Origin of the sequence: Kitasatospora sp. NPDC087314, assembly GCF_044744365.1 — a bacterium.
In the GTDB taxonomy this organism is placed as follows: Bacteria; Actinomycetota; Actinomycetes; order Streptomycetales; family Streptomycetaceae; genus Kitasatospora.
This window is the reverse complement of record NZ_JBIUYE010000007.1, coordinates 232,390-345,550: the sequence shown is the minus strand read 5'-3', so window position 1 is coordinate 345,550 and position 113,161 is coordinate 232,390. Positions and strand designations below refer to the sequence as shown.

Below are 113,161 nucleotides of genomic sequence, written 5' to 3'. Positions count from 1 at the left end.
GCGGCAGGCCGCTGATGCTGCCGCCGTTCACACCGTGCAGCAGGCCGCCGACCGGGCCGAGCGCGCCGGTGAGGCCGGACAGCGGGTTGTTCGGGCCGAGGTCGGCGCCGCCGAGGCGGTTGGCCGAGCCGTGCTCGGCCAGGCCCAGGACGTCGGTGCCGGGCAGGGCCGGCAGCGCGCGCTGGACGGCGCCGAGCGGCAGCGCGTCGGTGACGGCGTTGGTGCCGGGGACGGCGCCGGCGAGCTTGTCGGCGCCGGGCAGGCCCTGGGCGACGGAGCCGGCCTGGGAGAGCCCGCCGACCGGGCTGGCGGCGGCGCTGCGGGTGCCGACGCCCTGGCCGGTGACGGCCTCGCCGAGCTTGCCGGCCAGCGCGGAGGCGACCTTCGGGGTGACGGCGGAGAGCTGGCCGGTGGTGGCGGCGGTCTGGTCGACCGGGGCGGTCAGCGAGCTGGCCTTCTCGTTCGCCTCGGGGAGCTGGTGGGCGACGATGTCGCCGGCGGCGTCGGCGGAGGCCGGTACGCCCGCGGCGACGGTGGCGGCGCCGGTGCTGCCGGCGGCCTGGCCCAGCTGGTGGGTGGTGTGCTGGAGGGTGGAACCGGTGTCGGTGTTGGTCAGCTGGCCCAGCGGTGCGGCCAGGTCGCTCTTGGGCAGCAGGGCGTCGCCGCCCAGGGCGGACGCGGAGCCGGCCGCGACCAGCGGGGTCGCTCCGGCCGCCACGAGCAGCGCGGCGCTGGCGATCCGGCGCGTGAGGGGGTGAGACATGGGGCTCCTCGAAGGGTCTGGGTCCGTCCCGTCCGCCGGGCGGACGACGTTGTTACCGCTTGAGAAGCCAGAAGGTTTCGGCCCGAGCAAGGAAAGTTTCTGACCGACCATCGGATCGTATGACCATGGTGACGTCGTCCGGCGGGGCCGGTCCGGCCTGGTGGACCCGGCGCCGGGCAAGGGGAGTGACGGTTCTCCACCGGGGGGCGCCGGAGCGGGTGCCGCGTCCACCGAGGTTGACCGGGTTCACCCGTCCGGCGGCAACCCGTACGTCAGTGCGTCAGCCCTTGCCGGACGCGGCGAGGGTGACCTGGACGAGTTTGGTCGACGTCCCGGAGGTCTGCGGCTGCCAGCCGTCCTCCGACTTGGTCTTGCGCCAGATCTTCCCGTCGTAGGCGACCGTCGCGATGCCCAGCTGCTGGGCCTGGGCGACCGCCCAGTGGGCGACCTCCCAGCCGCTCGCCAGCTCGGCGCTCACCCCGGCGTCGGCCCCGGCGTCGGACGAGGAGGTCAGCGCGGCGGCGGACGGGTCCGGGGTCAGCGCGATCGCGTTCTCGGCGCCCTTGATGGTCGAGGTGTACCCGGTCTCCGGGGTCACCGTGCGGCCGAACTCCCGGCGCACCCGGTCGGACAGCGCCTGGGCCCGGCCCGGCGCGGCGGTCGGGGAGGCCGAGGCGCCCGCGGCGGGCGCGGCCGTGTCCGCCGGGTCCGGCTTGGCGTAGTCGTGCACCACGCAGCTGAACGAGCCCGGTTCCCGGCCGGCCAGCGCCGAGGAGAGCAGCGTCGCCTTGGTCTCGTGCTTGGCGTACGCCTGCGGGTAGCCGCTCTTCTGCACCGCCTGGGCCGCGTCGGTCAGCGGCAGCCGGGTGTAGCCGGGGACCTTGACCAGGCCGTCCAGGAACTTGTTGGTCGCGTAGACCGGGTCCTGGATCTGCTGCGGGGTGCCCCAGCCCATCGAGGGCCGCTGCTGGAACAGGCCGAGCGAGTCCCGGTCGCCGCCCGCGAGGTTGCGCAGCTTGGACTCCTGCATCGCGGTGGCCAGCGAGATGGTGGTCGCCCGGTCCGGCAGCCCGCGCGAGCGCGCCACCGCGGCGATCGTCGCGGCGTTGGCCGCCTGCGGGATCTCCAGGGTGCCCTCGCCGGCCGGGGTCTTCACCGAGCAGCCCTCGGGCTCGGTCTTCCCCTCGCGCAGCCACCACAGGCCGACCGCGATCACCGCCAGGACCAGCAGCACGATCAGTACCGCGCGCAGCGGCCTGCGACGGCGGGGCGCCGACTCCTCGCCCAGCTCATCGCTCTTTCTCCTGGCCACCGTCGCCCCTCTCGCACCTGCTTCTTGATCCGACACCGTACCCACTCGGACGGGTGAGCGGCGCCCCCCGGTTGCCGTTGGCCGTCACGTTCCGTGTCACAGAACAGCCACACGGGCCACACATGCCGGCGACTAGGCTGGCGCCATGAGCAGCCCGAACACGACGCCCCTGGACCTCACTCTCGACGGCGGCGCGCTGACCGCCCGGCTCGTCGACTTCCCGTCGGTGAGCGGCGACGAGCAGGCGCTCGCCGACGTCGTGGAGGCCGCTCTGCGCGGCTACCCGCACCTGACCGTCGACCGGTACGGCAACAACGTGGTCGCCCGCACCACCCTCGGCCGCCCCGAGCGGGTCCTGCTCGCCGGCCACCTGGACACCGTGCCGATCGCCGACAACCTGCCCTCCCGCGTCGAGGGGGACCTGCTCTACGGTTGCGGCACCTCGGACATGAAGTCCGGCGTCGCCGTCCAGCTGCGGCTCGCCGCCACCCTGCCCGAACCCAACCGCGACCTCACCTTCGTGTTCTACGACTGCGAGGAGGTGGAGGCCCACCGCAACGGCCTCGGCCACCTCGCCACGGAGCACCCGGAGTGGCTGGCCGCCGACTTCGCGGTCCTGATGGAGCCGAGCGGCGCGGTCGTCGAGGGCGGCTGCCAGGGCACCCTGCGGGCGCAGATCCGGCTCACCGGCGTGCGCGCGCACGCGGCCCGCAGCTGGCTCGGCGACAACGCCATCCACCACGCCGCCGAGGTGCTCGCCCGGCTCGCGGACTACCGGCCGCGCCGGGTGGAGATCGACGGCCTGGAGTACCGCGAGGGCCTGAACGCGGTCCGGATCGACGGCGGCGTGGCCGGCAACGTCATCCCGGACGAGTGCGTCGTCACGGTCAACTTCCGCTACGCGCCGGACCGCAGCGAGGAGGACGCGGAGAAGCACGTGCGCGAGGTCTTCGACGGCTTCGAGCTGACCGTCACCGACTTCGCCCCGGGCGCGCTGCCCGGGCTCTCCCAGCCGGCCGCGCAGGCCTTCCTGGCGGCCACCGGCGGCCAGGCCCGGGCCAAGTTCGGCTGGACCGACGTCGCCCGGTTCAGCGCGCTGGGCGTCCCGGCGGTCAACTACGGCCCCGGCGACCCGAACCTCGCGCACAAGCGGGACGAGCACTGCTCGCTGAGCGCCATCGCCGAGACCGAGGACCGGCTGCGGACCTGGCTGACCGGCTGAGGCGCCGGGCCGACGGGCGGCCGGCCCGACCGGCCGCCCATCGGCTGAACGCCATCTTCCGGTCGTCCAACCGACCTTCTCCTGTTGCCTGAAATCGGGGATCGCCAGGCGTAGGGTTTCGTCATGACAGGCACAGGAGACGAAAAGCACTACGGACACGGCCCCGAGCAGGTCGGCGTGCCGCGGAAGACGAAGGCCTGGCCCGAGAAGCAGAAGGGCCCGGTGCTGGTGCGCCGGGACCAGGTCGGCACGAGCACCACGGACCAGCGACTGCTGGACACCACCGGCCCGACCGACTGGCTGCACACCGATCCGTGGCGGGTGCTGCGGATCACCTCCGAGTTCGTCGAGGGCTTCGGCGCCCTCGCCGAACTCCCCGCCGCGATCAGCGTCTTCGGCTCCGCCCGGACCCCGGTCGACTCGCCCGAGTACGAGGCCGGCGTGGCCATCGGCCGGGCCCTCGCCGAGGCCGGCTACGCGGTGATCACCGGCGGCGGACCGGGCGCCATGGAGGCCGCCAACCGCGGCGCCTCCGAGGCCGGCGGCCTCAGTGTCGGGCTCGGCATCGAGCTGCCCTTCGAGCAGGGCCTCAACGAGTTCGTCGACCTCGGGCTGAACTTCCGTTACTTCTTCGTCCGCAAGACGATGTTCGTGAAGTACGCCCAGGGCTTCGTGGTCCTGCCCGGCGGGCTCGGCACGCTGGACGAGCTGTTCGAGGCGCTCACCCTGGTGCAGACGAAGAAGGTCACCCGCTTCCCGGTGATCCTCTTCGGCAGCGCGTACTGGGGCGGCCTCTACGAGTGGCTGAAGCACACCCTGGTCGCGCAGGGCAAGGCGGCCCAGCACGACCTGGAGCTGTTCCACATCACCGACGAGATCGACGAGGTCATGAAGATCCTCGCCGACGCCCGCCGGCCGGTGAACGAGATCTAGGACCGAGGTCCAGGACCGTAGGGCCGGCCGGCCCTACGCCAGCCCCCGGCGGGCGACCGCCGGGGGGCGGGTGCCCCGGATCGAGGCGACCATGTCCAGCACCTGGCGGGTCTCCGCGACCTGGTGCACCCGGTAGACCTGCGCGCCCAGCCAGGCCGAGACCGCCGTGGTGGCCAGGGTGCCGAGCAGCCGCTCGTTCACCGGCCGGTCCAGCGTCTCGCCGACGAAGTCCTTGTTGGACAGCGAGACCAGCACCGGGAAGCCGGTCGCGGTCATCTCCGGCAGCCGCCGGGTGGCCTCCAGCGAGTGCCGGGTGTTCTTGCCGAAGTCGTGCCCGGGGTCGATGATCACCGCGTCCCGCCGCACGCCCAGCCCCACCGCCCGCTCGGCCAGCCCGACGGTCACCCGCAGGATGTCCGCCATCACGTCCTGGTAGCCGACCCGGTGCGGCCGGGTGCGCGGCTCGGCGCCGCCCGCGTGCGTGCAGACCAGTCCGACGTCGTGGCGCGCGGCCACCTCGGCGAGCTTCGGGTCCACTCCGCCCCAGGCGTCGTTCAGCAGGTCGGCGCCCACCTCGCAGACCGCCTCGCCGACCTCGTGCCGCCAGGTGTCCACGCTGATCACGGCCTCCGGGTGGCGCTTGCGCAGCTCGGCCACGAACGGCACGGTGCGCCGCAGCTCCTCCTCCACCGTGACCTCGTCGCCGGGCCCGGCCTTCACCCCGCCGATGTCCAGGATCGCCGCACCCTCGGCCATCGCGCGGTCGGCGGCGGCGAACGCGGCCTCGTCCGCGAAGGTGGCACCCTTGTCGAAGAACGAGTCCGGTGTCCGGTTGACGATCGCCATGATCACCAGCTCGTCGTCGCCGAATTCCCGTGGTCCCAGGCGCAGTGCCACCGATGTCTCCTCCACAGCCGCTGCGGGTGCGATGATGGCCCCCGGCCTCACAGGGACCATGCTGTCATGATCAGTTTGGTCGTGGGCACTTCGCAGCAGGCCGGCCGGGAGTTCGGGAGGACAGCTCGTGTTCTGGGTGATCGTGGTCGCCATGGCCGTCGTGGTGGGCGGCGCCGCGCTGGTGGCGCTCGGCGGGGGCGGCTCGATGCCGGAGGCGGTGCAGGACCGCATCGCCGCCCGGCTGCCGCAGGACCGTCCGTTGAGCAAGGCGGACGTGGACGACCTGCGGCTGCCGATGGCCGTCCGCGGCTACCGGATGGACGAGGTCGACGACGTCCTGGACCGCCTCGGCGCCGAACTCGCCTACCGCGACTCGCGGATCGCCGAACTGGAGGCCGCCGCCCACCTGCGCGGCGCGGTCGAGGCGACCAACGGCCCGGACGCCGGCGCCGAACCGCTGCCCGGCCTGGAGGAGTTCGCGAAGGTGGTCGAGCCGGCCGTCGCGCTCACCAAGCAGCCCGAGGACGCGAAGCCGGTGGGGGACCAGTGAGCGGACGGAGTGAGCTCGTCATCGTGAGGTGCGTGTGGGCGAGTGCCCCTGCCGAGCGTAGCGAGGTGGGCGCATGAGTGAACGCAGTGAGCTCGTCATCGTGAGGTGCGTGTGGGCGAGTGCCCCTGCCGAGCGCAGCGAGGTGGGCGCATGAGTGAACGCAGTGAGCTCGTCATCGTGAGGTGCGTGTGGGCGAATGCCCCTGCCGAGCGCAGCGAGGTGGGCGCATGAGTGTCCCGGTCGAGGGCGCGGTGCTCGGCGCGGACGGCCTGCGCCGCTGCGCCTGGGGCGAGTCGACGGACGACTACCGGCTCTACCACGACACCGAGTGGGGCCGCCCGGTGCACGGCGACGACGCCCTGTTCGAGCGGGTCTGCCTGGAGGCCTTCCAGTCCGGACTGTCCTGGCTGACCATCCTGCGCCGCCGGGAGGGCTTCCGGTCCGCGTTCGCCGGCTTCGAGATCGCCAAGGTCGCCGAGTTCGGCGAGGCGGACGTGGAGCGGCTGCTCGCCGACACCGGCATCATCCGCAACCGGGCCAAGATCGAGGCGTCGATCGCCAACGCCAAGGTCGCCCGCGACCTGGACGGCGGCCTGGACACGCTGATCTGGCGGTTCGCCGCCGCCCCGGACCGGCCGGCCCCCCGCACGCTGGGGGAGGTGCCGGCCGTCACGCCCGAGTCGACCGCGCTCGCGAAGGCCCTGAAGAAGGAGGGCTTCCGCTTCGTCGGCCCGACCACCGCCTACGCCCTGATGCAGGCCTGCGGCCTGGTCGACGACCACCTGGCGGACTGCCACGTCCGCACCGCGCGTACGGGCTAGGACCCGCGGAGACAGGCCCTAGCGGCCCAGGTACGTGGGCTTCTCCTTGGCGACGAAGGCGCGGACCGCGATCCGGTGGTCCTCGCTCTCGCCGGCCAGGGTCTGCAGCTCGTCCTCCTTGTCGAGCAGTTCGTCCAGCGAGTGCGAAGCGCCGTACGCCAGCGACTCCTTGATGGCGCCGTAGGCCAGCGTCGGGCCCTCGGCCAGCTCCCGGGCGAAGGTCCGCGCGGTGGCGGCGAACTCCTCGGCCGGCACCACCCTGGTGGCCAGGCCCAGCTCCATCGCCTCGGCGGCCTTCACCGTCCGGGGCAGCATCAGCAGTTCGGTGGCCTTGGCGTGCCCGACCAGCCGGGGCAGCGTCCAGGAGGCGCCCGAATCGGAGGTCAGGGCGATCCCGGCGAAGGCGGTGTTGAAGCCCGCCCGGTCGGAGAGGATCCGGAAGTCGCAGGCGAAGGCCAGCGAGGCGCCCGCGCCGGCCGCCACCCCGCCGACCGCGGCGACGGTCGGCTTGCGCATCCCGGCCAGTGCCCGCACCAACGGGTTGTAGTGCTCGGCGACGGTGCCCAGCGCGGTCTCGCCGGTCTCCTCGGCCCGCTTCAGCATCGTCAGGTGCTCGTTCAGGTCCTGCCCGACGCAGAACGCGCGCTCGCCGGCCCCGGTCAGCAGCACCGCGCGCACCGCCGGGTCCGCGGCCGCGGCGACCACGGCGTCCCGCAGCGCGACCTTGGTCGCGACGTCCAGGGCGTTCATCGCCTCCGGGCGGTTGATGGTGATGACGGCCAGGCCGCCGTCCAGCTCGTACAGCACGGAATCGGACATGGGCGAGGGGCTCCCTTGTTCTCGGCTCGGTTGTTCTCGGCTCGGTGTCGGTCGTGTGCCAGGATGCCGGAGCACCCGGCCGGCTGGGGAGTGTGAGGTATCGCACCTTTCGGCGACGCGCGCACCGCCGCCACGCCGGGGCTTATGACAGCAATTGCGGCGCTTGGGGGCGGTCCGGCCGATGTTGCACCGAGAGTGATGTTGGTCATCAGGCCGTGGCATGCGGGATAATGGCTTCCGATCAATGCGTTCGATACCGGCGGTGGACGGACTGCCGGTGCGTAGCTGAGCGGTTGCAGGAAGGGGAACGAGCATGGCGGCCATGAAGCCGCGGACGGGTGACGGCCCGCTCGAAGTCACCAAAGAGGGACGGGGCATCATCATGCGCGTTCCGCTCGAAGGCGGCGGACGCCTTGTGGTGGAGCTCACGCCTGACGAGGCCGACGCGCTCGGCGAGGCCCTGAAGAAGGCCTGCGGCTGACCGCAACGGGTGCTCGTCATCTCCTGGAGATGTGCTGCCGGGCCCGGGTACGACGTCACGTCGGCCCGGGCCCCGCGACGTTCCGGGGTCCGGGCCCGCGGGCCGCGGTCGGTCTGAGGGCCGCCGCCCGCGGGCGGGCCGCTACCGCTTGACGGCGCAGAGCAGCCCGTCCGAGACCGGCAGCAGTGCCGGCAGCAGCGCCTCGCTCTCCCGGACGGCCTGGACGAGGTCGCGTACCGCGCCCGTCTGCGGGTCCTGCAGCTCCGGCTCGGCCAGTCGGCCCTCCTGGAAGACCCCCTCGAAGCAGACCATCCCGCCCGGCCGCAGCAGCCGCAGCGCCTCGGCCAGGTACTCCCGCGACTCGGCCGGGTCGCCGTCGCAGAACACCAGGTCGTACTGGCCGTCGGCGAGCCGCGGCAGCACGTCCAGCGCCCGGCCCGGTATGAACCGCGAGCGGTTGGCCGCGAACCCGGCCGCGTGGTACGCCTCGCGGGCCAGCTGCTGGCGCACCGGCTCCGAGTCGACCGTGGTGAGCACGCCGTCCGGCCGCATCCCGCGCAGCAGGTACACCCCGGACACGCCTGTCCCGGTGCCGATCTCGGCCACCGCCTTGGCGTCCAGTGCGGCGGCGAGCAGCCGCAGGCACGCCCCGCCGCTGGGCCCGATCGCCCGTATCCCGGTACGCGCGGACTGGGCCCGGGCGTAGGTCAACACCGCGTCCTCGCCGACGTAGGTGTCGGCGAGGGCCACGCGCGCGGGCCCGAACTCGCTGATGGCTGCCTCTTTCGGAGCCCCGGGTGACGGCCCGGTGCCGGGGGAAGTCGATATTTCCTGGCACAGATTACTGGCCGACCGGGAACCGCGTACGGCGGCGGGCCGTTGTCACCAAGGACCGGGTACGGGAGACCTCCCGGGCACTTTTATCCGGGCTTGACGGGTGAGGTGGATATGGTGGTGGCCCTGCTGGGCAGAAGAGCCGACCGAGGAGGTGTGGCCGAGGGCGACGTCCCCGTGCGGCGGCACACCCGCGGCACCGCGTCGGCCCGTACGCCGAAGCCCGTGATGAACCAGCCTGCGCACTCCGACCTGGACCAGCCCGCCGCCGAAACGCCGGCCGCCGGTACCACCGAGGCTCCCGCCCTCGCGACCTTCACCGAGGGCCCCGACGCGCAGACCTGGACTCCGCCCTCCTGGGAGGAGATCGTCGAGGCGCACAGCGCCCGCGTCTACCGCCTCGCCTACCGTCTGACGGGCAACCAGCACGACGCCGAGGACCTCACCCAGGAGGTCTTCGTCCGGGTGTTCCGTTCGCTGTCGACCTACACCCCCGGCACGTTCGAGGGCTGGCTGCACCGGATCACCACCAACCTGTTCCTGGACATGGTCCGCCGCCGCCAGCGCATCCGCTTCGACGCGCTCGGCGAGGACGCGGCCGAGCGGCTCGCCTCCCGCGAGCCCAGCCCGGCCCAGCACTTCAGCGACACCCACTTCGACGCCGACGTGCAGCACGCCCTGGACACCCTCGCCCCGGAGTTCCGGGCCGCCGTGGTGCTCTGCGACATCGAGGGCCTGTCCTACGAGGAGATCGCCGCCACGCTGGGCGTCAAGCTCGGCACCGTCCGCAGCCGCATCCACCGCGGCCGCTCGCACCTGCGCGCCGCGCTCAAGCACCGCGCCCCCGGCTCGGCCCCCGGGCGCGAGCGCCGTGGCGGCTCGGAGGAGCCGGTGCCGGTGGGCGCCGCCGCCGTCGAGGGCGCGCTCGCGCCGGGTGCGCGCGGACGGAGGCGATCGTGAGCGGAACCGGCCGGTCCGGGCCGGGCCAGTCGGACGCGTCCGGCCGGTCCGCGGCCCGGCGGGGCTGGGCGCTGCCCGGCCGCCGCGGCAGCGACGAACCCGGTGAGCCCCTGCTGCCCGCACTCCCGCTGCCGGGCGAAACGGCGCTGCGCGCGGTGCCGGTGCGCGCCGCAGAGCCCGCCGCCGAGGAACACCACCTGGGCGAGCGCCTCTCCGCGTTCCTGGACGGCGAACTCGGCCACGACTCGCGCGAGCGCGTCCAGGCCCACCTGGCGACCTGCCCGCAGTGCCTCGCCGAGGCCGACGAGGGCCGGGCCGTCAAGCACCTGCTGACCCGCACCGGCACACCCGGCCCGTCCGCCGGGCTGATGGCCCGCCTGATGGCCGTCGGCGGCCTGCCCGACGACGACCCGGCGGACACCGACTGGCCCACCGGCCGCGGCACCCGCGGTGACGACGACGACCTGCCCGGCGGCGGGGTCACGGCCTCCGGCACGCTCGGCGGCAGCCGGCTCACCGGCGGCTCCTTCGGCCGTGGCGCAGGCGCCTCATTCGGCGCGGGCGCGCTCGGCGCCGACACCCCGGTGCCCGGGATCGACCCGCGGGCCTTCGGACGCGGCGGCGCGGTGCTGCGGCCGCTGATGGGCCGGCGCACCGGCCGCCCCGAGGCCGTGGCCCGCCCCGAGAGCCCCGTCCGGCCCCGTCCGGCCGCAGCCGCCGCCGTCCGCTCCGCCGCGCCGCGCGGGCGCCGCTTCGTCTTCGCCGCCGCGGGCGCCTTCTCGGTCGCCGCGGTCACGCTCGGCGGCGTCGGAGGCCTCAGCACCCAGGGCGAGGACCAGCACAGCACCTCGGTCAGCCCGGGCTCCAGCACCGGCCGCACCGGCGGCCTGGTCCCGATGACCGCACAGATCCCGGTGGACTTCCCGGCCCACCCCGTCGCCGCGACCCGCGCCGCGACCCCGCCGCCCGCCCCGGACCGGAACCCGGTCGGCCTCCCGGCACTGCGCCAACAAACCCGCTAGAGCGGATCTCGCACCCCGGTCGAGACGGCCCTGGCCATCGGCAGGTCTTTACCACGGCTTCATCACAGCGTGGACCAGGGACCCGCCGATGGCCATTACCCTGTAGGGACCGTCGTCCGACGAGCTAGGGAGCTTAGGTGTTCAGCGATGTAGGCGGGCTGGAGCTCCTGACCCTGGTCGTGATGGCGATCATCATCTTCGGACCGGACAAGCTGCCGAAGCTGATCCAGGACACCATGGGCTTCATCCGGAAGATCCGTTCCTTCGCCGACAACGCGAAGGAGGACATCCGCAGCGAGCTGGGGTCCGAGTTCAAGGACTTCGAGTTCGAGGACCTGAACCCCAAGACCTTCGTCCGCAAGCAGCTCATGGGCGGCCAGGAGGACCCGCTGGGCCTCAAGGAGATGAAGGACTCGCTCGACATCCGCTCCGTCCTGGACGACAAGCCGGCGGCGCCGGTGAACGGCCGCAGCGGCAGCGTCAGCTTCGAGAAGCCCGCCGCCGCGGCCGCCGCCCCGGCGGCCACCTCCACCGGGGCGCTGCTGCAGCCCGGCGAGCGGCCCCCGTTCGACCCCGACGCGACCTGACCGGACCCCGGTCCCGTCGCCGCCGCGCCCCGGCGCGGGCCCCGTAGCACGACACCGCCGCCCCGCCCGGCCGCCCGGCTGAGCGGGGCGGCGGCGTGTGCGCCGCTATTGTGCTGATTGTTCCCGCTGAGCCGTCCGTCACATTCCGCGCTGTCGCGGACCAGGATCGGCCCCCGGGGACGGCGCGGTACGCCACGATGGGAGCGCGCCACGGCAGGCACACGTGCGGTTGAGGAGGCCCGGGGATGGACGCGACGAGTCAGGCGGTGGGGACGACGGCCACGGCCGGCGGTCCGGTGGTCGGCGGGCAGGCCGGCCCGGCGGACCCGCTGATGCCCTACCTGTCCGCAGACTTCCCCTGGTACGGCCTGGACGAGGGCTGGACCGGCCGCCGCTACCTGATGCAGGCCGGCGCCGGCGGCCCCCGCGGCGGGGCGGCCGGCAGCGTAGACTACGGCACCCTCGGCCACGGCGAGGAGCCGGCCCGGCAGTACGAGCCGCGCGACATGCGCAGGTTCGCGGTCGTGGTCACGGTGGCCCGCCGCGACAGCCGTCGCAGCGCCGACAACACCGGCATCCTGGAGGCGACCTCCGCCTCCTCCGCCGCCTGGCTGGCCGGCTCCGGCCTGCTCGCGTCGACCTGGCCCGGCCAACTCGACCGCGCGCTGCGCCAGGACTGGCTGGACCAGCAGAGCGCCCTGGCCTGGGACCTCGCCGACGACCTGGCCGGCCCCGGCTGGTCCACCCTCAGCCTGCCGGTCAACGGCCTGCCGCAGCCCTTCCGCTACCGCGAGTCCGAGTACGGCTGGGTGCTCGCCGGCGAGGCCCCCGGCGTCCTGCTCGGCGCCTACGGGCGCGGCGTCAGCGCCTACGGCACCGGCTTCTCCACCGTCCCCGACCTGACCGCCTACGCCCGGCCTTAGGGCGTGTGAGGACGCCGAAGGGGCCGGGTGGTTCGAAACCACCCGGCCCCTTCGGGTCGGTCAGGCCGATCCGCCGTCAGAACTTGTTCTTCGGCGTCAGCCCGAGGGAGAGCCCGGAGAGGCCGCGCTGACGGCCGCCGAGCTTGCCGGCGACGGCGCGCAGGGCGGCGCCGGCCGGGGAGTCGGGGGCGGCGAGCACGACCGGGCGGCCGTCGTCGCCGCCCTCGCGCAGCCGCACGTCGATCGGGATCGAGCCGAGCACCGGGACGGTCGCGCCGACGGTGCGGGTGAGCGCGTCCGCGACGATCTGGCCGCCGCCGGTGCCGAAGACATCGATCATCTCGTCGCAGTGCGGGCACGGCATGCCGGACATGTTCTCGATCACGCCGACGATCTTCTGGTGGGTCTGCACCGCGATGGTGCCGGCCCGCTCGGCCACCTCGGCGGCGGCCATCTGCGGGGTGGTGACGATCAGGATCTCGGCGTTCGGCACGAGCTGCGCGACCGAGATCGCGATGTCGCCGGTGCCGGGCGGCAGGTCCAGCAGCAGGACGTCCAGGTCGCCCCAGTACACGTCGGCCAGGAACTGCTGGAGCGCGCGGTGCAGCATCGGGCCGCGCCAGACCACCGGGGCGTTGCCCGGGGTGAACATGCCGATCGAGATGACCTTCACGCCGTTCGCCTGCGGCGGCATGATCATGTCCTGGACCTGGGTGGGCCGGCCCTCGACGCCCAGCATGCGCGGCACGCTGTGGCCGTAGATGTCGGCGTCCACGACGGCGACCTTCAGGCCGTCGGCGGCCATCGCGGCGGCCAGGTTGACGGTCACCGAGGACTTGCCGACGCCGCCCTTGCCGGAGGCGACGGCGTAGACCCGGGTCAGCGTGCCCGGCTTGGCGAACGGGATCTCCCGCTCGGGGGCGCCGCCGCGCAGCAGCTGGGAGAGCTCCTTGCGCTGCTCGTCGCTCATCACGTCGAGCTCGACCTCGACGCCGGTCACGCCGGCGACCCTGCCGACCGCCTCGCGGACCCGGGTAGTGATGGTGTCGCGCATCGGACAGCCGGAGACGGTCAGGTAGACCGCGACGCGCACCGCGCCGCCCTCGGCGATCTCGACCGATTTCACCATGCCGATCTCGGTGATCGGGCGGTTGATCTCCGGGTCGTTGACGGTCGCCAGCGCCTGGCGCACGGAGTCCTCCGTGACGCCGGCCGCGACCTCTGTCTCGTTGGCCATGTCTTGATGGTACGGCGCTCGGCGGATCCCCTAACCCGCCGGTAGCGTGCCGCCGGTCACAGCGTCTCGGAGGGCTCCCGGCGCTCGTCGATCTCCTTGAGCAGGGACTGCAGTTCGGAGCGGATGCTCCCCAGCTCGGAGGCGATGAAGGCACGGGTGGCGACCTCGCCGAGCCCGTGCCGCAGCGCCGCGACCTCGCGGGTGAGGTACTCGGTGTCCGCGATGTTGCGGTCGCTGCGGGCCCGGTCCTGCTCCATGTTGACCCGGTCCCGGTTGTCCTGGCGGTTCTGCGCGAGCAGGATCAGCGGGGCCGCGTACGAGGCCTGGAGCGACAGCACCAGGGTGAGGAAGATGAAGGGGTAGCTGTCGAACCGCACGTTCTCCGGCAGCAGGGTGTTCCAGGCCACCCAGACGATGATCACCACCGTCATCCAGACGATGAACCGGCCGGTGCCCAGGAAGCGCGCGATCCGCTCGGAGAGCTTGCCGAACGCCTCCGGGTCGTAGGAGGGCAGGGTGATCAGGCCGGGCCGGGCGGTGCGGGGCTGGTCGAGCCGGGTGCGGGCCGGGCCCGCCACGGAGATCTCGGTGCGCCGGTCCCGGCCGCCCTCGCGGCCGCGCAGTTCGCGCAGCTGGCGCAGCTCCCGCAGCTCGCTCTGGAGGCGCTGGCGGGGGGACTCGTCCCGCCGTCCCTTGCGGTCAGCGTCCACCGTGCACCTCTTCCCTCGGGTCGTCTTCCCCCGCGTCGTCGTGGCCGTGCAGCACGGACTCGCGCCAGTCCTCCGGCAGCAGGTGGTCGAGCACGTCGTCGACGGTCACCGCGCCGATCAGGTGGTCGGCCTCGTCGACGACCGGCGCGGACACCAGGTTGTAGGTCGCCAGGTAGCTGGTGATCAGCGACAGCGGGGTGTCCGGCGGCAGCGGGTCCAGGTCGTCGTCGACCAGCGAGCCGACCAGCACGTACGGCGGCTCGCGCAGCAGCCGCTGGAAGTGCACGGTGCCCAGGTACTTGCCGGTCGGGGTCTCGTTCGGCGGCCGGCAGACGTACACCTGCGCGGCGAGCGCGGGCTTGTGGTCGGAGACCCGGATGCGGGCGAGCGCCTCGGCCACGGTCGCGTCCGGCTCCAGTACGACCGGCTCGGTGGTCATCAGACCGCCGGCGGTGTTCTCCTCGTACGACAGCAGGCGGCGGACGGGCTCGGCCTCCTCCGGCTCCATCAGCTGGAGCAGCCGCTCGGCCTCGTCGTCGGGCAGTTCGGAGAGCAGGTCCGCGGCGTCGTCCGGGTCCATCGCCTCCAGGACGTCGGCGGCGCGTTCGTCCTTGAGCTTGCCGATGATCTCGACCTGGTCGTCCTCGGGCAGCTCCTCCAGGACGTCGGCGAGCCGCTCGTCGTCGAGCGCGGCGGCCACCTCGGCGCGGCGCTTGGCGGACAGGTGGTGCATGACGCTGGCGAGGTCGGCGGCGCGCAACTGGTCGAAGGTGGCGAGCAGGTTGGCGGCGCCCTGGTCCTGTTCGGGCAGCGCGAAGCCGGTGACGTCCTGCCAGTCCAGGGTGAGCCGCTCGCCCTTGCCCTTGCGCAGCCGGCCGGCCCGGCCGACCTGGACGAAGACCCGGCTGATCTCCCACTCGCGCAGCCGGGTCTGCACCATCCCGACGTCCAGCACGGTGACGTCCTCACCGGTCTTGGACCAGGTGACGGTGCGGTCCAGCAGCTCGGCGAGCACCAGGGTCTCGGACGGGCGCTGCTCGAAGCGCCGCAGGTTGATCACGCCGGTGGTGAGCACCTGGCCGGACTCCAGGCTGGTCACCCGGGTCATCGGCAGGAAGATCCGGCGCCGGCCGACCACCTCGACCACCAGGCCGAGCACCCGCGGCGGGCGTCCGCCGAGGCGCAGCGAGACGACCACGTCCCGGACCCGGCCGACCTGGTCGCCGTTCGGGTCGAAGACGGCGAGGGCGGAGAGATGGGAGATGAAGACCCGGGTGCCTGGCCCTGCCATGAACTCCCTCGACTCGTTCGACGCGGTGCCTGGTACGCCGGGGCGCACCCGCGGCCAAGGCTACCCGCGCTTCGGGGGCCCGGCCCGACGAGGCACGGTACACATCCGAGGAGTCCCGGGCGTGAATCTTTAGCGGCGCTTGAACAGCAGTTTGGGCAGGCCGGCCGGGATCGGGCGCCGCGTGGTGGCCGGGGTGGGCATCGGCTGGGCGGCGTGCGAGCCGTCCGGCATGGTGCCCGGACGCTCGGTGAGCGCGCCGGCCGGCTCCAGCCGCAGCACCCGGCACTCGCGGGCCCAGCGGTCGGCGATGGTGTCGGTGTCGGGCGCGTTCAGCCGCTTGCCCTTGAGCTCCTCGACGGCGCCCAGCCAGGCCTCGCCGCCCGGGGTCAGCTCCGAGACCCGGGCGTTCCAGCCGGTCAGCCGGCCGCCCTTGTCCTTGCTGCGGACGGTCACCACCGCGCCGGATCCGGCGGTCAGGCCGTGCAGCGGCTGCTCGCCGCCGTCGCCGACCACCACCACCGCGCCGTCGTACCAGGCGTGCCAGAGCGGGCGGGACTGTTCCTGGCCGTCCGCTCGGACCCAGAGCAGGCCGGACTTCTTCGCGGCCTCCTCCAGCAGGGCCCGGTCGAGGAGGTCGTCGGCGGTCGCGGCGGCGGTCGTACGGTCCATGGCGCACAGCGTACGGCTTCTCCCGTCCGCGAGGTGTCTCAGCCGTCGGGCGACAGTTCCATCGCCTTTCCACGGGCCTTACCGTAGGAGCGCCCGACCCCAGCCCACGTGACCAGCAGAGGAGCGCCGTGCCCGCCGCCCGGCCCGCGACCGCCCCCGCACCCGCCGCCGCCACCACCGCCGCGCCGCCGGCGCACCCGCTGCCCACCCTCGACCTGCTGCTGCTCGCGGTCTCGATCGCCGGCATCTCGCTGTCCGGCCCGCTGATCAGCGCCACCGCCGCACCCGCGCTGGCGATCGCCTTCTGGCGCAACGTCATGTCGGTCGGCGTCCTCGGCCCGTACGCGCTGCTGCGCCACCGCGCCGAGCTGCGCGGGATCGGCCGGCGGGCGCTGCTGCTCGCGACGGCGGCCGGCGCGCTGCTCGCGGTGCACTTCGCGCTCTGGATGCCCAGCCTGCGGATGACCTCGGTGGCCTCGGCGACCGCCCTGGTCACCACCACCCCGCTGTGGACCATCCTGCTGATGCGGCTGTTCGGCGTCCGCGCACCCCGGATGGTCTGGCTCGGCACGGGCGTGGCCTTCGCCGGCGTGCTGGTGCTGACCGGCGTCGACCTCTCGCTCTCCCCGCGCGCGCTGCTCGGCGACGCCCTCGCCCTCGGCGCGGGCCTGGCGGCGGCCGGGTACGTGCTGCTGGGCGCGGAGGTCCGCAAGACCGTCAGCACCACCGCGTACACCCTGGTCTGCTACGCCACCACGGCGGTGGGCCTGCTGGCGATCTGTCTGGTCGCCGGGGCGCCGCTGTCCGGCTGGCCGGCCGGGGTGTGGTGGCAGATCGTGCTGCTGATGGTGGCCGCCCAGCTGCTCGGCCACTCGCTGAGCAACCGCGTGGTGCGCGCCCTCGGCCCGTCGATCACCTCCACCGCGATCCTGCTGGAGACCCCGGGCGCGGCCCTGATCGCCGCCCTCTGGCTCGGTCAGTGGCCCCCGGCGGCCGCCTACCCGGCGGTGGTGCTGATCCTGATCGGCCTGGTCCTGGTCGCCCGCGGCGGCCGCCGCTGAGGACGCCTCAGAGCCAGCCGTTGCGGCGGAAGCCCCGGTACATCCCGACGCAGATCAGGACGATCCCGCCGAGCACCATCGGATAGCCGTACTTGTGGTGCAGTTCGGGCATGTACTCGAAGTTCATGCCGTACACACCGGTGATCATGGTGGGTACGGCGAAGATCGCCGCCCAGGCGGTGATCTTGCGCATGTCCTCGTTCTGCGCCACCGAGACCTGCGCCAGGTTGGCCTGGAGCAGCGAGTTGAGCAGCTCGTCGAAGCTGTGGACCTGCTCGGTGACCCGGGCCAGGTGGTCGGCGACGTCCCGGAAGTACTTCTGGATGTCCGGGTCGACGAGGCGCTGCAGCGGCTCGGACAGCTGCTGCATCGGGCGCAGCAGCGGCACCACGGCGCGCTTGAACTCCAGGACCTCGCGCTTGAGTTGGTAAACTCGACCGACGTCGGCGCTGCGCCCGCCCTTGGCCGAGAAGACGCCGTACTCGATCTCGTCCACGTCGTTCTGCAGCCGCTCGGTGACCAGCAGGTAGTTGTCCACGACGTGGTCGGCGATCGCGTGCAGCACCGCCGAGGGGCCCTTGGCGAGCAGCCCGGACTCGTCCGCGTCGGCCTCCAGCCGGTGCCGCAGCTCCTGCAGCGAGCCGTGGCCGCCGTGTCGGACGGTGATCACGAAGTCCCGCCCGGCGAAGACCATCAGCTCGCCGGTCTCCACGACCTCGCTGGTCGGGGTGAGCTGGTCGTGCTCGACGTAGCGGATGGTCTTGAAGACGGCGAACAGCACGTCGTCGTAGCGCTCGACCTTGGGCCGCTGGTGCGCGTGCACCGCGTCCTCGACCGCGAGCGGGTGCAGGCCGAAGCGCTGGGCGATGCCCTCGAACTCGGCCTCGGTCGGCTCGTGCAGCCCGATCCAGCTGAACGAGCCCTTGCCCTCCGGGAGTTGGTGCGCGGCCTTGACGCGGCGGGCGGCCTCGCGGGGGCTGCAGGTCTCGCCGTTGCGCTTGCCGTGCTGGTAGACCGCGCAGTCCACGACCGCCGAGCCGGCGCCCATCGGGACGGCGTCGTACCCGCCGACCGCGGAACGGCGGCGGTTGGTGCGGACGGCGGCGCGCAGGCTGTTGATCATCGACATGGCAGGCTCCCTGGGACAGGAGCCGCCGCACAGCGGCGTCGGAGTCCCCCGGTCGGAGGCGGGGGAGGAACGGGCGGCCGTGGTGCGACGGCGAAGAACACCGGTGAAGGGGGATCGGGGTGCTCTCCCGGCCGGTCCGTCCGCGTTCGGCCTGCCCGGGCTACCTCGGCTGGTTCAGCCGGTTCAGCCTGCGTGGCGAGGGGTACGGGGAAGACGGGGCCGGGTAGAGCTGCCGGTACTGCATGGTCGGCCGGTATCCACCGCAACCACCTCCTTCGCGCCGCTGCCCCGGGGACGAAGCGTTCCCGGTGGCCAGTCGCTCACCCTAACATCTGACCGGCCATCGGTGCCCGGGCTTTCCCAAGGCTTTGCCCGGGGTCGCCCGTCCGCGGCCGGTTCGCCCCCGCGGGTTACGCTCACCGGCATGGCGCACGACTTCCCGCTCTTCGGCGAACCCCACGGCGGCAGCTCCCCGGCGCTCTCCCGGGAGGCGGTGCTGGCCGCCGTCGAGGCCCGGCTGATCACCACCTTCGGCGAGCCGAGCGGCCGCGCCGCGGTCACCTTCCTCGGCACCGACCGGATCGAGGTGCTGCGCTTCGGACCGGACGCCGACGGCCTGGTCCGGTACGCGACGCTCGGCATGTCCGCCGCGCCGATGGCCGACCCGACCGCACCGGTCGCCGACCAACTGCGCGGTCCGCGCGCCGAACTGGTGCTGACGGTGCGCGGCGGGCGCGACAGCGTGCTCCGCGGCCTCGCCACCCTCGCCGCGACGCCGCAGGTCGAGGGCCTGGTGGTGGCCCCGGGCGGCTCGCTCGACCTGGGCGCCCCGCTCTGGGACGGCGCGCCGTTCACCTCGGTGCTGGCCGCCGAGCCGGGCGGCCTGGTGCCGGACCTGGAGCTGGCCGATCCGGCCGACCCGGTCCGCTTCCTGCCGCTGCTGCCGATGACGCCCAACGAGGCCGGCTGGAAGCGGGTGCACGGCGCGGCCGCGCTCCAGGAGCGCTGGCTGAACCAGGGCACCGACCTGCGCGATCCGGACCGGCGCGGCGTCCGGCTGGACTGACGACGGCTCAGCGGCGGGACCGGGGCCGGGCGCACGCGTCGGTCGCACGGGTCGGGCGTGCGGGGCGGGGCGTGCGGGGCGGGCCGGCACCCCGCCGCCGCGCCCCCGCACGCGGGGCGCGCGGCCCTCAGGCCCCGATCGGCTTCGCGCCGGTGGCCTGCGCCAGCAGCGCCTCGTACACCGCCGGATCGGTGGTGTACTCGCCGAGTCGGACGGTCTTGCGGGTGCCGTGGTAGTCGCTGGAGCCGGTGACCAGCAGCCCCAGCTCGCCGGCCAGGCCGCGCAGCCGCACCCGGGTCTGCTCGTCGTGGTCGGTGTGGTCCACCTCCAGCGCCGCCAGCCCGGCCGCCGCGAGGTCGGCGATCACCTGGTCCGGGACGGTCCGCCCGCGTTTGACCGCGCCGGGGTGGGCGAACACCGGCACCCCGCCGGCCGCCCGGACCAGCCGGACCGCCTCGACGGGGTCGGTCTCGTGCTTGCGCACGTCCGCCCGGCCGCCGTTGGCCAGCCACTCGGGGGTGAAGGCGTCCGAGACGGTGGCCACCACGCCCGCCTCGATCAGCGCGCTGGCGATGTGCGGCCGTCCGACCGAGCCCGCCCCGGCGATCCGCGCCACCTGCTCCCAGCTGATGTCCGCCCCGAGTTCGCGGCAGCGCTCGACGATCGCCCGCCCGCGCCGGAACCGGTCGGTGCGCACCAGCTCCCGCTCGCGCGCGAACTCCGGCTCGTCCGGGTCGAACAGGTACGCCAGCAGGTGCATGCTGACGCCGCCCACCGCGCAGGACAGCTCGGCCCCCGGGACGACGGTCAGCCGGGTGCCGACCGGCAGCGCGCGCACCGCCTCGGCGGCCTCGGCGTGGCCCGCGACGGTGTCGTGGTCGGTGAGCGCCACGACGTCCAGGCCCGCGGCCACGGCCGCCGCGACCAGCTCGGCCGGGGTGTCGGTGCCGTCGGAGGCATTGCTGTGGGCGTGCAGGTCGATGCGCACGGGGCGGACTCCTGGAGGCTCGTGGGTGCCGCCCAGGATAGGACAGGCCCTAGCCGAGCAGGCGGGGGGAGAGGGCCCCGCAGGGGAGCAGGTCCAGTTCGGCGCCGGCCTCGCGCAGGTCGGTGAGGACCAGCTCGTCGTACATCACCAGGGCGGACTGCTCGGGCCAGGCGACCGCCCAGAGCCAGAGCCCGCGGGCCTCGCCGGCGAACACCGCGCGGTCGACCGGGGCGTCCGGGACGTGGAACATCGGAGTGGGCCGCCCGGCGGCCATCAGCTTGGCGTCGGCGGGTTTGTAGAGGCCGACGGAGTCGCCCGGGTCGGGTCCGGCCAGCCCGGCGTAGCGGGCGCCGAGGCCGACCCCCAGTTCCTCGGCGACCAGCACCAGCTCGCCGAAGCCGCCGAGCGGCGCCGGGCCGGAGCAGGCGACGGCGGTGGCCCGGGCTCCGGAGACGTCGTCACCGACGTGCGCGATGCCGGTGTAGAGCCAGCCGACCGGGAGCGGCCAGGGCAGCCAGACGGGGACCTGCGAACGGGCGACGGCGACGCCCAGGGCCTCCACGCTCGGTGGCAGGACGGGCTGCATCGGGTGCACGGCTCCGTGCCGGTCGCACTGCCACGTGTCTGAGAACAGACCGGGGGCGCGGACCCGACCGGCGCACCTCGGGCAGCTTGGCTCGCCCCTCATAGCCGACAACGCTCCTCCCTCCGGACCGCCGCGTCAAGGACGATCACCCGTACGGAGGGCGCGGCGGCACCTGTCGGTGGCGGGGCCCGTCCGACGCGGGGTGGGGCGCGGTACGGGCGGTTCCCGTTGGGGGATGTCCCGTGGCGGGCGGCGGCAAACGTCGGGGGCGCCGGGCCCGGACGCACTGACGCCCCGTCATCGGCGATCGCGGTGACGGGGCGTCAGGCGGGTATCGGAACGTCCGGATCGGATGCTCCTGGCTCGTCGGCGGCGGGTGAGGTCTCCCGGTCGGAGGCGCCGCGCGTGGTCAGACGGTCGGGCACGGACGGATGAGCAGGCGCTCGCCGGTGCGGGCGGCGGCCTGGACGACCTCGCGGACGGTCTCGACGTCGGCTATCAGGCGGTCGGCGGCGGAGCCGTTGGCGTCGTCCAGTCGGACGATCTCGAAGCGCATGGTCTTCGTCATGGGCGTCTCCTTTCCTGGCCCCGTCGGTCGGGGCGATTGCGGCTGAGTGGGTACCAGCCCTTTCGGGGTCCTGCGGGTCCGGCGGTGCGGCCGGATCGTTCGGTTCGTGCGCGTGGCGGTCTGCTGCGGCAAGGGCTCCCCCTGCTTGCCTGGTGCGTCTGGTGCCTCGTGAACCACGGTGACGTGGTGGTGCTTCCGGGCCGTTGCTCGACCGTAAAGTCCAGGTTTCGGCTGATTCGCGCCGACGCGGAGGCCGGCGATGATTCCCGGACAGAATCAAAGATTACCGTAACTAACGAATTTTGTCCTGTGTCGAGGACGGTCGAACTTCGAGAAGTGGTTCAGACCACTCTCCGGATCGGTCCGGTCAGGCCCAGAACGCGGCCAGCGCCTCGGCCGTGGCGGCCGGCCGTTCGGCGTTGGGGGAGTGGCCGGCGTCCTCGACGACCACCCGGCGGGCTCCCAGGCGCTCCGCCATCCGGGTCTGCTCCGGCACCGGCCAGGCGTAGTCCCGCACCCCGGACAGCACCAGCACGGGCAACTCGGCGGTGGCGGCGGCCAGCTCCGTCACCCGGTCCGGCGCGGTGACCAGATGGCCGCCGGTGACGGTCAGCGCCAGCGGCACGTTGGCCAGCCAGCGGCGGTGCAAGAACTCCTCGACCGCCGGTTCCGGGCGCTGCCGCCGGTCCCCGCTGCCCTCCTCCAGCTGTCGCATGACCTGCCAGATCTCCTCCAGGCTCATGACCGGCAGCACGTCCAGCAGCAGCTTGGTGCGGGCCGCCTCGGCCGGGTCGATCGCGCCCGGGCCGGTGGACATCAGGGTCAGCGAGCGCCACGACGGCGGGCCGTCCGCGGCGGCGGCCAGCACCGCCTCCCGGGCCACCTGGCCGCCGAAGGAGTGCCCCAGCAGGTGCGGCGGCGGCCCGCCGTCCGCGGCCAGGGCCTCGGTGAGCGCCCGGACGTCCGCGCCCAGCGCCTCGACCGCGTACGCGGCCGGGTCGTCCGGGCCGCCGGTCTCGTACTGGCCGCGCTGGTCGACGGCGGTCACCCGGTAGCCGGCCGCCGCCAGCGGCTCCAGCAGGGCGATGAAGTCCTCCTTGCTGCCGGTGAAGCCCGGGACCAGCAGCGCCGAGCCGCGCACCGGCCCGTCCGGCTCCGCCCGCAGCGCGGCGAAGGCGCCGCGGGCGGTCGACAGCCGCAGCGCCCGGGCACAGCGGGGGAGGGTGAGGAACGGCGGGGTGCTCATGGGCTGCTCTCCTGCGGGCGAGATAGGGCCCGCCCGGCTGATCCGACAAGATCACCGGGCGGGACCCGGCCGGTGATCCCGAGCCTATCCAGGAACGCCGGAGGGGGCGGGCCAGGCCGTCAGGGGCCCGGCCCGCCCCCTCCGGGGCGGGGTGCGTCAGCTCTCCGGGGTGGCCTCCGGCGCGGCGGCGGCCTTGCGGGCGCGGGTGCGCTTGCGCGGGGCCGGGACCTCGGCGGCGGCGTCGGCGGCCGCAGCCTCCGGGGCCGCCGGGGCGGTCGCGGCCTCGGCCTTGGGCTTGCGGGTACGGGTCCGGGTGGCCGGCTTCTTCTCGGCGACGACCTCGGCGGCCGGGGCCTCGGCGGGGGCCTCGACGGCCTCCGCCTTCGGCTTGCGGGTGCGGGTCCGGGTGGCCGGCTTCTCCGCGACCGCGACCGCGGTCTCGGCGACCGCCTCGGCGGTGGGGGCCTCGACGGCCTCCGCCTTCGGCTTGCGGGTGCGGGTCCGGGTGGCCGGCTTCTTCTCGGCGACGACCTCGGCGGCCGGGGCCTCGGCGACCGGAGCAGCCACGGCGGCCTCGGTCACCACGACGGCCTCGGCGACCACGGCAGCGGCCTCGGCGACCACGGCGGCCTCGCCGGCGCCGCGCGAGCGACGGCGACGGCGGCGCGGTGCGGCCTCGCCCTCGACACCCTCGACGGCCGGGGCCGCCGGGGTCTCGGCGGCGGTACCGGCCTCGCCCTCGGCGACCGCCGAGCCCCGCCGGGTGCGGCGGCGCTCACGGGTACGGCGCGGCTTCTCCTCGGTGGCCACGGCGGCCTCGGCGGCATCGGTGCGGCCGGGACCGCTCCGCGTGCCCCGGCCCCGCGCGGTGCGCGCACCGCGTCCGCCGGTCTCGCCGAGGTCCTCGACCTCCTCCGCGCCCAGCCCGGCCCGGGTCCGCTCCGAACGCGGCAGCACACCCTTGGTGCCCGGCGCGATCTTCAGCAGCTCGTACAGGTGCGGCGAGGTGGAGTAGGTCTCCTCCGGGTCGTTGAACGACAGCTCGAGCGCCTTGTTGATCAGCTGCCAGCGCGGGATGTCGTCCCAGTCGACCAGGGTGACGGCGGTGCCCGAGGCGCCGGCCCGGCCGGTGCGGCCGATCCGGTGCAGGTAGGTCTTCTCGTCCTCGGGGCACTGGTAGTTGATCACGTGCGTGACGCCCTCGACGTCGATGCCGCGGGCGGCGACGTCGGTGCAGACCAGCACGTCGACCTTGCCGTTGCGGAACGCCCGCAGCGCCTGCTCGCGGGCGCCCTGGCCGAGGTCGCCGTGGACGGCACCGGCCGCGAAGCCGCGCTGGGTCAGCTGGTCGGACACGTCGGCGGCGGTGCGCTTGGTCCGGCAGAAGATCATCGCCAGCCCGCGGCCGTCGGCCTGCAGGATGCGCGAGACGAGCTCGACCTTGTCCAGCGAGTGCGCACGGAAGATGTGCTGCTCGGTGTTGGCGACGGTGGTGCCGGTGTCGTCCGGGGCGGCGGCCCGGATGTGGGTCGGCTGGCTCATGTACCGGCGGGCGAGGCTGATCACCTGGCCCGGCATGGTGGCCGAGAACAGCAGGGTCTGCCGCTTGGCCGGCAGCATGGTGATGATCTTCTCGACGTCCGGCAGGAAGCCGAGGTCGAGCATCTCGTCGGCCTCGTCGAGGACCAGCGAGCGGACCTTGGACAGGTTCAGCTTCTTCTGCCCGGCCAGGTCCAGCAGCCGGCCCGGGGTGCCGACCACGATGTCGACGCCCTTGGCGAGCGCCTCGACCTGCGGCTCGTAGGCGCGGCCGCCGTAGACGGCCAGGACGCGCACGTCGCGGACCTTGCCGGCGGTCTGCAGGTCGTTGGTGACCTGGGTGCAGAGCTCACGCGTCGGGACGACGATCAGTGCCTGCGGGGACCCGCAGAGCTGCTCCTCGGTGGCCCGGCCGGCGTCCACGTCGGCGCGCACGACGACCCGCTCGATCAGCGGGAGGCCGAAGCCGAGGGTCTTGCCGGTGCCGGTCTTGGCCTGGCCGATGACGTCGTGGCCGGTCAGCGCGACCGGGAGGGTCATCTCCTGGATCGGGAAGGGATGGACGATGCCGACGGACTCGAGCGCCTCGGCGGTCTCCGGGAGGATTCCCAGGTCCCGGAACGTCGTCTTGATGGGTTCAGCGGTGGTGGACAGGGTGCTGCCTCTTCCGTGTGGAGGGGCCGAGAGCGAGCGGCGGGCGGGCAGCCGCACGGCTGCGTACGGGCCTGGGCGGCCCTGATGCAGCTGAGCGGACGCACAACCGCGCCGGTCCCTGCGGCCGGCCGGTGCGCGCTGCCCTGGTACGGGGCGCGTCGCCGGCGGCGTCGGGGAGGATTCCCGTGAGGGACCTGCGCGGGACCTTTCGCCAGGGGGCGCGGTCTCGGCGGCCCTCGCTCGGCCACTGATGCGGTGCCAAGGCTTGAAGTCCAAGCCATGGTCGGAGCCGATCGGCTCTCCGACCGGGCATCCGCGTACGTGAGTACCCGTGGCTCCGGTGCGGACACGTCCGGATGGACGGTGCCGCTACGGAGCGGGCTTGCGCGGGACACCAAGACGGTGGTGACACCGTGCGAGCACGACGGGGCTCCGTACCACCATACAGTCAGGCGACGACTCGAACACGTGACGCGTCTGACATTGCCCCCGCCGACCCGGCCCGGAAGGGGGATTCCGGCCGGTCACCCGGGTGCCGCCCGGCGGCCGCTCCATGTGGGGGAGCCGGGCGGACGGCACTAAGGTGACGGGTCATGGAGACCCATGGTGAGACGCAGGACGCCGCGGCCGGCTCGATCGGGGACTGGGCCGCGTGCTCGGCCGACCCGGGCTACCGGGCGGCGGTGCTGGATCTGCTCGGCGCGCTCGCGTACGGCGAGCTGAGCGCCTTCGAGCGGCTCGCCGAGGATGCCAAGCTGGCCCCGGACCTCGCCGACAAGGCGGCCCTGGCCCGGATGGCCTCCGCCGAGTTCCAGCACTACCAGCGCCTGCACGACCGGCTCGCCGAGGTCGGCGCCGACCCGCAGGAGGCGATGCGCCCGTTCGTCGAGCCGCTGGAGCTGTTCCACCGGATGACCGCGCCCTCGGACTGGCTGGAGGGCCTGGTCAAGGCCTACGTCGGCGACGCCATCGCGACCGACTTCTACCGCGAGGTCGCCGTCCGGCTCGACGACGACACCCGCGAGCTGGTGCTCGGCGTCATGTCCGACACCGGGCATGCCCAGTTCGCGGTGGACAAGGTGCGCCAGGCCATCGAGGCCGACCCGCGCTCCGGCGGTCGGCTCGCGCTGTGGGGCCGGCGGCTGATGGGCGAGGCGCTCAGCCAGGCCCAGCGGGTGGTCGCCGAGCGGGACGCGCTGTCCAACCTGCTGGTCGGCGGCGTCCAGGTGCAGGGCTTCGACCTGGTCGAGGTCGGCAAGATGTTCAACCGGATCACCGAGGCGCACACCCGGCGGATGGCCGCCCTGGGCCTGGCCAGCTGACCGGTCAGGCCGGCCGGTGGTGCCGCGGCGCGCGGTGGGCGCCGCCCCGGTGCGGGTGGTGCCGGTGCGCCGGGGCGAGCCCGGTGGCCAGGTCCGGCCGGGCCAGCGTCGCGGTCAGCACCGCCGAGGCCACCGCGGCGGCCACGATCGACCCCGCCGGGTAACGCCCCTCCAGGCAGAAGTGCGTGACCACCCCGCCGAGCAGCGCCGCCGCCAGCGCGGTGCCCACGGTCAGGGTGCGGGCCGTCCGGAAGTACGAGGGCCGGGCCAGCAGCGCGACCAGGCCCGTGACCAGGCCGACCAGGGCGAAGGTGATCGATTCGACCAGCAAGACTGCCTCCCGGAGGACGGGCGCGCGGCGCCGACGGCCGCACTGTCGCCGTACCCCGCCCCACCCGGCCGTACACGCAGCGGTGCCCCGCTCCCTGGGGGGAGCGGGGCACCGGATGAGCAGTTCGGGCAGCGCCTCAGAGGGTGCCGAAACCGACCTTGCGGGCGGCCTGCTCGCCGATCTCCACGTACGCCAGGCGCTCGGCCGGGACGATGACGCGGCGGCCGTGCTCGTCGGTCAGCGCGAAGAGCTTCTCCGAACCCTCCAGGGCCTTGGCGATCGCGCTCTGGATCTCATCGGCAGTCTGCGAGCTCTCGATCACGATCTCGCGCGGCGTGTTCTGCACGCCGATCTTGACCTCCACGGCTTCCGTCCCTCCGGGGTTGCAGCCTCCACGCGCGGACACCCGACCGCCTGGGACAAGCGTTCGCGACGACCGCGCCGTACGGCTTCACCATAGAGCACGAGATCACCACGGCGGCGAAGGTCGCCGGATCACCCCTGCTGGGAGGGAGCCTCCCCGTCCTCCGCGACCGGGTGCATCGGGAAGCCCTTCAGACCGCGCCAGGCCAGGCTGGCGACCAGCCGCACCGCCTCGTCGCGGGGGATCTCCAGACCCTGCGAGAGCCAGTACCGGGCGGTGATCTGGGCCAGGCCGCAGACCCCGGCGGCGAGCAGCTTGGACTCCGACTCGGGCAGGTCGGTGTCCTCCTGGATCACCTTGCTGACCAGCGTCGCGCTCTCCTCGGAGGCCCGCTCGACCCGCTCGCGCACGGCCGGCTCGTTGGTCAGGTCCGACTCGAAGACCAGCCGGAACGCGCCGGACTCGCTGGAGACGTAGTTGAAGTACGCCTCCATCGTCGCGGCCACCCGCAGCTTGTTGTCGGTCGTCGTCGACAGCGCCTCGCGGGTCGACTCGACCAGGGCGTCGCAGTGCTTGTCCAGCAGCGCCAGGTACAGCTCCAGCTTCCCGGGGAAGTGCTGGTACAGCACCGGCTTGCTGACCCCGGCGCGGTCGGCGATGTCGTCCATGGCGGCCGCGTGGTAACCCTGCGCGACGAACACCTCCTGGGCGGCACCGAGCAGTTGTTCACGACGGGCGCTTCGCGGCAGGCGGGCACCGCGCGGGCGCTCCTGCGCCTCCTGGATGGCCGTCACGGCGCTCCTCACTTCGGGTTGTTCGGGGCTGGCAAGAGGGCCGATTCTACTTTTCGGTAACCGCTTCCGCGTTCGGCGGGAGTGAGAAAAGGACCTCGGCCTCCTTGTCAGGAGCCCACAATACGGCGCTGACCTCGGCGTCGGCAGTGGTGTGACAAGGGGTGAAACGGCCGGACCGCCCCCGACGGTCCCCGGCCCGGGGCTCACTACCATCGTCCACCATGAGCAGCGCTGAGCAGCAGATACGTACGGTCGAGATCCCCGGCGCGGTGCTCGCGGTGCATCGGCCGGCCACCGGCGGGGAGGGCGACGGACGCGAGCCCGGACTGTTCGTGCACGGCCTCAGCGGCTCGGCCGGCAACTGGACGGCCCTGATGGACCGGCTCGGCGACCTGATCGACGGTGAGGCCGTGGACCTGCCCGGCTTCGGCCGCTCCGGCCCGCCCGCCGACGGCAACCTGAGCGTCTCCGGCCACGTCCGCGCGGTGATCGGCTACCTGGAGGCCGCCGGACGCGGGCCGGTGCACCTGTTCGGCAACTCGCTCGGCGGCGCCGTCGCCGTCCGGCTGGCCGCGCTGCGTCCGGACCTCGTCCGCAGCCTCACCCTGGTCTCGCCCGCCCTGCCCGAACTGCCGCCGCAGCGCTCCGCCTGGCCGACCGGCCTGCTCGCGCTGCCCGGGGCGCCAGCGCTGCTGCGCCGCCTCCCGGCGAACGGACGCGGCCCCGAGGAGGCCACCGAGGACCTGCTGCGGCTGGTCTACGGCGACCCGGGCGGCCTCTCCCCGGCGGCCAGGGCCGAGGCGGTGGCCGAGTACCGGCGCCGGCTGCAGGTGCCGCACGCGCTGCAGGCACTGACCGGCTCGGCCCGCGGCATCGTCTCGGCGTACACCGAGCGCGGCGAGCAGGCGCTGTGGCGACAGGCCGAGCACGTGCGGGCACCGGTGCTGCTGGTGTACGGGCTGCGCGACAAGCTCGTCTCCTACCGCTCCGCCCGGCGGGCCGGCGCGGCCTTCGCCGACGTCCGGCTGCTGGTGCTGCCGGAGTCCGGCCACGTCGCGATGATGGAGCACCCCGAGCAGGTCGCCCGCGCCGTGCGGGAGCTGCTGGCCGCGAGCTGACCGGTGGGAACGGGCCGCCGGAACGGGCGGTCGGAACGGATGGCCGGAACGGGCCGCTGGAACCGGCCGCCGCGGAGGCCGGATAACGGCCCGGTTCGGGGTGAGGTCACGACGGTTCACTCGTTCAGGTGGCAACCAGGCAGGTGACCGATGGATTGCCCGGGGCCGGTCCTACCTTTCTGCTGTCGGACCGAACAGGTGTGGGGGAGGTCGCGGCCGCCGGAGGAACCGAGGGCGGCCGCACCCAGGGGTCCCGGCGGGTCGGGCCCGACCGCCGGAACGGGCGTGCGCCCGGGGGAACGGATCGCGGGAGGGCGCGGCCGGACCGTCGGGCCGGACGGCCGCGCCGCCACGTGGTGGTGCCCCGCCCCGGGGGCGTCACGGTGTCGTACCCGGCCGACCGGGCTCCTCGGCCCCGGACCGTCCCCGCCGCCGCGCGGGACCACGCCGGGTGACCACGCCGGCCGCTCAAGCCATCCGTCGATCCGCCCGCGTTCCGCTCTGCCCTGGAGGTCTCCCGTGCGCGTTGCCCTGCTCACCGAGGGTGCCCGGCCACATTCCCGGCGTGGCGCCGGAGGCTGGTGCGACCGGCTGGCCGAGGGCCTGCCGGAGCACGGGTTCGAGCTGTACCTGGTGACCGGCCCGGGCGGCCGGGGCGGCGCCGAGCGGCTGTCGCCCGCCTGGCGCGGGGTGCGCGAGCTGGCGCTGTGGGGGCGCCGGCCGGGCGGGCGGTCGCCGGGCGCGCTGCGCAAGCGCCAGTACGCCCGGGCGTACGAGGAGCTGGTCGGGGCGCTGGTCATGCCGGGCCAGCGGGCCGGCTTCGGGGCCGGGCTGTACCGGCTGGCCGCCCTCGCCCGGGAGGACGGCACGCTGCCCGCCTTCCTCGGCTCCGCGCACGCCCGGCGCACCCTGGAACGGGTCTGGCGGCTGCCGGGCGCGGACACCTCGGCCGGGCAGCCGCTGGTCTGCGACGTGCTGGTCGCGGCGGACCTGCTGGAGCAGTGCCTGCGGCCGCTGTCCGCACCCTGGTACGGCACCGGGCCCGGCGGCCTCGGCGCCGTCGACCTGTGCCACGTGGTCGGCGGCGGCCTCGCGGCGCTGCCCGCGCTGGCGGCCCGTCACCTGCACGGGGTGCCGTTCGTGGTCACCGAGCACGGCCTGCACCTGCGCGAGCAGTACCTCGGCCACCGCGAGGCGCCGTACCGGTGGCCGGTGCGGGCACTGCTGCTGGCGTTCTTCCGGGCGCTCACCGAGGAGACCTACCGGCAGGCGGCCGTGCTGACCCCCGGCAGCGTCCACGACCAGCAGTGGCAGCGCCGCTGCGGGGCCGACCCGGCGCGCACCCGGGTGGTGTACGAGGGGACGCCCGCGGTGACCCGCCCGGCGGCCGGGCCCGAGCCCGCGGTGCCGACCCTGGTGTGGGCGGGCGCGCTGGAGCCGGGGCGGGACACCGAGCTGATGCTGCACGCCTTCGCGCAGGTGCGCGCCGACCTGCCGCAGGCCCGGCTGGTGATCCACGGCGAGGAGGCCGTGCCCGGCTACCGGGCGCACTGCGCGGCGGTCGCCGAGCGGCTGGGACTGGCGGCGGCGGCGGTGGACTTCGCCGGTCGGCCCGGCTCGCTCGCCGAGGCCTGGGCGGGCGGCACCCTGGCCGTCTTCTCCGCGCTGTCCCAGCGCAGTCCCCGGCTGCTCGCGGACGCGATGCTCAGCGGCCGGGCGGTGGTGTCCACCGATGTCGGGGTGGCCCGCGAGGTGGTCGGGCCGACCGGGCTGCTGGTGCCCGCCCGGGACCCGCGCGCGCTGGCCGGCGCCTGCCTGGCGCTGCTGCGCGACGAGGAGCGGCGGGGCCGGCTCGGGCTGGCCGGACGGCTGCGGGCGCAGGAACGCTTCGCCGTGGAGCCGGTGATCGGCGCCTTCCGGGAGATCTACCTGGAGCTGGTCTCGCAGTACCCGGCCTTCCCCGACGGCGGGGGCGGCGGCGTGGCGGGGGAGCCGCCGCGCCCGTTCGCCCGGCCCGCCGAGTACTGGCTCGCCGACGGCCGGCGTGCCGCGGAGGCCCAGGACGGCCCGGGCGGCCCCGGCGGTCCGGGCGGTCCGGACGGCCACGCGGGCCGCGACGGGCGGGCCGGGTCCGACGGGGCGGGCGGCTCGGCGGACGAGGGCGGCGACGCCGGCGCGCAAGAGCGCCCCGGCGCCCTCGCGGAGGCCGTCTGATGGCCGGCGGCGCGGCGGTGGGCGGCGCCGGGCGCCCGGTGGGCGACCCGGTCCGCGAGGTGATGGCCGAGCACCGGGCGCTGTGCGAGCGGGCCGTCGACCCCCTGGAGATCGCCGCCGGGCTGGAGGAGGCCGGGCTCGGCCCGGAGGCCGCCGCACGCTGTCGGCACGCCGACCTGTTCTCGCTCGCCGAGGAGCTGTACGCGCGGGTGCCCCGCCGCCCGCCCGCGCCGGAGCCGCCGCGCGGCCGGGAGTGCGCCGCCGCCGCCCGGGCGACGCTGACCGCCGCCGCGCTGGCCGCGCTGCCCTGCGCGGCGGTGGTCGCGCTCGGCGCCCGCTGGACGGTGCTGCTGCCCGCCGCCGTCCCGCTGGTGCTCGCGCCCGCCCTGGCCGCGGACCCCGCGGCCGAGCCCGGCCCGCCGCACACCGGCCCCTGCCGCGCGGCGGACGGGCTGGGCCCGGCGCGGGCGCCGCGGCGGGCCGGCTCCCGGTGGCGCCCGGCGGCGCTGGGGTACGGCCTGGGCCTGGCCGCGCTGCTGCTGCTCCCGCTGGCCGCGCCGGGCGGGGACCGGCCGCTGACCGCCGCGCTGGTGCTGGCCGGGGCGGTGTCGGCCGGGGCGGCCGAGCGGGCGGCCCACTGGTACCGGCAGGTCGGCCGCGGCCATCTCGGGGCGGCGGCCACGCTGGCCGGGTTCCGGGCCCGGATGCGGCCGGTGCTGCCGGTGGCGGTCGCCCTGCACCTGGCGGTGCTCGCGGTGCTGACCTTCGCCGCGCTGGCGGTGCTGACCGTCGTCGCGCCGCGCCCCGGGCCGGGCCACGGCGGCGGGCTGCTGCACCTGGCGGCCGAGCGGGCCGGCGCCGCGCAGTGGGCGGCGCAGGGCGTGCTGGGCCTGCTGCTGGTGCTGCCCGCGCTGCTGGCCCGCTGCGGCCGGACCGCGGCCGCGGCGGCGGGGGCGCTGGCCGGTCCCGCCGCGACCCTCGGGCTGCTCGCCCTGGGCCGTACCGGTCCGACGGCCGGGCTGCTCGGCGGCGGCGCGGTCGCCGCCGGGCTGCTGGCGTACGCCTGGGCCGTGCTCGGCCGGGCCGGCTCGCACCGCTGAGCGCCGTCCCGTTCCTGTCCTGGTTCGTCCCGTTGTTGATTTCAGTCCGCCAGGTCGTCCCCGACCTCGCTTCGTGGAAGGACGCCCCCGATGAGGGTGCTGCTGCTGGGCGCCGACGGCTTCATCGGCCGCCGGGTCACCGATCGTCTGCTGATGGACCAGGAGTTGCAGGTGACGGTGCTCGGCCGGCGCGACTCGGCCGACATCCGCTTCGACCTGACCACCGGGAGTCCGGGTGCGCTGGCCCGGTTCCTGGACGCGGTCGCGCCGCAGGTGGTGATCAACTGCGCGGGCGCCACCTACGGCAGCTCGCGGACCCTGATCCGGTCGAACACGCTGGCCGTCGCCACCGTCTGCGAGGCGATCCGGCGTAGCCGGGAGCCGGCCCGGCTGGTGCACGTCGGTTCGGCCGCCGAGTACGGCCCGGTGCCGGGCGGGGTGCCGGTGTCGGAGCAGGCCGAGCCGCGGCCGGTCGGCCCGTACGGGGTGTCCAAGCTGGCCGGGACGGAGCTGGTGCTGGCCTCCGGCCTGGACGCGGCGGTGCTGCGGGTGTTCGACGTGGTGGGCCCGGGGGCGCCGACCGCCTCGCTGTTCGGGCGGCTCGCGGAGGGGCTGCGGCGGGCGCTGGAGCGGGACGAGGCCCAGGTGCGCATGCCGGACCTGTCCGGATACCGGGATTTCGTGGACGTGCGGGACGTCGCGCGGGCGATCCAGGCGGCGGCGGTGTCGGCCGCCACCGGGGTGATCAACATCGGCAGCGGGCACGCCGTCCGGGCCCGGGACGCCGCCCAGCTGCTGGTCCGGGCGTCCGGCTTCGAGGGGGCGATCGTCGAGGAGAACCGGCAGGTCCTGCTGCCCGCGCAGGCCGGCGGGCCGGGCGGCGACCACCTGCCCGGCCACCACCTGCCGGGCCACCGGGTGGAGGGCCACCGCCCGGAGGGCCGGGTCGCGGCGGGGGAGCCGGTGCCGTGGCGGCAGGCGGACGTGCGCACCGCCCGGGACCGTCTCGGCTGGCGGACACAGGTGCCGCTGGAGGAGTCGCTCGGGGACGTCTGGCTGGAGACGGCCTGCCGGGTCTGAGCGGACGCCGGGAGCGCCCCTGGCCCGTCGGCACAGGCCCGGGGCGCTTTCCGGGGTCCGGCGGGCGGTCCCACGATCCGACGCCGCGCGTCTCGCCCATCGGACGAGCTGTCTCGGAATAACGGAGGGGCATGACACTGTTGGCGTAAGGAGCCACCCGCGCGGCGGAGCAGCGACCCCGCCACGAGGGTGGTCCTGGCCACCTGAACAAGACACCCATCGGAGTCCCCGTGTCGTTGCCACCCCTGGTCGAGCCGGCCGACGAGCTCACCGTTGACGAGGTCCGCAGGTACTCCCGCCACCTGATCATCCCCGACGTGGGCATGGCCGGGCAGAAGCGGCTGAAGAACGCCAAGGTGCTGTGCGTCGGCGCCGGCGGCCTGGGCTCGCCCGCGCTGATGTACCTGGCCGCCGCCGGTGTCGGCACGCTGGGCATCGTCGAGTTCGACGTGGTCGACGAGTCCAACCTGCAGCGCCAGATCATCCACGGCCAGTCGGACATCGGCCGCTCCAAGGGCGAGTCGGCGCGGGACTCGGTGAAGGAGATCAACCCCTACGTCGACGTGATCCTCCACGAGGAGCGCCTCGACAACTCCAACGTCCTGGAGATCTTCTCCGGCTACGACCTGATCGTCGACGGCACCGACAACTTCGCCACCCGGTACCTGGTGAACGACGCCGCGGTGCTGCTCGGCAAGCCGTACGTGTGGGGCTCGATCTACCGCTTCGACGGCCAGGCCAGCGTGTTCTGGGCCGAGCACGGCCCCTGCTACCGCTGCCTCTACCCGGAGGCCCCGCCGCCGGGCATGGTCCCCTCCTGCGCCGAGGGCGGCGTGCTGGGCGTGCTCTGCGCGTCCATCGGCTCGATCCAGGTCACCGAGGCGATCAAGCTGCTGGCCGGCGTGGGCGACCCGCTGGTCGGCCGGCTGATGATCTACGACGCCCTGGAGATGAACTACCGCCAGGTGAAGATCCGCAAGGACCCGAACTGCGCGGTCTGCGGCGAGAACCCGACGGTCACCGAGCTGATCGACTACGAGGCCTTCTGCGGCGTCGTGTCGGAGGAGGCGCAGGCCGCCGCCGCCGGTTCGACCATCACCTCGGCGCAGCTCAAGCAGTGGCAGGACGACAAGGAGGACATCTTCCTGGTCGACGTCCGCGAGCCCGGCGAGTACGAGATCGTCAACATCCCCGGCGCGGTGCTGATCCCGAAGAACGAGTTCCTCATGGGCGACGCCCTGGAGAAGCTGCCGCAGGACCGGAAGATCGTGCTGCACTGCAAGTCGGGCGTGCGCTCGGCCGAGGTGCTGGCCGTGGTGAAGGCGGCCGGCTTCGCCAGCGCCGTCCACCTGGGCGGCGGTGTGCTCGGCTGGGTCAACCAGATCGAGCCGCACAAGCCGGTCTACTGAGTCGCACCACTGCGAAGGGCCCGCCTCGGCGGGCCCTTCCGCGTATCCGGGCTCAGAGCGCGCCGCGGCGCTGCAGCATGTTGTAGGAGATCCAGCCCGGCAGCACCGGCAGCCAGAAGGTGAGCGCCCGGTAGAGGAAGACCGCCGGGGTGGCGACCGCCGGCGACACGTCCGCGACCGTCAGGGCGCCGATCAGGGCGACCTCGACCGGGCCGATGCCGCCCGGGGTGGGGATCGCCGAACCGGCCGCGTTGGCGGTCAGGAAGACCACCGCGACCGCCGAGAAGCTGACGTTGCCGCCGAAGGCCTGCACCGAGGCGTCCAGGCAGGCGGTGAAGGACAGGGTCAGCAGCAGGATGCCGCCGAAGCCGGTGACCAGCTTGCTGGGCGTCTGCATCAGGTCGAGCATCCGCGGGACGACGCCGAAGAACAGCGAGCGCAGCCGGCCCAGGACGAACCGGCGCAGTGGCGCGACCGCCGCCACCACCAGGGCGAGCACGGCGGCGGTCAGCACGCCGATGATCACCGCGCGGGAGGCGGAGAGGTCGCCGTTGGTCTGGCTGCCGGTGATCAGGCCGAAGCTGAACAGCAGCAGCAGGTGCCCGGCCAGGCCGGCCAGCTGGGAGGCGCCGACCGAGGCCACCGCCTGGCCCGAGCGGATGCCGGCCTTCTGCAGGTAGCGGGTGTTGAGCGCGATGCCGCCGATCGCGGCGGGCGCGACCAGCTTGACGAACGAGCCGGCCAGCTGGGCCGCGACGGTGCGCCGGAACGGCAGCTTCTCCGGGACGAAGCCGGTCAGGCTCATCGCGGCGGCGACGTAGCTGAAGGCGGCCGCCGCCAGGGCCACCGCGGCCCAGACCCAGTCCATCTGGGAGAGCTTGAGCTGGGCCGGCTTGATGGTGGTCAGGGCCAGGTAGGCGGCGAAGGTGAGCGCGATCACCATGATCAGGCTCTTCGGCTTCAGCCGCTCCAGCTTGGCCGGCTCCATCGGAGCCTCGGGGGCGATCTGCAGGATCTGGCCGCGGATGCGGCTCAGCAGGTCCTCGCCGGCCGCCGCGATGTCCTCCTCGGCCTGCTGCTGGGTGCGCTCGCCGGCCGCGACCTGCTCCAGCGCCCGGGCCTTGGCGGCGGCCTTGCGCTCCTTGCCGAGCCGGGTGAGGTCGATCCTGGTGGAGCGGCTCATCCCGACCGGCTGGAGCAGTGGCAGCGCCTGCGCCACGCGGTCGGCGCCGAGCACCGCGTTGGCGGTGGCGACGGCGCGCTCCGGGCCGATCCGCAGCGCGAAGGTGGTGAGCAGCTGGGCGACGTCGATGCGCAGGGTCAGGTCGGTGGCGGCGATGTCGCCGCCGGAGAGGTTGACCAGACAGGCCGTCTTCTCGTCCACCACCAGCAGCGACTCGCCGGTCAGCCGCCGGTGGGCGATCCGGCGCTCGTGCAGCGCGGCCACCGACTCCCACAGCGAGGCCATCACCAGGTCGGTGACCTCGTCGTCGGAGAGCTCGTCCAGGATGCGGCCCTCGACCTTGCCGTAGACCAGGATCGCGGCGTCCGGGCCCAGTTCGGAGGTGGCGACCAGCTGCGGCGCGCGGGCGCCCGAGGCGGCCGCCGCGTACGCGATCAGGGCCTCCTGCTCCAGCGCCTGGCGCAGCGACTGCGGGCTGCGGCGCACCGCGACCGAGCGCAGCCGCAGCCGCCTCCAGGCCCGGTAGAAGAACCCGGAGGCCTGCTGCTCGCGGTCGATGATGTGGACGTCCAGCGGCGGGCCGCTCTGCTGGGTCACGTAGTAGCGGCGGGTGCCGCCGGGCGCGTCCGGGGCGCGGTGGGCGCTCTGCGGGGTGAAGCCGACCTTGCGCAGGCCGATCATCAGGTGCTGGCCGGTGGGCCGGATGTTCGGGGAGCCGATCGCGTACAGCGTGCCGTAGGCGACGGACCAGCCGATCAGGACGGTGAGCAGCAGCGACAGCGGGGTGGTGTAGCCGCCGAGCAGTTCGGTGATCCCGCTGAAGACCACCACCACCCACAGGGCGACCCGCCAGCGCGGTCTGCTCGACATGCCGACCGCGGTCATGTAGGCGATCACCGGGGCGAGGTAGCCGTGCACCGGGTCGGTGAGGGTGCCGTTGCTGTCCATCGGCAGCCGGGTCAGCGCGTCCCGGATGTGGTCGGAGGCGCCCTCGGCCACCCACCAGTCGATGCCCAGCGAGACGCCGTAGGCGAGCACCGAGGCGAGTACGCCGTCGGCGACCCGCAGGCCGTCGCGTTTGATCAGCCGCTCGACCGCGAAGGCCAGCGGTACGGCGAGCACCGCGACGCTGGAGAGCAGGCCGGTGATCGTGGAGAGCACCGCGGAGAAGTGCGGCGCGTTGGTGGCGATGTCCTGTTCGATGCCGGTGGTGGTCGAGGTGGCGATGCCCGCCAGCACGAAGACGGCGACTATGCCGCAGACGCCGGCCAGGAAGCGGATCAGGTCGGACGGGCGGTGCGCCCGGGCGGCGAGCAGCGGCTCGTCGACGTCCAGGTGCGGGGTGTCGTCCAGCGGGTCGTGGTAGTCCGGCAGCGGGCGCCGGGCCGGCGGCTCGGCGGCGGGTGCGGGGACGGTCGGTTCCCCGGGGGCCGCGGCGGCTCCGGTGGGTGCGGCGGGTTCCTCGGGGGCCTCGGTGGGCGCGGGGGTCTTGATCGTCAGGTCCTTGATCAGGGAGACTTCCGGGGTCGGCCCGGCTGCGGGCCCTCCACCGGGAGCCGAGGGTACGGCGGCGGCGGACTCGTCGGAGTCCTTGTCCACGCCCACGTCAGCCGTCCCGGTCATCTGGTCTTGTCCTCGTATCACCACTCACCGCCCCGAAGATGGTGGCATGCCCTGGCGCCCCGTGCTGGACAGGGGGCGGATCGGGCGCGGCGGATCGTTCGTACGGGGCCTCGGGTGTGGGCCCGTGAGGAAGAATGCCGCAGGTGACGGACGTAACAGACGACGGCCTCCCGGACGCCCTGCCACCCTTCGCCGAACTGGTGCTCGACCTGACCGAGCGGATTCCACCCGGCAGGGTGATGACCTACGGGGACGTTGCCGAGTACCTCGGCCAGGGCGGCCCCCGGCAGGTCGGCCGGGTGATGGCCCTGTACGGCGGCTCGGTCCCCTGGTGGCGGGTGATCCGCGCCGACGGCCGCTTCCTGCCCGGGCACGAGCACCGCGCCCTCGCCCACTACGGCGAGGAGGGCACCCCGCTGCGCGAGCTCGCCGACCCGCCCCGGGTCGACCTGCGGCGGGCCCGCTGGGACGGCCGGGAACTCCCGGGGAATCCGCCGCACGGGCGGGATTGACGGGGCGGGATCGTAGGCTCGATGCGGGCGGGCCCCGGCGGGCCCGCTCGACCACGCCTCCAGCACAACCCCAGGATCCGTTCAGTGAGTTCTCCGTACCGGCTCGTGCGCAGCCCGCTCGTCCAGCCCGCCCCGCCGGTGCTGGACGAGTACCAGCGCGCCGTGGTCGAGCACGACGGCGGCCCGCTGCTGGTGCTCGCCGGCCCCGGGACGGGCAAGACCACCACGCTGGTCGAGGCGGTCGCCCGGCGGATCGAGGACGGCACCGACCCCGAGCGCATCCTCGTCCTCACCTTCAGCCGCAAGGCCGCGATGGAGCTGCGCGACCGGATGTCCGGCCGGCTCGGCGCCTCGGCCGCGGCCCCGCAGGCCACCACCTTCCACTCCTTCTGCTACGCCCTGCTGCGCGCCCACCAGGACCCGCAGGACTACGCCGAGCCGCTGCGGCTGCTCTCCGGCCCCGAGCAGGACGTCATGGTCCGCGAACTGCTGGCCGGCGGCGCCGAGGACGCCCGGCTCGGCAGTTCCCGGATCCACTGGCCGCTCGACCTGCGGGCCTGCCTGACCACCCGCGGCTTCGCCGACGAGGTCCGCGCCGTCCTCGCCCGCAGCCGCGAGCTGGGCCTCGGCGAGGCCGAACTGGAGCGCTTCGCCCAGGGCGTCCAGCGCCCCGACTGGGCCGCCGCCGCGCACTTCCTGGCCGACTACCTCGACGTGCTCGACCTGCGCGGCGTCCTCGACTACGCCGAACTCGTCCACCGGGCCGTGCTGCTCGCCGAACGCCCCGAGGTCGGCGAGGAACTGCGGCGGCGCTACGAGGTGGTGTTCGTCGACGAGTACCAGGACACCGACCCCTCCCAGGTCCGGCTGCTGCGCCAGCTGGCCGGGGGCGGACGGGCACTCGTCGCGGTCGGCGACCCCGACCAGTCGATCTACGCCTTCCGCGGCGCCGACATCAACGGCATCCTCGACTTCCCGCAGACCTTCCGCCGGGCCGACGGCGGCCCCGCCGACGTCAAGGTGCTGCGCGTCTCCCGCCGCTCCGGCGCCGTCCTGCTCGCCGCCTCCCGGGAGATCGCCCGGCGGATGCCGATGGGCCGGCTGCCCGCCGACAAGCTCGCCCAGCACCGCGCGCTGCTGCCCTCCCGCGAGGGCGGCCGGGTCGAGGTCTACACCTACCCCACCCCCGGCGCCGAACTCGACTCGATCGCCGACCTGCTGCGCCGCGCCCACCTGGAGGACGGCGTGCCCTGGGGCGAGATGGCCGTCCTCGTCCGGGCCGGCGCCCGTTCCATCCCCGGCGTCCGGCGGGCGCTCAGCGCGGCGGGCGTCCCGCTGGAGATCGACGGCGACGACCTGCCGCTGCGCGAGGAGCCGGCCGTCGCCCAGCTGCTGCTCGCCCTGCGGGTCTGCGCCGAGCAGGCCGCCCGCGACCGGCACGGCGACCCGGACACGCCCGACCCGCTCACCACCGAGCTGGCCCACGCCCTGCTCACCGGCCCGCTCGGCGGCCTCGACGGCTCCGACCTGCGCCGCCTCGGCCGCGCCCTGCGCGAGGAGGAGCGCGCCGCCCTGCGCGCCGACGGCAACCCCGCCGCCCCGCGCCCGGCCGGCGACCTCCTGCGCGAGGCCCTCGCCGAGCCCGAGCGGCTGGTCGCCCTCGACCCCGCCCACGCCCGCCGGGCCCGCGACCTCGGCACCCTGCTGCGCAAGGTCCGCGAGCGGCTGTCCGGCGGCTGCACCGCCGAGGAGGCGCTCTGGGAGCTGTGGGACGGCAGCCGCCGCTGGCGCGAGCGCCTGGAGCGGGCCGCCCTGCGCGGCGGCGCCGCCGGCCGCAACGCCGACCGCGACCTCGACGCGCTGTGCGCGCTGTTCGAGACCGCCGCCCGCGCCGAGGAGCAGGTCACCGGCCACCGCGGCGCCCTCGACCTGCTCGCCGAGCTCGACGCCCAGGACATCGCCGCCGACACCCTCACCGTGCGGGCCGTGCGCCCCGAGGCCGTCCGGCTGATGACCGCCCACCGCGCCAAGGGCCTGGAGTGGCGCCTGGTCGTCGTCGCCGGCGTCCAGGACGGCCTCTGGCCCGACCTGCGCCGTCGCGGCTCCCTGCTGGAGGCCGACCGGATCGGCCGCGACGGCCTCGCCGAACCGCTCTCCCCGGGCGCCCTGCTCGGCGAGGAGCGCCGGCTCTTCTACGTCGCCGCGACCCGCGCCAGGGAGCGGCTGATCGTCACCGCCGTCAAGGCCCCCGCCGACGACGGCGACGAACCCTCCCGCTTCCTGCGCGAGCTCTACCGCGAGGACGTCGACCCGCGCACCGGCCGGGTCGTGCGCCGCACCCCGCCGGTCACCGTCGAGGACGTCACCCACCGCCCGCGCCGCCCGCTGTCCGTCCCCGCGCTGATCGCCGAGCTGCGGGCCGTCACCGTCGACCCGGCCCGCTCGCCCGAACTGCGCCGGGCCGCCGCCGAACGGCTCGCCGTCCTCGCCGCCGCCACCGACGACGAGGGCCTGCCGCTGGTGCCCGCCGCCCGCCCCGAGCGCTGGTGGGGCCTGGACGACCCCACCGCCGCCCCCGAGCCGCTGCGCAGCGCCGACCTGCCGGTACGGCTGTCCGGCAGCGGCCTGGAGCAGCTGGAGAGCTGCTCGCTGCAGTGGTTCCTGGACAAGGAGGTCAAGGCCCGCGTCGCCGGCTCCGCCGCCCAGGGCTTCGGCAACGTCGTGCACGCGCTCGCCGACGAGGTCGGCTCCGGGCGCACCCCCGCCGACCTCGCCGTCCTGATGGAACGCCTGGACACCGTCTGGGACGCGCTGGCCTTCGACGCGCCCTGGAAGTCCCAGCAGGAGAAGACCGAGGCCCGCGCCGCCCTGGAGCGCTTCCTCAACTGGCACGTGCTGGAGCGCGGCCGCGACCTGGTCGCCACCGAGCACGGCTTCGACGTCACCCTCGACGTCGGCGGCGTCTCGGTGCGCATCCGCGGCTCGATGGACCGGGTCGAGAAGGACACCGCCGGGCGCGCCTACGTGGTCGACTTCAAGACCGGCAAGCAGATCCCCACCGACAAGTCGCTGCCCGAGCACAAGCAGCTCGCCGTCTACCAGCTCGCCGTCCGCGCCGGGGCGCTCAACGAGCTGCCCGGCTTCGCCGACCGCCCCCCGGCCACCGGCGGCGCCGAACTCGTCCACCTGCGCGAGCCCGCCGCCAAGGCCGCCCAGGACGCCCCCAAGGTGCAGCGGCAGGACCCGCCGGAGGGCGAGCCGTGGATCGAGAACCTGCTCGCCGACGCGGCCGGCAAGGTCCTCGCCGAGCGCTTCGTCCCGCAGACCGGCAGCGGCTGCGACCGCTGCGCCTTCCGCCGCAGCTGCTCCGCCCAGCGGGACGGGGCGCAACTCGTCGAGTGAAGGTTGTCCGCCGCTCCGGTTAACGTTGCGGGGTGACCGCCGTGCTCAGCCATCCCGACCAGCTCAAGGAGCTGCTGGGCATCCCGTTCAACCGGGAGCAGATGGCGGCCATCGGCGCCCCCCTGGAACCGGCCGTGATCGTGGCCGGCGCCGGCTCCGGCAAGACCACGGTGATGGCCGCCCGCGTCGTCTGGCTGGTCGGCTCCGGCGCCGTACGGCCCGAGGAGGTGCTCGGCCTCACCTTCACCAACAAGGCAGCCGGCGAGCTCGCCGAGCGGGTGCGCGCCGCCCTGCTGAGGGCCGGCGTCGCCGAGGAGGGAGACGCGGAGCCGCTCGGCGAACCGGAGATCTCCACCTACCACGCCTTCGCCGGCCGGCTGCTCAAGGAGCACGGCCTGCGGATCGGTGTCGAACCCGACGTGCGGCTGCTCGCCGACGCCACCCGCTTCCAGCTCGCCGCCAAGGTGCTGCGCACCGCCCGCGGCCCGTTCCCCGCGCTCACCGGCACCTTCGCCAACCTGGTCGCCGACCTGATCGCGCTGGACGGCGAACTCGCCGAGCACCTGGTCGAACCGCACGTCCTGCGCGCCCACGACGAGGACCTGCTGGACACCCTCGCCACCGTCAAGCTCACCAACGACGACCTGCGGGCCGTGCCCGTCACCGCCCGGGCCCGGCTGGAGCTGCTGCGCCTGGTCGAGGACTACCGGCGCCGCAAGCAGGCCGCCGGGCTGATGGACTTCGGCGACCAGATAGCCGCCGCCGCCCGGCTCGCCCAGCAGCGGCCCGAGGTCGGCGACCTGCTTCGCGGCCAGTTCCGGGTCGTGCTGCTCGACGAGTACCAGGACACCTCGGTCGCCCAGCGGCTGATGCTCGCCGGCCTGTTCGGCGCCGGCCCCGACACCGCCGGCCTGTTCGGCGCCGGCCCCGACACCGCCGGCCCCGACGGCGCCGGCTCCGGCCGCCGCGCCACCGGCCACCCCGTCACCGCCGTCGGCGACCCCTGCCAGGCGATCTACGGCTGGCGCGGCGCCTCCGTCGCCAACCTCGACGAGTTCCCCCGGCACTTCCCGAAGTCCGACGGCAGCCCCGCCGCCCGCTACGCGCTCAGCGAGAACCGCCGCAGCGGCGGGCGGCTGCTCGCCTTCGCCAACGAACTCGCCGCGCCGCTGCGGGCCATGCACGAGGGCGTCGAGGCGCTGCGCCCGGCCCCCGGCGCGGAGCGGGACGGCTTCGTGCGGGCGGCGCTGCTGCCCACCCACGCCGAGGAGGTCGACTGGCTCGCCGACTCGATCGCCCACCTGGTGCGCACCGGCACCGCGCCCGGCCGGATCGCCGTGCTGTGCCGCGGCGGCGCGGCCTTCCCGGACATCCACGCGGCCCTGGTCGCCCGCGAGGTGCCGGTCGAGGTGGTGGGCCTGGGCGGGCTGCTGCAACTGCCCGAGGTGGCCGACCTGGTGGCGGTCTGCGAGGTGCTCCAGGACCCGACCGCCAACGCCGCGCTGGTGCGCCTGCTGATCGGCCCGCGCTGGCGGATCGGCCCGCGCGACCTCGCCCTGCTCGGGCGCCGGGCCGCCGACCTGGTGCGCACCGCCCGGCCCGAGGGCGTCGAGGCGCTGACGGCGGCCGTCGCCGAGGCCGACCCCACCGAGGTGGTCTCGCTCGCCGACGCGGTGGAGACCTTCCTCGACGCGGAGCAGCCCGACGAGCTGCCGTTCTCCGCCGAGGCCAGGGTCCGCCTCGCCCGCCTCGCCCAGGAGCTGCGCGACCTGCGCCGCTCGCTCGCCGACCCGCTGATGGACGTGCTGCACCGGGTGCTGGCCGTCACCGGCCTGGAGGTCGAACTCGCCGCCTCCCCGCAGGCGCTGGCCGCGCGGCGGCGCGAGACCCTGCACGCCTTCCTGGACGTCGCCGCCTCCTTCGCCGACCTCGACGGCGACCCGGGCCTGGCCGCCTTCCTCGGCTTCCTGCGCGCGGCCCAGGAGTACGAGCGCGGCCTGGACAGCAGCCTGCCCGGCGGCGAGGACACCGTGAAGGTGCTCACCGCGCACAAGTCCAAGGGCCTGGAGTGGGACGTCGTCGCCGTCCCCGGCCTGGTCAAGGGCGCCTTCCCGTCCGGCACCGCGCGCGAGCGCTGGACCAGTACCAAGAGGGTGCTCCCGCACGCCCTGCGCGGCGACGCGGCCACCCTGCCGGACGTGCGCGGCGGGTGGAACGGCAAGTCCATGACCGCGTTCAAGCAGCAGCTGGCCGAGCACTCCCGCACCGAGGAGCTGCGCCTGGGCTACGTCGCGTTCACCCGCCCGCGCACGCTGCTGCTGGCCTCCGGGCACTGGTGGGGGCCGAGCCAGAAGACCGTCCGCGGCCCGTCCGCCTTCCTGGAGCAGCTGCGCGAGCACTGCGACCTCCCCGGCGCCGGGGAGGTCGAGCACTGGTCCGAGCAGCCGGAGAAGGGCGTCGAGAACCCGGCGCTGGCCGCCCCCGTCGAGCGTCCCTGGCCGCTTCCGCTGGACCCGGCCGCCCAGCACGCCCGCCGCCGGGTCGCCGAGGTGGTGCACGCCCGACTGGCCGGCGCGCCCGCCCCCGAACCCGAGCCGATGGCCGCCGAGGACCAGCGCCAGGTGGCCTCCTGGGACCGCGATCTCGCCGCGCTGCTGGGCGAGTTGGAGCGTTCCCGGCGCACCGCCCGCGAGGTGCCGCTGCCCGCCGCGCTGTCCGCCACCCAACTGTTGCGGCTGGCCGCCGACCCGGACGGCTTCGCGCACGACCTGGCCCGGCCGATGCCGCGTCCGCCGCAGCCGGCCGCCCGGCGCGGCACCCGCTTCCACGCCTGGGTGCAGTCCCGGATCGAACCGCTGCTGCTGATCGAGCCCGGCGCGCTGCCCGGCGCCGACGACGACGGCATCGAGGACGAGCAGGACCTGGAGCGGCTCAAGGAGGCGTTCCTGCGTACCCCGTACGCCCAGCGCCGGCCCCACCGGGTGGAGGCGCCGTTCCACCTGGTGCTCGGGGGGCGGGTGGTGCGCGGCCGGATCGACGCGGTCTACCGGGACGGTGACGTGTCGTCAGTGGCCGGTGGCGCGTCACGCTACGAAGTGGTGGACTGGAAGACCCACCGTGAGGAGACCGCCGACCCGCTGCAGCTCGCGGTCTACCGGATCGCCTGGGCCGAGCAGGCGGGCGTTCCGCCGGAGCAGGTCACGGCGTCCTTCCTGTACGTCCGCAGCGGGCGGATCGTCCGTCCGACAGGACTTCCCGACCGAAAAGAGTTGGAACGGCTCCTGATCGGGAACAGTGAAGAATGAGTCACGCAGAGCATTCAAGTCATCACGGCAACGCCCGAAACCTGTGCGTCATGCACGTTTCGCGCCTATTGTGGGGTCGGTAACCGGTCAACCCCCGTGCTCCGGCCGCCAGCGAGGCCCGCATTCCCTGACCCTCAGTCATCACCGCAGGTGCCCCCGGGCACCGGCGTCTTCTGCTGGAGTAACGACGTTGAGCGCGACCGGATGGATCAGAGAGCGGTTCACCGGGCCGACCCCGGGACCTGCTCCGGGCGTGACCGGCACCTGGCCGAGGACGGCGCTCGCGCTGCCCTTCATCGGCATGGCGCTGATCGTCGCCCTCGACTACGTCAGCAACACCGAGGTGACGGTCGAACCGGCCCTCACCGCCGTCCCCGCGCTGGCCGCCGTGGTCAGCCACCGCACCTGGTACCCGCTCGCCATCGGCCTGTTCACCGAGGCGGTGGCCTTCCTGATGGCCTTGCGCAGCGACACGCTCGACCAGTCCGTGCACACCGCCAGCGTCTTCGCGATCCTGCTGGTCGCCGCGATCGGCTGGGTCAGCGCCACCCTTCGGCTGCGCCAGGAGCGGGCGCTGGCCGACGCCCAACTCGTCGCCTCGATCGCCCGCCGGGTGCTGCTGCGGCCCGTCCCCGAGCGGGTCGGCACCGTCCGGGCGGCCGTCCACTACGAGGCCGCCGCCGCGCACGCCAGGATCGGCGGCGACCTGTACGAGGTGGTCAACACCCGGCACGGCGTCCGGGCCGTGGTCGGCGACGTCCGCGGCAAGGGCCTCGGCGCGGTCGAGACGGCCGCCGCCGTCCTCGGGGCCTTCCGCGAGGCCGCGCACCAGGAGCCCGCGCTGGACCGGGTCGCCGGCTGGCTGGCCGTCAGCCTCGACCGGGCCCTGCACGAGAACGACCACCCGGGAGTGGAGGAGGAGTTCGTCACCCTGGTGCTGATCGGCGTCGGAGCGGACGGCACCGCCGAACTGGTCAACTGCGGCCACCCCGCCCCGCTGCTGCTGCGCGGCGAGGACGTCCGGCCGCTCGAACTCGCCGAGACCGTACCGCCGCTGGGCGTCCTCGACCCGGCCGACGTCCGGCCGCCGGTGCACCGGGTGCCGCTGCGGCCCGGCGACCGGGTCCTGCTGTTCACCGACGGGGTGATCGAGGCCCGTGACCGCTCCGGCACCTTCTACCCGCTCGCCGAACGCCTGCCGCGCTGCGCCGACGGCCGCCCGGCGGACGTCCTGCAGCGCCTGCACGAGGACGTGGTGCGCCACGTCGGCCGCCAACTCGGCGACGACGCGGCCATGCTGCTCCTCCAGTACGAGCCACCCCCGGCCATCGGGGCCCAACTCCCGCACCAGAACGGCGTCCTGACCCACACCACCCAGAGCTAACCGGAGCCCGCCGGCTTCAGAGGCCGACCTCCACCAGCAGCGGCCGGTGGTCCGACACCGCCGCGCGCGGCGCCGCCGCCGGGCCGACCGCGGCGCGCGGCACGCCGATCGCCAGCACGTGGTCGAACTGCACCGCCGGGCGGTGCGAGGGGTACGTCGGGGTGCGGGCCAGGTCGTGCCAGCCCTGCAGGCGGGCGCGGGGCTCGCGCACCCGGCGCCGGCGCGGCTCGGCCAGCGCCGGCCGGGCCCGCCGGGCCGCCCGCAGCTCCCGCACCCGCGCCCGGGGTGCGGTGCGCTCCAGCGCGGTCGCCCCGCCGAGGACGGTGCGGGGCACCGCGCCGATCAGGTTGAAGTCGCCCAGCACCAGGTACGGCTGCGGCAGGTCCGCGATCCACCGCCGGATGCCGGCCAGCTGCGCCATGTTCCAGCCGGGGACGAAGGACAGGTGCGCCGCCACCACGGTGAACGGGCCGTGCTCGCCCTCCAGTACGGCCGCCAGCGCCGCCCGCGGCTCGTCCGGCACCGGGGTGAGCCCGCGCCGGCCGGCCACCCGCAGCGGCAGTCCGAACGGCGCCGGGGCGAACCGGCGGGCCCGCCAGTGCCGCACCGGCAGCCGGGTCAGCAGCGCCGTGCCGTACGAGGGGACGGCGCCGTCGCCCACGTCGCCCGGCCCGTACACCCGCAGGCCGCCGGGCGCGGACGGCTCCGGCACCCAGCCCGCGACCGGTGCCGGGCGCCCGTGCAGGGCGGCGGCGAAGCGCCAGTCGGCGGCCCCCATCGCCTTGGCCGCTACCGCGGCCTGGTCGGTGCCGCCGGAGCGGGACTGGTGGCGGTCCACCTCCTGCAGGGCCAGGACATCGGCGTCCAGCGCGGTCACCGCCTCCGCCAGCGGCCCACCGGCGTCGGCCGGGTAGGGCCGCGGGGCGCCGTCCGGGGCGAGCGGCTGACCGTGCAGCAGGTTGAAGGTGGCGATGCGCAACTGGCTCACACCGCACGACGGTACCCGGTCGCCGGGGGAGGGGGCGCAGCTTGAGGCCGTAGGGCATACCGGGTATACATACTCGGTATGTCCATCCGTCACGGTCTGCTCGCCCTGCTCGACCAGGGCCCGCGCTACGGCTACCAGCTGCGCACCGAGTTCGAGGCGCGCACCGGCGCCACCTGGCCGCTCAACGTCGGGCAGGTCTACACCACGCTGTCCCGGCTGGAACGGGACGGGCTGGTCGAGCCCGCCGGGGAGGACGAGGAGGGCCACCAGTTCTACGCCGTCACCGAATCGGGACGCGCCGAGCTGCGGGCCTGGTTCGACACCCCGGTGCCCCGGACCAACCCGCCGCGCGACGAACTGGCCATCAAGCTCGCCATGGCGGTCACCGTCCCCGGGGTGGACGTCTCCACCGTCGTCCAGGGCCAGCGCCGGCACAGCATCAAGGCGCTCCAGGACTACACCCGGCTCAAGGGCCGCGCGCTGGCCGGGGAACCGAGACCCGGCGTCGCGTCCTCGGCGAGCCACGACCTCGCCTGGCTGCTCGTCCTCGACCAGCTGATCTTCCAGACCGAGGCCGAGATCCGCTGGCTCGACCACTGCGAGACCCGCCTCGCCCAGCACGCGGAGGCCGAACAGGCCCGCGCCGCCGAGGCCGCCCGCGACGGCGGCGCCACGCCCGCCCCGCCCGCCCGCCGCCGCTTGCGCGCCTGAGCGCGCCCGGCCGCGACGGCCACCCGAACCGCCGACTCGGACCCGACGCCGAGCCCACCACCAGCACAAGGGGGGAACCATGTCCCACACCCAACCGGCCCGGCAGACGCCGGTACTGCACCTGGAGAACGTCACCCGAGTCCATGGCCAAGGCGCCGCGCAGGTCCAAGCCCTGCGCGGCATCGACCTCAAGGTCCACCCCGGCGAGTTCGTCGCCGTCATGGGCCCGTCCGGCTCCGGGAAGTCGACGCTCCTGACCCTCGCCGGCGGACTGGACACCCCGACCGACGGCCAGGTCCTCGTCGAGGGCGTCGCGCTCGGCGGGCTCACCCGCAAGCGGCTCGCCCAGGTCCGCCGCCGCTCCGTCGGCTACGTCTTCCAGGACTACAACCTGATACCGGCCCTCACCGCCGGCGAGAACATCTCGCTGCCGCGCGAACTCGACGGCCTCTCCGCCCGCGCCGCCCGCCGCGAGGCGCTCGCCGCCCTGGAGGAACTCGGCATCCCCGAGCTCGCCGACCGCTTCCCCGACGACATGTCCGGCGGCCAGCAGCAGCGCGTCGCCATCGCCCGCGCCCTGATCGGCGACCGCCGACTGGTCCTCGCCGACGAGCCCACCGGCGCCCTCGACTCCACCACCGGCGAGGCCGTCCTCGCCGTCCTGCGCGCCCGCTGCGACGCCGGCGCCGCCGCCATGATGGTCACCCACGAGGCCCGGCACGCGGCCTGGGCCGACCGCGTGGTCTTCCTGCGCGACGGCCGCATGGTCGACGAGAGCGTCAGCCAGGACGCCGCCAGCCTGCTCGTCACCGCCGCCACCAACAGCGTGAAGGTGGACGAGTGAAGCTCAGCGCCTGGCGGGTCGCCCTGCGCATCGCCCGCCGCGACGCCTTGCGGGCCAAGGGCCGCAGCGCCCTGGTCATCGCCATGGTCGCGCTGCCCGTCCTCGGGGTCACCGGCGCCGACGTGGTCTTCCGCAGCGCCGACCTCGAACCCGCCGAACACGTCGTGCGCGTCATGGGCCAGGCCGACGGCGAACTGGAGATGGTCGAACGCGGCGCCACCGTCCTGCAGGCGCCCGACCCCGAAAAGGGCATGACCGTCAACAGCCCCAAGTACGAGGCCAAGGACGGCGCCGCCCCCCGGTACACCCCCGTCCAGCAGCGCAGCCTCGACACCGAACCCGCCGAACTGGCGCGGCAACTGCTCCCGCCCGGCGCCACCCTCGTGCCCGAGCGGCAGGGCCCCTTCACCGCCGCCGGCAGTGCCCAGGGCCTGCTCAGCGCCCGGACCACCGAGCTGGACCTCACCGACCCGGTCTGGAAGGGCCGGGTCAACCTGGTGAAGGGCCGCGCCCCGGCCACCGACCGCGAAACCGCCGTCACCGGGGAGTTCCTCTCCCGCTCCGGCCTCAAGATCGGCGACCAGACCACCGTGCGCGGCCTGGAGGACGCCCCCTTCACCATCACCGGCGTCGTCGAGTACCCCGGCGAGCTGACGGCCACCGAGATCGTCGCCCGGCCCGGCACCCTGATCAGCAAGGTCGCCAAGCTCACGGGCGCCGGTACCGGCCGCAACGCCGGTACCGACGAGCCCACCCGCTGGCTCGTCAAGCTCCCCGCCGGCGCCACCCTCGACTGGTCCAAGGTCACCGAGCTCGGCGGCTACGGCTTCACCCTCGCCTCCCGCGCCGTCCTGCTCGACCCGCCGGCCCGCGCCGACGTGCCCTACTACGTCGAGGCCGACAAGCACGGCGGCAGCAGCACCGGCTACCTCGACCGCACCTCCGTCGTCATCCTCGCCACCGTCGTCGGCATGGCCCTGCTGGAGATCGTCCTCCTCGCGGGCCCCGCCTTCGCCGTCGGGGCCCGGCGCTCCCGGCGGCAGCTCGGCCTGCTCGCCGCGGGCGGCGGTGAGCGCGCCAACGTCCGTGCCGTCGTCCTCGGCGGCGGCATCGTCCTCGGCGTCACCGGCGCCGTCGTCGGCCTCGGACTCGGCATCGGACTGGTCGCCCTGCTGCGCACCCAGGCGGAGGAGTACGCCGGCCAGCGCTTCGGCCACTTCAACCTGCAGCCGCTCGACCTGCTGGGCGTGCTCCTGGTCGGCCTGGTCACCGGCCTGCTCGCCGCCGTGGTGCCCGCCGTCCAGGCCTCCCGCCAGGACGTCGTCGCCGCGCTCACCGGGCGCGACTCGCTCAAGCCCCCGAGCCGCAAGCTCGCCCTGCTCGGTCTGCTGATGGTCGGCGGCGGCGCCGCGCTCGCCCTGCTCGGCGCCACCAGCGGCTTCGCCAACCGCAGCCTGGCCGTCCTCGGCGGCTCGGCCGTCGCCGAACTCGGCATGGTCGCCCTGACGCCCTACCTGGTCGGGCTGTTCGGCCGGCTCGGCCGCTGGCTCTCGCTCGGCCCCCGGCTCGCCCTGCGCGACTCGGTGCGCCACCGCGGCCGCACCGCGCCCGCCGTCGCCGCGGTGATGGCCGCCGTCGCCGGCACCGTCGCGGTCAGCGTCTACACGGCCAGCTACGACGAGGAGGGCCGTCGCGAGTACGTCGCCGCGGCCCCCTCCGGCGCCGTCCTGATCGGCAGCGGCTGGCTGCCCGCCGCCGAGGGCAAGCTGCTGCCGCAGATGCGCGACGAGGTGGAGCGCAACATCCCCGCCCTCGGGCCGCGCGCCGACGTCCAGCGCGTGAGCTACAAGGGCGACTGCTCCGCCGGCGGCAGCTGCGGCTACATCCGGGTCGAGCTGCCCAAGGAGCTGCGCTGCCCCGTCGTCGACAACGACGACCTCGGCCCCGTCGAGACCGGGCGCCTCCTCACCACCGACCCGCGCTGCAAGAGCATGGGCCACCGGGGCAGCCCCTACGGCGACCTCAGCGCGGGTGACGCCACCCTGTTGCACAACCTCTTCGGCGTCACCGACCCGGCCGCCGGCCGGGCCCTCGCCGCCGGCAAGGCCGTGGTCTTCGACGCGCGCTACCTCAAGGACGGCAAGGTCGCCGTCGAGTTGAACGATCCGTTCGACCAGGGCGACGCGCCGTCCCCCGGCAAGCGCGGCCACACCGAGATCGCCGTCGACGCCGTCCTCGTGTCCGCGACGGTGCCGGCCAACGGCGCCGCCGTGATCAGCCCCGACACCGCCACCCGGCTCGGGCTCACCACCTCCCCGGCGGGCTCGGTCTGGCTGCCCGACGGCGCCCCCTCCGACGGCGCCCAGCAGAAGGCCAACGGGGCGCTGGCCAAGCTCACCGACCAGGACGTCCTCTCGATCGAGCGCGGCTACCAGTCCAGGGCCGATCTGATCAGCCTCGGGCTGTCGATCTTCGCCGCCATCGTCGCCCTCGGCGCGGCCGGCATCGCCACCGGCCTCGCCGCCGCCGACTCCCAGCGCGACCTGACCACCCTCGCGGCGGTCGGCGCCGAGCCCCGGATCCGGCGCACGCTGTCCGGCTTCCAGTGCGGGGTGATCGCCGCCATGGGCACCGTGCTCGGCACGGTCTGCGGGATCGTGCCGGCGGTGGCGCTGCGCAAGGTCCAGGGCGCGGCGGCCACGGTACCGGGGATGCCCGCCGACGTGATCGCCAACAAGTCGGTCGTGGTCTTCCCGTGGACCACCCTCGCGATCACCGTGGTGGTGCTGCCGCTGCTCGCGGCGGGCCTGGCCGCGCTGCTCACCCGCTCGCGGATCTCGCTGCTGCGCCGCTCCGGCTGAGGGCCCCGCGCCCTCCCGTCACCCCCGTCCGCGCCCCGGTCACCCCCGGGGCGCGGCCGGGGGTGACGGAGGTTACAGCCCCGACGGCGCCCGGCAGCCGGACGGCCCGGGCGGGCACCCGCACGGGCGAACTAAAGTCGTCCGTATGACGAGAACTCCGGACAGCGTCGTCCGCGCCTTCATCGACCAGCACCAGGCCGCCTTCCTCGCCGACCTCTCCGAGTGGCTGGCCATCCCCTCGGTCTCCGCCGACCCCGGCCGTGCCGGCGACGTGCGGCGCTCCGCCGAGTGGCTGGCCGCCAAGCTGCGCGACACCGGCTTCCCGGTGGCGGAGGTCTGGGAGACCGACGGTCTGCCGGCGGTGTTCGCCGAGTGGCCCTCCGGGGACTCGTCCGCGCCGACCGTCCTGGTCTACGGGCACCACGACGTGCAGCCGGCCGCCAAGGAGGACGGCTGGGACACCGAGCCGTTCACCCCGACCGTGGTCGGCAAGCAGCTGTTCGCCCGCGGCGCCGCCGACGACAAGGGCCAGGTGTTCTTCCACACCCTGGGCGTGCGCGCCCACCTGGCCGCCACCGGGCGCACCGCGCCGGCCGTCAACCTCAAGCTCCTGATCGAGGGCGAGGAGGAGTCCGGCTCGCCGCACTTCGCCGACCTGGTCCGGCGCGAGGCCGGGCGGCTGGCCGCCGACGTGGTGGTCATCTCGGACACCGGCATGTGGTCCGAGACCACGCCGACCGTCTGCACCGGGATGCGGGGCCTGGCCGACGCCCAGATCGACCTGTACGGCCCGGACACCGACATCCACTCCGGCTCCTTCGGCGGCGCCGTCCCCAACCCGGCCGAGGTCGCCGCCGAACTGGCGGCCGCCCTGCACGACGCCGACCGCCGGGTGGACATCCCGGGCTTCTACGACGGCGTGATCGAGTTGACCGACCGCGAGCGCGAGCTGTTCGCCGAACTGCCCTTCGACGAGGCACAGTGGCTGCGGGTCGCCAAGTCGTACGGCACCCGGGGCGAGGCCGGGTACTCGACCCTGGAGCGGGTCTGGGCCCGCCCGACCGCGGAGGTCAACGGCGTCTGGGGCGGCTACACCGGTCCCGGCGGCAAGACCATCGTGCCGTCCTCGGCGCACCTGAAGCTGTCCTTCCGGCTGGTCGCCGGGCAGGAGGTGGAGAAGGTGCGCGAGGCCGTCCGGGAGTGGGTGGCCGCGCGGGTGCCCGAGGGCGTCCGCTACGAGCTGGCCTTCCCGGGCGCGACCCGGCCCTGCCTGACCCCGCTGGACCACCCGGCGCTGCAGTCCACCGTCCGCGCCATGGGGCGGGCCTTCGGGCAGAAGATCCTCTTCACCCGCGAGGGCGGTTCCGGCCCCGCCGCCGACCTGCAGGACGTGCTCGGCGCGCCGGTGCTGTTCCTCGGCATCTCGGTGCCCTCGGACGGCTGGCACTCGGTCAACGAGAAGGTCGAGCTGGACCTGCTGGCCAAGGGCGTGGAGACCGCCGCGTACCTGTGGGGGGACCTGGCCGAGAACTTCCGGCCCGGCGCGTGAGCCCGTCCGGCCCGCCGGGGGAGCCCGCGCGAGCACACCATGGCAGTCAGATCACTCATCCGGATGATTCATCACGTGGGGATGGAACGAAGTGAGCACCGTGCCTGAGACCGAACGCCCACTGAACCTGGCACTGGCCCGGGCCGGGGTGGACCGGGCGGCCGAGCACCGGTTCGACGAGCCCTGGCTGGCGGCCGCCTGGAGCCACCCGGCCACCCGGGTGCTGCCGATCGCCGGCGGCGAGGCGTTCGTCGTCGACACCGCGCAGGGCACCGAACTCGTGCTGCTGCCCTCCTTCGAGGCGCCGCAGACCGGGGACCGGTACTTCCTGGGCACCGACGAGGACGGCGTCTCGTACTTCGCGCTGGCCGGGGAGAGCCTGCCCGGACGGCTGGACGGCGACGCGCGTCCGGCCGGGCTGCGCGAGGTCGGCGCGCTGCTGTCGGACCGGGACGCCGGACTGCTGGTGCACGCCGTCGCGCTGGAGCACTGGCACCGGCTGCACAGCTTCTGCTCGCGCTGCGGACACCCGACCGAGAAGGCCGGCGCCGGGCACGTGCGGCGCTGCACCTCCTGCGCGGCCGAGCACTACCCGCGCACCGACCCGGCGGTGATCATGGTGATCACCGACGAGCAGGACCGCTGTCTGCTCGGCCGCCAGGCGCTGTGGCCGGAGGGCCGCTGGTCCACCCTGGCCGGCTTCGTCGAGCCGGGGGAGTCGATCGAGCAGGCGGTGGTGCGCGAGGTGCAGGAGGAGGCCGGTGTGAAGGTCGGCGAGGTGCGCTACGTCGCCAGCCAGCCCTGGCCCTTCCCGTCGAGCCTGATGCTCGGCTTCACGGGCCGGGCGCTGCCGGGCGGCACGGAGATCACCGTGGACGGCGAGGAGCTGGCCGAGGCGCGCTGGTTCTCCCGCGAGGAGCTGAAGGCCGGGATGGAGGCGGGGGAGATCCTGCCGCCGTCCGGGATCTCGATCGCGCGCCACCTGGTCGAGCTCTGGTACGGCGGACCGCTGCCGTCGGCGGCGCGCTGGTAATCCTTGTCCGAATGGGGGCGTGCGGATTATGCCGCGCGCCCCCGTTTTTCTTTTCCATCCCCTCCCGAATCCACCACGATCGGATGTTCGTGGCCGGACGGGCCAGTTCTGCTACCGCCGCACGCCACCCGGCATCCGCCGTCAACCCGCGCGGACGACATTGCCGGAAACGGCTGAAACCCCGCCGTCGCGCTCGCTACATTCACTCGGGTGACAATCCCCCGGGGCACCGCCCAATCCCCCAAATACCAGCGCCTCGCCGCCGACCTGCGCCGCCGGATCGCCGAGGGCGAGTTCACCGCCGACGCCGCGCTGCCGGTCGAGAGCGAACTGGAACGCCAGTACGGAGTCGCCCGCAACACCGTCCGGCTCGCGGTCGACGTCCTGGTCAACGAAGGCCGCCTGGTCCGCCTCCAGGGCAAGGGCACCTACCTGCGGGAACACCCCGTCCTGGACCACCGCGCCTACGGCCCCACGCTGGCCCCCACCCCCCGGGACTGCCTGGCCCTGCCCTCCGCCGTCTACCTCGGCGAGGCCGCCGAGGCCGGCCGCGAACTCACCAGCGACTTCGAGATGATGATCGTCCGGGCCCGGGTGGACATCGCCGAACGGCTCGGACTGCGCCCCGGCGAGGCCATCGTGGTCCGCCGCCAGCTGCGCCTGCTCGACCGCGAGCCCTACTCGATCGAGGAGAGCCACTACCGGGCCGGACTCGCCGCCGGCACCCCGCTGATGGAACCCGACCCGGTCGAGGGCGGCGACGAGGCCGTCCTCAACGGACTCGGCCGCACCGAGATCGGCGCCGTCGACCACCTGGTCGCCCGGATGCCCGGCCCCGAGGAGGCCCAGTGGTTCCAGGGCGGCCCCGGCGTGCCGCTGATGGTGCAGACCCGCGTCACCTTCGACCGGCGCGGGCCCGTCCGGGTCGTCGAGACCCGCTACTCCGCCGACCGCAGCCGGCTCGTCTACGGCATCGGCGACCTCGCGGCGCGCACCACCCTGCCCGCGCCCGCCGCGCCCGTCGACCCCGCCCGGGCCGACGCGCCGTGACGCGCGCCGACCCGGGCCCCGGCCGGCTCAGACCCCGAGGGCCTTCTTCACCTGCAGCAGGCTCGGGTTGGTCATCACGACCCGCTCGCCGCCGGCGTTCGGCGTCACCAGCACCGTCGGCACCGTCTGGTTGCCGCCGTTGACCGACTCGACGAAGGACGCCGACGCCGGGTCCTCCTCGATGTTGATCTCCGTGTAGCCGATCCCCTCCCGGTCCAGCTGGCTCTTGAGTCGGTTGCAGTACCCGCACCAGGTCGTGCTGTACATCGTCACGCTGCCGGACATCGAGGAGGCTCCTTCAGGAAGAGGGCGTACGGTCTCAAGGCGGGAACGCCCGCCGCGCGGCGGTCATTCCGCACGGCCCCGCCCCGGCGCAGACGGCGGCGCACGAACGGACTCGCGCGCCCCGGTGCGCAGCGATCATCCTGCGATCACACCGGGCCTGTGGACAACCCCGCCCCGGTTGTCCCAGCGGGCTGAGAGGATGGAACGCATGCAGGAAGACCTCTTGAGCGGCAGCCCGTCCGACGGCCCCCACGGCTCCCTCTGGGCCGACCCCACCGCCGCCACGGGCCCCGACGCCGTGCTCGCCGGGCTCGACCCCGAGCAGCGCGCCGTCGCCACCGCCCTGCACGGGCCCGTCTGCGTCCTCGCCGGCGCCGGCACCGGCAAGACCCGCGCCATCACCCACCGGATCGCCTACGGCGTGCGCAGCGGCGTCTACCAGCCCCAGCAGGTCCTCGCCGTCACCTTCACCGCCCGCGCCGCCGGCGAGATGCGCGGCCGGCTGCGCGAGCTCGGCGCCGACGGCGTCCAGGCCCGCACCTTCCACGCCGCCGCCCTGCGCCAGCTCCAGTACTTCTGGCCGCGCGCCGTCGGCGGGCCCGTCCCCTCGCTGCTCGAACGCAAGGTCCAGCTCGTCGCCGAGTCCGCCGGCCGCTGCGGCCTGCGCGTCCAGCGCACCGAACTGCGCGACCTCACCGCCGAGATCGAATGGGCCAAGGTCACCCAGATCGGCCCCGACGACTACCCCGCCGCCGTCCAGAAGTCCGCCCGCGAGGCCCCCCGCGACCCGGCCGAGACCGCCCAGGTCTACCGCGTCTACGAGGAGGCCAAGAGCCGCCGCGGCGTGATCGACTTCGAGGACGTCCTGCTGCTCACCGCCGCCATCCTGGAGGACCGCCCCGACATCGCCGACCAGGTCCGCGGCCAGTACCGGCACTTCACCGTCGACGAGTACCAGGACGTCTCCCCGCTCCAGCAGCGCCTCCTCGACCAGTGGACCGGTCCCGGCGGCGGCGCCAGCCTCTGCGTCGTCGGCGACGCCAGCCAGACCATCTACTCCTTCACCGGCGCCACCCCCGACTACCTGCTCAACTTCCGCACCCGCCACCCGGAGGCGACGGTCGTCAAGCTGGTCCGCGACTACCGCTCCACCCCGCAGGTCGTCCACCTCGCCAACGGGCTGCTCTCCCAGGCCCGCGGCGAGGCCGCCCGGCACCGGCTCGAACTCGTCTCCCAGCGCGAGGCCGGCCCCGAACCCGTCTACACCGAGTACGAGGACGAGCCCACCGAGGCCGAGACCACCGCCCGCCGGATCAAGGACCTGCTCGCCGCCGGCGTGCGCGCCAGCGAGATCGCCGTCCTGTTCCGCACCAACGGCCAGTCCGAGGTCTACGAACAGGCCCTCGCCGACCTCGGCGTCCCCTACCAGCTCAAGGGCGCCGAGCGGTTCTTCGAACGCCCCGAGGTCCGCGACGCCGGCGTCCTGCTGCGCGGCGCCGCCCGGGCCGCCGCCGACCCGCTCACCGCCGACGCCCCCGACCTCGCCGGCCAGGTCCGCGCCGTCCTCGCCACCCGCGGCTTCACCGCCGAACCGCCCGCCGGCTCCGGCGCCGTCCGCGACCGCTGGGAGTCCCTCGCCGCGCTCGTCCGGCTCGCCGAGGAGTTCGAGCGCACCCGCGCCGCCGCCGGCCACGCCGCCGACCTCGCCGCCTACGTCGCCGAACTCGACGCCCGGGCCGCCGCCCAGCACGCCCCCGCCGTCGAAGGCGTCACCCTCGCCTCGCTGCACGCCGCCAAGGGCCTCGAATGGGACGCCGTCTTCCTCGTCGGCCTCACCGAGGGCACCCTGCCGATCATCTACGCCAAGACCGACGAGCAGATCGAGGAGGAGCGCCGGCTCCTCTACGTCGGCGTCACCCGCGCCCGCAAGCACCTCTCGCTCTCCTGGGCGCTCAGCCGCTCCCCGGGCGGCCGCGCCAGCCGCAAGCCCAGCCGCTTCATGGACGGGCTGCGCCCGGGCTCCAGCGCGCCCGGCGCGCGCACCGGCGGGCGGGGCGGGCGCGGGGGCGTCGAGCCCGGCGAGCGCTCCGCCGGACGGCGGGTCCGCGGGCCGGTCAAGTGCCGGGTCTGCGAGAAGGTGCTCACCGAGGCGGTCGAGCGCAAGCTGCGCCGCTGCGAGAGCTGCCCGTCCACGATGGACGAGGCGCTGTACGAGCGGCTGCGCGAGTGGCGGGCCGGGCAGGCCAGGAAGCAGGGAGCACCGGCCTACGTGGTGTTCACCGACGCGACGCTCATGGCGATCGCCGAGGATGTGCCGGCCAGTCGCCAGGAGCTGGCGGTCATCTCCGGGGTCGGTGCGATGAAGCTGGACAAGTACGGGGCCGCCGTGCTCTCGTTGTGTGCGGGGGAGGAGCCCGTGGAGGATCCGGACGGCGTCGAGGACGGCGAGCCGGTCGATCCGGCGTGAGCCGGTCCGGGCGCGGTCAGGGCGAGTCGCCCGGGGGCCGCTCGGGGGACTTCGGAACCCGCCGCGAAAAATAGTTTGCGCGGCATACCGGGAGCGCAATAGCCTGCCGGAGCGGTCAAGGGGACGCGATCGCACGGGGTGACACCTGTGCCGAATCCCCCACACCCAACAGCTTCACCGAGACAGACATCCGAACATTCGGAGCCGGGGGAACCGGGCTCCGCGAGACGCCGAGAGGAGGCGAAGACAGTGGGAAACATCATGATCACCAAACTGACTGGCCAGACCGTTGTCGCTGCCTCCCTGCGTGCCGCCCGTCTGCGGGCGCTCGCCGAGCTCGGTGGAACCGGTCTGGGTCTCGACACCACCGGTGTCTCCGTCGTCCCCGCTGTCAGTGCCCTTGGACACACTGATCTCTGCGGCGTGGCCGGCAGGAACGTCGAAGGCACCGCTGTCGAGACCGGTCTGTCCCGCGACTGGGCGTCGTTCGGCACGTCGCGCTCCCTGCGCGATGAGCGACCGACCCAGGCACCGAAGGCACTCGTAGCCGCCGCCATGCATGGCGACTATGCGCAGGTCATCGGTGCCGGAAACGCCCAGAAGCAGAACGAGCAGCAGATCAACCAGGCCATGGCGGCCCTCGCGGGCGCCAAGGCCATCCGGATGCGGGCCTTCCGCGGGCCTGAACCCTGGAGAGAACGAACCTGAGCAAGCGTCAGGTCGGCACCTCCAGGGCCGCGGAACCCGTCACACCGGGATCCGCGGCCCTTCTGTTTTGTCCGGTACGCAAGACCACCCAGGCCCCCCGGGGCCTCCGGCCCAGACCCACCAGCCATCTGGGCCGGAACCACTGAGAAGACGAGGAAGACGCCAACAGTGTCCACGGTCATCACACCGCCCATCCCGTCCGTACCGCCGACAAGCCAGATCACCAAGGCCGACCAGGCCGACCCCCCGGAGGTTCCTTCCATGCAGATCAGCTCCATCGAGCAGGCCGAGGCGCTCGGGCTCCCCATCCCCTGCCGCGCCTTCGACCCCGAGGTCTTCTTCGCCGAGACGCCCGCCGACGTCGAGTACGCGAAGTCCCTCTGCGGCACCTGCCCGGTCAAGGACGCCTGTCTGACCGGCGCGCTGGAGCGGCGCGAGCCGTGGGGCGTCTGGGGTGGCGAGCTCTTCGTCCAGGGCGTCGTCGTGGCCCGCAAGCGGCCGCGTGGCCGTCCGCGCAAGACCGAGGTCATGGCGTGAACCCCGCCCACGGCGCCAGGGCCGTCCGCCGGGGAGAGCAGCCCCTGCTGGACACCTCCCTCCGCCGTTCCGTCCGGATCGCCGCCGCCAAGGCCGACGCAGCCCGACCAGTCCCTTTCCCGAGCACGCACCACGAGCAGGACCACCACATGACCGCCGCCGCCATCGATCCGACCGTCCGCGCCGAGCAGACCACCGAACTTCAGATCCAGAACAGGACCCTCGAAATGCAACTTCTCCACGAATCCCTGGCCCGGGCCCATATGCAAGAGCGCCTGCACGAGGCGGAGCACCAACGCCTCGTCACCCGGGTCGCCAGGGCCCGCCGGCTCAAGCAGCGGGCCGAGCGTGCCTCGTTGCGGGCCCGCAAGGCACTCGCCGTCGCGCTGATGTAGTCGCGGCGCGGGGCCTCCCCGCGTTTCACCCCCGTCGTGCCGCAGGCCGCCCCCCGTCATGGGGAGCGGCCTGCGGCCGTTGCTGCGTCCGGGTCAGCTCTTGCGGGTGCGGCCGGCGGCCTTTCCGCTCGCGGTCCTGCGGCCGGCCGGCTTCGCGGGTTCCTGCTCGGCGAACCGGGGCAGCCACGCCAGCATCTCCGCCCGGAACGGCGCCTGGGCGCCCAGCTGGCAGAGCACTCCGATGGTGCTCAGCGTCACCCGGTGGATCAGCAGGTACGCGGGCGGCAGGTTCAGCTGCTTGCCCAGGTTGTAGGCGGGGGAGCGCGGATCGGCGATCCGGGCCGCCTGGGCGCGCATCCAGGCCCGGGTGAAGTGGAAGCTGTCCACGGCGGCCGGCTCGATGATCGGCAGCAGGTAGTCCAGCACCGCGTCCGGGTCCAGCTCGATCGAGGGCTTGACGAAGCCCTCCTCGCGCAGCATCGTCAGCACGCCCGCCGCGTCGCCGTCCAGCGCCATCCGCAACGACGCCCCGATCGGCTCGGGCAGCCCGCCCGGCAGCCGGTCCACCGTGCCGAAGTCCAGTACCCCCAGCCGCCAGCCCGACGCCGGGCCGTCGTCCTTCAGCAGCCGGAAGTTACCCGGGTGCGGGTCCGCGTGCAGCAGGCCGGTCCGGGACGGGCCCGCGAACAGGAACCGGGCCAGCAGCTGCCCGGCGCGGTCGCGCTCCTCCTGGGTGCCGTTCGCGATCACCTCGGCCAGCGGGGTGCCGTCCATCCACTCGGTGACCAGCACCTGGTCGGCCTGCGCCACCACGCCGGGCACCAGGATGTCCGCGTCGTCGGCGAACTCCTCGGCGTGCCGGCGCTGGGCCTGCGCCTCCAGCTCGTAGTCCAGCTCCTCCGACACGCGCTCGCGCAGCTCGGTGATCAGCGGCTTGATGTCCAGCCCGGGGATCAGCGGGCCCAACAGCCAAGCCACCCGGCTCAGTTGCGTCAGGTCCGCGAGCAGTGCGTCGCCCGCGCCCGGGTACTGCACCTTGACCGCGACCCGGCGCCCGTCGTGCCAGACCGCCCGGTGCACCTGCCCGATCGAGGCGGCCGCCGCCGGCCGGTCGTCGAACTCCCGGAACAGCTCGCGCCAGTCGTCCCCGAGCCGCTGGGCGAGCGCGGTGTGCACCTTGGCGGCGGGCATCGGGGGAGCGGCGTCCTGCAGCTTGGTGAGCGCGGCCCGGTACGGACCGGCGACCTCCTCGGGCAGCGCGGCCTCGAAGACGGACAGCACCTGCCCGAACTTCATCGCCCCGCCCTTGAGTTCGCCCAGAACCTTGAACAACTGGTCGGCGGTGGCCTGCTGGAGCTCGGCCGTCACCACCTCGGCGGAGCGGCCGCCGATGCGCCTGCCCAGCCCGAGCGTGGCGCGACCGGCTATCCCCAGCGGCAGGGCGGCGAGCCGTGCCGTGCGGGTCACTGCCTTGCGCGGAAGATCGCTCACCCGGGCCTCCAATTCCCTGGCCCCCCGACACCGGACGGCCCACCATCACTAGGCCATTGTGCCCGCTCCCCACCCCGCCCCCGGCGGTATTTCGCCGGGCGGGGAGGGGAGCACCGTGCGCGGGCCGCCGCCGCCGTCCCTTTGCGGGGGAGTTGGGCGGCTTGGTCCGGTGCGGGGGAGCCGGGCGGCTCGGTCCGGTCGGGCCGGGCGCGGGGAGCCGGGGCGGCGGTCAGCGGGGCAGGCGGAGGGCCAGACCGTCCAGGACCACGTCGAGGCCGTAGGCGAACTTGGCGTCGCGCACGGCGGCCGGGTCCGGGTCCGCGGCGGCGGCCGTGTAGGCGTCGGTGAGGTGGTCGAAGCCCGCGGTGGCCTCCTGGGCGGCGGGCATCAGACGGGCGATGAACTCGGCCTCGCTCTCGCCGGCCCGGGCGACGGTGGTGAGCCAGGCCGCCTCCGTGGTGCTCATCCCGACGACGTAGGAGATGACCGTGTCGATCGCCCGGGCCGGCTCGGGGAAGCCGGCCGAGGCGAAGAAGGCGGTCAGCCGCTCGCCGTAGGACATCAGGTTGGGGCCGAGGTAGGCGAGGCCGGCCTGGCCGAGGACGGACGACAGCCAGGGGTGGCGCAGGGCCGTCGCCCGGAACGCCCCGGCGGCCTCGGTGGCGGCGGTGCGCCAGTCGGGGCTGTCGGCGGGCGGCAGGGTGATCTCGCCGAAGACCTCGTCCACCGCGAGCTCCATCAGCTCGTCCTTGGTCGCCACGTGCCGGTAGAGGGAGGTGGCGCCCGCGTTCAGGCGGGCGGCGAGCTTGCGCATGCTCAGGGCCTCGATGCCCTCGGCGTCCAGCATGGTGATCGCCTCGCGGACGATCGCGGCCCGGCTGAGTGCGGGCTGGTCGGGCTCGCGCTGTCGGCGGGCCCATACGGACGGGATCGGGTTCGTCTCGGCGGCCATGGCGGCTCCCCTTCCCTCTGCTCCTGCTTGTTGCGTACACCGTTCGCATCGAGCGTACAGGAGTCTGGTGTTGCGCACACTGTTCCGGCATGCGTACAGTGTTCGCAGAGCAGGAACGGAGTGCGCACCGGGGGAACGGTGTGCGCAGAATGGAGGGGTGGCTGATGGAAGCCCGCAAGGTGGTCGAAGGTCGTAATCCGCACCGCTGGTGGATCCTGATCGTGCTGTGCCTCAGCTCGCTCGTCCTGGTGGTCGACAGCATGGCGCTGACGGTCGCGGTGCCCTCGATGACAGCGGACCTCGGCGCCAGCGCCCAGGACACCCAGTGGATCCTCGACTCCTACGTCCTGGTCTTCGCCGGGCTGCTGCTCACCTCCGGCAGCCTCGGGGACCGCTTCGGCCGCCGGAAGATCATGATCATCGGATTGCTGCTCTTCGGGGCGGCCTCCCTCGCGGCGACCTTCTGCACCAACCCCGGCGAGGTGATCGCGGCGCGGGTCGCGATGGGCGTCGGCGGATCGCTGATCATGCCCTCGACGCTGTCGATCCTCATCACCGTCTTCGACGAGGACGAGCGCAACAAGGCGATGGCCGCCTGGAGTTCGGTGGCGATGCTGGGGCTGGTCGGCAGCCCGGTCCTCGGCGGCGTGCTGATCAACCACTTCTCCTGGCACTCGATCTTCTTCATCAACGTCCCGGTCGTGGCGCTGGCGATCCTGGCGGGCCTGCTGCTGATGCCGGAGTCCAAGGGCCCGTGGCAGAAGCCCGACCCGCTCGGCGCGGTGCTGTCCGCGGTCGGCATGACCGCGCTGGTCTGGTGGATCATCGAGATCCCGCAGCACGGTGCCTTCGGCGGCCAGTCCCTGGTCACCCTGGCCGTCGCGGTGCTCGGCCTCGGCGGGTTCGTGGTGTGGGAGAACGTCACCTCCGCGCCGATGGTGCCGCTGGTGCTCTTCAAGCAGCGCAACTTCAGCGGGGGCTCGCTGTCGCTGACCCTGGTGCAGATCGGCAACGGCGGCCTGCTGCTCGTGCTCACCCAGTACCTGCAGTTCGTGCTCGGGTACTCGCCGGTCAAGGCGGGACTCGCGTTCGTGCCGCTGGCCATCGCCGCGCTGGTCGGCAACGGGGTCGGCGCCAAGCTCGCGGCCAAGATCGGCAACCGCCTGCTCATCCTCGCCGGAATGCTCGTCATGGCCGGCTCCTTCGCCCTGCTGACCACCGTCACCACCGACACCGGCTTCGCCATCCCGGCGGTCGCCCTCGGACTGCTCGGTCTCGGTGCGGGCCTGGCGATGCCGGCCGCGATCGGTGCGCTGATGGGCACCATCCCGGCGGAGCATGCGGGCGTCGGCTCGGCGCTGAACGACACCATCCAGCAGGCCGGTGCCGCGCTCGGCATCGCCATCCTGGGCTCGCTGCTGTCGAGCGGCTTCGCGAGTGGGATGCCGGCCGGGATGCCGGAGGAGGCGAAGCACTCCATCGGCGGGGCGCTGGCGCTGGCCAACGGGGACGCCGGGCTCGTCCGGACCGTCCGGGAGGCGTTCACCTCGGCGATGTCGACGACCTTCACGGTCAGCGCGGTCGGTGTGCTGGCGGCGGCGCTGGTGGCCACGCTGCTGATGCGGGACCGGAAGGCGGAGGAGGTCGCGGCGGAGGCGCCGGCGGAGGGCGCCGGGATCGGCGTCTGACTCCGGCGGGCCCGGGCGGTCCACCTCACCGAGAAGGCCGGTGCCCTGGGGGCACCGGCCTTCGGCGTGTTGTGACGCTCTACTGGGGCCCCCTCCCCCCGCCCCCCACCCACCCTCCTCCGCCTCCCTCCTGCCCACCACCTCCCGCACCCACCGCCCGCCCGCAATGGCGGATCCCGGCTTCGACCGGCCCGCGCCCTGCCCCAAGGCAGGGCGCGGGCCATGGGCTCGCCTGGCCATGGGCTCGCCTGGCCGGGCGTCGGCCCGGGTGCCGTGGCTTCGGGTCGGGCGGCTGCCGAGCCTCGCAGCCGCCGAGTCGACGCCCCGGCACGTTCCGCTGGTTCTCCTCCTCCCTACCTCGGCGGCAGCGGTTGCCAGAGGCACCCGCAGTCCGGATGCCCGCGCAGGCGCAGACGCCGTGGCATCCCGTCGCTCGCCGACACCTCGCACCACCCGTCCACGCTCGGCGGCCGCCCGCCGTCCAGGTAGACCTGGACGTGCAGCGCCGCCAGCCCGGCCACCGTCGTCGCCAGCGCGGTGTCGCAGGCCGGTGTGCGCGCCCGGCCGGGCCCGCCGTCCGCCAGCTGGGCCAGGACCCGGGGCCAGGCGGCGTCCTCGTCCTCCCGGCGCAGGACCAGACAGTGTCCGCACGCCGACACCCCCGGCAGCACCAGGGGCCCGATCACCCCGAACTCCTCGACCACTCCCACGTACAGGTGCGGCACCCCGGCCCGGAGCAGCAGTCGGGCCTCGTACGTCCCACCGGCGAACGCCCCGCTCCCGTCCCTGGGCGCGAGCACCACGAGATCGGGTGGCGGCCCGTCGGCCTTCCGCCGGGGCACGGGCACCAGCGGTCGGGCCGAGGCTCGTTGCACCGCCTCCCGTGCGGCCGTCGACCGCAGCCGCCCGACGTCTCCCGGCGGCAGCCCCGCGGGGGAGCAGTCGCCGGGGCGTACCCGGCCGCCGTCCACAACGGTGACCGCGCCCGCTCCGCCGGCCGCGAGTACGGCCGCCACGGCGGCCCCCACCCGGCCCGCGCCGCGGACCTCGATCCGGATGTCGGCCCGCCGGGCCAGGACCGCCGGCGCGGCGCCCGGGCCGGAGTGGACCAGGGAGAGCGAGGCGAGGTCCGGCCCGAGCATGTCCCGGTGCGGTTGGGGGAAGCGGGCCAGCGCCGTGTCGGTCGCCTCCGCGTCGTCCAGTAACCCGGTCTCCTCCAGGTCGGTCAGCAGTGCGTCGGCGGGCTCCCGGCCGAGGCCGATCCGCTCGCCGGCCGCCAGGAGCTCCGGTCGGTCGCGGGTTCCGTCGACCAGGCCGAGGAAGTCGCAGAGGGTCTTGTCGGCCTGGCCGAGCACCCCGGCGTAGCGGGTGACGGTGCCGAACTGCAGGGTGTCGGAGTCCCGCCAGCTGCGGGACAGGGCGGGCTTCAGGACGAGGCGCACGGCGATCTCCCTTCCGATCGTTTCCGGACGGCTGACCGCAGCATGCCCTATCGCGCCGACGTCGTGCGCAAAGTTATCCACAGACTCGGGCTCATGATCACACCATCTGTTCGTGGGCCCTGTGGATAACTGCACACCCCCTCCGATGTCGGTTTCCGGACACCCTCCGTCGACTTTTCGTTCCCGATCACTCCACGAAAGATTTCGGCCACGGCAGCGGACTTCTGTCAGTGGTACCGGGTAACGTCGTGTGCCATGGCAGCCGAGCGGGACTCCCATCCATCGGCGTCGCGTCCGCGTGCCCGTGCAGCGTCCGGGTCGCAAGTGGCGGCGCCGAGCACGCGTGGGCGCCCGGACCAGGATCAGCAGTCGAGGCCCGCGTCACCGCAGCACTCACCCGCCGCGCCCGCGCCACCGGAGCCGCACGACCGTGGCCGGGTGGAGGTGCGCCGCAGCGCCCGCCGGAGCCGCACCGTCTCGGCCTATCGCGAGGGCGACCGCACGATCGTGTTGATCCCGGCCCGGATGTCGCACTCCGAGGAGCAGCGCTGGGTCGCGCAGATGCTGGAGAAGCTCGCCGCCCAGGAGAGCCGCCGGATCCTCGGGGACGACGCCCTGATGGAGCGGGCCCGCGGCCTGTCGGCCGCCTACCTGGGCGATCGCGCCCAGCCCGTCCAGGTCCGCTGGGTCACCAACCAGAACTCGCGCTGGGGGTCCTGCACCCCCAGTGAGGGGACGATCCGCCTCTCCCACCGCCTGCAGGGCATGCCGGAGTACGTGCTCGACTACGTGCTGCTGCACGAACTCGCCCACCTGCTGGTGCCGGACCACGGACCGGCGTTCTGGGCCCTGCTGGAGGCCTACCCCCGCACCGAACGGGCCCGCGGCTATCTGGAGGGCGTGGTCTCGGCGGCCCGGTTGCCGCACATCCCCGGCGCCCGGCACGCCGACCGGGGCGTCGACCCGGCCTGCTCCTGCGGTTGACGACCGGTCGTACGTGGGAACGGCGAGAGGGGGCGCGGGCCGATAAGGCCCGCGCCCCCTCTTGGTGTCTCACCTCAACTGGTCAGCCGGCGTGCCCGTGCCACCAGATCCCGCACCGAGTGGTCGGTCAGCTCCGGCAGCCGGTCGTAGTCGAACCAGCGCAGGTCCAGCGACTCCTCGCTGATCAGTGCCTGCGCACCGGGCGGTGCCACCGCGATGTACTGGACGTCCAGGTGGGTGTTCTCCGGCTTGTCCTTGCCCGTGCAGCGGACCAGGTGCCGGTCCAGCTTGGCCGGCACCGGGGCGCCGTCCACCTCCAGCAGGACCAGGTCGGGGATGCCGGACTCCTCGACGGCCTCCCGCAGCGCGGCCGACGCGAGGTCGCGGTCGTCGGGCTCGCAGTGCCCGCCCATCTGCAGCCACATGCCGACCTTCGGGTGCAGGGTGAGCAGCACCCGCCCGGCCGCCGGGTCGACGACCGCCGCGCTCGCGGTGATGTGCGCGGGCAGGCAGGACCGGTACAGACCCTCCGGCTGCTCGGCCAGGTGCGTCAGGTAGTCGCGCCGCAGCCGCTCCTGTTCCTCCTCGGCGGGCCGCCACCCGGTCAGGGCGCGGACGGCGTCCGCGTGCAGGGCTGCGGACGCCCCCGTGTCGGTGACCGTCATGCGCTGGGCTCGCCCTTCCCGTCGGTGCCGCCGTCGTCCTGCTTCGGCTCGTCGCTCTTCGCCGGCCCGTCGTTCTTGGTGAGGTCCGGCTTGGCGGCGGTGCCGCCCGCGGCGGCCTCGCCCAGCAGCTTGTCGATCGCGTCGAAGTCGAGGCCGCCCTCCAGGTCGTCGGCGCCGCCCCGGTGCACGAAGGCGTCCGGGTCGTCCAGGTCGGCGGCGGTGGGCAGCATGTCCGGGTGCTGCCAGAGCGCGTCGCGGCCCTCGATGCCGCGCGCGTCGGCGAGCAGCGCCCACAGCCGGGCGGCGTCGCGCAGTCGGCGCGGGCGCAGTTCCAGGCCGACCAGGGTGGCGAAGGTCTGCTCTGCGGGCCCGCCGGCGGCGCGGCGGCGGCGGACGGTCTCGCGCAGCGCACCGGCCTGCGGCAGGTGCGGCTCGGCGGCGGCGTGCACGACGGCGTCGACCCAGCCTTCGAGCAGCGCGAGCGCGGTCTCCAGGCGGGCGAGCGCGGCCTTCTGCTCGGGGGTGTCCTCGGGCTGGAGCAGCCCGCCCGCCAGCGCCTCCTGGAGCGCCTCCGGGTTGTTCGGGTCGAGCTGGCCGACGAGCTCCTCCATCCGGGAGGTGTCGACCTTGATGCCGCGGGCGTAGGCCTCGACGGCACCCAGCAGGTGGGCCCGCAGCCACGGCACGTGGGCGAAGAGCCGCTGGTGGGCGGCCTCGCGCAGGGCGAGGTAGAGCCGGACCTCGTCGGTGGGCACGTTCAGGCCCTCGCCGAACTCGGCGACGTTCTGCGGCAGCAGCGCGGCTTTGCCGGCCGGGGCGAGCGGCAGGCCGACGTCGGTGGAGCCGACCACCTCGCCGGCGAGGGCGCCGAGCGCCTGGCCGATCTGGGTGCCGAACATGGCGCCGCCCATCGAGCGCATCATGCCCATCAGCGGGCCGGCCATGGCCTGCATCTCCTCGGGCAGGACGCCGCCCATGGCGTTGCCGACCCGCTCGGCGACCGGGTCGACGAGGTCCTTCCAGACCGGGAGGGTGGCCTCGATCCACTCGGCGCGGCTCCAGGCGACGGCGGTGCCGGCGCCGGAGGGGAACTCGGTGACGCCGTCGAGCCACAGGTCGGCGAGCCGGACGGCCTCGGCCACGGCGGAGTGCTCGGCGGCGCTCACCGAGCGGTCCTTGCTCTTGCCCTCGGCGGGCTCGGCGACGACGGTCTGGCGGGCGATGTTCTTGGCGAGGTCCCAGTTCACCGGGCCGCCCTCGAACGAGAGCATCTGCCCGAGCTGCTGGAACGCGGCGCCGAGGTCGTTGGGGTTGAGGCCGCCGAACATCGCGGCGAACGGGTTGTCGCCCCCGCCGGGACCGCCCGGGGCCCCACCGGGCATGCCGAACAGCGCGCCGAACGGGTTGCCGGCGCCGAAGCCGAACGGCTGCGCGCCGCCCTGGTCGGAGCCGCCGGAGCCCTGGTCCTTCCTCTGCTGCTCGTCGTCGGGCTTGGCCTTGCCGTCCTCGGGCTCCTCGGGCGGAACGCCGAATCCGAAGGGAAGGTCGCTCACGGGGTCCTCGATCCGGTCGGCCGTCATACGGGTGTGGCGGGATGTGCTGCCCGCCCGGGGCAGCGGCGGAGTGGGGGACTCGTGGGCGGCTCCCACGCGGCAGGCCCGCGCCGGGTGCACCGCCGGGCCTTCGCCTCGGGCAGGATGTGCGTACGTGACACACGTCCGTACGCACATAAGCTAACCGTGGAGGATGGCCGGTGAGTTCCCCGCCTTCGGACGTTCGCTCTGGGCTGACCGGAGGAGAGGACGCCCCGGACACCACGGCGTCGCCGCCTCCAGCCTACGGCGGACGGCCGCTTACTGTGGCCGTCACCGGTGCCGCCGGCGTGCTCGGCGAGCGGGTCGCCGCCCGTCTGGTCGCCTCGCCGCACGTGCGCAAGGTGCTGGCGGTGGACGACCGGCGCGGCGACGTGCCGGGCGTGCAGTGGCGGGTGCTGGACGTGCGGGACCCGGCGGTGGCCGAGCGGCTGTCCGGGGTGGACGTGGTGGTGCACCTGGCGATGGACTTCGGCATGGAGTCGGATCCGCGCGCCCGCAGCGCCTACAACGTGCGCGGCGCGCAGACCGTCCTGACCGCCGCCGCGGCCGCCGGGGTGCACCGGGTGGTGCTCTGCACCTCCGCGATGGTCTACGGCGCGCTGGCCGACAACGAGGTGCCGCTGGCCGAGGACTCCGAGCTGCGGGCGACCGAGGAGGCCTCGCTGGTCGGGGACCTGCTGGAGATCGAGCGGCTGGCCCGCCGCGCGCCGCGCGCCCACCCGGGGCTGCAGGTGACGGTGCTGCGCCCGGCCGTGGTGGTCGGCCCCGGGGTGGACACCGTGCTGACCCGGCACTTCGAGGCGCCGCGGTTGCTGGTGGTGGCCGGTTCCCGCCCGTGCTGGCAGTTCTGCCACGTGGACGACCTGGCGGCGGCGCTGGAGTACGCGGTGCTGGGCCTGGTGGAGGGCGAGGTGACGGTCGGCTGCGACGGCTGGCTGGAGCAGGAGGACGTGGAGCGGCTGTCGGGGATCCGGCGGATGGAGCTGCCGGCCTCGCTGGCGCTGGGCACGGCGGCCCGGCTGCACCGGCTGGGACTGACCCCGGCCCCGGCGGGGGACCTGGCCTACACGATGTATCCGTGGGTGGTGTCCGGCAGCCGGCTGCACGAGGCGGGCTGGCGTCCGGCGCACACCAATGAGCAGGTGCTGGCCGAGTTGCTGGGGCAGGTGGCCGGCAAGCACGCGGTGGCCGGGCGCCGGCTGGGCGGCAAGGAGGCCGCGACCAGTCTGGGGGCGGCCGGGGCGACGGTGGCGCTGGTCGGTACGGCGGCGCTGGTGCGCCGGGCCCGCAAACGGCGCCGTTTCTGAGGCCCGCGGTTCCGGGGCGGACGCCGGGCGGCCCGCAGTTCCGAAGCCTGCCGTCCCGAAGCCTGCCGTCCCGAAGCCCGCGGTTCCGAGGCGCCCGGCCGATGCTTTCTCACGATGCGGAATCACAGGATCGTGATGCGGAAGCTACTTGCCTCAAACCGCCCGGGATGGGGAATCATGGGGGCATGTCCGAGAATCACGACCCCATCCGCCTGCTCGCCATCCGCGACACCCCGCTCTCGCTGGACGAGGTGTACGAGGCGGTGGGCGACGACGCGGCCGGCGGTACGACCGTCTTCGTCGGGACGGTTCGTGACCACGACGGCGGCAAGTCGGTCACCGCGCTGGAGTACAGCTGCCACCCCACCGCCGAGCAGGAGATGCGCCGGATCGCCGAGAAGGTCGTCGCGGACTTCCCGGTGAAGGCGCTGGCCGCGGTGCACCGGATCGGCCGGCTGGAGATCACCGACAAGGCGGTGATCGTCGCCGTGTCCTGCGCCCACCGGGGCGAGGCCTTCGCGGCCGCCCGCCGGCTGATCGACGACCTCAAGCACGAGGTGCCGATCTGGAAGCACCAGGTCTTCACCGACGGCGAGGAGGAGTGGGTCGGCGCCGGCGGCTGCTGACCCGGCCGCCAGGCGGCGGTCCGCATGCGGAGAGGCGCCGAACGCACACCTAGTGCGACGATCATGCCAGGCGCGCCGGGCTCTCACTCGAACGGGTCCGGGCCGGTGCTCCGAATACTCCCTGGCAGTGAGCCGATCGGCCCTCCCGTAACCCGGACGGCGCTGCCCGCGTTGTCCGCCGGAGTGGTTAATCTGCTCGTAGACACGACGAGCTGGGAGTACTGATATGGGTGCGCTCGCCTGGTTGATCATTCCGGTTGTCGCCGTCCTGCTCGCCGCGCTGTGGGCGGGCTGGGCCCAGCGGGCCCCGAGGGCCACGGGGGACCCGGCCTCACTCGCCGAGCACCGGCGGTTCATGGCCGCGATGGAACGCACCACCGCCGGGAGCGGCGCCCAGGGGGACGGTTCCGGCCGGTAGCCCGGGGGGCGCTCGCTCACCGGCGTCCCGTACTGTCGAGGCATGCCACGCCGCTCCGCGACGATGCTCGCTGCCACCCTGCTGCTCATAGCGCTGCTCTGCGTCTCGGTGCTGATGAAGGTGCCGTACACGGAGATGAGCCCGGGGCCGACGTACAACACGCTCGGCAGCCAGGAGGGCAAGCCGGTGATCACCGTCACCGGGCGCGAGTCGTACCCGACCACCGGGCACCTCAACATGACCACCGTCCAGGTCACCGGGGCCAAGTACGAGCCCAGCCTGGTCAACGCGGTGGTCGGGTGGCTGCGCGACGACGTGCTGGTCGTGCCGCACGACAACGTCTACCCGAAGGGGCAGACGGACGCCGACGCCAAGAAGCAGAACGCCGAGGAGTTCGCCTCCTCCGAGGACAGCGCCCGCACCGCCGCGCTCAACCAGCTGGGCATCCCGGTGGGCAATGAGCTGATCATCAAGTCGGTCACGGCCGGGGCCCCGGCCGAGGGCCGGCTGCACGCGGGCGACCAGATCGTGGCGGTCGACGGCGCGCCGGTCAGCACGGTCGAGCAGGTGGTGGCCGCGGTCACCAAGCACAAGCCGGGCGAGTCCGCGGTCTTCACCGTGGTGCCGCGGGTCAAGGACGCCTCCGGCAACGGCGGCGCGAACCCGGGGAGCAGGACCGACGTCACCGTTCCCACCGTGCGGGCCAAGGACCTGGACCCGAAGGCGCCGGCCGAGCGGGCGGAGCTCGCGGTGGTCGGCATCGGCACCGCGATCCGGCACACCTACCCGTTCCAGATCGACATCGGCCTGCAGGACGTCGGCGGGCCGAGTGCCGGGCTGATGTTCTCGCTCGGCATCATCGACAAGCTCACCCCGGGCGGCGACATCACCGGCGGCAAGTTCGTGGCGGGCACCGGCACCATCGACGACGACGGCAAGGTCGGCCCGATCGGCGGCATATCGATGAAGCTGATCGCCGCCCGGGACGCCGGCGCCGAGTACTTCTTCACCCCGTCCTCGAACTGCGCCGAGGCGACCAAGAGCATCCCGTCCGGGCTGACCCTGATCAAGACGGACACGCTGGACGGCGCGCTGAAGTCGCTGGAGCAGATCCGCTCCGGGCAGACCTCCGCGCTGCCGTCCTGCGCCGCGAAGTAGCGCCCCGCGGGGGCGCGGCTACGAGAAGGTCGCGAGCAGCGCCTTGGTCAGCCCGGGCACCAGGTCCGGGCCGGTCAGCACCTCGCGGGCGGTGTCCTTGGAGCGCAGCCGCAGCGCGATCTCCCGCTTGCCGTCACGCAGCACGGCGGCGGTGATCCGCACCTCCTCGCGCTTGGGGTGGTTGGCCACCCACTCGGCGAGCTGGGCGTCGCTGGCGTTGCGCGGGCGGGACTGCTCGGCGCCCGGCGGCAGCATCATCCGCTCGACGACGAGGGCGCAACCGGCCACCGCGTCGGGCCAGGCGATGGTGCCGAGGAACTTGTCCAGCTCCATGCCGGCCGGCAGTTCGTCCTGCTCGACCGGGGTGAGGCCGGCCGTGTCGTCGTCGCCGAGGCCGAGCTGGGCGGCGATCTTCGGGTCGGCCCTGCGCAGGGCGGCGCTGTCCACCAGGGCGAACAGCCGGGCCGGGAGGTCCCAGCCGAGCGTGGCGGCGTACTCGTCGATCTCCAGCGCGGCCCGGGTGAGCGGGGTGGCGGCGGGGAGCTTGGAGACGTCGTCGGGGGAGCCGGGGGAGTTGAGTGCATTGGGCGCGTCGGACATGCCCCAATCCTCACACGTCGGGCGGGGGCGCGGGCGCCGGGCGCCGTCCGAGGGGCGGGGAACGGCCGGAGCGGGGAACGGTGTAGTAACCGTCTGCTAACGGTGGGAACTCGGCCAAAGCCTGGTTAAGTTTCCCTGAAGACCGACCGACTCCAGACGACACAGCTGAGGTGCCACCGTGGTATTCCAGATGCCGGAACGCTCAGGGCCGGGTTTCCGGCGCAGAGTAGGCCCGCCCTCCCGGCGGGCGCGGGTGGCCCTGCTGACCCTGGGCGTGCTCGCGGTGCTCTTCCTGCTGTTCGTCATGTTCGCCGGGTTCTGGACGGACTGGCTCTGGTTCAGATCCGTCCGCTACTCGTCGGTCTTCACCACCCAGCTGTGGACGAAGATCGGCCTGTTCGCGGTGTTCGGCCTGCTGATGGCGGTGATCGTCGGCTTCAACATCTGGCTGGCGCACCGGCTGCGGCCGCCGCTGTCGGCGATGTCGGTCGAGCAGCAGAGCCTGGACCGCTACCGGTCGGGCCTGGCGCCGTTCAAGCGCTGGGCGCTGATCGGCGTCTCGCTGGTGATCGGCCTGGTGGCGGGCGCCGCGGCGTCGGGCCAGTGGCGGACCTGGCTGATGTGGACGAACGCGACGTCATTCGGCGAGAAGGACGCCCAGTTCGGCATGGACGTCTCGTTCTACGCCTTCGACCTGCCGTTCTACGAGTTCCTGCTGGGCTTCGCGTTCAGCGCGGTGATCGTCTCGCTGCTGACCTCGGCAGTGGTGCACTACCTGTACGGGGGGCTGCGGTTGCAGGGCCCGGGCCGGCGGGCGAGCGTGGGCGCGCAGGGGCACCTGGCGGTGCTGCTGGGCGTGTTCGTGCTGCTGAAGGCCGTCGCGTACTGGCTGGACCGGTACGCGCTGGCGGTGAAGACCGGCTCGTACAAGGGGGTCTCCGGCTGGACCGGCCTGCGGTACGTGGACGCCAACGCGTTCCTGCCGGCCAAGACCATCCTGTTCTTCGTCGCGATCATCTGCGCGGTGCTGTTCTTCCTGACCCCGGTGCGCCGCACCTGGGCGCCGGCCCTGATCGGGCTGGGGCTGATGGTGCTGTCGGCGGTGCTGATCGGCGGGCTGTACCCGGCGATCGTGCAGCAGTTCCAGGTCAAGCCGAACGAGCAGGCCAAGGAGACGCCGTACATCCAGAAGAACATCGACGCGACGCGGCAGGCGTACGGGATCGCCGACGCGCAGACCACCCAGTACAGCCCGCAGGCGGCGACGACGGCCGACGCGCTCAAGCCGGACGCGCAGACCATCGCCGACATCCGCCTGCTGGACCCGAACATCGTCTCGCCGACCTTCCAGTCGATCGAGCAGCAGCGCAGCTACTACGCCTTCCCGAACACCCTGGACGTGGACCGCTACGGCTCCGGCACCGACAAGCAGGACACCGTGATCGGCCTGCGCGAGCTGGACCTCAACGGCGTGCAGCGCAACTGGATCAACGACCACTTCAAGTACACCCACGGCTACGGCGCGGTCGTGGCCAAGGGCAACCAGGTCAACGACAAGGGCCAGCCGGTGTTCACCGAGTCCGGTCTGCCGGCCACCGGCGCGCTGGGCGACTACGAGCAGCGGATCTACTACGGCGAGAAGACGACCTCGTACTCGATCGTCGGCGGCTCGAACCAGGAGATCGACTACACTACCGAGACCGGCGAGAACAAGCAGTACCAGTACACCGGCAACAGCGGGGTCTCGCTGGACAACCCGATCACCCGGGCCGCGTACGCGGTGCGCTTCGCCGAGCCGCAGATCCTGTACGCGGGGGCGATCACCGACGGCGCGAAGGTGATCTACAACCGGACGCCGAAGGAGCGGGTGGAGAAGGTCGCCCCGTGGCTGTCGATCGACGCCGACCCGTACCCGGTGGTGCAGGACGGCCGGGTGGTCTGGGTGCTGGACGGCTACACCACCTCGGACGGCTACCCGTTCTCGTCGAAGACGACGCTGGGCACCGCGACCAAGGACTCGCTGACCAACCAGCGCGGTGAGCTGCTGACCGTCGCCAACCAGGTCAACTACATCCGCAACTCGGTCAAGGCCACGGTGGACGCCTACACCGGCGAGGTGAAGCTCTACCAGTGGGACGACCAGGACCCGGTGCTGCGGACCTGGATGAAGGCGTTCCCGGGCACCGTCGAGCCGAAGGCGGACATCCCGGCGGCGCTGCTGCCGCACCTGCGCTACCCGCAGGACATGTTCAAGGTGCAGCGCGACCTGCTCGGCCAGTACCACGTGACCGACTCCAACTCCTTCTTCAACGGCAGCGACATCTGGCAGATCCCGGTGGACCCGACCAGCGACACCAAGCAGGTCCAGCCGCCGTACTACCTGACGGTCCGGATGCCGGACCCGGCGGTCACCTCGGCGAGCTTCTCGCTGACCACGACCTTCGTGCCCAACGGCCGGGACAACCTGGCGGCCTTCATGGCGGTCAACGCCGACCCGGGGCCGGACTACGGGAAGATCCGGATCCTCAAGATCCCGGGCGACAGCAAGACGCTCGGGCCCAACCTGGTGCAGTCGCAGTTCAACTCCCGGCAGGAGGTGGCCTCGCAGATCTACGCGCTGAAGAGCGGCGGTGACGCCGAGCTGGAGTACGGCAACCTGCTGACCCTGCCAGTCGGCGGCGGGCTGCTCAACGTCGAGCCGGTGTACGTGCGCGGACGCGGCGCCAAGTACCCGACGCTGCAGAAGGTCCTGGCGGTGTACGGGAACGACAACGTGGCGTTCGAGAACACCCTGGAGGACGCGCTGAAGAAGGTGTTCGCCGGGGCGGCCCCGCCGACCACGCCGACCGCGCCCTCCACGCCGGGCGCCCCGACGGCGCCGACCAACCCGACGACGCCCACGTCCCCGACCACCCCGGCGCCGGGCGGGACGATCTCGCCCGAACTGCAGAAGGCGCTCGGGGACGCGGAGAAGGCGTACAACGACAGCCAGACCGCGTTCAAGAACGGCGACTGGGTGGCCTACGGCAACGCCCAGAAGGCGCTCGGCGACGCGCTGAAGGCGGCCGACGCGGCCCGCGGCGGTGCCCCGGCGACCGCCCCGAGCACGGGCGCGACCCCGACCGGATCGCAGAGCCCGCACCCGTAGCCCGCTGAGCTGCGACAACCGATTCCTGTTCCACCCCGCGCCCGTGCTATGGTTCAACTACCGACGCGGGGTGGAGCAGCTCGGTAGCTCGCTGGGCTCATAACCCAGAGGTCGCAGGTTCAAATCCTGTCCCCGCTACACAGTGGCCAGAGGCCCGGAGGATTCTTCCTCCGGGCCTCTGGTGTTTTCACCCCGAAGCGGCGGGAACCGCTCCGGTACTATCGACCGTCGCCAACGACGACGACACGGGGTTTGTGGGGCCCGAGTGTCGGGAAATCGACAAAGCGCCGAAGCAATTTCGTCGGCTTCGGGTCGGCCCCGCCCGAATTCGGCCGGGGCAGGTGTACGCGGGTAGCGGGTGATGCGACGATGGGACACATGGGGGACGGTGCACGGCCGCTGACCGGTCGTCGGGTCCGGCGCCTCCCCTGGGGGTCCCCCCGGCCGCGGGTCGGGGCACGATGCCGCGACACTCTGGGGGAGCGGGAGTCGGCATGAGGCTGATCGGCAAGAACGGGTCAGGCACCAAGTCCGCGGCGGCCACCGAGGCGGACACCGACGCCTGGGCGGAGAGCCCCGAGAGCCGGCCCGGAGCCCTGCCCGCCCAGCGCACCAGCGGCCTGTCCGAGCGCCCCCCGGCCGCCGGCTACGGCCCCGACAGTCTGGTCCACGTGTCCACCCGTCAGTTCGCCGACGCCGTCGGCCCGTACGGGACCGAGGCCGCCGACGGCCCGCACGCCGCCGCCCTCGACCCGGCCGGCCTGGACACCACCAGCTTCGAGACCGCGCTGGCCGCCCGCGAGAGCGCCGCGCTGGAGGCCCGCCACCGCCAGGCCGCCGACGACGGCGACCCGGACGCCGCCTGCCGGCTCGGCACCCTGCTGCTGCGCCGCGGCGACCTGGAGGACGCCGAACCGTACCTGCGCGCCGCCGCGGCCGCCGGGACGCGCGCCGCCGCCAACAACCTCGGCGTGCTGCTGCACCAGCAGGGCCACCGGGGCGAGGCCGCCCAGTGGTGGCGCCAGGCCGCGGTGGCCGGCAGCGCCCCCGCCGCGCACGCGCTCGGGCTCCAACTGCGCGACCAGGGCGAGGAGGAGGCCGCCGAGTACTGGCTGCACTTCGCCGCCGACCACGGCCACCCGCTCGGCGCCTACGCGCTGGGCGACCTGATGGAGCACCGGCGCGACGTGCGCGCCGAGCGCTGGTTCAAGATCTCCGCCGACGCAGGGCACCGGGAGGCCGCCTACCGGCTGGCCCGGATGCGCGAGGCCGCCGGGGACAAGGAGACCGCCGAGGCCTGGTACCGCACCGCCGCCGCGCGCGGCCACGCCCGCGCCGCGCTGCGCCTGGGCGTGCTGCTGGAGGAGCGCGCCGGCACCGACCAGCCGCTGCTGGAGGAGGCCGCCCGCTGGTACCGGCAGTCCGCGCAGAACGGCGAACCGCGCGCCGCCTGCGCGCTGGGCTTCCTGCTGCGCGACTCCGGGGACCTGGCCGCCGCCGCCGACTGGTGGCGGGAGGCCGCCGAGGCCGGCGACGGCAACGCCGCCAACGCGCTGGGCGCCCTGCACGCCGGGCGCGGCGAGGCCAAGGAGGCCGAGCGCTGGTACCGCACCGCCCTGGACGCGGGCGACCAGAACGGCGCCTTCAACCTCGGCCTGCTCTGCGTCGCCACCGGCCGCGACCAGCAGGCCGAGCAGTGGTACCGCCGGGCCGCGTACGCCGGGCACCGGGAGGCCTGCAACGCGCTGGCCGTGGTGCTGCTGCAGCGCGGCGACGAGTCGGGCGCCGAACCGTGGTTCTCCAAGGCGGCCGAGGCCGGCAGCGTGGACGGCGCGTTCAACCTGGGCGTGCTGCACGCCGGGCGCGGCGAGCAGCGGCAGGCCCAGGAGTGGTACGCGCGCGCCGCCGCCGAGGGCCACGGCGAGGCCGCGCTGCAGCTGGCCGTCGCCCAGGAGCAGCGGGGCAACCTGGCCGGCGCCCTGGAGCGCTACCGGCAGGCGGCCGCCGGTGGGTCGGCCGAGGGCGCGTTCCGGCTGGCCTCGGTGCTGGACCGGCGCGGCGACGCGGACGCCGAGGCCGAGCACTGGTACGCGCTCGCGGCCGACGCCGGCCACCGCCGGGCGCAGGTGCGGATGGGCGTGCGGGCGGCCGAGCACGGCGCGCTGGAGATCGCCGAGAGCTGGTACCGGCGGGCGGCCGAGGCGGGCAGCCGCAGCGCCGCCTTCAACCTGGGGCTGCTGCTGGCCCGGCAGGACCGGGAGGCCCAGGCGATGCTCTGGTACACCCGGGCCGCCGACGCCGGGCACGGGCGGGCGGCGCTGCGCCTGGCCCTGCTGGCGCTGCGCCGGGGCGAGCCGGTGCAGGCCGAGAACTGGTGCCGCCGGGCGGCCGACTACGGGCCGGCCGAGGTGGCGGAGCGGGCCGGGCGCCTGCTGGGCGCGCTGCACGCGGAGCTGAGCGCGTAGCGCTGCCGTGCTGTCGGGGCTAGGGCCTGTCCGGCCTAGGCCCGGCCCGTGCAGTCCGGGCAGAGGCCGCGGTAGGTGATCTCGGCCGCGGTGACGGTGAAGCCGAAGCGCTCGCCGGCGGGGAGAGCGGCGAGCGGGTCGCCGTGCGGGTGGACGTCGCGGATGGCGCCGCAGCCGGAGCAGACCAGGTGCTGGTGGGCGCGGTGGGCGTTGGGGTCGTAGCGCTTGGCGCGGCCGTCGGTGGCGACCTCCAGGACCTCGCCGAGGCCGACCAGTTCACCGAGGGTGTTGTAGACGGTCGCGCGGCTGATCTCGGGCAGGCGGGCCACCGCGCGGGCGTGCACCTCGTCCGCGGTCAGGTGGACGTGGTCGCCGTCGAGGACCTCGGCCACGACCCGGCGCTGTGAGGTCAGCCGCCAGCCGCGTCCGCGAAGTCGTTCCAGCAGGTCGCTCATGGGAACAGGGTAAGTCACGCTCTGAGATTGGTTCCAGTATTGACTTGGACAAAGTCCAAGTTAGGATCGAGTCGTCACGACCGGATAACGCGGAGGCCCTCTTATGACGACCCAGGACGAGCTGCGCCCCACCCTCACCACGGAGGCGGGTGCCCCCGTCGCCGACAACCAGAACACCGAGACCGCGGGTGTCGGCGGCCCGGCGCTCATCCAGGACCAGCAGCTGTTCGAGAAGCTCGCGCACTTCAACCGCGAGCGGATCCCGGAGCGCGTGGTGCACGCCCGCGGCGCGGCGGCGTACGGCACCTTCACGGTGACCGCCGACCTGACGCCCTTCACCCGGGCCGCGTTCCTGTCCGAGGTCGGCAAGCAGACCGAGGTGTTCCTGCGGTTCTCCACCGTGGCCGGCAACCTCGGCTCGGCCGACGCGGTGCGCGACCCGCGCGGCTTCGCGCTGAAGTTCTACACCGAAGAGGGCAACTACGACCTCGTCGGCAACAACACCCCGGTGTTCTTCATCAAGGACGCCGTGAAGTTCCCCGACTTCATCCACACCCAGAAGCGGGACCCGTACACCGGCTCCCAGGAGGCGGACAACGTCTGGGACTTCTGGGGCCTGTCGCCCGAGGCCACCCACCAGGTGACCTGGCTGTTCGGCGACCGCGGCATCCCGGCCAGCTACCGCCACCTCAACGGCTACGGCTCGCACACCTTCCAGTGGCAGAACGAGGCCGGCGAGTACTTCTGGGTCAAGTACCACTTCAAGACCGACCAGGGCATCCGGAACCTGACCCAGGCCGAGGCCAACCGGCTGGCCGGCGAGGACCCGGACAGCCACCAGCGCGACCTGCGCGAGTCGATCGAGCGCGGCGAGTTCCCCAGCTGGACCGTGCAGGTCCAGATCATGCCGGCGGCCGACGCGGCGAACTACCGCTTCAACCCCTTCGATCTCACCAAGGTCTGGCCGCACGCCGACTACCCGCCGATCGAGATCGGCCGGCTGGAGCTCAACCGCAACCCCGACAACGTCTTCGCCGAGGTCGAGCAGTCGATCTTCTCCCCGGCGCACTTCGTGCCCGGCATCGGCCCGTCCCCGGACAAGATGCTGCAGGGCCGCCTGTTCGCGTACGCGGACGCCCACCGCTACCGCGTCGGCATCAACGCCGACCACCTGCCGGTGAACCGCCCGCACGCCACCGAGGCGCGCACCAACAGCCGCGACGGCCACCTGTACGACGGCCGCCACGGCCGCCGGAAGAACTACGAGCCGAACAGCTTCGGCGGCCCGGTGCAGACCGGCCGCCCGCTGTGGGCCGCCACCCCGGTCACCGGCGCCACCGGCAACCACGAGGCGCCCTCGCACGCCGAGGACGACGACTTCGTGCAGGCCGGCAGCCTCTACCGGCTGTTCTCGGAGGACGAGAAGCAGCGGCTGATCGCCAACCTGGCCGGCTTCATCGCCAAGGTCTCGGCCGACCGCGAGGACATCGTCGAGCGGGCGATCGACAACTTCCGCAAGGCCGACGCCGACTACGGGCAGCGGCTGGAGGTGGCCGTCCGGGAGCTGCGCAAGCAGTGACCGGGGAGGCGCCCCATTGAGCGGCGGGCCCGGTCGACCGGAGGACCGGTCGACCGGGCCCGCACCATGCCGGGGCCGGACACTTTCTAGACGCTCAGGCGGCGCAGGGCCTCCTCGTGCAGGATGCCGTTGCTGGCGACGGCGTCCGCGCCGCCGGGGCCGGGAACGCCGTCCAGCCCGGTGAAGCGGCCGCCGGCCTCCTCGACGATGACGCAGTTGGCGGCCATGTCCCAGAGCGACAGCTCGGGCTCGGCGGCGATGTCGACCGCGCCCTCGGCCACCATCATGTAGGACCAGAAGTCGCCGTAGGCGCGGGTGCGCCAGCAGGCGCGGGTGAGGTCCAGGAAGGGGTCGAGGCGGCCGCGCTCCTCCCAGCCGGAGAGGGAGGAGTAGGAGAAGGAGGCGTCCTCGATCCGGGAGACGCCGGAGACGTGGATCCGGGAGGCCTTGGCGAGGCTGCGGCCGGCGAAGGCACCGAGGTCCTTGGCCGCCCACCAGCGGCGCTGGATCGCGGGGGCGGAGACGATGCCGACCACCGGGCGCTCGACGCCGTCCGGGCCGTCCTCCACCAGGGCGATCAGGGTGGCCCAGACCGGGACGCCGCGGATGTAGTTCTTGGTGCCGTCGATCGGGTCGATCACCCAGCGGCGCGGGCCGGAGCCCAGCAGGCCGAACTCCTCGCCGAGCACCGCGTCGCGCGGGCGGGCGCGCTGCAGCACGCTGCGGACGAGCTCCTCGGCGGCCTTGTCGGCATCGCTGACGGGGGTGAGGTCGGGCTTGGTCTCGATCCTCAGGTCGAGGGCGCGGAAACGCTCCAGGGTGACCGAGTCGGCCGAGTCGGCGAGGACGTGGGCGAGTCGGAGATCGTCGTGGTAGTCGGCCATGTCCGAAACCCTAGCGAGCCCACCCGGATCGGGACAGCCGGGCTCGCGGAGCGGGACGCGACCGGCCTCCCGCCGTCAGTGCGCCGTGCCGCTGAGCTGGAGGCCGATCACGCCGGCGATCACCAGGGAGATCGAGACCAGCTTCAGCACCGAGGTGGTCTCGTCCAGGAAGACCATGCCGTAGACGGCGGTGCCGGCCGCGCCGATGCCGGTCCACACCGCGTAGGCGGGGCCGACCGGCAGGGTCTTCAGGGAGAGGGTGAGCAGGCCGAAGCTGCCCAGGGCGAACACGCAGAAGCTGATGGTGGGCCAGAGCCGGGTGAAGCCCTCGCTGAGCTTGAGGTTGATCGCGAAGCCGGTCTCCAGCAGGCCTGCCAGGACCACCAGGGCCCATGCCATCGCGTGCCCTCCCTGTCGATCGACGGGTCGGGCCGCGATGTGGCCCGACCTTCCTATGATCACCAGGCCGGCGCGGTCCGACACCTCGAACGGCCGGGAAACCCCATGGGACGGTAAAACCGCCGAGTGGATCAGTCGCCCTCGCGGGCCTCCTTGCTGGCCAGCAGGCGGCGCAGCGAGTAGAGCCGGGCGGCCTCGGCGTGGCCGTCGGCGACCCAGGCGTCCAGCGCGCAGTCCGGCTCGTCGTGGCTGCAGGCGCGCGGGCAGTCGACGGTGCCGGGCTCCAGGTCGGGGAAGGCGTGGATGACCCGGGACGGGTCGATGTGCGAGAGGCCGAAGGAGCGGAAGCCCGGGGTGTCGATCACCCAGCCCGGGTCCAGCGCCTTCTTGGAGCCCGGCTTGGCACCGGGCGGCGGGGGCAGCCGCAGCGCCAGGGCGGAGACGGTGGTGTGCCGGCCGCGGCCGGTGACCGCGTTGACCCGGCCGGTCTGCCGCTGCCGGTCCGGGACGAGCGCGTTGACCAGGGTGGTCTTGCCGACGCCGGAGTGGCCGATGAACACCGTGGAGAGGCCGCGCAGGTGTTCGCGGACGGCCTCGGCGCCGGCGGTCTCCAGTTCGTCCCGGCGGGTGACCACGTAGTCGATGCCGAGCGGCGCGTACGACTCCAGCAGCGGCCCGGCCGGGGCGAGGTCGGACTTGGTGAGCACCAGCAGCGGCTCCATGCCCGCGTCGTAGGCGGCCACCAGGCAGCGGTCGATCAGCCGGGGCCGCGGCTCCGGGTCGGCCAGCGCGGTGACGATGGCCAGCTGCTGGGCGTTGGCGACGACGATCCGCTCGTACGGGTCGTCGTCGTCCGCGGTGCGCCGCAGCACCGAGCTGCGCTCCTCGACCCGGACGATCCGGGCGAGCGTGTCGGCGTCCCCCGAGAGGTCGCCGACGAGGTTGACGACGTCGCCGACGACGACGCCCTTGCGGCCCAGCTCACGGGCCTTCATGGCGACGATCTCGCGCTCCTGCTTGGTGCCCGGGTCGACCAGGCAGGTCAGCCGGCCGCGGTCGACGGTCAGCACCATCGCCTCGGCGGCGTCCTCGTGTTTGGGCCGGATCCGGGTACGGGGCCGGGAGCCCCGGCGTCCGGGGCGGTTGCGGATGTCGTCTTCGTCGGCGTCCTTGCCGTAGCGGCGCATGGCTCAAGTCTCCGCTCAGGCGTCCGCCACCGCTTCACCGAGCAGTTCCGCCCACATCTTCGGGAAGTCGGGCAGGGTCTTGGCGGTGGTGGCCACGTTCTCCACCTCGACGCCGGGCACGGCCAGGCCGACGACCGCGGCGGCGGTGGCCAGGCGGTGGTCCTCGTAGGTGTGGAAGACGCCGCCGTGCAGCGGGCGCGGGCGGATCCGCAGGCCGTCCTCGGTCTCGGTGACGTCGCCGCCGAGGTCGTTGATCTCCTTGGCGAGCGCGGCGAGCCGGTCGGTCTCGTGCAGTCGCAGGTGGGCGATGCCGTACAGGTGGGACTCGGAGTCGGCCAGCGCGGCGACGGCGGCGATCACCGGGGTGAGCTCGCCGACGTCGTGCAGGTCCGCCTCGATGCCGTGGATCCGGCCGGTGCCGGTGAACTGCAGGCCCTCGTCGGTGAACTCGCAGGCGCCGCCCATCCGGGTGTAGATCTCGCGCAGCTGGTCGCCGGGCTGGGAGGTGTGCTTGGGCCAGTCGCGCACGGTCACCCGGCCGCCGGTGACCAGGGCGGCGGCGAAGAACGGCGCGGCGTTGGAGAGGTCCGGCTCGACCACCAGGTCGCGGCCGATCAGGGCGCCGGGGGTGACCCGCCAGACGTCCTTCTCGCCGCCGTCCTCGGGGGCGTCGACCTGGACGCCGGCCAGGCGCAGCATCTCGACGGTCATCCGGATGTGCGGCAGCGACGGCACCGGGCCGCCGACGTGCCGGACCTCGACGCCGTGGTTGTAGCGGGCGCCGGAGAGCAGCAGGGCGGAGACGAACTGGGAGGAGGAGGAGGCGTCCAGCTCGACCGGGCCGCCGTCGAGCGCGCCGGTGCCGTGCACGGTGAGCGGGAAGGCGCCGCGGCCGCCGTCGTCGATCCGGGCGCCGAGCGCGCGCAGGGCGTTGATCACGCCGTGCTGGGGGCGCTCGTAGCTGCGCGGGTCGCCGTCGAAGTGCACCGGGCCGTCGGCGAGGACGGCGAGCGGGGGCAGGAAGCGCATGACGGTGCCGGCGTTGCCGACGTCGATCGAGGCGGGGCCGCGCAGCGCGGGGGTCGGGATGACCCGCCAGGCCTCGCCGCCGCCGGTGCCGCCGGAGTCGTTGTTGACCTTCTCCTCGATGCCGACGCCGAGGGCGCGCAGGCCGTCGGCCATCAGCTGGGAGTCGCGGCTGCGCAGCGGGCGGCGCACCCAGCCGGGCTCGTCGGCGAGCGCCGCCAGCACCAGGGCTCGGTTGGTGACCGACTTGGAGCCGGGGATGGTGACGGTGGCGTCAACGGGGGTGGTCGCGACGGGGGCGGGCCACAGGGTCTCGGTCATGGGGGCCAGTTTAGGGGCCGTACCGGAACGGCCCCTGCTGCGGCCGGATGACGGACGGCTGCCCGCCCGCCGGGTCACAGCGGCTTGAGCAGCCAGCTCGCGCTGAGGGCCAGGCAGGCGAGGGCGGTGAGCAGGAAGACGGTGATCCAGGCGAGGCCGGGGATGTGGGTGAGGCGGGCGAGCTGGTCGGCGTCGGAGTCGCGGGCCCAGCCGATGCGGCGCTGGTGCTGGAGTTCGAGGACCGGGCGGACGGCGCCGAACAGCAGGAACCAGCAGCCGAGGTAGGCGAAGCCGGCCTGGACCTCGGCGCTGCCGAACCAGGAGACCAGGAAGAAGGCGCCGCCGGCGACCAGCACGGTGAACAGGCCGAAGGCGTTGCGGATGCGCACCAGCAGGGCGAGCAGCAGGGCGATGGCCAGCCAGAGCAGCAGGGTGATCCGGCCGGTGGAGAGCAGGGCGGCGCAGCCGAGGCCGAGCAGGGCGGGGGCGGTGTAGCCGGCGGCGGCGGTGAGGATCATGCCGGGGCCGGTGGGGCGGCCGTAGGAGAGGGTGAGGCCGGAGGTGTCGGAGTGCAACCGGATGCCGGCGAGCCGGCGGCCGGTGACGAGGGCGATCAGGCCGTGGCCGCCCTCGTGGGCGATGGTCACGGCGTTGCGGGTGACGTGCCAGAGCGGGCGGGCGAGGACGGCGAGCAGGGCGACGCCCGCGGTGGCCAGGACCAGCCAGCCGGGCGGGGCGGGCTGGGTCCCGGTGACCTGGTCCCACAGTGCGCCGAGGTTCTGGTCGGTCGGTTGTGTACTCATCGTCTCTTCTCCGCCTCCGTCCGCTGCGTTGGGCCGTTCGGGGCAGCCTCCCATGCGGGGACGGGCGGGCGGGAGCGGGTGGTTCTCCTGGTGGGATGAAGAAGTGGTGAGCGGGCCGGGCATGGCAAGCTGGCCCGCATGTGCGGTCGCTTCGCAGCCAGTGGCAAGCCCGAGGACATCGTGGAGCTCTTCGGCGTCGAGCAGTGGGATCCGGCGGAGACGTTGGCCCCCAGCTGGAACGTCGCTCCGACGAACAGCGCCTTCGTGGTGCTGGACCGGGTGCCCAGGGGCGGGTCGCGGCCGGTGCGGCAGCTGCGGGTGCTGCGCTGGGGCCTGGTGCCGCAGTGGTCGAAGTCGGCCGAGACGGCGGTGAAGATGATCAACGCCCGCTCGGACACGGTGCACGAGAAGCCCTCGTACCGGCAGGCCTTCGCCTCGCGCCGGTGCATCCTGCCGGTGGACGGCTACTACGAGTGGCAGACGGTGGCGGCCGAGCTGGGCAAGCCGCGCAAGAAGCCGTTCTTCGTCGCCCGGGCCGACGGCACCCCGCTGGCGCTGGCCGGACTGTACGAGTTCTGGCGGGACCGGACGGTGCCGGCCGACCATCCGGCGGCCTGGCTGGTGACCTTCACCATCGTCACCACCGACGCCGAGGAGTCGCTGGCGCCGATCCACGAGCGGATGCCGCTGTTCCTCGACCCGGCCTCCTACGACGAGTGGCTGGACCCGGGGCAGGCCGACCCGGACGAGCTGCGCCGGCTGCTGATACCCCCGCCGCCCGGCGCGCTGCTGGCCACCCCGGTCTCGCCGGCGGTCGGCAACATCCGCAACGACGGCCCGGAGCTCACGGAGCCGTGGGCCGAGGTCGAGTACGAGACCACCCTGTTCTGAAACCTGCTGGAGTGACTGTCGTGAGGACCACCGAGCTCGTCCCCACCGGGGCGGGGGACGCCCGGATCACCTACCACCGGGCGGCCGACCCGCGGGCGGTGCTGGCGCTCGGGCACGGCACCAGCGGTGCGATCGACAGCCGGGACCTGGCGGCGCTGGCCGGGCGGCTGCCGGCGCGCGGGATCACCGTGGCGCTGGTCGAGCAGCCCTGGAAGGTGGCCGGGAAGAAGCTGGGCCCGTCGGCACCGAGGACGCTGGACCTCGGCTGGCGGCCGGTGGCCGAGCGGCTGGCCGGGCAGGGGCCGGCGCTGGTGGTCGGCGGGCGCAGCGCCGGGGCGCGGGTGGCCTGCCGCACCGGCGCGGCGACCGGGGCGGTGGGGGTGGTGGCGCTGGCCTTCCCGCTGCACCCGCCGGGCAAGCCGGAGAAGAGCCGGGCGCAGGAGTTGCTGGAGTCGGGGCTGCCGACGCTGGTGGTGCAGGGCGCGGCGGATCCGTTCGGCCGGCCGCAGGAGTTCCCGGAGCTGCCGGCCGGGCACGAGCTGGTGGCGCTGCCGTACGGCAACCACGGTTTCGAGGTGCCCAAGCGGGCGTCGCCGGGGCAGGACGAGGTGCTGGAGCTGATCTGCCGGGCGGTGGGGGACTGGGTGCTGAGGGTCGGGTGAGGCGGCGCGGGCGGCCGTGAGCAGGGAGTTTCCGCTCGATCACTCGTGCGAGTGATTCCGGGGTGGGCGCGGGAATGCGGGCGGGGTCGGGGTGGTTGACACCCTCGTCAGCACGATTCCCGTTGAGAGGCAGGGCAGATGGGTTCGATCGCGTGCCCCGAGCGGTCACAGCAGCGCGAGGCCGCCGCGGCGTTCGCCCCCGCCTGGTCCGACTGGATTGTCGCGGGCGAGAAGCCCGTCAGCCCGATATCCTCCATTTCGGGGCGGCCCGCCGTGGGTCGTGCCCGCCATGGCGAGGAGGTGGGTCCGGTCGTCGGGACCGAGCACGAGGCCGAGCCGGGCCGGGGCCCGGAGGAGGGCCAGCCCGCGGGCGAGGCGCTCACCGGTGAGGAGCTGGCCGAGGCGATCGGTGAGGACACCTTCCGGGTGTCGGCGGAGGAGTCCGAGGAGACCCGGCGGGAGCGCTTCGAGCGCGACGCCCTGGGTTACCTGGATCCGATGTACTCGGCGGCGCTGCGCATGACGCGCAACCCCGCGGATGCGGAGGACCTGCTCCAGGAGGCGTTCGCCAAGGCGTACGCGTCCTTCCACCAGTTCCGTGAGGGCACGAACCTCAAGGCCTGGCTGTACCGCATCCTCACCAACACGTTCATCAACTCGTACCGCAAGAAGCAGCGCGAGCCCCAGCGCACGGCGGCGGAGGAGATCGAGGACTGGCAGCTGGCCCGCGCCGAGTCGCACATGTCGACCGGTCTGCGTTCGGCCGAGACCCAGGCACTCGACCACCTGCCCGACAGCGATGTGAAGGACGCGCTCCAGGCCATCCCGGAGGAATTCCGGATCGCGGTCTATCTCGCGGACGTAGAGGGCTTTGCGTACAAGGAGATCGCGGACATCATGGGTACTCCCATCGGTACGGTGATGTCCCGGCTGCACCGCGGCCGCCGTCAGCTGCGCGGCATGCTGGAGGATTACGCCCGTGAGCGCGGGCTGGTCCCGGCCGGTAGCGGGGCAGGGCAGGAAGCGAAGGGCTCGGGCTCATGAGCTGCGGCGATCCGCACGAGACGGAGTGTGGCGAGGTCCTCGACCACCTCTACGAATTCCTCGACAACGAGATGACCGAGGGCGACTGCGCCAAGCTGCGCGTGCACTTCGAGGAGTGCTCGCCCTGCCTGAAGCAGTACGGGCTGGAGCAGGCGATCAAGGCGCTGATCAAGCGCTCCTGCGGGTGCGACGACACCCCGAGCGACCTGCGCAGCAAGGTGCTGGCCAGGATCGACTCGATCCGGGCCGGGCAGCGCTCGGGCGAGCAGGTGGTGGTCGCGGTCGACACCACGGTCGAGATCCACGTCGAGCAGGCCCGGCCGGCGCCGACGGCCGCCGAGGCCTCGGACGAGCCGGTGGTGCGCCCCGGCGCACCCGTCGAGGCGGGCGCCCCGGCGGAGTAGCCGGGCGGCCGGGCGGAGCAACCGGACGGGCCCGCCGGCGAGGGCGGGACGAACGGTCCGGACACGGAGTCCAACGGCCCCGGGAGCGTGCGCTCCCGGGGCCGCTCCCGTTGTGCTCGCATGCGCCCTCACTCGTTCGGGTGAGTTGACGGTGCGCCAGCTGCGGCATCGCGCGATCACGCGTCCTTTCGTCCGGGTGGCGGCCTATTCTCCTGACGGACGCTCACCGCCGGTCCGCCCGGCGAGCTGAGGCAACGCGGGCCCGGACGGCGGGGGAGGTCGAGATCGCTACCGACAGTGGAGGCGCGGCCCTGCCGGAGGGAGCGACGCGCTACCTGGTGGCCGTCCCGGTGGCGGCGCTGTGCTGCCTGCTTCCGCTGCTGCCGACCGGGGTGGCGCCCGGCCTCCCGCGCTGGCTCGGCGCCCCCGTGGACTGGCCCAAGGTCGGGCTGCTGGCCTTCCTGCACGGCTGCTGGGAGTCGCTGGCCCAGGGCCTGCCGACGCCCTGCCTGCGGCTGGTGCGCCGGCTGCTGCGCCGCCCGCCGCCGCCCGAGCGGGCGCCCGCCCGCCCCGGGGTCAACGCCTTCTTCCCGGTGCTGTTCGCCGGCGTGCTGATGCTGCCGCCGGCCGCCGCCGCGCTGGTCGCGGTGCCCGCCGCGCTGCTCGGCGGGCCGAGCGGACGCACCTGCCGCACCCGCCAGCTGTGGAACGGCTCCCAGCTCGCGCTGTGCGCCTTCGCCGCCTCGGCCGCCTTCCACCTGCTGCACGGGCCGCAGCTTCTGCTCGGCTCCCGCTTCCCGGCCGCGCTGCTGCCCGGCTTCGCCGCCGTCGTCACGTTCTGCCTGGTCAACGGGGTGCTGGTGGGCGCCATGCTGATGCTCGCCGAGGACCGCCGCCCCGGGGTGCTGCTGCGCGGGGCGGGCACGGTGTGCGGGCTGCCGGTGCTGGTGCACGCGGCCGGCGGGCTGATGGTGGCCGTGCTCTGGCAGGGTCCGTACGGGGCGTTCGCGGCGCTGCTGGCCTTGCTGCCGCTGTCGATCTCGGCCTGGGTGTTCGCCCAGGGCCAGCGCGAGCGGGACGCCCACCAGGCCACCGTGCAGTCGCTGGTGCAGGCGGTGGAGATCAAGGACGCGTACACCCGCGGGCACAGCGAACGGGTCGGCCGGGCCTCGGTGTTGATCGCCGGTCAGCTCGGCATGGAGGCCGAGCGGCTGCGCACCCTGCGCTTCGCGGGGATCCTGCACGACGTCGGCAAGCTGGGCGTGGCCACCGAGCTGCTGCGCAGAAACGGTCCCCTCAGCGAGGCGGAGCGGCGGGCCGTCGAGGTCCACCCGGTGTACGGGTACGAGCTGGTGCGCGGGATCGCCTTCCTCGGCGAGGCGCACGCCGGGATCCTGCACCACCACGAGCGGATGGACGGCCGGGGCTACCCGAGCGGGCTGGCCGGCGAGCAGATCCCCGAGTTCGCCCGGATCATCTCGGTCGCCGACGCCTTCGACTCGATGACCTCCACCCGCTCCTACCGGCGCGGCCGCCCGGTCGCCGAGGCCGTGGCCGAACTGGAGCGCTGCTCGGGCAGCCAGTTCGACCCGGTGATGGTCCGGGCGCTGATCGACGCGCTGGCCGGGTACGACTGGCAGCCGGTGCTGCCGCCGCCCGAGGACAGCATCCGGGCCGTCCCGGACATCCCGCTCGGGGTGCCCGAGCCGGTGCGGGCGGCGCCGCTGCGGGTGCCCGCACAGGGCGGGACCGCCTCCCCGACCGGGCAGCCGTGACCGCGGCCGGCCGCGACGCTCGCGCGGTGCACGCGGCGGCGGCCGCGCTGCTGGCCTTCGCGGGGGGCACGGTCGCGCTGCGCGGGGTGGCCGAGCCGAGGGTCGCGCTGGCGTTCACCGCGCTGATCGCGCTCGGCGAGTGCGTCCGGATCACCCTTCCGGGGGACCGCGAGCAGGCGCCGATCGGCGCGGCCGGCGCGCTGGCGTACGCCCTGCTCGGGCCGCTGCGCGGGGTGCCCACCGCGCACGGCACGCTCCAGGTGGTCGCGGTGACCGGCGTCGGCCTGCTGCTGGCCTGGCTGCCCGGGCTCGCGCTGCCCTGGCTCAGGGCGTGCCGTGCGCCGCTTGGCCGGCCGGGCCCGCCGCACCGCTCCCGCCCGGGGCGCCCGCACCGGCGCCCGCCCTGGGCCGACCCGGCCCGGCGGGACAGCGCCGCCCGCCGGCTGCTCGGAGTCGGTTTCGCGGCCGCCGTCTTCCAGCCGCTCTACAACGGCGGTCTGGTCGACCGCTACTCGCCCGAGGGCCCGGCGTACGGGGCGTTCCTGACCGCCGTCGCCGCGCTGGCCGCGCTCTGCGACGCGACCCTGGCAGCACTGCTGCGCCGGTCGGCGGCGGGCCCGGAGACCGGGCTGCGGTTCCCGGCGGCGCTGGAGGACGAGCTGCGCTCGCTGTTCGGGATCGGCTCGGCGATCGTCGCCACCGGGATGCTGGTCAGCCTGGCGGCCGGCGAGGTCGGGCTGTGGGCGCTGCCGCTGTTCTGCACCCCGCTGCTGCTCGCCCAGGTGTCGTTCCGGCGGGCCGCGGCGGTGCGGGCCACCACCGGGCAGACCATCGCCAGCCTGGCCCGGGCCACCGAGGTGGCCGGCTACACCCCGCACGGCCACGCCCGCCGGGTCGCGGACACGGCGTGCGCGCTGGGGCGCGAGCTGGGGCTGGGCACCCGCGAGCTCGCCCTGCTGGAGTACGCGGCGCTGATGCACGACGTGGGCCAGCTGTCGCTGGTCGAGCCGGTGCCGGACGGCGCGACCGCGCTGCTGCCCTGCGCAGAACAGCAGCGGATCGCCCGGCTGGGCAGCGAGGTGATCCGCCGCACCGGGGTGCCCCGGCAGGTCGCCGAGCAGGTCGCCCGGCTGGCCGACCCGGTGCCCGGTCCGGCCGGCGGGGACGGCTCGGTGCCGCTGGCGGCCAGGATCATCCGGGTGGCCAACGCCCACGACGACCTGCTGACCGCGGCGCGCGGCCGCGGGCTGGGCGAGGCGGTGGGCCGGCTGGAGGCGCTGGAGCTGCTGCGGCTGGGCCGCGGCCGGGTGTACGACGCCCGGGTGGTGGACGCGCTGGCCCGGGTGGGCGGCCAGGCGAGGGCCTGAGCCGGTGCCCGGCCCGGGGCCCGGGCGCCCGGTCCGGACCGGGCGGAACCCCACCGGGGTTGAGGCGTGGCGGCCGGGCGGGCAGGCTGGGTAGGGGCGGGCCCCAACCTCGGCGGTGGGGAGCGCGGGCGGGGGCGGGCGTGGTTGGATGCGGTCGTAGCGTGGAAACACCGACCCGGGGCACCGGGCCCCGACCCCGCGGAAGCGGATCCGGGCGTGGTGGTACGGGACTTGAGCGGACGACGACGGCAGGGACGAACGTGAGGATCTTCCACCGGGCACGGCACCGGCCGTCCGCCACCTGGCGGCAGACGACCGACCGGGCCTTCACGCTGATCGGCGACGGCCGCTACGAGGACGCCGGCGCGCTGCTGGTGATGGCCGCCGACCTGGAGCCCTGGCTGTCCGACTCCTGGTTCAACCTCGCCCTGCTGCACAAGTTCCGCCGGGACTGGGAGCAGGCCCGTTCGGCCGGACTGCGGGCCGTCGCCCTGCTGGACCGTGAGCACGGCGCCCCCGACTGGTGGAACCTCGGCATCACCGCGACCGCCCTGCAGGACTGGCCGCTGGCCCGCCGCGCCTGGCAGGCGTACGGGCTGAAGCTGCCCGGCGGCCCCGGAGGGCAGCCGGACGGCCCGGTCAGCCTGGACCTCGGCACCACTCCGGTGCGGCTCTCCCCGGACGGCGAGTCCGAGGTGGTGTGGGGCCGCCGGCTGGACCCGGCCCGGATCGAGGTGCTGTCCATCCCGCTGCCGTCCTCCGGCCGCCGCTGGGGCGAGGTGGTGCTGCACGACGGCGCCCCGCACGGCGAGCGGGTCACCGACGGGGTCGCCTACCCGGTGTTCGACGAGATCGAGCTGTGGGCACCCTCCCCGGTGCCGACCTACGTGGTGCTGCTGCAGGCCGCCACGGCGGGGGACCGGGACGCGCTGGAGCGGGTGGTCGCGGACGCCGGCTACGCGGCGGAGGACTGGACGTCCTCGGTGCGGCTGCTCTGCCGGGCCTGCTCGGAGAGCCGGATGGCCGCGGACGACGGGCACACCGCCCACCACGACCCGCACGACGACGGCGACGCCGCGCACCCCGGCCACCTGAGCCACCTCAGCCAGGGCGGCGCGGCCGGGATGTCCTGGCTGGTGGAGCGGGAGTGCGGGATCGCCGCGCCCGCCCTGCTGGTCCGTTCACTGCTGGACCGCTGGGCCGCGGCGTCCCCCGGGACGAGGGCGTACCGTGATCTGGAGGAAGTCTGTTGAGCGCGCCGCTTACCCTTGACCGGTATACCCGGCGCGAGCCGTATACCTGGACCATTCTCGGAAGCGGAAGCGGATAAGCAGCGATGGCGGAGCAGCACGACCACCAGCACGACCACGACCACGACCACGAGTCGGCGGCCGACGAGGCCCCGCTGAAGGTGGTCGGCGAGGAGCCGGACCTCTCCCGGGGCACCGCGCGTCCGATCACCGTCGTGGGCAACCCGGTCCTGCACCGCGAGGTCAAGGACGTCACCGCGTTCGACGGTGAGCTGTCCGGGCTGATCGACGACATGTTCCAGTCGATGTACGCGGCCGAGGGCGTGGGCCTGGCGGCCAACCAGATCGGCGTGGACCTGAAGGTCTTCGTCTACGACTGCCCGGACGACGAGGGCGTGCGGCACATCGGCCACGTGATCAACCCGACGCTGGAGGAGTACCCGGCGGACCGCCGGCGGGTGCTGGACGACGGCAACGAGGGCTGCCTGTCGGTGCCGACCGCGTACGCCGAACTGCCCCGCCCGGACTACGCGGCGGTGACCGGCGTGGACAAGGACGGCAAGGCGATCCGGGTCGAGGGCACCGGCTTCTTCGCCCGCTGCCTGCAGCACGAGACCGACCACCTGTACGGCACCCTCTACATCGACAAGCTGTCGAAGCGGGACCGCAAGGACGCGCTGCGGCAGATGGCCGAGGGCACCCCGCGCTACGCGACGGTGCCGAACAGCTGACGGTGCCGCACAGCTGACGGCGTGAGACGTGCGAGGGCCGGGACACGATCGGTGTCCCGGCCCTCGGCGTCGCGTCAGTCGCGCAGCCGGCCGGTGGACTCGCGGGCGACCAGCTCCGGCGTGAACAGGGTAGTCCCGGGCCTGGCCGCCGTGCCCCTCCAGCTGGCGCCACAGGGCCTCGGCGACCCCCGCGCCCATCTCCTGGATCGGCTGGCGCACGGTGGTCAGCGGCGGGTTGCTGTGGGAGGCCAGGTAGCAGTCGTCGTAGCCGACCACGGAGAGGTCGCCGGGCACCGAGCGGCCGGCCTCACGGGCGGCCTGGGCGACGCCGAGGGCCATCAGGTCGCTGCCGGCGATGACGGCGGTGACCCCCGCGTCGAGCAGCTGGCGGGCGGCCGCGGCGCCGCCGGCGATCGAGTAGGACGACTCGGCGTACCAGTCGGCGGGGGCGTCCTCGCCCAGCAGCTCGCGCATCGCGCGCCGGTAGCCGTCCAGGCGGTTGATGGAGGGGCGCAGGTAGCCCTGGCCGCCGGCCAGCCCGATCCGCCGGTGCCCGAGTTCGCGCAGGTGGGCGACGGCGATCCGGGCGCCGAGCCCGTGGGGGCTGGTGCTGGTCTACCTCGGCGGTGCGATGGGGGTGAACACCTGGCTGATGAAGGGCTACCCGGACACCATCCCGCGCGAGATCGACGAGGCCGCCAAGGTGGACGGCGCCGGGCACGCGCAGATCTTCTTCCGGCTGATCCTCCCGCTCGCCGCGCCGATGCTGGTGGTGATCTCGATCCTGTCGCTGACCGCCGCGCTCAACGACGTGATCCTCGCGAACATCTTCCTGACCTCGAACGACTCCAAGACCGTCGCGGTCGGCCTCTACGGCATCATCTCCGGCCAACAGGACCAGAACTACGGCCTGTTCGCGGCCGGGGCGCTGGTCACCTCACTGCCGGTGATCGTGGTCTACCAGTTCCTCCAGCGCTACCTGGCCCAGGGCCTGACCGTCGGCTCGGTCAAGGGCTGAGCGCCGGAACGCCGCCGCCCCGTACCGAAGTTCCGTACGGGGCGGCGGCGCTCCGGCGCCTGTCAGGCCGGGACGAAGAGCCACTCCGGGCCGTAGGTGAAGCGCGGGTCGACGGGGAGCTTGACGCCGTTGATCTGCTGGGCGGTGCCGCGCAGTTGGCCCATCAGCCCGATCGCTTGGAAGAGCGAGTTCGGCCCGGCGGCGCCCCAGGCCTGTTCGAGGGCGCGCAGCATGTCGCTGTACTGCTGGTTGAAGGTCCGCAGGAGGGCGGCCGTGGCCTGGTCGGGCTTGTTGGCGGGGTCGTTGGCCCAGCCGCCGGCCGGGACGCGGGCGACCGGGTGGGCGTCCGGCAGCGGGAGGTCGGGGCCGGTGAACTCGAACTTCTTCGTCGTGGGGTTCTGGACCAGCTTCTTGCCGACGGCGATCTCCTTGAAGGCGTAGTAGTGGGCGAGTTCGCCCGGGGCGCCGGGGAAGGGGTTGTCCGGGGAGGCGTCGGTGCCCTCGCCCTGGGTCTGGATGACGTGGATGGCGTTCAACACGTCGTCGATGGTGTTCATCGGGACGATGTCGTTGCCGGCACCGTGGCTCGACCCGAGTGGGAAGCTCACCTGGTGCTGGCCGGTGAGGAGGTCGGCGAACTTCGGGAAGACGTTGGCGATGCGCTGGTAGAAGGCGCCGATGGTGTTGCCGTCGGCGGCGAAGGCGAGCGGGTTCTCGGGCTTCTCGATGTCGGAGAAGAGGCCCGCCGAGTCGCGGGTCAGGCCGCTGAGGAAGACCTCCAGCCCGGGGTTGACGCCGCCGGGCAGCTCGCCCGGGTACGTGGGGACGGTGAGCGGGTCGGTGAGGACGACGGTGCCGCCGATGCTGGTGAGCATGTTGCAGACCAGGCCGAAGTGCGACATCTCGTCGAAGACGATCTCGTGGATGGTGTTGCGGATCGGCTGGCTGTTGTCCGGATCGGTGATCGACCAGAGCGCGGTGGCGTACGGCGGGATGGTCGACAACTCCAGCATGATCGCCCGCTGGAGCGCGTCCTTGAGCTCCTGTTCGGTCCAGTCCTCCTCCGGGATGTTCATGAGCTGGACGATCGCGTCGCTCCGGTAGTCCAGGATTCCGGTCGTCACGGCGTACCCCTTTCGTTCGGCTGTGCGCCGGACCGTAGCGGGGGGCCTGGTGGTACGTAGGTACGCGATGCCGGTGTGGCCCGGGAGTTCATCCGGACGGGCGGTGCACGTGCGGATGCCCCCCGCCCCGCCCGGCGTGAGAGCCGGGCGGGGCGGGGGAGTTCAGGGCTGGTGGGTGGTGATGGTGATCGGGTGGGCGGTCCAGCTGGTCATCTCGCCGACGTAGAGGGTCATGCTCCAGCTGCCGCCCCGGGAGAGGCAGAGGGCGACGCCGTCGCCGCCGCCGGGCCCGATGCAGAGGCGGATGAAGTCCCGGTGGGCCTGGCGGACGGGGAGTTCGCGGACACGCTCCCAGAGGACGGGCAGCGCGTGGTCGAGGCTGGGGAAGTCAGCGGGCGCCATGATGCCGCTGATCCCGGCGCGGACGGCGCTCACGCGGCGTGCTCGGCGGGCGCGGAGACGTGGCACCAGACGAACTTGCCGATGCCGCCCTTGCGGGGGCAGCAGCCCCACTGGGTGGCCAACTCCTGGACGAGCAGCAGGCCTCGGCCGGTCTCGGAGGAGGCCCGTGCCGACGTACTCGGACGTTGTGTGTGTCGAACATCGAACGGGGACGCTCTACATGGAGACGCCAGCGGAGACTGAGGACTACACGCTGATCTTCGATTCGCTTCGTTCGATTGCCTTGAGCCCGGCTGACAGTCTCGACATGATCGCTCGGGTGCGGCAGGAGCTGTACCGCTAGGCAGTTGGGGAGGAAACGTCGTGTGGCGTAAGAGCAGTTACAGCGGGCAGGGCGGCGATTGCGTCGAGGTGGCCGATGGTGTGACCGGTGTCGTTCCCGTTCGTGACTCGAAGGATCCGGACGGGCCGGCGCTGCTCTTCCCGACTGAGGCCTGGGCGTCCTTCGTAGCCGGGGTCAAGGGCGGGGAGTTTTCGACCGACTGACACAACAGGGGTGCCCCGCACGGCCACGGCCGTACGGGGCACCTCTGTCAGATCTGAAGGCTTAGAAGTCGTCGTCGAAGGCGACCGAACCTTCAACGGCGACCTGGTACGCGGAGACCCGGCGCTCGAAGAAGTTGGTCAGCTCCTGGACGTTCTGCAGCTCCATGAAGCCGAACGGGTTGGTCGACCCGTAGCGGATCGGCAGGCCGAGGCGGGCCAGGCGCTGGTCGGCCACAGCCTCCAGGTACTGGCGCATCGACTCGGTGTTCATGCCGGCGAGACCGTCGCCGCACAGGTCCTGGGCGAACTGGAGCTCGGCCTCGACGGCCTCCTCCAGCATCTCCGTGACCTGCTTGGCCATCTCGTCGTCGAAGAGGTCGGGCTCCTCCTCGCGAACGGTGTCCACGACCGACATCGCGAAGTCCATGTGCATGGACTCGTCGCGGAACACCCAGTTCGTACCGGTGGCCAGGCCGTGCAGCAGACCGCGCGACCGGAACCAGTACACGTACGCGAACGCGCCGTAGAAGAACAGACCCTCGACGCAGGCCGCGAAGCAGATCAGGTTCAGGAGGAACGCGCGGCGGTCCTCCTTGGTCTGCAGCGAGTCGATGTGGTCGACCGCGTTCATGTACTTGAAGCAGAACTGCGCCTTCTGGCGGATGGAGGGGATGTTCTCCACCGCGTCGAAGGCCGCCGCGCGGTCCTCCGGGTCGGGCAGGTAGGTGTCGAGCAGCGTCAGGTAGAACTGGACGTGCACGGCCTCCTCGAACAGCTGACGGCTCAGGTACAGCCGCGCCTCCGGGGAGTTGATGTGCTTGTAGAGGCTCAGCACCACGTTGTTGGAGACGATCGAGTCACCGGTGGCGAAGAAGGCGACCAGGCGGCCGATCAGGTGGCGCTCGCCCTCGCTCAGCTTCGCCAGGTCGGCGACGTCGGAGTGCAGGTCCACCTCCTCGACGGTCCAGGTGTTCTTGATCGCGTCGCGGTACCGGTCGTAGAACGACGGGTAGCGCATCGGACGCAGGGTCAGCTCGAAGCCGGGGTCGAGCAGCATCTTGCGGTCGTCGGCGGTCATTACTGGCAGGCCTCGCAGGACTCGGGGTTCTCCAGGGAACAGGCCAGCGCGGCTTCCTGCTCCGGGGTGAGGGCGGGGGTGTTCACCGGCACGGGCGCGGGCGCGGGCGCGGCGGCACGGGCGGTGCCGGAGGCGGCCTGGGCGATCCGGGTGGCCGGGCGCGAGCGCAGGTAGTAGGTGGTCTTCAGACCGACCTTCCACGCGTACGCGTACATCGAGCTGAGCTTGCCGATGGTCGGCGCGGCCATGAACAGGTTCAGCGACTGGCTCTGGTCCAGGTACGGCATGCGGGCCGCGGCCAGGTCGATCAGCGCGCGCTGCGGCAGCTCCCAGGCCGTCCGGTACAGCGACCGCACCTCGGCGGGCAGCCAACCCAGCTCCTGCACCGAGCCGTTGGCCTCGCGCAGGGCGTCCCGGGTCTGCTGGTCCCAGACGCCGAGCTCCTTCAGCTCGCGCACCAGGTACGGGTTGACCTGGAGGAACTCGCCGCTCAGCGTCTCGCGCTTGAACAGGTTGGACACCTGCGGCTCGATGCACTCGTACACGCCGGCGATCGAGGCGATGGTCGCGGTCGGCGCGATGGCCAGCAGCAGCGAGTTGCGCAGGCCGGTCTCGGCGATCCGGGCACGCAGCGCGCTCCAGCGGTCGGCCCACTGCGGGGCGGCCGTCGGGAAGTGGTCGATGTGCAGCTCGCCGCGCGCGGCGCGGGTCTCGCCGTACGCCTCGTGGCGGCCCAGCTGCTCGGCCAGGTCGGCGGAGCGCTCGTAGGCGGTGAGCATGATGCGCTCGGCGATCATGGTGGACAGCCGCGCGGCCTCCGCCGAGTCGAAGTCGATCCGCAGCTTGAAGAAGACGTCCTGCAGGCCCATCACGCCCAGACCCACCGGGCGCCAGCGGGAGTTGGAGGTGCCGGCCTCGGTGGTCGGGTAGAAGTTGATGTCCACCACGCGGTCGAGGAAGGTGACGGCGGTGCGCACGGTGGCGTCCAGCCGCTCCCAGTCCATGGCGCCGAGCAGGTCCTCGGCCGAGGCCCCCTCGGCCACGTGGGCGCCGAGGTTGACCGAGCCGAGGTTGCAGACGGCGGTCTCGGAGTCGTCCGTGACCTCCAGGATCTCGGTGCACAGGTTGGAGGAGTGCACCGTGCGGCCGGGCAGCGCGGTCTGGTTGGCGGCGCGGTTGGAGGCGTCCTTGAAGGTCATCCAGCCGTTGCCGGTCTGCGCCAGGGTGCGCATCATCCGGGCGTACAGGGTCTGCGCGGGGATGGTGCGCACGGCCTTGCCGGCCAGCTCGGCCTTGCGGTAGGCCTCGTCGAAGTCGGAGCCCCACAGGTCGACCAGCTCGGGCACGTCGGCGGGGGAGAACAGCGACCAGTCCGCGTTGGCGTTGACCCGGCGCATGAACTCGTCCGGGATCCAGTGCGCCAGGTTGAGGTTGTGGGTGCGCCGCGCCTCCTCGCCGGTGTTGTCGCGGAGCTCCAGGAACTCCTCGATGTCGGCGTGCCAGGTCTCCAGGTAGACGCAGGCCGCGCCCTTGCGGCGGCCGCCCTGGTTGACCGCGGCGACCGAGGAGTCGAGGGTGCGCAGGAACGGGACGATGCCGTTGGACTTGCCGTTGGTGCCGCGGATCAGGCTGCCGCGGGAGCGGATGCGCGAGTAGGACAGGCCGATGCCGCCGGCGTGCTTGGAGAGCCGGGCGATCTGCGCGTAGCGGCTGTAGATCGAGTCCAGGTTGTCCAGCGGCGAGTCGAGCAGGTAGCAGCTCGACATCTGCGGGTGCCGGGTGCCGGAGTTGAACAGGGTCGGCGAGGAGGTCAGGTACTCCAGCCGGCTCATCAGGCCGTACAGCTCGGAGACCTCGCGCACCGACTGCTCGCTGTCGCCGACCGCCAGGCCGCAGGCGACGCGGAGCAGGAAGTGCTGCGGGGTCTCGATGACCTTGCGGGTGATCGGGTGGCGCAGCAGGTAGCGGGACTGCACGGTGCGCAGGCCGAAGTACTCGAAGCGGTCGTCGCCGCGCGGGTCGATCAGCGCGTCCAGGGCGGCGGCGTGCTTGGCGACGAAGGCGGCGGTGGTGTCGCCGATCAGGCCCTCGGCGTGGCCGACGGCGATCGAGGCGGCGAAGGAGACCGAGCCCTGGCTGTTCGCCTCGTCGACGATCTCCAGGGCGAGCAGCCGGGCGGCCAGCTTCGAGTACTGGGGGTCCTCGGCGATCATCGACGCGGCGGCGTCCACGGCCAGCCCGCGCAGCTCGGCGAAGTCCGAACCGGCGTGGCGGCCGCGCAGCGCGGCGGCGGCGACGTGGCCGGGGTCGGCCTGGGGGAGGTCGACGCTGCGGTCGGTGAGCAGCCGCAGCAGCGCGCCCCCGGGGTCGGAGACCGTCGGGTCGGTGAAGGCGGAGCCGGTTCCCTGGGCGGGCAGGGTGGCTGAGGCAGCGATGGTCAAGGCGCTCTCTCCTGGCGGCGATCGTGCGGCGGTGATCGGGGCACCGGACCGTTCGGGGCAGGGGAGCACGGCACGTACGCAGGATGCGTCGCGCGACAGTGGCGTCCCCGGCCCGCCCGCGAGGCCCGGAAGGTACTTCTCGTGCTGGTGCGGCCTCTGCGGGAGGGCCGGTGCGCACACCATCGGCAGGTATTCGGACTCGCGGGGCGGCTACTGGAGCCGCCCGCACACCGCTGCGGGGCAGTCCCGGATTCGCACCGGGTTCCCCTGCGTCGACAGCAGGGACGAGCATACATCTAGTGGCGTGAGTCCGATGCAGCCCCACATGTAGTGTCGCGCGGCAGGGTCGATCGAGTCTGTGTGCGGTAATCTGCTCAGGCCGGAGGGTGCCACTCCTGGGCCGTGCGGCCGTCGCACGGGCGCATCCGCACCTGCGTCGCGCCGCCCGTGGAGGCGCCCGGATTCTCGATGCAGCGCCCCGTGTCCTGGTTCGCGAGCTGGCCGGCGGGGGTGACCCGCCAGCGCTGGTCGGGGCGCGAGGTACAGCCGGTGAGGACGGGGAAGCCGATGTCGGGGTCCTCGACGCAGCGCCCGGACTGGCCGATCGAGCCGTCGTCCCCCATCGTCCAGGTCTGCGCGGGCGAGCCGTCGCAGGTGCCGGCGCCCAGCAGGGCGGGATCGTCCGTCATCCGGCTGTCCAGGCAGCGGCCGGGCACGGCCGAGGTGATCGCCCCGCTGGGCTGTCCGGCGGCGGCCTGGAACGAGAAGGAGTCGCTGCTGAGCCCGGCGCCGCCGGCCCAGATCTCGAACCCGGCCTGGACGGCGCACAGGTACGAGCCGGCCGGGACGTAGCCGCGCTGGACGGCGTCGCGGGTGAAGGCCCGCAGATCCAGGTCGGTGACGGAGGTGGCGCTGGTGGCCATCTCGTAGGTGATCAGGGTGTGGCTGCTCTTCTTCGGCGCCTGGTAGACGCGGTAGGAGGCGCCGCCGGCCCGCAGCTCGCCGGCCTGCTGCCCGAACGGCGTCTTGCCGTTCCCGCGCAGCCAGATCATCAGCTCGGCGCTCTCGGTGAAGGAGCAGCTGGTCCGGCTGTTGCTGTACCAGACGTCGTACGACGCGTTGTAGACGCCGTCGTCGACCTGGGTGGTGCGCCAGCTGCTGGTCGCGTACCGCAGGTTGTTGACGGCGATGGGCAGCGGGCCGGTGCCGGGCTGGAGCTGGGTGCTGATGTGCGGGTAGGCGCCGGGGCCCCGGTCCGGGTCGGTCAGGCTGGCGGGGCTGATCCCGCTGCGGGTCACCCGGAAGCCGGGTCCGCCGTCGGTGCTGCTGATGCAGAGGCCGCCGGTGGCGTTCCACTCGTTCGGGTTGATCAGGTAGCGGCCGGAGTCGACGGCCTGGGACGGGTAGCGGTTGTCCCCCGTGGAGCAGATCTCGCCGGCGGTGGCGGCCGGCAGCGGGGTGACCGCCGGGGCGGCCCTGGTGGGCTCCTGGCGGTCCTGCGGGAGCAGCACCGCGCACAGGGCCAGCACGATCGCGATGGACGGCGCGAGCCACCACCACGGTCGCAGACGGGGGCGCCCGGTTCCGGGCACGACGGGGTGGGCCATGGGGTCCTCGCCTCCCTGCGGCGGTGTGGCCGGCCGGTGCGGGGGCCGGGTCGGTGGCGCGCTCACCCTGCGGGCGTGGAACCCGACCGGGGCCGGGTGGCGCCGGAGGTCGGCTTCTTGACGGGGGGCTTCGTGGTGGCGGCCGACGGGGACGTCGAGGGGGTGGGGGAGGCCGGCGGGTCGGGGGCCGGGGCGGGGGCCGGCGGCGGGACGGTCAGGGCCGGCTCGGAGTGGACGGTCCACGGCGTGCTGTAGCGGGGCGCGGCGACCCCGGCGGCGTACGCCTCGGCGGCCGCGCCGGACGCGGCCACCCGCCAGTCCACCTCCTTGCGCGCCTCGTACCAGATCACGCCGATGATGTCGGGGTGCTGCGGGAGCTGGGAGAACATCTCGGTGATCCACTGGGCCTTGAGCCCCGCGGTGTCGGTGGCCCCGGTCTCGGTGATCACCACGGGCTTCTGGGTGAACTCCCGGACCTGCTTGATGGTCGGCTGGAAGATCTGGTCGAACGACTTGTACTTCTCGACGCCGGTGGTGCCGTAGTAGCCGGACAGCCCGATCCAGTCGGCGTAGTCGTCGCCGGGGTAGAGCGAGTTCAGGCTGGTGGCGTTCTCGTAGTCGACGTTGGGACTCCACACCCAGGTGACCCGGGTGGCGCCCGCCTGCTTGAAGATGTCGTGGACGTGCCGCCAGGCCTGGACGTACTGGCCTTTCTTGTTGCCGTTCGCCTGCTCGGCCCAGGGGTACCAGTAGCCGTTCATCTCGTGGGCGAAGCGCAGGGCGACGGGGTAGCCGAGGCCCTTGATGCCCTCAGCCCAGGTCCTGATGTAGTCGTCGAACTTGCCGTCGATGATGTTGGCCAGGGCGTACTCGGGCTGGTCGCCGCGGAGTTTGTCGTCCTTCGATTCCTTGTGGTAGTCCCAGGGCTCCCAGGCGACCATCGGCATGATGCCGCGTTCGGCGACGGTGTCGAAGACCCGGCGGTCGAACTTCCGGTCCCACCAGCCCACCGAGAACTCCAGCACGTTCGGCTGGTGTTTGACGGCGGCGGTGAACTCGTCGAGCGGGCCGAGGTCGTACGGGCCGGTCTTGGTCATGATGCCGGTGAACGCGCCGCCGGCCGGCGGGAACAGCGGCGGCTGGGGCGGTGCGCCGGTCGTCGGTGCGCCGGTCGTCGGTGCGGGGGCCGCCGGTGTGCCGGGGGTGGTGGGGTCGGCGCTCGGCGGCGCGGCCAGGGCGCTGGCCAGCCAGCTCGGCAGCGCGGTCGGGGCGGCGCCGGCGAAGGCGTACGGCTCCCGGTCGGCGCGGGAGAGCCGGGGCGCCAGGACGAAGGTGTACCCGACCATCAGGGCCAGGGCGACCAGGGCGGCGATCCGGGGCACGGTGATCCGCAGCATCAGCGGCCTCCCTGCTTCGACCGGCCGCCGGCCCGGGCGGGCTCCAGCAGTTCCTCGAACTCGTCCGCGGCGGCGGGTTCGTCGCCGCGGCCGGTCTTCCCGTCGCGCGGCGGTTCGCTCCGCTGGGCCGGCAGGTGTCCGGCCGCGGGGGCGGCCCCGACGGGCGCCGACGTCGCCGCGGCCCGCCGGGCGCGGGCCTCGCGGCGTCCGCTGACGAAGGAGATCACCGGCGGCGCGACGCCGGTGAGCAGGCTGACTCCGGCCCAGAACCGCAGGATCCAGAGGTCGTGGTGGAGCGTGAAGCTCGCGCCGAGCAGTCCGCCCGCGACGGCCGCCCACACCAGGTGCAGCCGGAACGTCGAGAGCGACTCGGCGCTGCGCAGGTCGCCCTTGGCGGTGACGGCGTACGCGAGCGGACGGCGCAGCAGCGCGGCGACGGCGGCGGCGACGTAGACCGGGCCGGCGAACAGGGCCAGTCCCATGCCCGCCATGCCGATCTCGCGCCGCTCGTGCGCGGCCAGGTTGAACCGGCGCAGCCAGAGCCACAGCACGAACCAGCTGCCCATGCTGGCGCCCCACAGGGCCGTCCAGTGGGCGCTGTTGAGGTGGATGGAGGTGACGCCGAGGGCCAGGTACACGGAGGTGGCGAGGCTGCCGAGGACGGTGTTGAGCGCCACGCTCGGGTAGTAGAACTGGACCAGGCCGTAGAGCACCCGCTGGCGCAGCCGCAGCTTGATGCCCGAGCGCAGCCGGTTCTTGAGCAGGATCTCCCAGATGCCGTACGCCCAGCGCTTCTGCTGGTTGAAGTAGTCGGTCCAGGAGGTCGGGCCCTCGCCGACGGCGAGGACGTCCGGGGTGTAGACGCCCTTCCAGCGGTGGCCGGTCTCCGGGTTCACGGAGGCCTGGATCCGCATGCTGGTGAGGTGGTCCTCGATGATCGAGTCCTGGTAGCCGCCGATCTGCTGCCAGGCGGTGGGCCGGTACAGGTGGTTGGTGCCGATCAGCAGCGGCGCGTCCATGCCGTTGCCGCCGCGCTCGACCAGCCCGGAGAACAGGTACTGCTGCACGGAGGCGCCGTGGGCGACCCAGTTGTCGTACATGTTGCCGTACACCTGGGGGGCCACCACGAAGGCGACGTCGGGGTCGCGGAAGTAGCCGAGGGTGCGCTGCAGGAAGCAGGGCAGTGGGACGTGGTCCGGGTCCATCTGGGCGACCACGTCGTACCCGTGCTCGTGCTCGGCGCGCCAGGAGTTGTGGTTGCCGGACTTCGTCCTGGCCCGGAACTCGCCCTCGGACCGGTTGTACTCGGGGCGTCCCTTGCGGCTGAAGTGGTGGACGCCGAGTCGGGCGGCCATCTTCTTGACCCGGTCGTCGTCGCCCTCGTCGAGGATCCAGACGTCGACCTGGCCGTCGTACTCGATCCGCAGCATCGCCGCGAGGGTGCGTTCGACGATCTCGATCGGCTCCTTGGAGGGCACGATCGTGGTCAGCACGGCGACCCGCAGCCCGGGCGGCGGGGTGACCGGCACCGGGTCCTTGGCGCGGAAGGCGAACACCCAGACGGCGAGGTTCTGGACCAGCCGGACCAGTTCCACCGTGATGACGGCGCAGAAGCAGATGCGGGCCAGGTTGATCCGCCAGTCCGGGGACCAGCCGACACCGGAGCCGGGGATGTGTTCGGGCAGCAGCAGCCAGCCGACGAAGGCGAGGCCGGCCAGTGCGTTGACCGTCACCAGGACGGTCATGACGAACGTGACGCCGCGGGAGGAGACCGAGCGGTAGCGGACGGCGGCACCGTCCTCGCCGGGGGTCAGCGGGCCGGCGGTCTCGGCGCAGGCGACGTAGGCGCGTTGGGCGGCGGTGTTGCGCACGTCCCTGCGGACGATCCGCCGTTCGTGCCGGGCCCGGGGGAGGACGCGTCCGTGGCGTCCCCGTCCCCGGTTACCCCTGGTCGCCGCGTGTTCGTTGGTGGAGTCCACCGGTATGCCCCCATGCAACCGCTCCGTTGGGCCGAAGCCGTTGGTTCCCTGCTCTGTCACCGCTCGTCGGCGCTGGTCACCCGGCCGTCGGTGGGACGGGTCCGCGGGTGGGCCGACACCCTCGCTGGCTTGGCTGATAGTCGTTCAAACGGTCAGCATACGGGCCGCTGCCGGACGGTCACAGTCGGGGTTCGGGTCCAGGGGCGCCGGGACGCCGCAGGCCCCACCGGGACGGTGGGGCCTGCGGGGTGGCCCGTGGGTCGGGAGGGCTTCAGGGGGTGATCTTGACGGAGTTCGCGATCTGGTCCATCAGCGCCAGCGAGGGGGCCTCCGGCGCCTGGTCGAGGCAGATCTGGAGCACCGGCACGGTGGTGGCCCCGGCCGCCGGGGTGACCTGGAGGACGCCGCAGTAGCCGTCCGGCGTGGAGGAGCCGCTGGACATCGGGACGTGCCACAGCGCGAGGTAGCCGTCCATGCCCTGGATCTTGACGGCCGACTGCTTCACCGGCTCCGGCGGGGTCGGCGCGTCGGAGCCGTAACGGGCGTTGTAGAGCAGCTGGCCCATGCCGAGCACCAGGGACTTCGGGTCGGACCAGCCGCCGTTGAACACCCGGAGGTTCTGGACGACCAGGCCGCGGGTGCAGGCCCCGCTGCCGTGGCCCACGCAGGCGTACGGGCCGACCGCGTAGCGGACGTCGTTCGGGTTCTTGGCGTCGACCTGGACCTGCCAGTCCTGCGGCAGCATGAAGTTCATCTTCGAGTCCTGGCCGGTGATCTCCCGCCCACCGGCGAGTGGCTGGCCGCCGGTCAGGGCGGTGCCCATGAAGCCGTTCGGGCTCTTCGGGTCGCCGGCGGCCGTCGGGGCGGTGGTCGGGCCGGCCTTCGCCGAGCCGGAGTTGCCGGTCTTGTGGCCGACGACGTACCCGGCGCCGGCCATCACGACCGACAGCACGACGGCGCCGACGGCCAGGAGCACCCTGCGCTTGGCGCGGTTCGGCTCGACCGTCTCGAAGACCACCGAGGTCGGGATCGGCTTGGGGGCCGGGGTGACGGGCCCGGGCTGCGGACCCGGCACCGTGGGGGAGACGACGGTCGACGCGGCGGCGTTCTGGGCGGGGTGGCCCGGGAAGGTGCTCGCGGGCGCGGCGGCGCCTCCCGGCTTGGCCTGAATCCTGTCGGTCCAGGCGGAACCGTCCCACCAGCGCAGCGTGTTGGGCTGCCCGGAAGGGTCGTCGTACCAGCCGCTTGGCGTACTCCCCGTCGTCATGCGGCGGATCCTAGCAGTGCCCCGATCAGATGGTCATTTCACGTCACAGGCCCGTGCGCAGCGGCCGACGCGGTCTCAGAAAGCCATCGTGTAGACCATCAGGTTCATCCCCGGGTACGGCGCCCAGTCGCGCTCCGGAGTGCGCCGGAAGCCGGTCCGCTCGTAGACGCGGTGGGCGGCGGTCATCTCGGGGCGGGTGGAGAAGGCCATGCCGGCCAGGCCGAGTTCGCGGCTGCGGGCGATGGTGGCGCGGACCAGGGCCTCGCCGACGCCCCGGCCGCGGGCGGCCGCGGCGGTGGCCAGCATCCGTATCTCGCCCTCGCTCGGGGCGGCGATGTCGGCCCACTCGGTGCCGCCGACGGCGAAGGTCACACAGCCGAGGACCCGTCCTTCGGCCGCGTCGACCGCGACGAGGAGCTCGGCCTCCCGGGCCCGGCGGGCGGCGTCGCGCAGGAGCTCGACGTAGCCGCTCGTGGGCGAGGTGTGGCCGTCGCCGACGAAGGCCTCGACGGTGATGCGGCCGGCGTCGTCGAGGTCCTCCGAACGGGCCTGGCGGATGAGGATGTCCATCCCGCCAGTGTGCCGGAGCCGTGCGGTGTGGTGATCTCCGGGGTGGCCCGGACCGGGAGGGTGGCCGGGTCGGCGGAGGGGCGCAGCGAGGCGGCCGGCAGGCTGCCGTACAGCCGGTCCAGGCGCTCCGGGCCGGCCGGGTAGCCGCCCGGGCGGTGCCAGTTGTCGCGGCCGGCGGCGGCGCCGCGGGCGACCTCCCGGCCGATCAGGGTGCCGAGCAGGCCGAAACCGCCGACGGCCCCGGCCAGGGCGAGTGCGCTTGCGAGAGTGTCGGTGTCCATGGCTCCACTCTGGCCGGGCCGCGCGGCGGCCACGAGTGGCAGGAACGACCGATTGCCTCGAAATCCTGCCACCCGGGCCCTTCCGCCCGCGACGCCCGCCGGGCATCCTGGGCGGCATGCTGAAGAACGTGGTCGCCGTGGTGCTGGAGGAGGTGCACCCCTTCGAGCTCGGCGTCGCCTGCGAGGTCTTCGGCCTGGACCGCACCGACGAGGGCCTGCCCGGGTACGACTTCGCGATCGCCGGGGCCCGTCCCGGGCCGCACGCGACCCACTCCGGGTTCGCGGTGGACGTCCCGCACGGCCCCGAGCGGCTGGCCGGGGCCGACCTGGCGGTGGTCACCGCGACGGCGATCCGCCCGGACTACCCGGAGCCGCTGCTGGCGGCGCTGCGCTCGGTGGTGGCGGACGGCGGCCGGGTGCTCTCCATCTGCAGCGGCGCCTTCGTGCTCGGCGCCGCCGGACTGCTGGACGGCCGCCGCTCCAGCACCCACTGGCGGCACAGCGAGGAGCTGGCCCGGCGCTTCCCGCTGACCACGGTCGAGCCGGACGTGCTGTACGTGGACGACGACCCGGTGATCACCTCCGCCGGGACGGCCGCCGGCATCGACGCCTGCCTGCACCTGGTGCGCAAGGTGCAGGGTGCCGAGGTGGCCCGGGGGATCGCCCGCCGGATGGTGGTGGCGCCGCACCGGGAGGGCGGGCAGGCCCAGTTCGTGAACCGCCCGCTGCCGGGGGGCGACGGCGACTCGCTGGCCCCGCTGCTCGACTGGATGCGCCACCACCTGGACCGCGACGCGACCGTCGAGCAGCTGGCCGCCCGGGTCCACATGTCCCCGCGCACCTTCGCCCGCCGCTTCCAGCAGGAGACCGGCACCACCCCGCACCGCTGGCTGACCGGGCAGCGGGTGCTGCTCGCCCAGCGGCTGCTGGAGTCCACCACCGAGCCGGTGGACGCGATCGCCGCCCGCTGCGGCTTCGGCAACGCGGCGGCGCTGCGGCACCACTTCGGGCGCCGCCTGGGGACCACACCGCTCGCCTACCGGCGCTGCTTCGCCGACCCGGAGGAGCGGAGGTGACGGATCGTCAGTTCTCCAGGGCCAGGTGGTCGACGGTGTTCCAGCGGTCCGGGTGCAGCCGCCCGTCCTGGGCGCGCCAGAGGCTGGTGGAGCAGTTGTGCACCGGCCCGAGCGCGGTGAGTCGCTCCTCGGTGAGCCGGTCCAGCACGTAGCGCAGCATCAGCACCGTGCAGTCGTGCGCGACCAGCAGGACGGGCCGTCCGGCCTCCTCCTCGCAGAGGTCCCGCAGCAGGCCGCGCACCCGCAGCGCGACGTCGGCCCAGGACTCGCCGCCGGGCGGGCGGTAGTACAGCTCGCCCATCTTGCGCCGCCGGGCGGCCTCCTCCGGGTGCTTGGCCTCGATCGCGGCCCGCGGCAGCATCTCCAGGACGCCCAGCTCGCGGTCGCGCAGCCGCTCGTCGTAGCGCACCGCGAGCGTGACCGGGACGGCGCCGAGCCCGGCGGCCTGGGCGAGCGCGATCCGGGCGGTCTCGGTGGTGCGCACGTACGGCGAACACCAGACGCTGCGCGGGCGGTCGGCGCTGGGCAGGCCGGCCCACCAGCGGCCGAGCGCCTGGGCCTGCTGCTGGCCGTGCAGCGACAGCGGGATGTCGGCGTCCCGGCAGCTGATCGGGACGCTGAGCGCGCCGGCGGCCTCGGCCAGCTGGAACTCGACGTTGGCGGTGGACTCGCCGTGCCGGGTGGCGATCAGGACGGACGGCAGCCGGGTGGCCGTCGCCGGGCGGTGGGTGGTGAGGTGGTGCGGGCTCTGGGTGGACTGGTGCTGGCCGTTGAGGGTGGTGCCGGGTTCTGCCATGGCCGCGTGCTCCCCGTGGGTCGATCAGTTTCCGGCCGGTCGCCGGTCCGGTCTGGTGGTGCTCTGCGAAGGCGGCTGTTCATACATATGATCGCGCCGCCTTCTCCAGTGTTCACGGAGAGGGCGGCGCGATCACAGGGCGCGTGCAGCGCGAATCAGTGCGCTGCTACGGGCTCCGGCGCGTTCTTCGGCTCCTCGTCGCCGGCTTCGGCGCTGTAGTCGGCGGGCCGGGTCTCGTCCGGGCCCTCGGGCGCCTTGACCGCGCGCAGCACCAGGGTGAGCGCCACCGCGACGAGCAGGTTGAGCGCGAAGGCGGTCAGGCCGATGTAGCCGATCTCGCCGATGCCGGGGATCGCGGCCGCGTTGCCGCCGAAGTGCTTGGTGGCGGGGCTGGCGATGCCGTACGCCGTCCAGGTGCCGTACGCCATGCCGGCCGCCCAGCCGGCGAACAGCGCCCAGTGGTGGAACCAGCGGGTGAACAGGCCGCCGACGATCGCCACGAAGGTCTGCAGGATCCACAGGCCGCCGAGCAGCTGGAGGTTGATCGCGGCCTGCTTGTCCATGCCGAGCACGAAGACCAGCGCGCCGACCTTGACCAGCAGCGAGACCAGCTTGGCGATCCGGGTCTCGTCCGCGGGGCTGGCGGTGGGCTTCAGCCATTCCTTGTAGACGTTGCGGGTGAACAGGTTGGCCGCCGCGATCGACATGATGGCGGCCGGCACCAGCGCGCCGATCCCGATCGCGGCGAAGGCCACGCCGGTGAACCAGTCCGGGAACATGTCGGCGAACAGCTGCGGCACCGACAGCTGGGCGTTGAACTTCTTGTCGCCCTGGCCGACGCCCGCGGCGATCGCCATGAAGCCGAGCAGCGCCAGCAGGCCCAGCATCAGCGAGTACGCGGGCATGATGGCCATGTTGCGGCGCACGGTGTTGCGGGACTTGGAGGCCAGCACGCCGGTCACCGAGTGCGGGTACATGAACAGCGCCATCGCCGAGCCCAGCGCCAGCGTCGCGTACGTCCACTGCTTGTTGTCCGGGAGGGTCATCGAGCCGCCGGACTTGGGGGCGCTGAACTTGTGCGCCGCCGCGTCGAAGATGTGCCCGTAGCCGCCGAGCCGGATCGGGATGTAGATGACCGCGACGATGATCACGATGTAGATCAGCGCGTCCTTGACGAAGGCGATCAGCGCCGGGGCGCGCAGCCCGGAGGAGTAGGTGTAGGCGGCCAGCACGCCGAAGGCGATGAACAGCGGCAGGTCCTTGACGAACCAGTTGGCGTTCTCGCCGCCGCCGACGCCGAGCACGTCCAGCACCGCCTGGATGCCGACGAGCTGGAGCGCGATGTACGGCATGGTGGCCAGGATCCCGGTCAGCGCGACGACCAGGGAGAGCGGCCGCGAGCCGTACCGGCCGCGGACGAAGTCGGCCGGGGTGACGTACCCGTGCACCCGGGAGACCGACCAGAGCCGGGGCAGGAAGAGGAAGACCAGCGGGTACGCGACGATCGTGTACGGCACCGCGAAGAAGCCCGCCGCGCCGGTCGCGTAGACCGCCGCCGGGACGGCGACGAAGGTGTACGCGGTGTAGAGGTCGCCGCCGAGCAGGAACCAGGTGACCCAGGTCCCGAAGCTGCGGCCGCCCAGGCCCCACTCGTCCAGGTGCGCCGCGTCGTCGGCCCGGCGCCAGCGCGAGGCGAGGAAGCCCATCACGGTGACCAGGGCGAAGAACAGCACGAAGACCACGAGGGCCGGCACGTTGACGTCCTTCATCGCGCGCCACCCGCCTTCCGGGCCGCCGTGCGGGCCTTCTCGTCCCGGTTGATCAGCAGGTACGCGGCGACGGTGAACACCGCCGACACCGGCACCCAGAGCAGCTGGTACCAGTAGAAGAACGGCACCCCGCCCGCGGGCGGGTCGGTCTTGTCGTACGAGGACACCCAGAGCAACGCGACGATCGGCACCAGCAGGGCGAGCCCGGCCAGCACCCGCTCGGGGGTCACCGCCGGCACCCGGTCCCCGGGTGGCTCGGGCATGACAGGTTCGGTGGCATCGGGATCAGACGGCATCTTCGGCTCCGCTCCGGAGGGTTCCCCGTCGGCGCCGCAGCCCCGGGAGCACCGCACGCCCCCGCGAGCCCGCCGAGCAGCACCATCGGTGATCGGCAGTCAGTACGGCTGCGCAATCTAGGGCATGGGGTGATCCATGTCACCGGGATCGGGGCGACTTCCCGCCATCTGGACGCCGTCCGGGTGTATTCGACCGGTACGGGCCGCCCGGGTGACGCGAACGGGCACCGGCGCGCGGGTCGCGCGCGCCGGTGCCCGTGGTGCGAAGGGGGCGTGAGCCGCCGTCGACTACTCCGGCCGCTTGAGCCGGGTGATGAACTTGTAGCGGTCGCCGCGGTAGATCGAGCGGACCCACTCCACCGGGTCTCCCTCGGCGTCGAAGGAGTGCCGGGAGAGCTGGAGCATCGGCAGCCCGAGGTCGGAGCCGAGCAGTCCGGCCTCGCGCGGGTTGGCGAGGGTGGTCTCGATGGTCTCCTCGGCCTCGGCCACGGTGACCCCGTACACCTCGCGCAGCGCCGCGTAGAGCGAGTTGTGCTTGGCGAGGTTGCGGCGCAGCGCGGGGAAGCGCTTGGCGGACAGGTGCGCGACCTCGATGGCCATCGGGTCGCCGTTGGCCAGCCGCAGGCGCTCGATCCGCAGCACCCGCCCGCCGGGCTTGATGTCGAGCAGCGGGGCGAGCCGGTCGTCGGCGGTGATGTAGCCGATCTCGATCAGCCGCGAGGCGGGCTCCAGGCCCTGGGCCCGCATGTCCTCGGTGTAGGAGGTGAGCTGGAGGGCCTGGGCGACCTTGGGCTTGGCGACGAAGGTGCCCTTGCCCTGGATGCGCTCCAGCCGGCCCTCGACGACCAGTTCCTGCAGCGCCTGGCGGACGGTGGTGCGCGAGGTGTCGAACTGGGCGGCCAGCGCGCGCTCCGGCGGGACCGGGGTGCCGGCGGGCTGGGTCTCGGTGAGCTGGAGCAGGTGGCGCTTGAGGCCGTAGTACTTGGGGACGCGCGCGGTCGGGTCGGCGCCGGCCTGCGTCGGGAGGTTTTTCACCTCGGGGTCGTTGACCTGGGCGGTGGATCCCCCGTCGCTGCTCATCGGACCTGTTCTCCCGTTTCTCACAGGGTCTTTACGGACCCCGCCACATCGTTAACGGGTGACATCGTTGCATGTATGGCTACGGAACGAATACCTCATCACGCGATGAACGATGTGCGGTGTCGGCTTGATAACGGGTGGTCCGGATCGGTCGAACTCCCGTTGACAGGCCCATTGGTCTAGGCCAAGCTCCAGGCATCTGGTCTACACCACTAGGCCGGTCACTACGAATCCCCCCACCCGCTCGAAGGGGTCCGCGGCACCTTTCCCCCCGCTTTACGTGGGTCTGCCGCTGCCGCCCGACGGGGGTAACCCAGGCATCCCTCAGGAGGATGGCGTGAAGCGTCAGCTCATCGCGGCGGTCGGCGTCGCAGCAATGGTCGTCGGCCTGGCGGCTTGTGGCTCCGACGGCAAGAAGGACGACAACGCCGGTTCGGGCTCGTCGTCCGCGGCGGGCGCCAAGAACTACAGCGGCAAGACGCTGAAGGTGTGGCTGATGAGCGGCTCCGCCCCGAAGGGCTGGACCGACGCGGTCAAGACCGAGTTCGAGACCACCTACCCGGGCTCGAAGGTCGACTTCCAGATCCAGGAGTGGGGCGGCATCGGCGCGAAGGTCACCGCCGCGCTGTCCGAGGGCTCGGTCGACGTCGTGGAGGTCGGCAACACCCAGACCGCCGGCTACGCGGCCTCGGGCGGCCTGCTCGACATCACCAAGGACAAGGCCAACCTGGGCGGGGCCGACTGGGCCGCCAACCAGAACGAGTCCGCGATCCTGGACGGCAAGCAGTACGCCGCCCCGTGGTGGGTCTCCAACCGCGTCGTCGCCTACAACAAGGACCTGTGGACCAAGGCCGGCCTGACCGACGCGCCGAAGACCCTGGACGAGTTCTACACCGACCTGGAGAAGCTGAAGACCACCGACGGCGTCGCCGACCCGATCTACCTGCCGGGTCAGGAGTGGTACACCTACTTCGGCCTGCTCACCGGTGAGGGCGGCAAGATCGCCAAGAAGGACGGCGACAAGTGGGTCGGCGGCCTGTCCTCGCCCGAGGCGCAGAAGGCCTTCGAGACCTACAAGAAGCTGCAGGGCTACTCGGTCACCGGTCCGAAGGACAAGGACGAGGCCACCCCGCAGCAGAAGGACGTCTTCGGCAAGGGCAACGTCGGCACCATGATCGGCCTCGGCTGGGAGCTGCCCGACGAGAAGACCATGCCCAAGGACAAGATCGGCTTCTTCCCGCTCCCGGGCAAGACCGCCGACAAGCCCTCCGGCGTCTTCCTCGGCGGCTCGAACCTGGCGATCGCCTCGCAGAGCAAGAACACCGACATGGCGAAGGACTTCCTGAAGGTCGCCCTCAACGACAAGAACGAGGGTCTGGTCGCCGCCGCGGGCAACATCCCGAACAAGGCCGCGCTGAACAGCCAGCTCACCGGTGACTTCGCGAAGGCCGCCCAGTCGGCCGCCGCGGTCGGCGGGATCACCCCGAACACCCCGAACTGGGCCAGCGTCGAGGACAACCCGAACCCGGTCAAGGACTTCCTGACCGCGGTCCTGCAGGGCGGCGACTACGCGGCCACGGCCAAGAAGTACGACGACGAGATCGCGAAGCGGCTCAACCAGAAGCAGTAGGCACCGAGCGGCGTCGCTCACCGGCCCCCGGCGGGGGGTCGGTGAGCGAC

Annotated in this window: 99 protein-coding genes, 1 tRNA gene, 1 pseudogene and 1 riboswitch (1 of these 102 cut by a window edge); of the genes and pseudogenes, 54 read left to right on the top strand and 47 right to left on the bottom strand. The window is 73.6% G+C overall.

The window, feature by feature from the left end; genetic code table 11:
- Positions 1-763, bottom strand: partial view of a hypothetical protein gene (locus ACIO5E_RS17980; RefSeq protein ID WP_400668535.1) — the 5' portion only. The gene continues 5 nt to the left of window position 1, outside the view; only the first 763 of its 768 coding nucleotides appear in the window; the start codon lies at positions 761-763; its stop codon lies beyond the left edge, outside the window.
- Between the two features lie 280 nt (positions 764-1,043).
- Complete coding sequence (locus ACIO5E_RS17975; protein ID WP_400668533.1) at positions 1,044-2,075, bottom strand: hypothetical protein; 1,032 nt, start codon at positions 2,073-2,075, stop codon at positions 1,044-1,046.
- Between the two features lie 145 nt (positions 2,076-2,220).
- Between ACIO5E_RS17975 and dapE the strand changes: the two genes are divergently transcribed.
- Positions 2,221-3,297: a succinyl-diaminopimelate desuccinylase gene (gene dapE / locus ACIO5E_RS17970; RefSeq protein WP_400668531.1), complete on the top strand. Its 1,077-nt coding sequence runs from the start codon at positions 2,221-2,223 to the stop codon at positions 3,295-3,297.
- A 123-nt stretch (positions 3,298-3,420) separates the two neighbouring features.
- Positions 3,421-4,230 (top strand): TIGR00730 family Rossman fold protein, encoded by an 810-nt coding sequence (locus tag ACIO5E_RS17965; RefSeq protein ID WP_400668528.1) that lies wholly within the window; start codon positions 3,421-3,423, stop codon positions 4,228-4,230.
- 33 nt (positions 4,231-4,263) lie between these two features.
- Here ACIO5E_RS17965 and folP read toward each other — a convergent pair whose 3' ends face one another.
- Complete coding sequence (folP, locus tag ACIO5E_RS17960) at positions 4,264-5,076, bottom strand: dihydropteroate synthase (protein WP_400668754.1); 813 nt, start codon at positions 5,074-5,076, stop codon at positions 4,264-4,266.
- A gap of 178 nt (positions 5,077-5,254) precedes the next feature.
- On the opposite strand from folP, the gene ACIO5E_RS17955 reads away from it, so the two are divergent.
- Together ACIO5E_RS17955 and ACIO5E_RS17950 are read left to right on the top strand one after the other, a co-directional pair.
- Positions 5,255-5,677 (top strand): DivIVA domain-containing protein, encoded by a 423-nt coding sequence (locus ACIO5E_RS17955; RefSeq protein WP_280676390.1) that lies wholly within the window; start codon positions 5,255-5,257, stop codon positions 5,675-5,677.
- Positions 5,678-5,904: 227 nt separating this feature from the next.
- On the top strand, positions 5,905-6,498 hold the full coding sequence (locus ACIO5E_RS17950; protein WP_400668525.1) for a DNA-3-methyladenine glycosylase I: 594 nt from the start codon (positions 5,905-5,907) through the stop codon (positions 6,496-6,498).
- Between the two features lie 18 nt (positions 6,499-6,516).
- On the opposite strand, the gene ACIO5E_RS17945 is transcribed toward ACIO5E_RS17950, so the two are convergent.
- Positions 6,517-7,317, bottom strand: coding sequence for an enoyl-CoA hydratase-related protein (locus tag ACIO5E_RS17945; RefSeq protein WP_400668523.1), 801 nt, complete (start codon positions 7,315-7,317; stop codon positions 6,517-6,519).
- A gap of 313 nt (positions 7,318-7,630) precedes the next feature.
- On the opposite strand from ACIO5E_RS17945, the gene ACIO5E_RS17940 reads away from it, so the two are divergent.
- Positions 7,631-7,798 carry a DUF3117 domain-containing protein gene (locus ACIO5E_RS17940; protein WP_014137929.1) on the top strand — a complete coding sequence of 56 codons (168 nt, stop codon included), beginning with the start codon at positions 7,631-7,633 and terminating at the stop codon, positions 7,796-7,798.
- A 141-nt stretch (positions 7,799-7,939) separates the two neighbouring features.
- Here the strand turns inward: ACIO5E_RS17940 and ACIO5E_RS17935 are convergent, their stop codons facing one another.
- Positions 7,940-8,548, bottom strand: a complete 609-nt coding sequence (locus ACIO5E_RS17935) for an O-methyltransferase (RefSeq protein WP_400668521.1) — start codon at positions 8,546-8,548, stop codon at positions 7,940-7,942.
- Positions 8,549-8,860: 312 nt separating this feature from the next.
- Between ACIO5E_RS17935 and sigE the strand changes: the two genes are divergently transcribed.
- The 4 genes from sigE to ACIO5E_RS17915 all read left to right on the top strand — a co-directional run bounded on the left by sigE (position 8,861) and on the right by ACIO5E_RS17915 (position 12,124).
- A complete protein-coding gene (sigE, locus tag ACIO5E_RS17930; protein WP_400668752.1) occupies positions 8,861-9,592 on the top strand; it encodes an RNA polymerase sigma factor SigE in 732 nt (243 codons plus the stop codon).
- Complete coding sequence (locus ACIO5E_RS17925) at positions 9,589-10,614, top strand: zf-HC2 domain-containing protein (RefSeq protein WP_400668519.1); 1,026 nt, start codon at positions 9,589-9,591, stop codon at positions 10,612-10,614. The genes sigE and ACIO5E_RS17925 overlap by 4 nt, the downstream gene beginning before the upstream one ends.
- Before the next feature lie 137 nt (positions 10,615-10,751).
- A complete protein-coding gene (locus ACIO5E_RS17920; RefSeq protein WP_400668517.1) occupies positions 10,752-11,201 on the top strand; it encodes a sec-independent translocase in 450 nt (149 codons plus the stop codon).
- 245 nt (positions 11,202-11,446) lie between these two features.
- Positions 11,447-12,124 carry a hypothetical protein gene (locus ACIO5E_RS17915; protein ID WP_400668514.1) on the top strand — a complete coding sequence of 226 codons (678 nt, stop codon included), beginning with the start codon at positions 11,447-11,449 and terminating at the stop codon, positions 12,122-12,124.
- Between the two features lie 76 nt (positions 12,125-12,200).
- Here the strand turns inward: ACIO5E_RS17915 and ACIO5E_RS17910 are convergent, their stop codons facing one another.
- The 4 genes from ACIO5E_RS17910 to ACIO5E_RS17895 form a co-directional block, all read right to left on the bottom strand.
- On the bottom strand, positions 12,201-13,361 hold the full coding sequence (locus ACIO5E_RS17910; protein ID WP_400668511.1) for an Mrp/NBP35 family ATP-binding protein: 1,161 nt from the start codon (positions 13,359-13,361) through the stop codon (positions 12,201-12,203).
- 56 nt (positions 13,362-13,417) lie between these two features.
- Positions 13,418-14,011, bottom strand: coding sequence for a DUF1003 domain-containing protein (locus ACIO5E_RS17905; protein WP_400668749.1), 594 nt, complete (start codon positions 14,009-14,011; stop codon positions 13,418-13,420).
- 49 nt (positions 14,012-14,060) lie between these two features.
- Positions 14,061-15,362: a magnesium transporter MgtE N-terminal domain-containing protein gene (locus ACIO5E_RS17900; RefSeq protein ID WP_400668509.1), complete on the bottom strand. Its 1,302-nt coding sequence runs from the start codon at positions 15,360-15,362 to the stop codon at positions 14,061-14,063.
- A gap of 129 nt (positions 15,363-15,491) precedes the next feature.
- A complete protein-coding gene (locus tag ACIO5E_RS17895; RefSeq protein WP_400668507.1) occupies positions 15,492-16,031 on the bottom strand; it encodes a hypothetical protein in 540 nt (179 codons plus the stop codon).
- Positions 16,032-16,159: 128 nt separating this feature from the next.
- Between ACIO5E_RS17895 and ACIO5E_RS17890 the strand changes: the two genes are divergently transcribed.
- Positions 16,160-17,092, top strand: coding sequence for a DMT family transporter (locus ACIO5E_RS17890; RefSeq protein WP_400668505.1), 933 nt, complete (start codon positions 16,160-16,162; stop codon positions 17,090-17,092).
- Positions 17,093-17,099: 7 nt separating this feature from the next.
- On the opposite strand, the gene corA is transcribed toward ACIO5E_RS17890, so the two are convergent.
- Positions 17,100-18,221, bottom strand: coding sequence for a magnesium/cobalt transporter CorA (gene corA, locus ACIO5E_RS17885; protein ID WP_400668503.1), 1,122 nt, complete (start codon positions 18,219-18,221; stop codon positions 17,100-17,102).
- A 424-nt stretch (positions 18,222-18,645) separates the two neighbouring features.
- Between corA and ACIO5E_RS17880 the strand changes: the two genes are divergently transcribed.
- On the top strand, positions 18,646-19,287 hold the full coding sequence (locus ACIO5E_RS17880; RefSeq protein ID WP_400668500.1) for a suppressor of fused domain protein: 642 nt from the start codon (positions 18,646-18,648) through the stop codon (positions 19,285-19,287).
- 127 nt (positions 19,288-19,414) lie between these two features.
- On the opposite strand, the gene ACIO5E_RS17875 is transcribed toward ACIO5E_RS17880, so the two are convergent.
- The 5 genes from ACIO5E_RS17875 to ACIO5E_RS17855 form a co-directional block, all read right to left on the bottom strand.
- Entirely contained in the window at positions 19,415-20,275 is an 861-nt protein-coding gene (locus ACIO5E_RS17875; protein WP_400668497.1) for a PHP domain-containing protein, read from the bottom strand.
- A gap of 49 nt (positions 20,276-20,324) precedes the next feature.
- Positions 20,325-20,963, bottom strand: a complete 639-nt coding sequence (locus ACIO5E_RS17870) for a DUF6758 family protein (protein WP_400668495.1) — start codon at positions 20,961-20,963, stop codon at positions 20,325-20,327.
- Positions 20,964-21,270: 307 nt separating this feature from the next.
- Entirely contained in the window at positions 21,271-21,429 is a 159-nt protein-coding gene (locus ACIO5E_RS17865) for a hypothetical protein (protein ID WP_400668493.1), read from the bottom strand.
- A gap of 367 nt (positions 21,430-21,796) precedes the next feature.
- Positions 21,797-22,675 carry an alpha/beta fold hydrolase gene (locus ACIO5E_RS17860; protein WP_400668490.1) on the bottom strand — a complete coding sequence of 293 codons (879 nt, stop codon included), beginning with the start codon at positions 22,673-22,675 and terminating at the stop codon, positions 21,797-21,799.
- Positions 22,676-22,831: 156 nt separating this feature from the next.
- Positions 22,832-24,754 carry a DEAD/DEAH box helicase gene (locus ACIO5E_RS17855; RefSeq protein ID WP_400668487.1) on the bottom strand — a complete coding sequence of 641 codons (1,923 nt, stop codon included), beginning with the start codon at positions 24,752-24,754 and terminating at the stop codon, positions 22,832-22,834.
- A gap of 707 nt (positions 24,755-25,461) precedes the next feature.
- Here ACIO5E_RS17855 and ACIO5E_RS17850 point away from each other — a divergent pair.
- Positions 25,462-26,190, top strand: a complete 729-nt coding sequence (locus tag ACIO5E_RS17850) for a ferritin-like fold-containing protein (RefSeq protein ID WP_280676354.1) — start codon at positions 25,462-25,464, stop codon at positions 26,188-26,190.
- Positions 26,191-26,194: 4 nt separating this feature from the next.
- Here the strand turns inward: ACIO5E_RS17850 and ACIO5E_RS17845 are convergent, their stop codons facing one another.
- The 3 genes from ACIO5E_RS17845 to ACIO5E_RS17835 all read right to left on the bottom strand — a co-directional run bounded on the left by ACIO5E_RS17845 (position 26,195) and on the right by ACIO5E_RS17835 (position 27,679).
- Positions 26,195-26,521, bottom strand: a complete 327-nt coding sequence (locus tag ACIO5E_RS17845) for a hypothetical protein (protein WP_400668484.1) — start codon at positions 26,519-26,521, stop codon at positions 26,195-26,197.
- Positions 26,522-26,657: 136 nt separating this feature from the next.
- The gene (locus tag ACIO5E_RS17840; protein WP_280676350.1) at positions 26,658-26,885 is read right to left on the bottom strand and encodes a DUF3107 domain-containing protein; all 228 of its coding nucleotides are present in this window, start codon (positions 26,883-26,885) and stop codon (positions 26,658-26,660) included.
- A 131-nt stretch (positions 26,886-27,016) separates the two neighbouring features.
- Positions 27,017-27,679 (bottom strand): TetR/AcrR family transcriptional regulator, encoded by a 663-nt coding sequence (locus tag ACIO5E_RS17835; protein ID WP_400668480.1) that lies wholly within the window; start codon positions 27,677-27,679, stop codon positions 27,017-27,019.
- Between the two features lie 221 nt (positions 27,680-27,900).
- Between ACIO5E_RS17835 and ACIO5E_RS17830 the strand changes: the two genes are divergently transcribed.
- The 5 genes from ACIO5E_RS17830 to moeZ all read left to right on the top strand — a co-directional run bounded on the left by ACIO5E_RS17830 (position 27,901) and on the right by moeZ (position 34,600).
- The gene (locus tag ACIO5E_RS17830; protein WP_400668477.1) at positions 27,901-28,797 is read left to right on the top strand and encodes an alpha/beta fold hydrolase; all 897 of its coding nucleotides are present in this window, start codon (positions 27,901-27,903) and stop codon (positions 28,795-28,797) included.
- A gap of 519 nt (positions 28,798-29,316) precedes the next feature.
- Entirely contained in the window at positions 29,317-31,011 is a 1,695-nt protein-coding gene (locus ACIO5E_RS17825) for a DUF3492 domain-containing protein (RefSeq protein WP_400668474.1), read from the top strand.
- Positions 31,011-32,111 (top strand): hypothetical protein, encoded by a 1,101-nt coding sequence (locus ACIO5E_RS17820; RefSeq protein ID WP_400668471.1) that lies wholly within the window; start codon positions 31,011-31,013, stop codon positions 32,109-32,111. The genes ACIO5E_RS17825 and ACIO5E_RS17820 overlap by 1 nt, the downstream gene beginning before the upstream one ends.
- A gap of 90 nt (positions 32,112-32,201) precedes the next feature.
- Entirely contained in the window at positions 32,202-33,191 is a 990-nt protein-coding gene (locus ACIO5E_RS17815) for an NAD-dependent epimerase/dehydratase family protein (RefSeq protein ID WP_400668468.1), read from the top strand.
- Between the two features lie 230 nt (positions 33,192-33,421).
- The gene (gene moeZ / locus ACIO5E_RS17810) at positions 33,422-34,600 is read left to right on the top strand and encodes an adenylyltransferase/sulfurtransferase MoeZ (RefSeq protein WP_400668465.1); all 1,179 of its coding nucleotides are present in this window, start codon (positions 33,422-33,424) and stop codon (positions 34,598-34,600) included.
- A gap of 52 nt (positions 34,601-34,652) precedes the next feature.
- Here the strand turns inward: moeZ and ACIO5E_RS17805 are convergent, their stop codons facing one another.
- Entirely contained in the window at positions 34,653-37,406 is a 2,754-nt protein-coding gene (locus ACIO5E_RS17805; protein WP_400668462.1) for a flippase-like domain-containing protein, read from the bottom strand.
- Positions 37,407-37,540: 134 nt separating this feature from the next.
- On the opposite strand from ACIO5E_RS17805, the gene ACIO5E_RS17800 reads away from it, so the two are divergent.
- From ACIO5E_RS17800 to ACIO5E_RS17785, 4 genes are all read left to right on the top strand, one after another.
- Positions 37,541-37,918, top strand: coding sequence for an MGMT family protein (locus ACIO5E_RS17800; RefSeq protein WP_400668460.1), 378 nt, complete (start codon positions 37,541-37,543; stop codon positions 37,916-37,918).
- 21 nt (positions 37,919-37,939) lie between these two features.
- On the top strand, positions 37,940-41,320 hold the full coding sequence (locus tag ACIO5E_RS17795; RefSeq protein ID WP_400668457.1) for an ATP-dependent helicase: 3,381 nt from the start codon (positions 37,940-37,942) through the stop codon (positions 41,318-41,320).
- A gap of 32 nt (positions 41,321-41,352) precedes the next feature.
- On the top strand, positions 41,353-44,625 hold the full coding sequence (locus ACIO5E_RS17790) for a UvrD-helicase domain-containing protein (protein WP_400668454.1): 3,273 nt from the start codon (positions 41,353-41,355) through the stop codon (positions 44,623-44,625).
- Between the two features lie 253 nt (positions 44,626-44,878).
- Positions 44,879-46,009, top strand: coding sequence for a PP2C family protein-serine/threonine phosphatase (locus ACIO5E_RS17785; RefSeq protein WP_280676317.1), 1,131 nt, complete (start codon positions 44,879-44,881; stop codon positions 46,007-46,009).
- 16 nt (positions 46,010-46,025) lie between these two features.
- Here ACIO5E_RS17785 and ACIO5E_RS17780 read toward each other — a convergent pair whose 3' ends face one another.
- Positions 46,026-46,997 (bottom strand): endonuclease/exonuclease/phosphatase family protein, encoded by a 972-nt coding sequence (locus ACIO5E_RS17780; protein WP_400668451.1) that lies wholly within the window; start codon positions 46,995-46,997, stop codon positions 46,026-46,028.
- 78 nt (positions 46,998-47,075) lie between these two features.
- Here ACIO5E_RS17780 and ACIO5E_RS17775 point away from each other — a divergent pair, with 78 nt between their 5' ends.
- The 6 genes from ACIO5E_RS17775 (at position 47,076) to ACIO5E_RS17750 (ending at position 55,045) form a co-directional block, all read left to right on the top strand.
- Positions 47,076-47,708, top strand: coding sequence for a PadR family transcriptional regulator (locus ACIO5E_RS17775; RefSeq protein ID WP_400668448.1), 633 nt, complete (start codon positions 47,076-47,078; stop codon positions 47,706-47,708).
- 79 nt (positions 47,709-47,787) lie between these two features.
- Entirely contained in the window at positions 47,788-48,552 is a 765-nt protein-coding gene (locus tag ACIO5E_RS17770; protein WP_280676311.1) for an ABC transporter ATP-binding protein, read from the top strand.
- Entirely contained in the window at positions 48,549-51,413 is a 2,865-nt protein-coding gene (locus ACIO5E_RS17765; RefSeq protein WP_400668445.1) for an FtsX-like permease family protein, read from the top strand. Before ACIO5E_RS17770 ends, ACIO5E_RS17765 begins: the two co-directional genes overlap by 4 nt.
- Before the next feature lie 145 nt (positions 51,414-51,558).
- The gene (locus tag ACIO5E_RS17760; RefSeq protein WP_280676307.1) at positions 51,559-52,962 is read left to right on the top strand and encodes a dipeptidase; all 1,404 of its coding nucleotides are present in this window, start codon (positions 51,559-51,561) and stop codon (positions 52,960-52,962) included.
- A 91-nt stretch (positions 52,963-53,053) separates the two neighbouring features.
- On the top strand, positions 53,054-53,995 hold the full coding sequence (gene nudC, locus ACIO5E_RS17755) for an NAD(+) diphosphatase (RefSeq protein ID WP_400668441.1): 942 nt from the start codon (positions 53,054-53,056) through the stop codon (positions 53,993-53,995).
- A 210-nt stretch (positions 53,996-54,205) separates the two neighbouring features.
- Entirely contained in the window at positions 54,206-55,045 is an 840-nt protein-coding gene (locus ACIO5E_RS17750; protein WP_400668438.1) for a GntR family transcriptional regulator, read from the top strand.
- 27 nt (positions 55,046-55,072) lie between these two features.
- Here the strand turns inward: ACIO5E_RS17750 and ACIO5E_RS17745 are convergent, their stop codons facing one another.
- Positions 55,073-55,330, bottom strand: coding sequence for a mycoredoxin (locus ACIO5E_RS17745; protein ID WP_280676301.1), 258 nt, complete (start codon positions 55,328-55,330; stop codon positions 55,073-55,075).
- Positions 55,331-55,529: 199 nt separating this feature from the next.
- Here ACIO5E_RS17745 and ACIO5E_RS17740 point away from each other — a divergent pair, with 199 nt between their 5' ends.
- The 4 genes from ACIO5E_RS17740 (at position 55,530) to ACIO5E_RS17725 (ending at position 59,437) form a co-directional block, all read left to right on the top strand.
- Positions 55,530-57,797, top strand: coding sequence for an ATP-dependent DNA helicase UvrD2 (locus ACIO5E_RS17740; RefSeq protein ID WP_400668434.1), 2,268 nt, complete (start codon positions 55,530-55,532; stop codon positions 57,795-57,797).
- 261 nt (positions 57,798-58,058) lie between these two features.
- Positions 58,059-58,505, top strand: coding sequence for a hypothetical protein (locus ACIO5E_RS17735; RefSeq protein WP_400668432.1), 447 nt, complete (start codon positions 58,059-58,061; stop codon positions 58,503-58,505).
- A gap of 168 nt (positions 58,506-58,673) precedes the next feature.
- Positions 58,674-59,042: a WhiB family transcriptional regulator gene (locus ACIO5E_RS17730; protein ID WP_400335999.1), complete on the top strand. Its 369-nt coding sequence runs from the start codon at positions 58,674-58,676 to the stop codon at positions 59,040-59,042.
- A gap of 149 nt (positions 59,043-59,191) precedes the next feature.
- On the top strand, positions 59,192-59,437 hold the full coding sequence (locus ACIO5E_RS17725) for a hypothetical protein (protein ID WP_400668746.1): 246 nt from the start codon (positions 59,192-59,194) through the stop codon (positions 59,435-59,437).
- A gap of 93 nt (positions 59,438-59,530) precedes the next feature.
- Here ACIO5E_RS17725 and ACIO5E_RS17720 read toward each other — a convergent pair whose 3' ends face one another.
- Complete coding sequence (locus tag ACIO5E_RS17720) at positions 59,531-60,928, bottom strand: ABC1 kinase family protein (protein ID WP_400668429.1); 1,398 nt, start codon at positions 60,926-60,928, stop codon at positions 59,531-59,533.
- Positions 60,929-61,157: 229 nt separating this feature from the next.
- Entirely contained in the window at positions 61,158-61,880 is a 723-nt protein-coding gene (locus ACIO5E_RS17715; protein ID WP_400668427.1) for a TetR/AcrR family transcriptional regulator, read from the bottom strand.
- Between the two features lie 164 nt (positions 61,881-62,044).
- On the opposite strand from ACIO5E_RS17715, the gene ACIO5E_RS17710 reads away from it, so the two are divergent.
- Positions 62,045-63,568: an MFS transporter gene (locus ACIO5E_RS17710; RefSeq protein WP_400668425.1), complete on the top strand. Its 1,524-nt coding sequence runs from the start codon at positions 62,045-62,047 to the stop codon at positions 63,566-63,568.
- 353 nt (positions 63,569-63,921) lie between these two features.
- Here ACIO5E_RS17710 and ACIO5E_RS17705 read toward each other — a convergent pair whose 3' ends face one another.
- Positions 63,922-65,010: a ThiF family adenylyltransferase gene (locus tag ACIO5E_RS17705; RefSeq protein WP_400668424.1), complete on the bottom strand. Its 1,089-nt coding sequence runs from the start codon at positions 65,008-65,010 to the stop codon at positions 63,922-63,924.
- A gap of 324 nt (positions 65,011-65,334) precedes the next feature.
- Between ACIO5E_RS17705 and ACIO5E_RS17700 the strand changes: the two genes are divergently transcribed.
- Positions 65,335-65,994, top strand: coding sequence for a M48 family metallopeptidase (locus tag ACIO5E_RS17700; protein WP_400668422.1), 660 nt, complete (start codon positions 65,335-65,337; stop codon positions 65,992-65,994).
- A 74-nt stretch (positions 65,995-66,068) separates the two neighbouring features.
- Here the strand turns inward: ACIO5E_RS17700 and ACIO5E_RS17695 are convergent, their stop codons facing one another.
- A complete protein-coding gene (locus ACIO5E_RS17695; protein ID WP_400668420.1) occupies positions 66,069-66,659 on the bottom strand; it encodes an NUDIX hydrolase in 591 nt (196 codons plus the stop codon).
- Entirely contained in the window at positions 66,656-68,212 is a 1,557-nt protein-coding gene (locus ACIO5E_RS17690; protein WP_400668417.1) for a zinc-dependent metalloprotease, read from the bottom strand. Before ACIO5E_RS17690 ends, ACIO5E_RS17695 begins: the two co-directional genes overlap by 4 nt.
- Positions 68,213-68,412: 200 nt before the next feature.
- Between ACIO5E_RS17690 and ACIO5E_RS17685 the strand changes: the two genes are divergently transcribed.
- From ACIO5E_RS17685 to ACIO5E_RS17670, 4 genes are all read left to right on the top strand, one after another.
- Positions 68,413-69,561 (top strand): NAD-dependent epimerase/dehydratase family protein, encoded by a 1,149-nt coding sequence (locus tag ACIO5E_RS17685; protein ID WP_400668415.1) that lies wholly within the window; start codon positions 68,413-68,415, stop codon positions 69,559-69,561.
- A 185-nt stretch (positions 69,562-69,746) separates the two neighbouring features.
- Positions 69,747-70,187 (top strand): molybdenum cofactor biosynthesis protein MoaE, encoded by a 441-nt coding sequence (locus tag ACIO5E_RS17680; protein ID WP_400668413.1) that lies wholly within the window; start codon positions 69,747-69,749, stop codon positions 70,185-70,187.
- Between the two features lie 244 nt (positions 70,188-70,431).
- Positions 70,432-70,605 carry a hypothetical protein gene (locus ACIO5E_RS17675; protein WP_348534074.1) on the top strand — a complete coding sequence of 58 codons (174 nt, stop codon included), beginning with the start codon at positions 70,432-70,434 and terminating at the stop codon, positions 70,603-70,605.
- A gap of 42 nt (positions 70,606-70,647) precedes the next feature.
- Positions 70,648-71,763 (top strand): PDZ domain-containing protein, encoded by a 1,116-nt coding sequence (locus tag ACIO5E_RS17670; RefSeq protein WP_400668409.1) that lies wholly within the window; start codon positions 70,648-70,650, stop codon positions 71,761-71,763.
- An 18-nt stretch (positions 71,764-71,781) separates the two neighbouring features.
- Here ACIO5E_RS17670 and ACIO5E_RS17665 read toward each other — a convergent pair whose 3' ends face one another.
- On the bottom strand, positions 71,782-72,363 hold the full coding sequence (locus tag ACIO5E_RS17665) for a PPA1309 family protein (RefSeq protein ID WP_400668406.1): 582 nt from the start codon (positions 72,361-72,363) through the stop codon (positions 71,782-71,784).
- Positions 72,364-72,553: 190 nt separating this feature from the next.
- Between ACIO5E_RS17665 and ACIO5E_RS17660 the strand changes: the two genes are divergently transcribed.
- From ACIO5E_RS17660 to ACIO5E_RS17650, 3 genes are all read left to right on the top strand, one after another.
- A complete protein-coding gene (locus ACIO5E_RS17660; RefSeq protein WP_400668403.1) occupies positions 72,554-75,511 on the top strand; it encodes a UPF0182 family protein in 2,958 nt (985 codons plus the stop codon).
- A 64-nt stretch (positions 75,512-75,575) separates the two neighbouring features.
- Positions 75,576-75,649 (top strand) — tRNA-Met (locus ACIO5E_RS17655).
- Positions 75,650-76,005: 356 nt separating this feature from the next.
- Positions 76,006-77,976 (top strand): sel1 repeat family protein, encoded by a 1,971-nt coding sequence (locus ACIO5E_RS17650; protein ID WP_400668400.1) that lies wholly within the window; start codon positions 76,006-76,008, stop codon positions 77,974-77,976.
- Positions 77,977-78,011: 35 nt separating this feature from the next.
- Here ACIO5E_RS17650 and ACIO5E_RS17645 read toward each other — a convergent pair whose 3' ends face one another.
- Complete coding sequence (locus ACIO5E_RS17645) at positions 78,012-78,431, bottom strand: Fur family transcriptional regulator (RefSeq protein ID WP_400668397.1); 420 nt, start codon at positions 78,429-78,431, stop codon at positions 78,012-78,014.
- 103 nt (positions 78,432-78,534) lie between these two features.
- Here ACIO5E_RS17645 and ACIO5E_RS17640 point away from each other — a divergent pair, with 103 nt between their 5' ends.
- A complete protein-coding gene (locus ACIO5E_RS17640; protein ID WP_400668394.1) occupies positions 78,535-80,010 on the top strand; it encodes a catalase in 1,476 nt (491 codons plus the stop codon).
- 86 nt (positions 80,011-80,096) lie between these two features.
- On the opposite strand, the gene hisN is transcribed toward ACIO5E_RS17640, so the two are convergent.
- The 5 genes from hisN to ACIO5E_RS17615 form a co-directional block, all read right to left on the bottom strand.
- Positions 80,097-80,894: a histidinol-phosphatase gene (gene hisN, locus ACIO5E_RS17635; RefSeq protein ID WP_280676259.1), complete on the bottom strand. Its 798-nt coding sequence runs from the start codon at positions 80,892-80,894 to the stop codon at positions 80,097-80,099.
- 75 nt (positions 80,895-80,969) lie between these two features.
- Positions 80,970-81,293 (bottom strand): DMT family transporter, encoded by a 324-nt coding sequence (locus ACIO5E_RS17630; protein ID WP_400668390.1) that lies wholly within the window; start codon positions 81,291-81,293, stop codon positions 80,970-80,972.
- A gap of 131 nt (positions 81,294-81,424) precedes the next feature.
- Positions 81,425-82,480 (bottom strand): ribosome small subunit-dependent GTPase A, encoded by a 1,056-nt coding sequence (gene rsgA / locus ACIO5E_RS17625; RefSeq protein ID WP_400668387.1) that lies wholly within the window; start codon positions 82,478-82,480, stop codon positions 81,425-81,427.
- Between the two features lie 15 nt (positions 82,481-82,495).
- Positions 82,496-83,827 (bottom strand): 3-phosphoshikimate 1-carboxyvinyltransferase, encoded by a 1,332-nt coding sequence (gene aroA, locus ACIO5E_RS17620; RefSeq protein WP_400668384.1) that lies wholly within the window; start codon positions 83,825-83,827, stop codon positions 82,496-82,498.
- A 74-nt stretch (positions 83,828-83,901) separates the two neighbouring features.
- Positions 83,902-84,630, bottom strand: coding sequence for a M50 family metallopeptidase (locus ACIO5E_RS17615; RefSeq protein ID WP_400668381.1), 729 nt, complete (start codon positions 84,628-84,630; stop codon positions 83,902-83,904).
- A 138-nt stretch (positions 84,631-84,768) separates the two neighbouring features.
- Here ACIO5E_RS17615 and ACIO5E_RS17610 point away from each other — a divergent pair, with 138 nt between their 5' ends.
- The 8 genes from ACIO5E_RS17610 to def all read left to right on the top strand — a co-directional run bounded on the left by ACIO5E_RS17610 (position 84,769) and on the right by def (position 92,754).
- The gene (locus ACIO5E_RS17610) at positions 84,769-85,521 is read left to right on the top strand and encodes an SOS response-associated peptidase (protein ID WP_400668378.1); all 753 of its coding nucleotides are present in this window, start codon (positions 84,769-84,771) and stop codon (positions 85,519-85,521) included.
- Positions 85,522-85,541: 20 nt separating this feature from the next.
- Positions 85,542-86,183 (top strand): alpha/beta family hydrolase, encoded by a 642-nt coding sequence (locus tag ACIO5E_RS17605; RefSeq protein WP_400668375.1) that lies wholly within the window; start codon positions 85,542-85,544, stop codon positions 86,181-86,183.
- 300 nt (positions 86,184-86,483) lie between these two features.
- Positions 86,484-87,227: a sigma-70 family RNA polymerase sigma factor gene (locus ACIO5E_RS17600; protein WP_400668744.1), complete on the top strand. Its 744-nt coding sequence runs from the start codon at positions 86,484-86,486 to the stop codon at positions 87,225-87,227.
- A complete protein-coding gene (rsrA, locus tag ACIO5E_RS17595) occupies positions 87,224-87,631 on the top strand; it encodes a mycothiol system anti-sigma-R factor (protein WP_400668372.1) in 408 nt (135 codons plus the stop codon). Before ACIO5E_RS17600 ends, rsrA begins: the two co-directional genes overlap by 4 nt.
- 338 nt (positions 87,632-87,969) lie before the next feature.
- The gene (locus tag ACIO5E_RS17590; protein ID WP_400668369.1) at positions 87,970-89,406 is read left to right on the top strand and encodes an HD-GYP domain-containing protein; all 1,437 of its coding nucleotides are present in this window, start codon (positions 87,970-87,972) and stop codon (positions 89,404-89,406) included.
- Positions 89,403-90,773: an HD-GYP domain-containing protein gene (locus ACIO5E_RS17585; RefSeq protein ID WP_400668366.1), complete on the top strand. Its 1,371-nt coding sequence runs from the start codon at positions 89,403-89,405 to the stop codon at positions 90,771-90,773. Before ACIO5E_RS17590 ends, ACIO5E_RS17585 begins: the two co-directional genes overlap by 4 nt.
- Before the next feature lie 260 nt (positions 90,774-91,033).
- Complete coding sequence (locus ACIO5E_RS17580; protein ID WP_400668364.1) at positions 91,034-92,026, top strand: tetratricopeptide repeat protein; 993 nt, start codon at positions 91,034-91,036, stop codon at positions 92,024-92,026.
- 83 nt (positions 92,027-92,109) lie between these two features.
- Positions 92,110-92,754 (top strand): peptide deformylase, encoded by a 645-nt coding sequence (gene def / locus ACIO5E_RS17575; RefSeq protein ID WP_400668362.1) that lies wholly within the window; start codon positions 92,110-92,112, stop codon positions 92,752-92,754.
- Between the two features lie 198 nt (positions 92,755-92,952).
- Here def and ACIO5E_RS17570 read toward each other — a convergent pair.
- Positions 92,953-93,270 (bottom strand): annotated as a pseudogene (locus ACIO5E_RS17570) (substrate-binding domain-containing protein); the annotation flags it as partial.
- A gap of 91 nt (positions 93,271-93,361) precedes the next feature.
- On the opposite strand from ACIO5E_RS17570, the gene ACIO5E_RS17565 reads away from it, so the two are divergent.
- On the top strand, positions 93,362-93,772 hold the full coding sequence (locus ACIO5E_RS17565; RefSeq protein WP_400668359.1) for an ABC transporter permease subunit: 411 nt from the start codon (positions 93,362-93,364) through the stop codon (positions 93,770-93,772).
- Positions 93,773-93,834: 62 nt separating this feature from the next.
- On the opposite strand, the gene ACIO5E_RS17560 is transcribed toward ACIO5E_RS17565, so the two are convergent.
- A complete protein-coding gene (locus ACIO5E_RS17560) occupies positions 93,835-94,896 on the bottom strand; it encodes a ferritin-like protein (RefSeq protein WP_400668356.1) in 1,062 nt (353 codons plus the stop codon).
- Between the two features lie 162 nt (positions 94,897-95,058).
- The gene (locus ACIO5E_RS17555; RefSeq protein WP_400668353.1) at positions 95,059-95,331 is read right to left on the bottom strand and encodes a hypothetical protein; all 273 of its coding nucleotides are present in this window, start codon (positions 95,329-95,331) and stop codon (positions 95,059-95,061) included.
- Between the two features lie 133 nt (positions 95,332-95,464).
- On the opposite strand from ACIO5E_RS17555, the gene ACIO5E_RS17550 reads away from it, so the two are divergent.
- Together ACIO5E_RS17550 and ACIO5E_RS17545 are read left to right on the top strand one after the other, a co-directional pair.
- Positions 95,465-95,641, top strand: coding sequence for a Scr1 family TA system antitoxin-like transcriptional regulator (locus ACIO5E_RS17550; protein WP_400668350.1), 177 nt, complete (start codon positions 95,465-95,467; stop codon positions 95,639-95,641).
- Between the two features lie 20 nt (positions 95,642-95,661).
- Entirely contained in the window at positions 95,662-95,844 is a 183-nt protein-coding gene (locus tag ACIO5E_RS17545; protein ID WP_400668347.1) for a DUF397 domain-containing protein, read from the top strand.
- Between the two features lie 61 nt (positions 95,845-95,905).
- Here the strand turns inward: ACIO5E_RS17545 and ACIO5E_RS17540 are convergent, their stop codons facing one another.
- The 7 genes from ACIO5E_RS17540 to ACIO5E_RS17510 all read right to left on the bottom strand — a co-directional run bounded on the left by ACIO5E_RS17540 (position 95,906) and on the right by ACIO5E_RS17510 (position 106,183).
- On the bottom strand, positions 95,906-96,922 hold the full coding sequence (locus ACIO5E_RS17540; RefSeq protein ID WP_280676219.1) for a ribonucleotide-diphosphate reductase subunit beta: 1,017 nt from the start codon (positions 96,920-96,922) through the stop codon (positions 95,906-95,908).
- On the bottom strand, positions 96,922-99,339 hold the full coding sequence (locus ACIO5E_RS17535; protein WP_400668742.1) for a ribonucleoside-diphosphate reductase subunit alpha: 2,418 nt from the start codon (positions 99,337-99,339) through the stop codon (positions 96,922-96,924). The genes ACIO5E_RS17540 and ACIO5E_RS17535 overlap by 1 nt, the downstream gene beginning before the upstream one ends.
- Before the next feature lie 190 nt (positions 99,340-99,529).
- Positions 99,530-99,672: riboswitch (cobalamin riboswitch) on the bottom strand.
- A 65-nt stretch (positions 99,673-99,737) separates the two neighbouring features.
- Positions 99,738-100,970, bottom strand: coding sequence for a ricin-type beta-trefoil lectin domain protein (locus ACIO5E_RS17530; RefSeq protein WP_400668343.1), 1,233 nt, complete (start codon positions 100,968-100,970; stop codon positions 99,738-99,740).
- 62 nt (positions 100,971-101,032) lie between these two features.
- On the bottom strand, positions 101,033-102,367 hold the full coding sequence (locus tag ACIO5E_RS17525; protein ID WP_400668340.1) for a glycoside hydrolase family 26 protein: 1,335 nt from the start codon (positions 102,365-102,367) through the stop codon (positions 101,033-101,035).
- Entirely contained in the window at positions 102,367-104,238 is a 1,872-nt protein-coding gene (locus ACIO5E_RS17520) for a glycosyltransferase family 2 protein (RefSeq protein ID WP_400668337.1), read from the bottom strand. The genes ACIO5E_RS17525 and ACIO5E_RS17520 overlap by 1 nt, the downstream gene beginning before the upstream one ends.
- 379 nt (positions 104,239-104,617) lie before the next feature.
- A complete protein-coding gene (locus ACIO5E_RS17515) occupies positions 104,618-105,613 on the bottom strand; it encodes a DUF2510 domain-containing protein (RefSeq protein WP_400668334.1) in 996 nt (331 codons plus the stop codon).
- 75 nt (positions 105,614-105,688) lie between these two features.
- On the bottom strand, positions 105,689-106,183 hold the full coding sequence (locus tag ACIO5E_RS17510) for a GNAT family N-acetyltransferase (protein ID WP_400668331.1): 495 nt from the start codon (positions 106,181-106,183) through the stop codon (positions 105,689-105,691).
- Positions 106,184-106,580: 397 nt separating this feature from the next.
- On the opposite strand from ACIO5E_RS17510, the gene ACIO5E_RS17505 reads away from it, so the two are divergent.
- Positions 106,581-107,540 carry a helix-turn-helix domain-containing protein gene (locus ACIO5E_RS17505; RefSeq protein ID WP_400668328.1) on the top strand — a complete coding sequence of 320 codons (960 nt, stop codon included), beginning with the start codon at positions 106,581-106,583 and terminating at the stop codon, positions 107,538-107,540.
- A 7-nt stretch (positions 107,541-107,547) separates the two neighbouring features.
- Here ACIO5E_RS17505 and ACIO5E_RS17500 read toward each other — a convergent pair whose 3' ends face one another.
- From ACIO5E_RS17500 to ACIO5E_RS17485, 4 genes are all read right to left on the bottom strand, one after another.
- Positions 107,548-108,336, bottom strand: a complete 789-nt coding sequence (locus tag ACIO5E_RS17500) for a histidine phosphatase family protein (protein WP_400668325.1) — start codon at positions 108,334-108,336, stop codon at positions 107,548-107,550.
- A gap of 155 nt (positions 108,337-108,491) precedes the next feature.
- Positions 108,492-110,105, bottom strand: coding sequence for a monocarboxylate uptake permease MctP (gene mctP, locus ACIO5E_RS17495; protein WP_400668323.1), 1,614 nt, complete (start codon positions 110,103-110,105; stop codon positions 108,492-108,494).
- Positions 110,102-110,368, bottom strand: coding sequence for a DUF3311 domain-containing protein (locus tag ACIO5E_RS17490; RefSeq protein ID WP_280676201.1), 267 nt, complete (start codon positions 110,366-110,368; stop codon positions 110,102-110,104). The genes mctP and ACIO5E_RS17490 overlap by 4 nt, the downstream gene beginning before the upstream one ends.
- 321 nt (positions 110,369-110,689) lie before the next feature.
- The gene (locus tag ACIO5E_RS17485; RefSeq protein WP_400668319.1) at positions 110,690-111,481 is read right to left on the bottom strand and encodes a GntR family transcriptional regulator; all 792 of its coding nucleotides are present in this window, start codon (positions 111,479-111,481) and stop codon (positions 110,690-110,692) included.
- A 337-nt stretch (positions 111,482-111,818) separates the two neighbouring features.
- On the opposite strand from ACIO5E_RS17485, the gene ACIO5E_RS17480 reads away from it, so the two are divergent.
- Positions 111,819-113,111, top strand: a complete 1,293-nt coding sequence (locus ACIO5E_RS17480; RefSeq protein WP_400668317.1) for an extracellular solute-binding protein — start codon at positions 111,819-111,821, stop codon at positions 113,109-113,111.
- The last annotated feature ends 50 nt before the right edge of the window (positions 113,112-113,161 follow it).

Excerpts from the sequence above, each read along its gene's own strand:
- ACIO5E_RS17615 (WP_400668381.1), bottom strand. The coding sequence starts at position 84,630 with ATGAGTACACAACCGACCGACCAGAACCTCGGCGCACTGTGGGACCAG.
- ACIO5E_RS17715 (WP_400668427.1), bottom strand. The coding sequence starts at position 61,880 with ATGGCCGCCGAGACGAACCCGATCCCGTCCGTATGGGCCCGCCGACAG.
- ACIO5E_RS17760 (WP_280676307.1), top strand. The coding sequence starts at position 51,559 with ATGACGAGAACTCCGGACAGCGTCGTCCGCGCCTTCATCGACCAGCAC.
- aroA (WP_400668384.1), bottom strand. The coding sequence starts at position 83,827 with ATGACCGAGACCCTGTGGCCCGCCCCCGTCGCGACCACCCCCGTTGAC.
- ACIO5E_RS17880 (WP_400668500.1), top strand. The coding sequence starts at position 18,646 with ATGGCGCACGACTTCCCGCTCTTCGGCGAACCCCACGGCGGCAGCTCC.
- ACIO5E_RS17770 (WP_280676311.1), top strand. The coding sequence starts at position 47,788 with ATGTCCCACACCCAACCGGCCCGGCAGACGCCGGTACTGCACCTGGAG.
- rsrA (WP_400668372.1), top strand. The coding sequence starts at position 87,224 with ATGAGCTGCGGCGATCCGCACGAGACGGAGTGTGGCGAGGTCCTCGAC.
- ACIO5E_RS17540 (WP_280676219.1), bottom strand. The coding sequence starts at position 96,922 with ATGACCGCCGACGACCGCAAGATGCTGCTCGACCCCGGCTTCGAGCTG.
- ACIO5E_RS17680 (WP_400668413.1), top strand. The coding sequence starts at position 69,747 with ATGTCCGAGAATCACGACCCCATCCGCCTGCTCGCCATCCGCGACACC.
- ACIO5E_RS17805 (WP_400668462.1), bottom strand. The coding sequence starts at position 37,406 with ATGACCGGGACGGCTGACGTGGGCGTGGACAAGGACTCCGACGAGTCC.
- mctP (WP_400668323.1), bottom strand. The coding sequence starts at position 110,105 with ATGAAGGACGTCAACGTGCCGGCCCTCGTGGTCTTCGTGCTGTTCTTC.
- ACIO5E_RS17910 (WP_400668511.1), bottom strand. The coding sequence starts at position 13,361 with ATGGCCAACGAGACAGAGGTCGCGGCCGGCGTCACGGAGGACTCCGTG.
- ACIO5E_RS17900 (WP_400668509.1), bottom strand. The coding sequence starts at position 15,362 with ATGGCAGGGCCAGGCACCCGGGTCTTCATCTCCCATCTCTCCGCCCTC.
- ACIO5E_RS17895 (WP_400668507.1), bottom strand. The coding sequence starts at position 16,031 with ATGGACCGTACGACCGCCGCCGCGACCGCCGACGACCTCCTCGACCGG.
- ACIO5E_RS17490 (WP_280676201.1), bottom strand. The coding sequence starts at position 110,368 with ATGCCCGAGCCACCCGGGGACCGGGTGCCGGCGGTGACCCCCGAGCGG.
- hisN (WP_280676259.1), bottom strand. The coding sequence starts at position 80,894 with ATGGCCGACTACCACGACGATCTCCGACTCGCCCACGTCCTCGCCGAC.
- def (WP_400668362.1), top strand. The coding sequence starts at position 92,110 with ATGGCGGAGCAGCACGACCACCAGCACGACCACGACCACGACCACGAG.
- ACIO5E_RS17710 (WP_400668425.1), top strand. The coding sequence starts at position 62,045 with ATGGAAGCCCGCAAGGTGGTCGAAGGTCGTAATCCGCACCGCTGGTGG.
- ACIO5E_RS17645 (WP_400668397.1), bottom strand. The coding sequence starts at position 78,431 with ATGAGCGACCTGCTGGAACGACTTCGCGGACGCGGCTGGCGGCTGACC.
- ACIO5E_RS17830 (WP_400668477.1), top strand. The coding sequence starts at position 27,901 with ATGAGCAGCGCTGAGCAGCAGATACGTACGGTCGAGATCCCCGGCGCG.
- ACIO5E_RS17530 (WP_400668343.1), bottom strand. The coding sequence starts at position 100,970 with ATGGCCCACCCCGTCGTGCCCGGAACCGGGCGCCCCCGTCTGCGACCG.
- dapE (WP_400668531.1), top strand. The coding sequence starts at position 2,221 with ATGAGCAGCCCGAACACGACGCCCCTGGACCTCACTCTCGACGGCGGC.
- ACIO5E_RS17775 (WP_400668448.1), top strand. The coding sequence starts at position 47,076 with ATGTCCATCCGTCACGGTCTGCTCGCCCTGCTCGACCAGGGCCCGCGC.
- ACIO5E_RS17820 (WP_400668471.1), top strand. The coding sequence starts at position 31,011 with ATGGCCGGCGGCGCGGCGGTGGGCGGCGCCGGGCGCCCGGTGGGCGAC.
- ACIO5E_RS17850 (WP_280676354.1), top strand. The coding sequence starts at position 25,462 with ATGGAGACCCATGGTGAGACGCAGGACGCCGCGGCCGGCTCGATCGGG.
- ACIO5E_RS17515 (WP_400668334.1), bottom strand. The coding sequence starts at position 105,613 with ATGACGACGGGGAGTACGCCAAGCGGCTGGTACGACGACCCTTCCGGG.
- ACIO5E_RS17870 (WP_400668495.1), bottom strand. The coding sequence starts at position 20,963 with ATGAGGGGCGAGCCAAGCTGCCCGAGGTGCGCCGGTCGGGTCCGCGCC.
- ACIO5E_RS17815 (WP_400668468.1), top strand. The coding sequence starts at position 32,202 with ATGAGGGTGCTGCTGCTGGGCGCCGACGGCTTCATCGGCCGCCGGGTC.
- ACIO5E_RS17640 (WP_400668394.1), top strand. The coding sequence starts at position 78,535 with ATGACGACCCAGGACGAGCTGCGCCCCACCCTCACCACGGAGGCGGGT.
- ACIO5E_RS17915 (WP_400668514.1), top strand. The coding sequence starts at position 11,447 with ATGGACGCGACGAGTCAGGCGGTGGGGACGACGGCCACGGCCGGCGGT.
- folP (WP_400668754.1), bottom strand. The coding sequence starts at position 5,076 with ATGGCGATCGTCAACCGGACACCGGACTCGTTCTTCGACAAGGGTGCC.
- ACIO5E_RS17965 (WP_400668528.1), top strand. The coding sequence starts at position 3,421 with ATGACAGGCACAGGAGACGAAAAGCACTACGGACACGGCCCCGAGCAG.
- ACIO5E_RS17650 (WP_400668400.1), top strand. The coding sequence starts at position 76,006 with ATGAGGCTGATCGGCAAGAACGGGTCAGGCACCAAGTCCGCGGCGGCC.
- ACIO5E_RS17510 (WP_400668331.1), bottom strand. The coding sequence starts at position 106,183 with ATGGACATCCTCATCCGCCAGGCCCGTTCGGAGGACCTCGACGACGCC.
- ACIO5E_RS17660 (WP_400668403.1), top strand. The coding sequence starts at position 72,554 with ATGCCGGAACGCTCAGGGCCGGGTTTCCGGCGCAGAGTAGGCCCGCCC.
- ACIO5E_RS17795 (WP_400668457.1), top strand. The coding sequence starts at position 37,940 with ATGCGGGCGGGCCCCGGCGGGCCCGCTCGACCACGCCTCCAGCACAAC.
- corA (WP_400668503.1), bottom strand. The coding sequence starts at position 18,221 with ATGTCGATGATCAACAGCCTGCGCGCCGCCGTCCGCACCAACCGCCGC.
- ACIO5E_RS17860 (WP_400668490.1), bottom strand. The coding sequence starts at position 22,675 with ATGAGCACCCCGCCGTTCCTCACCCTCCCCCGCTGTGCCCGGGCGCTG.
- ACIO5E_RS17665 (WP_400668406.1), bottom strand. The coding sequence starts at position 72,363 with ATGTCCGACGCGCCCAATGCACTCAACTCCCCCGGCTCCCCCGACGAC.
- ACIO5E_RS17865 (WP_400668493.1), bottom strand. The coding sequence starts at position 21,429 with ATGACGAAGACCATGCGCTTCGAGATCGTCCGACTGGACGACGCCAAC.
- rsgA (WP_400668387.1), bottom strand. The coding sequence starts at position 82,480 with ATGCGCCGCTACGGCAAGGACGCCGACGAAGACGACATCCGCAACCGC.
- ACIO5E_RS17500 (WP_400668325.1), bottom strand. The coding sequence starts at position 108,336 with ATGGCAGAACCCGGCACCACCCTCAACGGCCAGCACCAGTCCACCCAG.
- ACIO5E_RS17610 (WP_400668378.1), top strand. The coding sequence starts at position 84,769 with ATGTGCGGTCGCTTCGCAGCCAGTGGCAAGCCCGAGGACATCGTGGAG.
- ACIO5E_RS17525 (WP_400668340.1), bottom strand. The coding sequence starts at position 102,367 with ATGCTGCGGATCACCGTGCCCCGGATCGCCGCCCTGGTCGCCCTGGCC.
- ACIO5E_RS17800 (WP_400668460.1), top strand. The coding sequence starts at position 37,541 with ATGCCGCAGGTGACGGACGTAACAGACGACGGCCTCCCGGACGCCCTG.
- sigE (WP_400668752.1), top strand. The coding sequence starts at position 8,861 with ATGAACCAGCCTGCGCACTCCGACCTGGACCAGCCCGCCGCCGAAACG.
- ACIO5E_RS17735 (WP_400668432.1), top strand. The coding sequence starts at position 58,059 with ATGATCACCAAACTGACTGGCCAGACCGTTGTCGCTGCCTCCCTGCGT.
- ACIO5E_RS17725 (WP_400668746.1), top strand. The coding sequence starts at position 59,192 with ATGACCGCCGCCGCCATCGATCCGACCGTCCGCGCCGAGCAGACCACC.
- ACIO5E_RS17740 (WP_400668434.1), top strand. The coding sequence starts at position 55,530 with ATGGAACGCATGCAGGAAGACCTCTTGAGCGGCAGCCCGTCCGACGGC.
- ACIO5E_RS17630 (WP_400668390.1), bottom strand. The coding sequence starts at position 81,293 with ATGGCATGGGCCCTGGTGGTCCTGGCAGGCCTGCTGGAGACCGGCTTC.
- ACIO5E_RS17855 (WP_400668487.1), bottom strand. The coding sequence starts at position 24,754 with ATGACCCTCCCGGTCGCGCTGACCGGCCACGACGTCATCGGCCAGGCC.
- ACIO5E_RS17940 (WP_014137929.1), top strand. The coding sequence starts at position 7,631 with ATGGCGGCCATGAAGCCGCGGACGGGTGACGGCCCGCTCGAAGTCACC.
- ACIO5E_RS17745 (WP_280676301.1), bottom strand. The coding sequence starts at position 55,330 with ATGTCCGGCAGCGTGACGATGTACAGCACGACCTGGTGCGGGTACTGC.
- ACIO5E_RS17695 (WP_400668420.1), bottom strand. The coding sequence starts at position 66,659 with ATGACGGTCACCGACACGGGGGCGTCCGCAGCCCTGCACGCGGACGCC.
- ACIO5E_RS17945 (WP_400668523.1), bottom strand. The coding sequence starts at position 7,317 with ATGTCCGATTCCGTGCTGTACGAGCTGGACGGCGGCCTGGCCGTCATC.
- ACIO5E_RS17950 (WP_400668525.1), top strand. The coding sequence starts at position 5,905 with ATGAGTGTCCCGGTCGAGGGCGCGGTGCTCGGCGCGGACGGCCTGCGC.
- ACIO5E_RS17485 (WP_400668319.1), bottom strand. The coding sequence starts at position 111,481 with ATGAGCAGCGACGGGGGATCCACCGCCCAGGTCAACGACCCCGAGGTG.
- ACIO5E_RS17505 (WP_400668328.1), top strand. The coding sequence starts at position 106,581 with ATGCTGAAGAACGTGGTCGCCGTGGTGCTGGAGGAGGTGCACCCCTTC.
- ACIO5E_RS17670 (WP_400668409.1), top strand. The coding sequence starts at position 70,648 with ATGCCACGCCGCTCCGCGACGATGCTCGCTGCCACCCTGCTGCTCATA.